Origin of the sequence: Paenibacillus lacisoli, from assembly GCF_030580655.1 — a bacterium.
GTDB classification, from domain to species: domain Bacteria; phylum Bacillota; class Bacilli; order Paenibacillales; family Paenibacillaceae; genus Paenibacillus; species Paenibacillus lacisoli.
This window is the reverse complement of the sequence record NZ_JAUQTB010000012.1, coordinates 1-112,323: the sequence shown is the minus strand read 5'-3', so window position 1 is coordinate 112,323 and position 112,323 is coordinate 1. Positions and strand designations below refer to the sequence as shown.

92 protein-coding genes, 5 tRNA genes and 2 riboswitches are annotated in these 112,323 nt (G+C 51.5%); of the genes, 18 read left to right on the top strand and 79 right to left on the bottom strand.

Translation table 11 applies throughout. The features are described from left to right. Window positions 1-139: 139 nt before the first annotated feature. Window positions 140-469, bottom strand: coding sequence for a DUF3817 domain-containing protein (locus tag Q5741_RS17350; protein WP_305025381.1), 330 nt, complete (start codon window positions 467-469; stop codon window positions 140-142). A 148-nt stretch (window positions 470-617) separates the two neighbouring features. Beyond that, a complete protein-coding gene (locus Q5741_RS17345) occupies window positions 618-2,300 on the bottom strand; it encodes a glycoside hydrolase family 13 protein (RefSeq protein ID WP_305025380.1) in 1,683 nt (560 codons plus the stop codon). 168 nt (window positions 2,301-2,468) lie between these two features. Here Q5741_RS17345 and Q5741_RS17340 point away from each other — a divergent pair, with 168 nt between their 5' ends. Further along, window positions 2,469-3,476, top strand: a complete 1,008-nt coding sequence (locus tag Q5741_RS17340) for an LLM class flavin-dependent oxidoreductase (RefSeq protein WP_305025379.1) — start codon at window positions 2,469-2,471, stop codon at window positions 3,474-3,476. Between the two features lie 65 nt (window positions 3,477-3,541). Here the strand turns inward: Q5741_RS17340 and Q5741_RS17335 are convergent, their stop codons facing one another. The 6 genes from Q5741_RS17335 to pulA (Q5741_RS17310) all read right to left on the bottom strand — a co-directional run bounded on the left by Q5741_RS17335 (window position 3,542) and on the right by pulA (Q5741_RS17310) (window position 13,327). Continuing rightward, a complete protein-coding gene (locus Q5741_RS17335; RefSeq protein WP_305025378.1) occupies window positions 3,542-4,804 on the bottom strand; it encodes an L-lactate MFS transporter in 1,263 nt (420 codons plus the stop codon). Window positions 4,805-4,992: 188 nt separating this feature from the next. Beyond that, window positions 4,993-5,766: a LytR/AlgR family response regulator transcription factor gene (locus Q5741_RS17330; protein ID WP_305025377.1), complete on the bottom strand. Its 774-nt coding sequence runs from the start codon at window positions 5,764-5,766 to the stop codon at window positions 4,993-4,995. Then, window positions 5,763-7,424, bottom strand: a complete 1,662-nt coding sequence (locus Q5741_RS17325) for a sensor histidine kinase (protein WP_305025376.1) — start codon at window positions 7,422-7,424, stop codon at window positions 5,763-5,765. Before Q5741_RS17325 ends, Q5741_RS17330 begins: the two co-directional genes overlap by 4 nt. 187 nt (window positions 7,425-7,611) lie before the next feature. After that, the gene (locus Q5741_RS17320; protein ID WP_305025375.1) at window positions 7,612-8,238 is read right to left on the bottom strand and encodes a 50S ribosomal protein L25; all 627 of its coding nucleotides are present in this window, start codon (window positions 8,236-8,238) and stop codon (window positions 7,612-7,614) included. A gap of 264 nt (window positions 8,239-8,502) precedes the next feature. Continuing rightward, the gene (gene pulA / locus Q5741_RS17315; protein ID WP_305025374.1) at window positions 8,503-10,914 is read right to left on the bottom strand and encodes a type I pullulanase; all 2,412 of its coding nucleotides are present in this window, start codon (window positions 10,912-10,914) and stop codon (window positions 8,503-8,505) included. A gap of 382 nt (window positions 10,915-11,296) precedes the next feature. Next, complete coding sequence (pulA, locus tag Q5741_RS17310) at window positions 11,297-13,327, bottom strand: type I pullulanase (RefSeq protein WP_305025373.1); 2,031 nt, start codon at window positions 13,325-13,327, stop codon at window positions 11,297-11,299. 760 nt (window positions 13,328-14,087) lie between these two features. Here pulA (Q5741_RS17310) and Q5741_RS17305 point away from each other — a divergent pair. Continuing rightward, window positions 14,088-15,773: a methyl-accepting chemotaxis protein gene (locus Q5741_RS17305; RefSeq protein WP_305025372.1), complete on the top strand. Its 1,686-nt coding sequence runs from the start codon at window positions 14,088-14,090 to the stop codon at window positions 15,771-15,773. 82 nt (window positions 15,774-15,855) lie between these two features. On the opposite strand, the gene Q5741_RS17300 is transcribed toward Q5741_RS17305, so the two are convergent. The 5 genes from Q5741_RS17300 to gcvH form a co-directional block, all read right to left on the bottom strand. Continuing rightward, the gene (locus Q5741_RS17300; RefSeq protein ID WP_305025371.1) at window positions 15,856-16,998 is read right to left on the bottom strand and encodes a mannitol-1-phosphate 5-dehydrogenase; all 1,143 of its coding nucleotides are present in this window, start codon (window positions 16,996-16,998) and stop codon (window positions 15,856-15,858) included. After that, the gene (locus Q5741_RS17295; protein ID WP_305025370.1) at window positions 16,995-17,429 is read right to left on the bottom strand and encodes a PTS sugar transporter subunit IIA; all 435 of its coding nucleotides are present in this window, start codon (window positions 17,427-17,429) and stop codon (window positions 16,995-16,997) included. The genes Q5741_RS17300 and Q5741_RS17295 overlap by 4 nt, the downstream gene beginning before the upstream one ends. 2 nt (window positions 17,430-17,431) lie before the next feature. Next, entirely contained in the window at window positions 17,432-19,522 is a 2,091-nt protein-coding gene (locus Q5741_RS17290; protein ID WP_305025369.1) for a BglG family transcription antiterminator, read from the bottom strand. A 110-nt stretch (window positions 19,523-19,632) separates the two neighbouring features. Next, window positions 19,633-21,114, bottom strand: coding sequence for a PTS mannitol transporter subunit IICB (locus Q5741_RS17285; RefSeq protein WP_305025368.1), 1,482 nt, complete (start codon window positions 21,112-21,114; stop codon window positions 19,633-19,635). Between the two features lie 304 nt (window positions 21,115-21,418). Next, window positions 21,419-21,808 (bottom strand): glycine cleavage system protein GcvH, encoded by a 390-nt coding sequence (gcvH, locus tag Q5741_RS17280; RefSeq protein WP_305025367.1) that lies wholly within the window; start codon window positions 21,806-21,808, stop codon window positions 21,419-21,421. Between the two features lie 209 nt (window positions 21,809-22,017). Then, window positions 22,018-22,140: riboswitch (glycine riboswitch) on the top strand. Between the two features lie 3 nt (window positions 22,141-22,143). Then, a riboswitch (glycine riboswitch) is annotated at window positions 22,144-22,237 on the top strand. 100 nt (window positions 22,238-22,337) lie between these two features. On the opposite strand from gcvH, the gene gcvT reads away from it, so the two are divergent. The 3 genes from gcvT to gcvPB are packed head-to-tail and all read left to right on the top strand — an operon-like array spanning window position 22,338 to window position 26,277. Continuing rightward, complete coding sequence (gene gcvT / locus Q5741_RS17275; protein ID WP_305025366.1) at window positions 22,338-23,462, top strand: glycine cleavage system aminomethyltransferase GcvT; 1,125 nt, start codon at window positions 22,338-22,340, stop codon at window positions 23,460-23,462. Continuing rightward, window positions 23,459-24,814: an aminomethyl-transferring glycine dehydrogenase subunit GcvPA gene (gene gcvPA, locus Q5741_RS17270; protein ID WP_305025365.1), complete on the top strand. Its 1,356-nt coding sequence runs from the start codon at window positions 23,459-23,461 to the stop codon at window positions 24,812-24,814. The genes gcvT and gcvPA overlap by 4 nt, the downstream gene beginning before the upstream one ends. Beyond that, entirely contained in the window at window positions 24,784-26,277 is a 1,494-nt protein-coding gene (gcvPB, locus tag Q5741_RS17265; protein ID WP_305025388.1) for an aminomethyl-transferring glycine dehydrogenase subunit GcvPB, read from the top strand. Before gcvPA ends, gcvPB begins: the two co-directional genes overlap by 31 nt. A gap of 231 nt (window positions 26,278-26,508) precedes the next feature. On the opposite strand, the gene ptsP is transcribed toward gcvPB, so the two are convergent. The 10 genes from ptsP to Q5741_RS17215 all read right to left on the bottom strand — a co-directional run bounded on the left by ptsP (window position 26,509) and on the right by Q5741_RS17215 (window position 39,546). Next, the gene (ptsP, locus tag Q5741_RS17260) at window positions 26,509-28,221 is read right to left on the bottom strand and encodes a phosphoenolpyruvate--protein phosphotransferase (RefSeq protein WP_305025364.1); all 1,713 of its coding nucleotides are present in this window, start codon (window positions 28,219-28,221) and stop codon (window positions 26,509-26,511) included. Then, the gene (locus tag Q5741_RS17255; RefSeq protein WP_305025363.1) at window positions 28,214-28,489 is read right to left on the bottom strand and encodes an HPr family phosphocarrier protein; all 276 of its coding nucleotides are present in this window, start codon (window positions 28,487-28,489) and stop codon (window positions 28,214-28,216) included. The genes ptsP and Q5741_RS17255 overlap by 8 nt, the downstream gene beginning before the upstream one ends. 143 nt (window positions 28,490-28,632) lie before the next feature. Beyond that, window positions 28,633-30,684 (bottom strand): glucose-specific PTS transporter subunit IIBC, encoded by a 2,052-nt coding sequence (gene ptsG / locus Q5741_RS17250; protein ID WP_305025362.1) that lies wholly within the window; start codon window positions 30,682-30,684, stop codon window positions 28,633-28,635. A 262-nt stretch (window positions 30,685-30,946) separates the two neighbouring features. Beyond that, complete coding sequence (glcT, locus tag Q5741_RS17245) at window positions 30,947-31,810, bottom strand: glucose PTS transporter transcription antiterminator GlcT (RefSeq protein ID WP_305025361.1); 864 nt, start codon at window positions 31,808-31,810, stop codon at window positions 30,947-30,949. 180 nt (window positions 31,811-31,990) lie between these two features. Continuing rightward, window positions 31,991-33,544: a flotillin family protein gene (locus tag Q5741_RS17240; RefSeq protein ID WP_305025360.1), complete on the bottom strand. Its 1,554-nt coding sequence runs from the start codon at window positions 33,542-33,544 to the stop codon at window positions 31,991-31,993. Window positions 33,545-33,608: 64 nt separating this feature from the next. Next, a complete protein-coding gene (locus tag Q5741_RS17235; protein ID WP_305025359.1) occupies window positions 33,609-34,124 on the bottom strand; it encodes an NfeD family protein in 516 nt (171 codons plus the stop codon). Window positions 34,125-34,331: 207 nt separating this feature from the next. Further along, a complete protein-coding gene (locus Q5741_RS17230) occupies window positions 34,332-35,495 on the bottom strand; it encodes an iron-containing alcohol dehydrogenase (RefSeq protein WP_305025358.1) in 1,164 nt (387 codons plus the stop codon). Window positions 35,496-35,749: 254 nt separating this feature from the next. After that, window positions 35,750-37,351, bottom strand: a complete 1,602-nt coding sequence (locus tag Q5741_RS17225; RefSeq protein WP_305025357.1) for a UDP-glucose--hexose-1-phosphate uridylyltransferase — start codon at window positions 37,349-37,351, stop codon at window positions 35,750-35,752. A gap of 28 nt (window positions 37,352-37,379) precedes the next feature. Next, complete coding sequence (gene galE / locus Q5741_RS17220) at window positions 37,380-38,366, bottom strand: UDP-glucose 4-epimerase GalE (RefSeq protein WP_305025356.1); 987 nt, start codon at window positions 38,364-38,366, stop codon at window positions 37,380-37,382. Window position 38,367: 1 nt separating this feature from the next. Then, entirely contained in the window at window positions 38,368-39,546 is a 1,179-nt protein-coding gene (locus tag Q5741_RS17215; protein WP_305025355.1) for a galactokinase, read from the bottom strand. 185 nt (window positions 39,547-39,731) lie between these two features. Here Q5741_RS17215 and Q5741_RS17210 point away from each other — a divergent pair, with 185 nt between their 5' ends. Then, window positions 39,732-40,601, top strand: a complete 870-nt coding sequence (locus Q5741_RS17210) for an AraC family transcriptional regulator (protein ID WP_305025354.1) — start codon at window positions 39,732-39,734, stop codon at window positions 40,599-40,601. Between the two features lie 132 nt (window positions 40,602-40,733). On the opposite strand, the gene mgrA is transcribed toward Q5741_RS17210, so the two are convergent. From mgrA to Q5741_RS17180, 6 genes are all read right to left on the bottom strand, one after another. Further along, window positions 40,734-41,756, bottom strand: coding sequence for an L-glyceraldehyde 3-phosphate reductase (gene mgrA / locus Q5741_RS17205; RefSeq protein WP_305025387.1), 1,023 nt, complete (start codon window positions 41,754-41,756; stop codon window positions 40,734-40,736). Between the two features lie 196 nt (window positions 41,757-41,952). Further along, a complete protein-coding gene (locus tag Q5741_RS17200; protein ID WP_305025353.1) occupies window positions 41,953-42,699 on the bottom strand; it encodes an NAD-dependent protein deacylase in 747 nt (248 codons plus the stop codon). 22 nt (window positions 42,700-42,721) lie between these two features. Further along, complete coding sequence (locus tag Q5741_RS17195) at window positions 42,722-43,489, bottom strand: HAD family hydrolase (protein WP_305025352.1); 768 nt, start codon at window positions 43,487-43,489, stop codon at window positions 42,722-42,724. 38 nt (window positions 43,490-43,527) lie between these two features. Further along, complete coding sequence (locus Q5741_RS17190) at window positions 43,528-44,313, bottom strand: alpha/beta hydrolase (protein WP_305025351.1); 786 nt, start codon at window positions 44,311-44,313, stop codon at window positions 43,528-43,530. Between the two features lie 122 nt (window positions 44,314-44,435). Continuing rightward, the gene (locus Q5741_RS17185; protein ID WP_305025350.1) at window positions 44,436-45,107 is read right to left on the bottom strand and encodes a bifunctional 2-keto-4-hydroxyglutarate aldolase/2-keto-3-deoxy-6-phosphogluconate aldolase; all 672 of its coding nucleotides are present in this window, start codon (window positions 45,105-45,107) and stop codon (window positions 44,436-44,438) included. A gap of 57 nt (window positions 45,108-45,164) precedes the next feature. Then, complete coding sequence (locus tag Q5741_RS17180) at window positions 45,165-46,130, bottom strand: sugar kinase (RefSeq protein ID WP_305025349.1); 966 nt, start codon at window positions 46,128-46,130, stop codon at window positions 45,165-45,167. Between the two features lie 281 nt (window positions 46,131-46,411). Here Q5741_RS17180 and Q5741_RS17175 point away from each other — a divergent pair, with 281 nt between their 5' ends. The 3 genes from Q5741_RS17175 (at window position 46,412) to ilvD (ending at window position 49,810) form a co-directional block, all read left to right on the top strand. Continuing rightward, window positions 46,412-47,455 carry an acyltransferase family protein gene (locus Q5741_RS17175; protein WP_305025348.1) on the top strand — a complete coding sequence of 348 codons (1,044 nt, stop codon included), beginning with the start codon at window positions 46,412-46,414 and terminating at the stop codon, window positions 47,453-47,455. 159 nt (window positions 47,456-47,614) lie between these two features. After that, window positions 47,615-47,860 carry a KGG domain-containing protein gene (locus tag Q5741_RS17170; RefSeq protein WP_407074379.1) on the top strand — a complete coding sequence of 82 codons (246 nt, stop codon included), beginning with the start codon at window positions 47,615-47,617 and terminating at the stop codon, window positions 47,858-47,860. Between the two features lie 261 nt (window positions 47,861-48,121). After that, complete coding sequence (ilvD, locus tag Q5741_RS17165; RefSeq protein WP_305025347.1) at window positions 48,122-49,810, top strand: dihydroxy-acid dehydratase; 1,689 nt, start codon at window positions 48,122-48,124, stop codon at window positions 49,808-49,810. Between the two features lie 132 nt (window positions 49,811-49,942). Here the strand turns inward: ilvD and Q5741_RS17160 are convergent, their stop codons facing one another. Then, on the bottom strand, window positions 49,943-51,487 hold the full coding sequence (locus tag Q5741_RS17160) for a methyl-accepting chemotaxis protein (protein WP_305025346.1): 1,545 nt from the start codon (window positions 51,485-51,487) through the stop codon (window positions 49,943-49,945). A 146-nt stretch (window positions 51,488-51,633) separates the two neighbouring features. Then, window positions 51,634-53,010, bottom strand: a complete 1,377-nt coding sequence (locus Q5741_RS17155; RefSeq protein ID WP_305025345.1) for a polysaccharide deacetylase family protein — start codon at window positions 53,008-53,010, stop codon at window positions 51,634-51,636. Between the two features lie 184 nt (window positions 53,011-53,194). Between Q5741_RS17155 and Q5741_RS17150 the strand changes: the two genes are divergently transcribed. After that, a complete protein-coding gene (locus tag Q5741_RS17150; protein WP_407074378.1) occupies window positions 53,195-54,442 on the top strand; it encodes an AI-2E family transporter in 1,248 nt (415 codons plus the stop codon). Here Q5741_RS17150 and Q5741_RS17145 read toward each other — a convergent pair. The 14 genes from Q5741_RS17145 to Q5741_RS17080 all read right to left on the bottom strand — a co-directional run bounded on the left by Q5741_RS17145 (window position 54,340) and on the right by Q5741_RS17080 (window position 70,113). Then, window positions 54,340-56,163 carry a peptidoglycan D,D-transpeptidase FtsI family protein gene (locus Q5741_RS17145; RefSeq protein ID WP_305025344.1) on the bottom strand — a complete coding sequence of 608 codons (1,824 nt, stop codon included), beginning with the start codon at window positions 56,161-56,163 and terminating at the stop codon, window positions 54,340-54,342. The genes Q5741_RS17150 and Q5741_RS17145 overlap by 103 nt on opposite strands. A 159-nt stretch (window positions 56,164-56,322) precedes the next feature. Then, window positions 56,323-58,665: a methyl-accepting chemotaxis protein gene (locus Q5741_RS17140; protein ID WP_305025343.1), complete on the bottom strand. Its 2,343-nt coding sequence runs from the start codon at window positions 58,663-58,665 to the stop codon at window positions 56,323-56,325. A 195-nt stretch (window positions 58,666-58,860) separates the two neighbouring features. Continuing rightward, entirely contained in the window at window positions 58,861-60,186 is a 1,326-nt protein-coding gene (locus Q5741_RS17135; RefSeq protein WP_305025342.1) for a peptidase U32 family protein, read from the bottom strand. 18 nt (window positions 60,187-60,204) lie between these two features. Then, window positions 60,205-61,134 carry a peptidase U32 family protein gene (locus Q5741_RS17130; RefSeq protein ID WP_305025341.1) on the bottom strand — a complete coding sequence of 310 codons (930 nt, stop codon included), beginning with the start codon at window positions 61,132-61,134 and terminating at the stop codon, window positions 60,205-60,207. A gap of 35 nt (window positions 61,135-61,169) precedes the next feature. After that, window positions 61,170-62,237, bottom strand: a complete 1,068-nt coding sequence (gene mltG / locus Q5741_RS17125) for an endolytic transglycosylase MltG (RefSeq protein WP_305025340.1) — start codon at window positions 62,235-62,237, stop codon at window positions 61,170-61,172. A gap of 72 nt (window positions 62,238-62,309) precedes the next feature. Further along, entirely contained in the window at window positions 62,310-62,603 is a 294-nt protein-coding gene (locus tag Q5741_RS17120) for a DUF1292 domain-containing protein (RefSeq protein WP_305025339.1), read from the bottom strand. After that, window positions 62,600-62,902 (bottom strand): DUF1292 domain-containing protein, encoded by a 303-nt coding sequence (locus Q5741_RS17115; RefSeq protein ID WP_305025338.1) that lies wholly within the window; start codon window positions 62,900-62,902, stop codon window positions 62,600-62,602. Before Q5741_RS17115 ends, Q5741_RS17120 begins: the two co-directional genes overlap by 4 nt. Window positions 62,903-62,915: 13 nt before the next feature. Further along, entirely contained in the window at window positions 62,916-63,332 is a 417-nt protein-coding gene (gene ruvX / locus Q5741_RS17110; protein WP_305025337.1) for a Holliday junction resolvase RuvX, read from the bottom strand. A gap of 136 nt (window positions 63,333-63,468) precedes the next feature. After that, on the bottom strand, window positions 63,469-63,729 hold the full coding sequence (locus tag Q5741_RS17105; protein ID WP_305025336.1) for an IreB family regulatory phosphoprotein: 261 nt from the start codon (window positions 63,727-63,729) through the stop codon (window positions 63,469-63,471). Window positions 63,730-63,891: 162 nt separating this feature from the next. Then, window positions 63,892-66,516 carry an alanine--tRNA ligase gene (gene alaS, locus Q5741_RS17100; protein WP_305025335.1) on the bottom strand — a complete coding sequence of 875 codons (2,625 nt, stop codon included), beginning with the start codon at window positions 66,514-66,516 and terminating at the stop codon, window positions 63,892-63,894. A gap of 374 nt (window positions 66,517-66,890) precedes the next feature. Then, window positions 66,891-67,958: an AI-2E family transporter gene (locus Q5741_RS17095; protein WP_305025334.1), complete on the bottom strand. Its 1,068-nt coding sequence runs from the start codon at window positions 67,956-67,958 to the stop codon at window positions 66,891-66,893. 186 nt (window positions 67,959-68,144) lie between these two features. Beyond that, on the bottom strand, window positions 68,145-68,354 hold the full coding sequence (locus tag Q5741_RS17090; protein WP_305025333.1) for a hypothetical protein: 210 nt from the start codon (window positions 68,352-68,354) through the stop codon (window positions 68,145-68,147). Window positions 68,355-68,366: 12 nt separating this feature from the next. Continuing rightward, on the bottom strand, window positions 68,367-68,888 hold the full coding sequence (locus Q5741_RS17085; protein ID WP_305025332.1) for a PRC-barrel domain-containing protein: 522 nt from the start codon (window positions 68,886-68,888) through the stop codon (window positions 68,367-68,369). Window positions 68,889-68,961: 73 nt separating this feature from the next. Then, window positions 68,962-70,113, bottom strand: a complete 1,152-nt coding sequence (locus tag Q5741_RS17080) for a cysteine desulfurase family protein (protein WP_305025331.1) — start codon at window positions 70,111-70,113, stop codon at window positions 68,962-68,964. Between the two features lie 275 nt (window positions 70,114-70,388). On the opposite strand from Q5741_RS17080, the gene Q5741_RS17075 reads away from it, so the two are divergent. Then, window positions 70,389-70,907 carry a DUF421 domain-containing protein gene (locus Q5741_RS17075; RefSeq protein ID WP_305025330.1) on the top strand — a complete coding sequence of 173 codons (519 nt, stop codon included), beginning with the start codon at window positions 70,389-70,391 and terminating at the stop codon, window positions 70,905-70,907. Between the two features lie 125 nt (window positions 70,908-71,032). On the opposite strand, the gene cymR is transcribed toward Q5741_RS17075, so the two are convergent. Continuing rightward, the gene (gene cymR / locus Q5741_RS17070) at window positions 71,033-71,452 is read right to left on the bottom strand and encodes a cysteine metabolism transcriptional regulator CymR (protein WP_305025329.1); all 420 of its coding nucleotides are present in this window, start codon (window positions 71,450-71,452) and stop codon (window positions 71,033-71,035) included. Between the two features lie 314 nt (window positions 71,453-71,766). Between cymR and mnmA the strand changes: the two genes are divergently transcribed. Together mnmA and Q5741_RS17060 are read left to right on the top strand one after the other, a co-directional pair. Next, the gene (gene mnmA / locus Q5741_RS17065) at window positions 71,767-72,891 is read left to right on the top strand and encodes a tRNA 2-thiouridine(34) synthase MnmA (RefSeq protein ID WP_305025385.1); all 1,125 of its coding nucleotides are present in this window, start codon (window positions 71,767-71,769) and stop codon (window positions 72,889-72,891) included. Between the two features lie 131 nt (window positions 72,892-73,022). Beyond that, the gene (locus tag Q5741_RS17060) at window positions 73,023-73,856 is read left to right on the top strand and encodes a PPK2 family polyphosphate kinase (protein ID WP_305025328.1); all 834 of its coding nucleotides are present in this window, start codon (window positions 73,023-73,025) and stop codon (window positions 73,854-73,856) included. 55 nt (window positions 73,857-73,911) lie between these two features. On the opposite strand, the gene crcB (Q5741_RS17055) is transcribed toward Q5741_RS17060, so the two are convergent. Genes crcB (Q5741_RS17055) through Q5741_RS17045 form a run of 3 tightly spaced genes read right to left on the bottom strand, consistent with a single transcriptional unit; the run spans window position 73,912 to window position 76,054 of the window. Next, the gene (crcB, locus tag Q5741_RS17055) at window positions 73,912-74,268 is read right to left on the bottom strand and encodes a fluoride efflux transporter CrcB (protein ID WP_305025327.1); all 357 of its coding nucleotides are present in this window, start codon (window positions 74,266-74,268) and stop codon (window positions 73,912-73,914) included. After that, entirely contained in the window at window positions 74,265-74,681 is a 417-nt protein-coding gene (crcB, locus tag Q5741_RS17050; protein WP_305025384.1) for a fluoride efflux transporter CrcB, read from the bottom strand. Before crcB (Q5741_RS17050) ends, crcB (Q5741_RS17055) begins: the two co-directional genes overlap by 4 nt. Window positions 74,682-74,734: 53 nt before the next feature. Next, window positions 74,735-76,054, bottom strand: coding sequence for a replication-associated recombination protein A (locus tag Q5741_RS17045; protein ID WP_305025326.1), 1,320 nt, complete (start codon window positions 76,052-76,054; stop codon window positions 74,735-74,737). Between the two features lie 494 nt (window positions 76,055-76,548). Between Q5741_RS17045 and Q5741_RS17040 the strand changes: the two genes are divergently transcribed. Then, the gene (locus Q5741_RS17040) at window positions 76,549-76,839 is read left to right on the top strand and encodes a CD3324 family protein (RefSeq protein WP_305025325.1); all 291 of its coding nucleotides are present in this window, start codon (window positions 76,549-76,551) and stop codon (window positions 76,837-76,839) included. A gap of 155 nt (window positions 76,840-76,994) precedes the next feature. Here the strand turns inward: Q5741_RS17040 and Q5741_RS17035 are convergent, their stop codons facing one another. From Q5741_RS17035 to Q5741_RS16990, 10 genes are all read right to left on the bottom strand, one after another. Continuing rightward, window positions 76,995-79,160, bottom strand: coding sequence for a HelD family protein (locus Q5741_RS17035; protein WP_305025324.1), 2,166 nt, complete (start codon window positions 79,158-79,160; stop codon window positions 76,995-76,997). Between the two features lie 144 nt (window positions 79,161-79,304). Next, the gene (locus Q5741_RS17030; protein WP_305025323.1) at window positions 79,305-81,095 is read right to left on the bottom strand and encodes an ABC transporter ATP-binding protein; all 1,791 of its coding nucleotides are present in this window, start codon (window positions 81,093-81,095) and stop codon (window positions 79,305-79,307) included. A gap of 125 nt (window positions 81,096-81,220) precedes the next feature. Then, entirely contained in the window at window positions 81,221-82,519 is a 1,299-nt protein-coding gene (locus tag Q5741_RS17025; protein ID WP_305025322.1) for an NCS2 family permease, read from the bottom strand. A gap of 248 nt (window positions 82,520-82,767) precedes the next feature. Then, the gene (locus Q5741_RS17020) at window positions 82,768-83,517 is read right to left on the bottom strand and encodes a tRNA threonylcarbamoyladenosine dehydratase (RefSeq protein ID WP_305025321.1); all 750 of its coding nucleotides are present in this window, start codon (window positions 83,515-83,517) and stop codon (window positions 82,768-82,770) included. A gap of 61 nt (window positions 83,518-83,578) precedes the next feature. After that, complete coding sequence (gene aspS, locus Q5741_RS17015; protein WP_305025320.1) at window positions 83,579-85,357, bottom strand: aspartate--tRNA ligase; 1,779 nt, start codon at window positions 85,355-85,357, stop codon at window positions 83,579-83,581. 75 nt (window positions 85,358-85,432) lie between these two features. Then, complete coding sequence (gene hisS, locus Q5741_RS17010; protein WP_305025319.1) at window positions 85,433-86,677, bottom strand: histidine--tRNA ligase; 1,245 nt, start codon at window positions 86,675-86,677, stop codon at window positions 85,433-85,435. Between the two features lie 664 nt (window positions 86,678-87,341). Beyond that, window positions 87,342-87,800 (bottom strand): hypothetical protein, encoded by a 459-nt coding sequence (locus Q5741_RS17005; RefSeq protein ID WP_305025318.1) that lies wholly within the window; start codon window positions 87,798-87,800, stop codon window positions 87,342-87,344. A gap of 36 nt (window positions 87,801-87,836) precedes the next feature. After that, window positions 87,837-88,343 carry a type 1 glutamine amidotransferase domain-containing protein gene (locus tag Q5741_RS17000; protein WP_305025317.1) on the bottom strand — a complete coding sequence of 169 codons (507 nt, stop codon included), beginning with the start codon at window positions 88,341-88,343 and terminating at the stop codon, window positions 87,837-87,839. A 452-nt stretch (window positions 88,344-88,795) separates the two neighbouring features. Next, window positions 88,796-89,239, bottom strand: coding sequence for a D-aminoacyl-tRNA deacylase (gene dtd / locus Q5741_RS16995; protein WP_305025316.1), 444 nt, complete (start codon window positions 89,237-89,239; stop codon window positions 88,796-88,798). Between the two features lie 40 nt (window positions 89,240-89,279). Continuing rightward, window positions 89,280-91,457, bottom strand: a complete 2,178-nt coding sequence (locus Q5741_RS16990; RefSeq protein ID WP_305025315.1) for a RelA/SpoT family protein — start codon at window positions 91,455-91,457, stop codon at window positions 89,280-89,282. Window positions 91,458-91,720: 263 nt separating this feature from the next. On the opposite strand from Q5741_RS16990, the gene uraA reads away from it, so the two are divergent. Next, window positions 91,721-93,040 carry a uracil permease gene (gene uraA / locus Q5741_RS16985; RefSeq protein ID WP_305025314.1) on the top strand — a complete coding sequence of 440 codons (1,320 nt, stop codon included), beginning with the start codon at window positions 91,721-91,723 and terminating at the stop codon, window positions 93,038-93,040. Window positions 93,041-93,137: 97 nt separating this feature from the next. Here uraA and Q5741_RS16980 read toward each other — a convergent pair whose 3' ends face one another. From Q5741_RS16980 to Q5741_RS16955, 6 genes are all read right to left on the bottom strand, one after another. Continuing rightward, a complete protein-coding gene (locus Q5741_RS16980) occupies window positions 93,138-93,656 on the bottom strand; it encodes an adenine phosphoribosyltransferase (protein ID WP_305025313.1) in 519 nt (172 codons plus the stop codon). A 99-nt stretch (window positions 93,657-93,755) separates the two neighbouring features. Further along, window positions 93,756-96,161: a single-stranded-DNA-specific exonuclease RecJ gene (gene recJ, locus Q5741_RS16975; RefSeq protein WP_305025312.1), complete on the bottom strand. Its 2,406-nt coding sequence runs from the start codon at window positions 96,159-96,161 to the stop codon at window positions 93,756-93,758. 37 nt (window positions 96,162-96,198) lie between these two features. Continuing rightward, complete coding sequence (locus Q5741_RS16970) at window positions 96,199-97,149, bottom strand: cation diffusion facilitator family transporter (protein ID WP_305025311.1); 951 nt, start codon at window positions 97,147-97,149, stop codon at window positions 96,199-96,201. A gap of 101 nt (window positions 97,150-97,250) precedes the next feature. Beyond that, entirely contained in the window at window positions 97,251-98,183 is a 933-nt protein-coding gene (gene secF, locus Q5741_RS16965) for a protein translocase subunit SecF (protein ID WP_407074375.1), read from the bottom strand. Continuing rightward, complete coding sequence (gene secD / locus Q5741_RS16960; RefSeq protein WP_305025309.1) at window positions 98,164-99,414, bottom strand: protein translocase subunit SecD; 1,251 nt, start codon at window positions 99,412-99,414, stop codon at window positions 98,164-98,166. The genes secF and secD overlap by 20 nt, the downstream gene beginning before the upstream one ends. An 89-nt stretch (window positions 99,415-99,503) precedes the next feature. Continuing rightward, window positions 99,504-99,758: a post-transcriptional regulator gene (locus Q5741_RS16955; protein WP_305025308.1), complete on the bottom strand. Its 255-nt coding sequence runs from the start codon at window positions 99,756-99,758 to the stop codon at window positions 99,504-99,506. Between the two features lie 241 nt (window positions 99,759-99,999). On the opposite strand from Q5741_RS16955, the gene spoVB reads away from it, so the two are divergent. Then, window positions 100,000-101,559 carry a stage V sporulation protein B gene (spoVB, locus tag Q5741_RS16950; RefSeq protein ID WP_305025307.1) on the top strand — a complete coding sequence of 520 codons (1,560 nt, stop codon included), beginning with the start codon at window positions 100,000-100,002 and terminating at the stop codon, window positions 101,557-101,559. Here the strand turns inward: spoVB and Q5741_RS16945 are convergent. Continuing rightward, the gene (locus tag Q5741_RS16945) at window positions 101,556-102,302 is read right to left on the bottom strand and encodes a DUF421 domain-containing protein (RefSeq protein WP_305025383.1); all 747 of its coding nucleotides are present in this window, start codon (window positions 102,300-102,302) and stop codon (window positions 101,556-101,558) included. The two genes, spoVB and Q5741_RS16945, sit on opposite strands and share 4 nt — an antisense overlap. A 210-nt stretch (window positions 102,303-102,512) precedes the next feature. Between Q5741_RS16945 and Q5741_RS16940 the strand changes: the two genes are divergently transcribed. Together Q5741_RS16940 and Q5741_RS16935 are read left to right on the top strand one after the other, a co-directional pair. Then, complete coding sequence (locus Q5741_RS16940) at window positions 102,513-102,902, top strand: TIGR04086 family membrane protein (RefSeq protein WP_305025306.1); 390 nt, start codon at window positions 102,513-102,515, stop codon at window positions 102,900-102,902. Between the two features lie 82 nt (window positions 102,903-102,984). After that, window positions 102,985-103,809, top strand: a complete 825-nt coding sequence (locus Q5741_RS16935; RefSeq protein ID WP_305025305.1) for a phosphatase PAP2 family protein — start codon at window positions 102,985-102,987, stop codon at window positions 103,807-103,809. A gap of 127 nt (window positions 103,810-103,936) precedes the next feature. Here Q5741_RS16935 and yajC read toward each other — a convergent pair whose 3' ends face one another. From yajC to Q5741_RS16870, 13 genes are all read right to left on the bottom strand, one after another. After that, complete coding sequence (gene yajC / locus Q5741_RS16930; RefSeq protein ID WP_305025304.1) at window positions 103,937-104,254, bottom strand: preprotein translocase subunit YajC; 318 nt, start codon at window positions 104,252-104,254, stop codon at window positions 103,937-103,939. A 58-nt stretch (window positions 104,255-104,312) separates the two neighbouring features. Next, window positions 104,313-105,452, bottom strand: coding sequence for a tRNA guanosine(34) transglycosylase Tgt (gene tgt / locus Q5741_RS16925; RefSeq protein ID WP_305025303.1), 1,140 nt, complete (start codon window positions 105,450-105,452; stop codon window positions 104,313-104,315). 21 nt (window positions 105,453-105,473) lie between these two features. After that, window positions 105,474-106,502: a tRNA preQ1(34) S-adenosylmethionine ribosyltransferase-isomerase QueA gene (queA, locus tag Q5741_RS16920; protein WP_305025302.1), complete on the bottom strand. Its 1,029-nt coding sequence runs from the start codon at window positions 106,500-106,502 to the stop codon at window positions 105,474-105,476. Window positions 106,503-106,509: 7 nt separating this feature from the next. Next, a complete protein-coding gene (locus Q5741_RS16915; protein WP_305025382.1) occupies window positions 106,510-108,615 on the bottom strand; it encodes a SpoIID/LytB domain-containing protein in 2,106 nt (701 codons plus the stop codon). A 56-nt stretch (window positions 108,616-108,671) separates the two neighbouring features. After that, complete coding sequence (gene ruvB / locus Q5741_RS16910) at window positions 108,672-109,682, bottom strand: Holliday junction branch migration DNA helicase RuvB (protein WP_305025301.1); 1,011 nt, start codon at window positions 109,680-109,682, stop codon at window positions 108,672-108,674. A gap of 33 nt (window positions 109,683-109,715) precedes the next feature. Continuing rightward, window positions 109,716-110,330, bottom strand: a complete 615-nt coding sequence (ruvA, locus tag Q5741_RS16905) for a Holliday junction branch migration protein RuvA (protein ID WP_305025300.1) — start codon at window positions 110,328-110,330, stop codon at window positions 109,716-109,718. Beyond that, window positions 110,327-110,830 (bottom strand): crossover junction endodeoxyribonuclease RuvC, encoded by a 504-nt coding sequence (gene ruvC / locus Q5741_RS16900; protein ID WP_305025299.1) that lies wholly within the window; start codon window positions 110,828-110,830, stop codon window positions 110,327-110,329. The genes ruvA and ruvC overlap by 4 nt, the downstream gene beginning before the upstream one ends. A 144-nt stretch (window positions 110,831-110,974) precedes the next feature. Then, a complete protein-coding gene (locus Q5741_RS16895) occupies window positions 110,975-111,688 on the bottom strand; it encodes a BofC C-terminal domain-containing protein (protein ID WP_305025298.1) in 714 nt (237 codons plus the stop codon). 107 nt (window positions 111,689-111,795) lie between these two features. Then, window positions 111,796-111,869: transfer RNA gene (locus Q5741_RS16890), tRNA-Pro, on the bottom strand. 6 nt (window positions 111,870-111,875) lie between these two features. Further along, window positions 111,876-111,955 (bottom strand) — tRNA-Leu (locus Q5741_RS16885). An 11-nt stretch (window positions 111,956-111,966) separates the two neighbouring features. After that, window positions 111,967-112,040 (bottom strand) — tRNA-Arg (locus tag Q5741_RS16880). 3 nt (window positions 112,041-112,043) lie between these two features. After that, window positions 112,044-112,118 (bottom strand) — tRNA-Gly (locus tag Q5741_RS16875). 27 nt (window positions 112,119-112,145) lie between these two features. Continuing rightward, window positions 112,146-112,221 (bottom strand) — tRNA-Lys (locus Q5741_RS16870). Window positions 112,222-112,323 lie beyond the last annotated feature (102 nt).

Sequence of the window (112,323 nt, the reverse complement as noted above, 5' to 3'; positions counted from 1 at the left end):
ACTGACGCCGGTAGACTACCGACGCCAGTTTGCTGCCTAGGTGTTTTTTCAATGTCTACTAAATGGGGTCTTGACCAGAATGGCAGAGGGTTTTTTCTACTTAGATATGAGGTTGTACAGATACTCACAGATATCCATCCTATTTCGCCTGCTGCGTACGGACTGTCTGCCCGCTGTCTCCCCACTTGCGAAACCACAACCGGTCCATAACAAAATTCCCGAACGGGACAAAGGATGCGAAGAATGCGGCGATCGGACGGAGCATGGACCAGCCCAATGCCGACCGGGCATAAATCATTACCAGCAGGTACAGCAGGAAAAAGATACCGTACAGATTGCCGAAAATCGTCACCAGTTCGGGCATTTCGAGTTTATCTCGCAGCGGCATGGCAACAAACAGCAATATCAGATACGTGACGCCCTGAACCCAGGCCGTCAGCCGGAACCGGCCCAACGGAGTTTTTAGCATAATGTCATATCCTCCTATGTCAGCACATTGCATATTCTATATACAGCATGCTGATCAGCAATGATATGTATTATAACGAATAACGCGGGCTTCTCCAATGATATTTGTCCTGATCGTCACAAAAATACAGCAGTGAGTACGGCAGAAATCAGACCAATCTGAAGATACATGCCTCATAAGGTTGCCATAGGCTCTCTTTCCCGCTGCGCCCGCCCAGCAGTCTCTGCCGTTCGCTGTGAAAACCGTCTGCCTGCAGTTCGTTCTCCAGCTGTTCCCACGGCACGCTGATTTCCTGATGCGCAAAATTGATGACGATCAGCCAGCGCTCATCTCCCAGGCTGCGTGTATAGACGAACAGCTGGTCATGATCGGTCAGCAGCAGCCTGAAATCTCCATAGACCATGACCGGAAACTCCTTGCGCAGGGCAATCAGCTTTTTGTAGTGAGAGAAGACGGAGTCCGGATCCTGCATCTGCTGCTCTGCGTTAACCTCGTTGTAATTTTCATTAACCGGAATCCATGGCTTGCCGGTACTAAAGCCGCCTTGAGCTTCTCCGCTCCACTGCATAGGTGATCTGGCGCCGTCTCTGCTTCGATGATGAATCTGCTCCAGCACTTTCCGGCCATCAGTCCCTTTCTCAATCTCCCGTCGATAGAAGCCAATAGTTCCTGCATCGTGATAGTCTTCAATGGAGCCATAATGCGTATTGGACATGCCCAGCTCCTCTCCCTGATACACGAACGGAGTACCCGGGATGGTATGAAGGAAGGTGCCGATCATTTGGGCCGCTGCCTCCCGGTGCTCACCGCTGCCGAACAGATGAGGGATCATACGGGGATGGTCATGGGTGCTCATATAAACGCCATACCAGCCCTCACTGAAGGCTCCCTTATACCATTTAACAATCTTGTCCTTCAGTTCCTTCAGCGTCCATGGCTGAACCCCCCAAGGATCCTTCGGTGTCTTCCCGATGCTCATCAGCTCCATTAACAGCACCATATTCAGCTCCTGCCGGTCCGGTGAGGTATACTCCTTAACCTGTTCCATGGTTACTGTCGGCGCTTCCCCAACCGTCATAATTTCCGGGTATTCAGCCAGGACCCGGGTATACATTTCGTGAAGGAACTCATGAATCCGTGGACCGTTTTTATAGAACTCCTGACCGCGCGGATGGCGGGCATCCTCCGGCGCATCCGGAAAATCCGGGTCCTTCGAGATCATATTAATCGCATCCAGCCGAAAGCCGTCGATGCCTTTATCCAGCCAGAAAGCAATCATCGAGTAGATTTCCTCACGCATCGGTGCATGCTCCCAGTTCAGGTCAGGCTGCTTCCGGTCAAATAAGCGAAGATAATATTCACCCGTCTGATCATCCCACTGCCAAGCAGATTCATTCGAGAAGGACCGCCAGTTGTTCGGCTCCTTCCCATCCGGACCCGGCGGCTTCCATATGTAATAATCACGAAACGGACTGTCCTTGGAAGTACGGGATTGCTGAAACCAGGGATGTTCATCCGAGGTGTGGTTAATCACCAGGTCCATAATGAGCTTGATTCCGCGTTCATGCAATCCAGCAATCAGATCCTCCAGATCCTGCATCGTTCCGTAATCCTTGTGGACCTCATAATAATCACTGATGTCATAACCGTTATCAGCAAAAGGTGACTGATATACCGGTCCCAGCCACACAATACCTACGCCAAGCTCCTGCAAATAATCGAGTTTGGAGATGATGCCTCTCAGATCACCCCAACCATCCCCGTTGCTGTCCTTAAAGCTCGGCGGATACACCTGGTATATCACATTCTCCTTCCAATAGGTCCGCTGCACGCACACTCCTCCTTCAATGGTAAATGGATTCTTTCAATACATACCCGGTTTCACCATACACGAAAGAGGGCTGCTCTAAATATCTGGATTTGCCGCAAAAAACAGGATCCTGTTCTATTTTGACCTTTTCAATTGTGTCTGATACAGTTGTACATGAGGTGAATGAACATGTTAAAGCTTGGTATTCTTGACCAATCCCATATACCCGAGGGGGGCACCGCTTATGATGCCCTTCATCATACGACCCGTCTGGCGGAAGAGGCCGACAAGCTGGGCTATACCCGTTACTGGGTATCCGAGCATCATGCTTCCAAGGCGCTGGCCCACTCCAGCCCGGAAGTGCTGATTGCTCATCTGGCATCCCATACATCCCGCATCCGTGTAGGCTCCGGCGGAATCATGCTGCCGCATTACAGCGCTTATAAAGTCGCCGAGAATTTCCGGCTCCTGGAAGCACTCTATCCGGGACGTATCGATCTTGGTATCGGGCGTGCGCCGGGCGGTCTGCCCCTGGCTACACGAGCCCTGCAGGAAGACCGATATCAGACGGCCGACCGGTACCCGCAGCAGGTGCTCGACCTGATCGGTTACCTGCAGGATGCCCTGCCTGAGAAGCACCGTTTCGCCGGGCTGAAGGCTTCACCCTCGATTCCAACCTCGCCTGAGCTGTGGATGCTGTCGTCCAGCGGTGAAAGTGCAAGACTTGCCGCCATGATCGGAGCTTCGTATGCGTTCGCCCAGTTCTTCGGAACACCAGGCGGCGTGCAGGCTACCGCTTATTATCATGACCACTTTGAACCCTCCGTATTGGAGGATCATCCGCGTTCACTGGCAGCCGTCACTGTAACCTGTGCGGATACAGAGGAGGAAGCCGAACAGCTTGCTTCGAGCAGCGCCTTGTTCTTCCTGAATATTGAACAAGGCCGGGAACTGGCCTTTCTGCCTTCCGTGGAGACAGCCAAGAATTATCCGTATACCCCGTGGGAGCTTGAACGCCTGGAGCAGATGCGCCGGCGACGCGTTGTCGGGACCCCGTCCCAGGTAAAGGAGCAGCTGCTGAAGCTTGCCGAGGAATACCGTACCGACGAGCTGCTCGTTGTCTCTTCGATCCATGACCTGGAACGACGTCTTCACTCCTATCGCCTGCTGTCTGAGGTATTCGGATTGCAGAGCTAAATTAGCAAAGGCCTTCCATCATGCTGAATGCACGATGAAAGGCCTTTGTTATGCAGGGCGAATCATTATCCAATTTTAGACTCGGTTCTGTAGCGGACAGGGCCCTGCTTGCGGGTGCTGCGTCTTCCTGTACGCTGACCGGGAGGCTTCACCATGACCGCGATCAGGAAAGATACGACACACAGTACAGCGATGACTGAGAAGGTCGGCTTGAACCCGCCGAGGAAGGCGCCGATGAAGGCACCGGACAGGGCACCCAGTCCAAATCCCTGGTACACGATCCCATAGTTTTTGCTTTGATTCTTCAGCCCGAAGAAATCTGCAACAATCGCCGGGAAGACCGTAATATTGCCGCCGAAGCAGAAGGCAATAGCCGCCACGCAGGCAAAGAAAATACCGAAGTTCAATGGCACCAGGCTGAGAACCGTTACGGCAGCAGCCGTAACCAGAAGGGCTCCTGCTACAACTTTTAACCGGCCCACCTTATCCGACAGCGCCCCGAGAATGATACGGCCGGCCGTATTGAAGATGGCGACCATCGCCACGGCATTGGCTGCTGTAGTCAGGCTGAGTCCCGCCATGACCACGCCGATATCTTTTACGACGCCAATCAGATACAAACCGCTCATGCAGGCCGTGAAGAACATGATGAAGAGCAGGTAAGCCTGCTTCGTCCGCAGCATTTCTTTAACTGTATAATTGTGCTGTGCACCGCCAGCCACCGCTGTAGTCTGCGGCTGTACGACGGCTTCACGGACGAGGAACGAACCGGCAACCACCATGGCCAGTACGATCATGCCCCAATACAGAAAGGCCTGGGATACACCGGCAGCGTCAATGAAATGGCCGTTGACATATTTGAATAACAGACTGCCTGTACCGTATGCACCAACAGAGACACCGGAGATTAATCCCTTACGTTCAGGGAACCATTTGATAAGGTTTGACAGCGATGTAATATAAGCCGTACCGTCGGCAAAACCGACAACCACACCGGCCAGTACATATAGGAGTGTCAGCGAGGAAACCTGCGAGCTCAGCATCAGCCCGGCCCCCAGCACGATACCGGCTACCATAATAAGTCGGCGCAGTCCCCAGCGATCCTGCAGTTTACCTGCGAACAGGGTAGCAATAGCAAGCGCAAAACTTGTAATCGAAAACGTAATAGCAATGGAGCTCAGATCCCAGCCGAACTTATCCTTCAACGGCTGGTTAAACAGGCTCCAGGTATAAATGGTTCCAAGTCCCATCTGGACAATGATGGTGCCTAGAACAATGAACCAGCGATTAATAGCAGTAGCAGGGGTGGAAGAAGCAGTTGTCTTCATAACGATCTCCTCTTTCATTGGACAGTTAGAGTATCATGAATGCGTTATCATTTTGCGGATCATTCCCGGTAGAACTCACTTGCTAAAGGGCGTTCTACTCAGGCTTCCTACATGTATGATTGTACCCCTGACAGGCTTGAATTAGCCGAAATCGGAATGAAATGCCTCGGTCCGGGAATGAATGGCCTTTACAGCCTCATAATCTGCCGAAACTCCTTGCTCCTGCTGCGGCTTACCGGAATTTCCCCTTTCAAATCAAGAAGACGGAGAATGTACGTGTTGTTAAACCATGGAACGATCTCGTGTATTTTGCGCAGATTGACGGTATACGAACGATGACAGCGGAAAAATTGCTCCTGCGGCAGGCGGCTGTGAAATTCCGTGATGCTCATCGGCATACTGTACTGCTCCTTGCGGGTATAGACCACGGTTACCTTCTCACGGGCCTCCGCATAATAGATGTCATCTGCATCGGTGACAATGATTTTGTCATCCTTCCATAAATTAATCCTGCCCGCTCCCTCACCGGCAGCCGGGGCAGGAGCAGCGGCTGGCTCAGCAGCCGGAACGGGTGCTCCTGCCGCCATGATAGCTGCCTCTCTTGCGGAGACCGACTCCAGCCGCTGCAGCATAGCAGCTATCCGCCTTTCGTCATAGGGCTTCAGAATATAATCAAAGGCCTCCAGCTCAAAAGCCTGAGCGGCATGCTCTTTATAAGCGGTCGTAAAAATAATATACGGCTTGCGGGCGAACTGGCTGATATTACGCGCGAGCAGCATGCCGTCCAGCGATGGAATGTTAATATCAAGAAAGATAACATCCACCTGCTGCTCCTGCAGAAATTTAAGCACATCCAGACCGTCTTCGAAGCGTCCTACAAGGTCAAGACTGCTGTGCGCCCTGATCAAATACTCCAGTTCCTCCCTCGCCAGAAATTCGTCCTCTACGATGATTGCTTTCATGCGTTCTCCTTCTTCACGTTAAAAGTAATTTCCGTCCCCTTGTCCAATCGCGTGATATGCAGACCTTCGCCATAAATCAATTTGACCCTGCGGTGCACATTGTACAGTCCGATTTTGTTGGAAGGTACAGTATCGTGGGCCATGTTGGCGATCACATCGTCTGCAATGCCCGGTCCAGTATCACTCACACCGATCTGCACATAATCCCCGCAGTCCTTAACGAAAATACGAACGGTTCCGGGTCCCTTCATTTTCAGAATTCCGTGGATAATTGCATTCTCTACAAGAGGCTGGATAATCAGGCTTGGTATAACCATATTCACATTATCGATATCGTATTCGACCTGCAGACGGCTGCCGAAACGAGCTTTCTCAATCTCCACGTAATCCTGAACCTGTCCCAGCTCCTTGCTAATATGGATCATCTCATCGTTCAGCTCCAGGTTGTATCTCATATAGCTCGACAGATTGATGATCAGCTCCCGCGCCTTGTCCGGCTTCGTGCGGATGGATGAAGCAATCGCATTCAGGGCATTAAACAGAAAGTGCGGGTTAATCTTGGTCTGGAGCGCCTTCAGCTCAGCCCGGTTGGCCTCTTCCTTGATCTGTTCAATACGGGATACTTCCATCAGCGTAGAGATCATCTGCGACAGACCGACGGCCAGAGCCTGCAGCGGGTAAGTTATTTTGTAAGCCTTCGTATAATAAATCTTCAGGCTGCCTGTTACTTCCCCCCGTTCCTGCAGCGGGATAATCAGCAGTGAATGGATATTGGGCGTCTTCTCATCCTCCGCATGATTCTGAATCGTAATCTGACCACTCTGGATCGTCTTCTTCGTAGCATCGCTGATAATTTCGTGGCCGATGTGATACCGTTCTTCGCCGAAGCCGACATAGGCCAGGATGTTCTTCCGATCCGTAATGGCTACGGCATCAGCCTGAATATCCTCCCGGATCACGGAACAAATCGTATGAAGGGATTCAGCATTAATTGAACGAAAATACGGCAGCGTCTTATTCGCAATATCCAGCGCCAGTTTGGCCTGTCTGGCCGCAATCAATTCTTTCTCATCCTCCACGCTCTGCACCAGCAGCACAATGAGACCAATACTGACTTCTCCGAGTATCATCGGCAGGGCAATCCGGGACACAATATCGAGACCCAGCGAGTAAGGCTCGGCCATGACGAGAATCAGAAGCATCGTCAGCGCCTCACAGACCATACCAGCGATGATCCCGGCGATCCAGCGGAGCCGTTGGGGGGTGCGGTGATGAATCAATCCCGAGGTGATCCCCGCAATCATGCTGGTGATGAGACAAGGCATAGAGGTGATGCCGTTCATATCAATCAGGTAGCGGTGAATTCCTGAGACCAGCCCAGTCACAATACCGACCCAGGGCCCGAACAGGAGCCCTCCCGATATGATTGCAATAATGCGGACATTAACGAGAGAGCCCTCCACGTGAATGCCCGAATAAGTGCCGAATACAGCGAATAAGCAGAAAATGGCAGTAACCAGGCCGATCTCCCACGGCGAATAATGCCCCTTCTGCAGAATCTGCCTGAATCTTGGAATACGGGTCAGGAAAAACAAACAGATCAGCAGCAGGGCTGCACGTTCAAACAGCTGCAGCAGCATGCTAAAAAAATCACTCAAAGCCGTTCCTCCATCAGGTGCATTTTATAAGGTATTTATGAAACCGTTCAGTCTATTTTATCAAAGAAAGGCCTGTTCAAGTCGGACAATTATGTTAACAAAAGGCAGATCTCAAACCTGAAAAAAAAGCACTCCAGCTGCAAGAGCTGGAGTGCTTAAATATGGTAATGATATTCGAGATGCCGGTTTACTCGGAATCTGCCTCTTCCGCAGCCGGAGCGGCTTCTTCCTCTGCACTGCCGGAATCCGTATCTGTTGCCAGTTCAGCCGCACGCGGCAGAATGATAGAGGCCAGCAGCTCGTCCTCAGCGGCAATCAGCTGTACGCCATTCGGCAGCTTCACATCACCGGCTACCAGCTTGTCGCCAACTTCAAGTCCGGAGATATCGACCTCAATGGTATTCGGCAGATCCGCAGGCAGAGCCTCCACCTCAATGGTCGTCTCCTGCGTCTGCAGGACACCGCCTGTTTTAGTACCGGCTGCTGTTCCCTGAAAATCAAGTGGAACCTGCAGGCGGATCGGTTTATTTTGGGAGATTCGCATAAAGTCTGCATGGATCAGTCGGCCGTTACGCTGTTGATGATCCTTGACCATAACTGTGGCAGTCTCACCGCCTTCAATCTTCAGATCAATCATATCCGAGGCACCCAGACGGGAAATTTCCTTGGCATCCACATGAACCGGGATTCCTTCCTGTCCGGCTCCATAGACAACGGCAGGGATACGGCCGCTGGAACGAAGCTCGCGCAGAGCGGTTCCCTTCCTCTCTGTTCTCGGTTTGGCAGCGAGTTGAATACTTTGTCCGTTTGACATCTTATACAACCTCCTTAAGGTTTCATTTCAAGGTTTGGATTGTGCTGCGTCTTTCGGAGTCTGTTCCGCTTCCGCCCTGCTGAATAGCAAGACAGCAAGCACATTGGAACAGCCATGCTAGTTATTACCCGTTATAAGCCGATTTGACCCTTGATCCATGTTGGATCGGTATTCTCTGCTTCTTACCGATGCCAAAAAAAACAAGAGTACAGGCGCCCTGCGCCTGTGCTCTTGTATGAAAGTTATGTCCCCCGGATAGTCCATTTATGCTGATGTCCGATGGCCCTTCTCCTTGCCCGACCCATGTACGATCACCATATCTCCTTCTCCGCTGCGGATCATGACACGTACAGCAGTCTCATCCGGGTGCAGCTCGATGAAGCGGTCCGTCTCTCCATCCTTCGCTTCCCAATGATTCAGCCTGATAATATAGCCAATCTGCCGGACGTCCGGCGCAACCTTCACCGTGGCATGTGCCCGGCCATCCTCGCCCGGCACGAGGGAAACCGAACCGTCCCGCAAGCCGGTTCCCCAGACCCATACGTTCCAGCCGTCATACTGTCTGTCAGCACGGTCATACTGAATCTCAACAATCCGGGCTGGCAGCGTGTTCCGCTGTTCTGCAGTCTCCCGGTCATACAGCACCATCATCGACAGCCGGGGTACATTCACCATTCCCTCCTGGATGACGGAGAGCACTTCCGTGCCTGCACGGTACTCATCCACAACTACATGCCATACAGGTGACGTATCCGGCAGCTGAACCTGCTGGTCATGCTCACTGCCATTATAGATCACGATGATATCATTCCAATCATCGTGACCCGCCGCCCCCGTCAGCGTGTACATGATGATCTGGTCCCCGCAGCGGGTAATCCGCATGTGCTGCTCTACCAGCTCCCGGCTGTCCAGCCGGAAAGCGGTATGGCGGCGGCGGAGCTCGATCAAACCGCGGTAATAATCAAATACCGGACGGAACCGGGCCTTATTCGACCACCGGATCGCATTAACCGCATCTCCGCTGCGATAGCTGTTATGATCGCCGAATTTGGAGCGGAGCAGTTCATCACCCGCATGAAGAAAAGCGATGCCCTGCGAGGTAAGCACCATCCCGTTCGCCAGAATCGATCTGCGGACCATGTCGATGGCCAGCGGATTCGCGGCATTCACATAACGGTAAGGGTCGGCCTGACGGATGGCATCATCTGCAGAATCATGACCCAGCGGGCGGCCGTTATCCCAATGCGGAAAACCGAGTTCTCCGGACAGCCCGTGTACAGCGGCAATTTTGTCCCACAAATTCAGATTGTCATGAGCTGTAACGTAATTGACCGTTTCTTCCGGCGAAGCTGCAAAATCATGCAGCGCCCCTGTCAATCCGGTCACGACGCCTCCCTCGGTTCCCCACATACCGGTGGCGAATCCGCCGTGACCGCCGTCACTGTCCCCTTTAATAGCGGAGCGGTAGTGGTCGTTGAAGACGGCAAAACCGCCGTTCTGCTGGGTTCCTTTTAATGTTTTGTCCCACAGGGGGGATTCACCGCCTGTCCACGGTTCCCCGTAGATCAGCATACCGCTGTCTACCTCCCGGCGGAGCTCATCGGCCAGCTCTCTCATCGTACGGTTATCAATCAGTCCCATCAGGTCAAAACGGAAGCCGTCCACATGATATTCCTCTGCCCAATAACGCACGGAGTCTTTGATAAACTTGCGGACCATTGGCCGCTCCGTAGCCAGCTCATTCCCTACGCCTGACCCGTTGCTTAACCGGCCCCCGCTGTCCGTGCGGTAATAATATCCGGGCACCACGGCCTCGAAGGGGCCCTTTTCCACCTCATAGGTATGATTGTAGACCACATCCAGCACCACCCGAATTCCGGCGCTATGCAGTGCCTGCACCAGCATTTTGAATTCACGGATTCGTGACAGCGGGTCTGACGGATCTGACGCATAAGACCCTTCCGGCACATTGTAATTCTGCGGATCATAACCCCAGTTATAGCCGGCAGAATTGCCAGAATTCAGGTGATCCAGCTCGTCTACCGTCTTGAAATCATATACCGGCAGCAGATGAATGTGAGTAATGCCCAGCTCCTGGAGATGGTCGATCCCGATCGCATTTCCTTGATGGTCCTTCAGTCCCCGTTCTGTAAAAGCAGCAAATTTCCCCTTGCAGACATATCCCGCCTCCGGATCGGATGAAAAATCCCGTACGTGCAGCTCATAAATAATGGCGTCTGTAGATCTAACAAAGGCCGGCTTTGTATCCCTGTTCCAGCCTTCCGGGTCACTGTCTTTCAGGTCTACGATCGCTGCACGGACCCCGTTTGCCGATACTGCTTTGGCATAAGGGTCAACCGCATAACGGACAGCATCTCCATGCCTGATTAAAAATAGATAATAATAACCTTTCCAGTCTCCTTGAGCGAACAGTGTCCACACGCCGTCTTCCCGGCGCTGCATGGCCAGCTCCTGCTCGCAATCCTGCTGATGATCAGTCCCCGGATCCTGAAGCTCCTGCCCGTTACCACCACCAAGGTATAGGCATACCGAGACAGATGACGCCGTCGGGGCCCATATTTTGAACGCACTGCCTTCCCTGCTGTATGTCAGACCAAAATCATGATCATCACTGTAAAGGTTACTGTAATCTTCCAAATCCCAATTCCTATTCATCATCTTTCACCGCCTGTTCACTATAGTCGATAGGCTTACGGTGCAGCGCTCTTCAACCAAGTGGGTCTATCCTATTGATGCTCTAACCTATCTCTCATTATTCTTGCCACTCCATGCACCGACACAGACCTGCTTTTGTCAATTCAGTTGGTGAACAGTCTTGATACTGCTTGCCAACTTCCTTAATATTATATCGGTTTAAGAGCCCCATTGCTTTAGTAACCGCTTTCATTAAATGGTACAGTATATGCTGAAAAGAAAAAAACGGTGACGGCAGATGCAGAAAGCGCGAGAGTTCCGCCTATGAAAAAAAGGCACAGACCCTGGGTCTGCGCCTGACGGAAGCTTCAGCTTTTTTACCCTATTATCCTATTTGTCCTATTTAACCGCAGGTTAAGCCGCTGTCATACAGCACCATCATAGAGAGATGAGGCACTGAAATCTGATGGCCGGTCAGCTGCTCCAGTATAGCTGTACCCGCGACGCCATCTTTGACAACAACTCTCCACTCGCCATGCGGCTGGGGCAGCGTCACTTCTTGCTCGCTTGGGCTCCCGTTACTAATAATAGCGATCTGTGCCCAATCATCTCCGCCCGCGTGCTCTTTCAGGAGAAAAGCAACAACTTCCTGGCTGCCCTGCAGTAGTGTCATATGCCGCTCAATATCTTCACGGCTTCGCAATCGGAAAGCCGGGTGGCTGCGCCGCAGCGAAATCAGTCCGCGGTAATAATCGAATACCTGGCGGAAACGAGCCTTGTTCTCCCACCGGATCGCGTTGACCCAGTCCCCGCTGTGATAGCTGTTATGGTCACCAAACTTGGACCGGAGCAGTTCATCTCCAGCCTGGATCAAAGGAATACCCTGAGACAACAGTACAATGCCATTCGCCAGCAGACATCGTCTGACCGCTTCATTATCCAACAGCTGCCAGCTGTCCATAAGCCTGTATGGATCTGCCGCCTTGACAGCCTTCTCCACCCAGTCCTCCTTCAGCGGCTGGCTGTGGTCAAACTCAGGGAAACCCAGGGCATCCCAAATCCCCATCGTACGAGTCACCTTATCCCACAAATTCAAATTGTCATGTACGGTTGTATAGTTGATCGTTTCCTCCGGACCGTCTGTAAACGAATGGATGGATCCCATCATTCCTTCAGCAATTTCGCCTTCCACGCCCCGCTCGCCTGTGGCATATCCTTTACCGGTTCCATCCGTATCCCCTTTGATCGCATCACGGAGAGTATCATTAAATACTGCAAACCCCATGCCCTTCTGACTCCCCTTCAATGTCTGCTCGGTGAGCGGGGTATCCATCGCCGTCCAGGGCTCCCCATAAACCAGTATATGTGGATCTATCTCCTGCCGCAGCTGCTCCGTAAGCAGACGGATCGTGGTCGTATCCACAAGACCCATCAGATCGAAACGGAACCCGTCAAGATGATATTCTTTTGCCCAGTGCATCACGGAATCGATAATGAATTTGCGGACCATCGGTTTCTCCGTAGCCATCTCGTTCCCTGTTCCTGAACCATTGCTGTAATTCCCCTGCTCGTCCAGACGAAAATAATATCCGGGAACCAGCTTCTCGAACGCGCTGCTGCCCGCATCCACTACATGATTGTAAACCACATCCATAATGACGCGCATACCTTGACGATGCAGGGAGGCAACCATTTCCTTCAGTTCTGTAATTCGCACTGCCGGATGGGTCGGATCGCTGGCGTAGGAGCCTTCGGGCGCATTATAGTTCAGCGGATCATATCCCCAATTGTAGGCTTTGAGGGAACCAAACGTTCTCTGATCTCCCGACTCATCCACCGTAGAAAAATCATAAATCGGCATCAGGTGAACATGAGTCACCCCCAGCTCCTGAAGATGGTCGATCCCTACCGGGTTTCCCTGCCGGTCCCGGCATCCGCTCTCGGTAAACGCCTTGTACCCGCCGCGGTTTACTATACCCGAGTCCGGGTCTATGGAAAAATCACGGACATGCAGTTCATAGATCACAGCATCAAGCGGATGTTCCAATGCCGGCCTTTGATCATTGTGCCAATCTTCGGGATGGGTCGCACTAAGATCGATAATGGCTCCTCGTGTACCGTTGACCTCCACAGCTGTGGCATATGGATCCACCACATCATGAATGATCCCGCCTGCATGATGCACCCGCAGCAGATAACCCTTTCCGGCCTGATTCCCTTCTATCGTTGTGCTCCATACATCATCTTTATCCTTGATCATCCTATACACGCTTGGATGCTCTTGTCCCTGCTCGAACAGCAGGACCTCCATCCCGACCGCCGGCGGCGACCAGACGCTGAACACACTGGCTTCATTTGTATATTGCACGCCCAATTTGCGCTCAGAGAGGCGTAACGACGAATGCTCATACTGAATTGAGTTGGTTGTTTTCATGCGGCTCACTCCCTGATTAACGGTTCATCCCGCTTATTCTCTCTCCTTTTACCCTATTCTATTTCACCTCTAACCTCCAAACCCAGCCGAACCAAACAGGAACCGGCTGCATAATTTCCCGGCAGCTTCCACAAGCTAGAGAGTAATCCGGACGGCTAAGGAGTGATACGGTGAGCGTAAGCCGGAACCCGGATTCAAAAGCCGGTCGGCCAGACGATTTCAATTATTGGAGCTATCATACTCAGTCGACTGGAACAACGGCTGACCGGAATGGTCTGTATGTATGCCTACCAGTATTCCAAGGATCTCAGCCGGTTCACTCAAAATTTATATGCCCCCTCCACCTCGCTCGCTTCGCTTTTACTTGAAGCTGTCCCTCTTTATTATTGGATCATTTATACGCTCCGCCGTTTAACACATCACAACACAAGCAAACCAACCTGAGGCTTCCGCTGTTGCAGCAGGTTGGTTTTTTTCTACCCTTTTTTTCAAAAAAAAATGATCCAAAGGTCCTTTTTTTACGTACCATTCAAGCGACTTATTCACCTAAGTGATTTAATTGGGAGGCAATTAGATAACCAGCCATATATTTTCGCCAAATTTTTCTGTTAGATATGATTCTAACGTCCTGCTTCATGTTTATAAGTAAGTCATAGGAACTAAATTTCCCCTTTTATCCATAAGCATAGCTTCCCCGTCCGCCTCATGGCTGCCCGTACAGCTATCGCTCAAACCACAAGCAAAGGAATGTGTACATAAGATGAATATCAGCCAAAAACTATTCACTGCATTTGCCGCCGTCATCCTCATTACTCTTCTGCTAGGATCCTTCAGCTACTATGAAATCAATGAAACGGACAAGTCCTATTCTGTCCTGGTTAACGACCGGATGGACAAGATTATGGCGACCGACAATCTTCGTTTTATTGTGACCAGGCAGACCAAGGATGTACGCGGGTACCTGATCACAGGCAGCCAGAGCCAAATGGACGCTTACGAGACTGGAAGAACTACATTTGCCGAAATGTCCTCCTCATTGCAGCAGCGTTTTATCCTCCCGGAATCGAAGCAGCTTCTGAATGAGCTCATCGAGCTGGAACAGAATTATAATCAGGTAGTTACCAATATTGCTTCTTACAAAAAACAAAATGATATGGCCACCGTGATCCGCCTTGTTGAAGAACGATGCGTGCCGTCCGCACTGGCCATGGAGAATAAAGCAACAGAGCTGCAGACCTTCCAGAAAAAGCAGCTCGATCTCAGCAGCGCAGACACAACAGCAACAGTACAAAAGGTCAAGAAGATGATCATCATCGTAACCGTTATTGCCGTACTGCTCGGCTGTCTGATGGCTCTGATTATCTCCAGAATGGTGTCGAAGCCGGTAACCAAGCTGGCAAAATCTGCACAGCAAATTGCCGCTGGTGATCTGACCATTCCGGACACGGATGTCCGCAATAAGGACGAAATCGGACAGATGGCAGCCGCTTTTAATGAGATGAAGCATAATCTGCATGGACTGCTGCTGAAGATCAACTCCAGTGCCGAGCAGGTGTCTGCTGCTTCGCAGGAGCTGTATGCCGGCTCGGAGCAAGCTGTAGAAGTATCCCATCAAATGGCAGAGACGATTCTGCAGATTTCCGGAGCTGCTGAACAGCAGGCTCAATCCATGTACGAGAATAAGATCTCCCTCGATGAGAATGCAGCCAGTATCCAACGCATTGCCGAGTCGGCATCGAACGTTTCAGTGAATTCGGAGCAGGCCCTTCAGGAAGCACAGCAGGGTGTCAGCTATATCGATCGTACAGCCAGTCAAATGAAAAGTATTCATCAATCTGTACAGCGGACATCTCTTATTGTGAACTCTCTTGGGGAGCAGTCCAAACAGATTGCCAGCATTACAGAGCTCATTCGCGGGATTGCCGGACAGACCAATCTTCTGGCCCTGAACGCATCTATTGAAGCTGCACGTGCAGGTGAGCAGGGCAAGGGCTTTGCCGTAGTAGCAGGCGAAGTGAAGAAGCTGTCCGAACATTCCAGCCAGGCCTCCCAGCAAATTGCTTCACTGATTGAGGATATGGTGAGCAATGTAGAGACTGCGATTGCTTCTATGGCCACAGGAGCGGCAGAGGTCGTATCCGGAACCGAGATCGTCAAGGAAACTGGCGAGATCTTTCATTCCATCCGCGAGGCAATTAAGGATGTCGCAGAGCAGGTGCAGGAGGTATCTGCTGCTGCCGAACAGATATCCGCAGGTACACGCCAGATTGTCGTCTCCGAAGAGCAGCTGACCGCATTGTCCCAATCCATCTCGGCAAGCGCCCACCAAGCTTCTTCCGGTTCACAGGAGCAGCTGGCCACCATGGAGGAAATTGCTAATGCATCCGGCACGTTAAGCGGTCTTGCCCAGGAGCTTCAGAACGAAGTGAGCCGGTTCCAGGTATAACGACATTACACAAACATACAAAAGGCGGGCAGTCCGGTTACCGAACTGCCCGCCTTTTGCATATACTTTCAATCAAGCTGATCTATACGAGCGCCTCATATTGCTCCAGCACCAGCTTGTGCAGCGGATGCTCGGCAGGGATAGAGGTGTAACGTGCGAATGCAGTGCTTAATCCTTCTTCCGCTATCGCTTTTTGCAGTTCAACTGCTTCAGGATCTTCCTGAATATCAAACTTGCAGGCAGCAGCCATCCCTAACGCCAGATGGTCCGGTTCGATCCCATATTCATAAGCCTGGAGCGCAGGGCGCACCAGACGGTCATTCGGTGACAGCTTCCGCAGCGGGGAACGCCCCACTCTTGTGACTTCATCGGTCAAATTAGGATTAACGAAGCGGGAGAGAATTTTATCGATATACTTGGCATGCTCGGACTCATCGAAGCCAAAGCGTTTGACCAATACAGCGCCGGTCTCTTCTAATGCCCCCCGTACACAAGCGGCAATCTCTTCGTCCACAATCGCTTCCTGAATCGTTGCAAAGCCAGCCTTATACCCGAGGTAAGCAGCTACGCAGTGTCCTGTATTTACTGTGAACAGCTTACGTTCAATATAAGGTTCCAGGTTATCGACATAATGGACACCTTCCACCTCTTGGAAATTCGGCGCCATCTGGGAACGGTCTACAACCCACTCGTAAAAAGGTTCTACCTGCACATACAACGGGTCATCATGGTGCTGAATCGGTACAATCCGGTCGACCGCAGCATTGGGGAAGTACACGGATGCCGCAGCAGCATCATGTAGAGAATCATCCAGCAGATTCATAACATGCTCTTTCAGCTGTGCACTGCCTCCGATCGCATTCTCACAGGCAATGACGTGAAGTGGATTCGCCCCATTCTTAAGCCGCAGCTCAATCCCTTTAGCGATCCCTGGCGCAATATGCTTCAGAATATTCACTCCAACGGCAGTCGTGACGAGATCCGCTTCAGCGACAGCTTGAGCTACCGTCTCTACATTTTTCCCGTCAATAGCTGTAACGTTGTGTACGACCTCTTGATCCTTCGCTTCATTCGCGAGTTCTACGGTGTATTCGCCGCGATTCTGCAATTCATTGACTAGTACATCGTTCACATCCGAGAATATAACCTGATAACCTGCGCGGGACAGCAGCAATCCGATAAATCCGCGTCCAATATTGCCTGCCCCAAAATGTACGGCCTTCATTCTTCCATTTCGCTTTCGAAAATGGTAATAATCTCTTCAGCCGTGGAAGCCTGACGCAGGGCTTCCATGTTGTCATCATCAGAGCAGACCACCGCGATGCTGGTCAGGATTCCCATATGATCTCCGCCTTGTGCGGCAATCCCTACAACCAGATACGCTTTTTCCCCGTTAAAGTCGACACCCTCCGGATACTGGATGATGGAAATCCCTGTGGAGTTGATGAACTGCTTGGATTCCTTAGTCCCGTGAGGGATTGCCAGGCCATTACCAACATAAGTGGAGACGATCTCTTCACGCTCCAGCATTTTCTCAATGTACTCCTGGCTGATATGGCCTGCGTCCTTCAGAATCTCTCCGGCAGCGCGGATGGCTTCATATTTATCCTTGGCAGTTTGATTCATCTTGACTTTATCTACAGACATAATACTCATTGTCATTTCCTCCCTAATTCAATTTTGCTGCGAAAATATTCAGACAGCTGTTCAGACATATAAGCAATGATGTCTTCCCTCGTTCCTGTCTCCAGCAGCCGGATCATTTCTTCATGCAGCAGAAGTGCGCTGATCTCGCTCAGTACCTCAAGACTGCCCTTCGACAGCTCTCTTGGACCCAGCATCAGCAGGATGTGGCGGACCTTTCCGGAAGAAGCGTCGGTCTCCAGCAGCAGCGGCTCTTCCAGACGGTACAGCCTTAGGGATGCCCGGCTGATATACGGACTGCGGGTGTGGAACAGGGCAACCGCTGTGTCTGGCAGCAGCTGTGTGCCGCTTCGTTCACGTTCAACCAGCAGGTCAGCGATGATCTGCGGGCGCTCGGTCGTTCCGAGACTGGCTTCTCTCTCGCATACGGCCTGCAGCGTCTCCAGAAGATTCAACTGCAGATTACCCAGCTGGAACACCTCAAATCCCTCCAGCAGCCGGACCATCTCATCCAGGACATCCCGCAGCAGAGACAGCCACTGTACTTCTTCACGCCGGCCGCCCATATGGTCGGCAGCTCCGGCCCGTTCTTTCTTTAACGTAATATTTTGTATAAAATGGCGCAGGCGGTCACTCTCCTCCTGCGTGAGCAGCGGACTGATCTTGAGATAACGGTCTATCGGCAGAGGAAGATCTACCGTTGAAATGATCAGATCATAGCTCTCATCAGGTATGCGGGCTGCCTCATACCAGGAGACCCGATCCACGATCTGGATCTGGGGCAGCTCCTTGGCCAGCCGGGTCGCCAGCAGTCTGGAAGATCCGATGCCGCTCGTGCAGACAACCATAGCGCGCACTTCGCGCCGCAGCTGTCTCATCCGCTCTATGGATGCTCCGAAATGCATGACAAGGAAACCAATCTCCTCATCCGGAACGTCCAGCGTATGAATGCCAGGGGTGCTGGACATCTCTTCCACAGCAGCTTTAACATCCTGGAACAACCTCTCGTAATCCCTGCGGATCTGCTGCAGGAGCGGGTTCCGGATCGAACGTCCTTCATTCAGACGGTGCAGTGCTGCCTGAACATGATCAATCAAGCCCTCCCGCAGCAGGCGGTCATCCTCAAACTGATAGCTAGAACGGATCTCTACCCGCCGAATCAGCTCACGGACGGTCTCCAGGGTTACCCAGTCCTGCAGCGGCAAAAGCCGGGTCGATTCGTCCTCAGCAGCCCGGAACAGTTCAGCAATGTAGTGCTTCTCTTCATCTGGTATTGTGAACGTCAGAGCTTCCTCTAATTCGGCACACAGTCGTTGTACCATCAGTTCACGTGAGCCGCTCATGGCATCCTTTCCCCATATACCGCTTCGCTTAACGAAAGACCCACCCAGAATCCGATGAACGGTAATACATAATTGGATCAACAGCTCCATATATTTGCTCTCGACCAAATCCTCGAGCCATTTCTCATTCGGCTGCCATAAGGCGCCTTCAATGACTAGAATATGGGATCTCCCCATAAGCTCCATCAGTTTACGGGTTCCGCCTGCTCCTGTGTTCTTCGCCCATTCCTGTCCGAACAAATCGGATTCGTCCAGATGCTCAAGCACCAGTTCCGCCATAGCTCTGCGCTTGTCGATCTCTTCCCCTGTAATCTGCACACCGTACCCCCGCCTGCGAACCAGCTGAAGCCCCCGCTGCTCAATCCAGGATTCAAGATCATCCAGATCACTGCTGACGGTAGCAACGGTAACCTTCATATCAGCAGCTAAGGCCAGCAGCTTGATCGGCTCCTCATCCTCAAGCAGTACACACAAGCTGTAAATCTTTCGTTCTTCAGCCGAATAATTCACCTGTTCGGCCGCGTGCAGTTGTTCAATCAGCGAACTACGCCGATTGGGACCGGCATCAATAAAGATGCCGATCCCGGATTTTTTCTCAAGTCTGGCGTCATAATACGCCAGCCACTTCTCAACTGCGCTCAATTCCCTGTGTACAGTCCGGGTGCTTACCTTAATTTCCTCGGCAATGTCACCCGCTGTAATTTCATGGGACTGGCGGAGCAGAAACTCAAGAATATCTCTTTGCCTCTTGGATATATTCATTGGACCGCTCCTTCTTCTTGCTGCAGCCGGCAGATTTTCTGCCTCATGAAGGTACGCAGTTTATTACCCCAAACCAGATGTTTCTAATAGATTATCCTAATTCCTTATTCTTATTTCAGTCGATCGACCAGCGCGTCATATTCCGGCGCTTTGAGGAAGTTATCGATAGAAATATGCTCGGCGTTAGGAGCAATGGTTTTAGCACGATCTGTCAAGGTTTTTTGGGTAATGACCACATCTGCATCGGAAGGGAGATCGCTGATTGCCGTATTACTGATACTGACATCAATGCCTGCAGCTTTCGCTTTCTTCCGCAGAATCGAAGCCCCCATTGCGCTGGAGCCCATCCCCGCATCACAAGCGAAAATAATCTTCTGGATCTCTTCCTTGGACTTCTTGCCTGATGCGGCAGTCTCATGGGCTGCATATACAACTGCCTGGTCGCCTGCAGCATTATCAGCTGCTATGATTGGATTTTCATTGGACAGCTTACCTTGATTCTTCATATCTTTCATTCTTGCTGCTGCCCCTTCCAGATCCTCTTCCGAAGCTTTGGTTGTCTTGAGCAGCAGTGCACCTACGACAAAGGAAGCGATCGTTGCAGTCAGGACACCTGGAAGAACATGCAGATATTCGCCTTTAGGTGTCATCGCCAGATAGGCGATAATACTACCTGGAGACGGTGCTGCAATCAGACCGGCACCAGTCAGAACAAAAGTGAATGTACCAACCACACCACCTGCAATGGTAGCCAGGATCAGACGCGGGTTCATCAGAATATAAGGGAAGTAAATCTCATGGATACCACCGAAGAAGTGGATAATTGCCGCACCTGGAGCCGATTGCTTCGCAGATCCGCGGCCGAAGAAGCAGTAGGCCAGCAGTACACCAAGACCTGGACCCGGATTGGATTCAAGCATAAACAGAATCGACTTGCCTGCTTTTGAGGCCTCTTCAAGCGCCAGCGGTGTAAGAACACCATGGTTGATTGCATTGTTCAGGAACAGCACCTTTGCAGGCTCGATCAGGATGTTGACAAGCGGCAGCAAGCCGGCTCCCAGAAGGAATTCAACACCATTTGACAGCCATCCGCTGATCGTTTCAACGAACGGGCCGATCGCAACATTGCCCAGAATAGCAAGAATGGCACCGAGAATACCGAGTGAAAAGTTGTTGACCAGCATCTCGAAACCGGATTTAATTTTACCCTCAACCGATTTATCAAACTGCTTCAACAGCCAGGCTGCCAATGGACCCATGACCATAGCGCCCAGGAACATCGTAATATCGGAACCCACGATAACGCCCATCGTTGCTGCTGCACCGATGACACCACCGCGTGTCTTGTGGACCATAGTACCGCCTGTGTACGCAATCAAAAGCGGCAGCAGATAGGTAATCATTGGTCCTACAATTTCATTGAACTTCTCATTGGGGATCCAGCCTGTTGGAATAAACAAAGCCGTAATAATACCCCAAGCGATGAACGCCCCCATGTTCGGCATAACCATTCCGCTCAGAAAACGACCGAAACGCTGCACACCGACACGAAGACCTCCCCCTTTGGCGGATTTCTGATCCAGGGTACTCATCTTAAATTCCTCCCTTAAAATTTGAAATATTAGAATTGTATTCTGCTTCCATCTGCCTTTATGTCGCAGCAAAACATCAGCAAAAATAGTAGCGCTTTCTTATGGATTTATCGTAAATGAAAACGGTATCTTCAGCAACGAAATGAAAACACACTTTAGTCATCAAGGTTCATGACAACATTAAAACAAAGTCTTTAGTCTCTGTTACCCGCAGGGTGTTTTCCAAAACACAAATACGAAAAATAGCCCTACCCCTATCGGGTAAGGCTATTGTGCGCTTATTCATTCATACTAGTCTAAACTCTTAGTCTATAAGTGCCTTATAAGCATCTGGTGACAGCAGTCCGGCCAGCAGTTCCTCCGGATCCCCGCTCACTTCGAGCTCGATCATCCAGCCCTCTTCATAGGGTGATTCGTTAACCAGCTGCGGTTCATCCTGCAGTCCGCTGTTCACCCGGATGACTTTGCCGCTGAGCGGTGCAAACAGGTCGGATACGGTTTTAACGGATTCAATCGTTCCGATGCCTGCCCCGGCCTCTACCTTGGCACCTTCTTCAGGCAGCTCCACAAAGACGATATCTCCCAGCTGATGCTGCGCAAAATCCGAAATTCCGACAAGGAGAGTCCCTGTCTCCGTGACCTTTACCCATTCATGCTCTTCGCTATAACGATATCCTTCTTTGATTTCACTCATGTTCATAACCCCGCTTCCCGATTTCTCCGCTTCAGTTGCACAGGATAAGATTAAGTCACGCTCACCGCAAATGTCAATCATGCTGGCGGAAATTTATTTGTCGAACATTATCAAATATTTATAATTTGAATATTCGTCTTTTGTGTATAAATTTGTTGACACATCGTTCAAATTCACGTATTAATGGTAATAGACAAACGAAAAAGCGGATGAACGTAAAGGGAGAGATTGCCGCCGCAGCCCGGCAGAATGAGGAGCTGTGAGGCAGGCGACGCCGAAGGAGTAAGCCGTAACGCGGTGAATCTCTCAGGCAAAAGGACTTTTACCGGACGCACCTCTGGAGAGAATCCGCCCGGCGGATCACCCAAGGGGAAACCTGCAAGGACGACAAGAAACATGCGGGGTAACTCTCAGGTATCAAGGACAGAGTCATGGAATGTATGCGCTGCTGGCGTATGCTTATTCCTTGACCTGTCCTTTTCTATTTTCAACAGCATACTGTCTAAATCCAACAAACGGGGTGAATGGCTTGAGCGAATTGTTAAGAACACCGTTATACCCGCTCTACAGTAAGCAGCCAGGCGTACGCTGCATTGACTTTGGCGGATGGGAGCTGCCGGTGCAGTTCATCGGAATTCAAAAGGAACACGAAGCAGTCCGTACCCAAGCCGGCTTATTCGATGTGTCCCATATGGGAGAATTTCTGGTTCATGGTGAACAAGCGGAAGCCTTTCTGCAGGGCATGCTCACGAATGATGTATCCAAACTTGAGCCTGGTCAGGCACAATACACCCTCATGTGTTATCCGGACGGCGGCGTCGTGGATGATCTGCTGGTCTATAAGCTGGCTGAAGAGCAATACATGCTGGTCGTTAACGCCTCAAATATCACGAAGGACTGGGAATGGCTGCAGCAGCACCTGACCGGCGGCGTGATGATGGAGAACCAGTCCGATGTGACTGCCCTGCTGGCACTCCAGGGACCGGAAGCCGAGCGGATTCTGTCGTGCTTGACGGATGCGGACGTGACAGCGCTCGGCACCTATCGTTTTCTTCAGCAAGTGCCGGTAGCTGGTGTCTATGCTCTGATCTCACGTACCGGCTATACCGGTGAAGACGGATTTGAACTGTACCTGAATTCGGCTGATGCCCCGGCCGTATGGAAGGCTCTCCTGGAAGCAGGCCAACCACATGGGTTGGTGCCCGCAGGACTCGGCGCACGGGATACCCTTCGTTTCGAAGCAAAACTTCCGCTCTATGGCCAGGAGTTGTCCCCAACGATCAGTCCGCTCGAAGCGGGCGTTGGCTTCTTCGTGAAATGGGATAAAGGCGACTTTATCGGACGCACTGCACTGGAGGAACAAAAACAGAACGGAGTTCCACGCAAGCTCGTTGGCATTGAAGTGATTGAACGCGGCATCCCCCGTCCTCATTACCCGGTTCACGCAGACGGTGTGTTGATTGGCGAGATTACTACAGGCACACAGTCCCCAACTCTGAAGCGTAACCTCGGGCTTGCTCTGATCGACAGCAAGTACACAGCCATTGGAACACCGCTGGAAGTGGAAATACGCGGCAAGAAGCTTAAGGCTGAGGTTGTCAAAGCTCCATTCTACAAAAAACAGGCGCCGTCGAAAGGAGTTAACCCTTCATGAAGAACCATCGTTATCTGCCAATGACCGAACAGGACCAGGCTGAAATGCTCGCTGCCATAGGGGCAGACTCCGTCGAGGAACTGTTCCAGGATATTCCGGAGAACATCCGCTTCCGCGGTGAACTGCCGGTCTCCTCCCGCCTGGATGAATCGGCGCTGACCCGCCATATGGCGAAGCTCGCTTCGCTGAACGCCAGCACCGACACCCATGCAAGCTTCCTGGGTGCAGGCATTTATGACCATCATATTCCATCTGTCATTAACCATGTCATTTCCCGTTCGGAATTTTATACAGCCTACACTCCCTATCAGCCAGAGATCAGTCAGGGCGAACTGCAGGCCATCTTCGAATTCCAATCCTATATTTGCGAGCTGACCGGTATGGCCGTAGCGAATGCCAGCATGTACGATGGCGCGACCGCCTTGGCAGAAGCCGCAAATCTTGCTGCCGCAGCAACACGCCGCAAGCAAATTCTTGTATCAAGAACGGTTCATCCGGAAGCAAGACAGGTGCTCGCCACTTACGCACACGGTCTGAATCTGGAAGTCATTGAGATCGATTATAAAGACGGTGTTACCGACTATGAGGCCCTTCAAGCAGCGGTAAACGACCAGACAGCCGCAGTGCTTATTCAGAATCCTAACTTTTTCGGAGCTGTTGAAGATGTGCAGAGCTGCAGCAGCTTTACGCATGAGCATGGCGGACTCCTTGTCGTCAGTTCCAATCCCATCTCCCTCGGTCTGCTGCAGCCTCCGGGCAAGCTTGGCGCTGATATCGTAGTGGGTGACGCGCAGCCGCTGGGCATCGCCTCTTCGCTTGGCGGTCCAACCTGCGGATTTTTCGCCGTATCCAGTGCTCATATGAGACGAATGCCGGGACGAATTGTAGGCCAGACGGTCGACCGCAACGGCAAACGAGGCTTCGTTTTGACACTGCAGGCCCGTGAACAGCATATCCGCCGCGAGAAAGCGACCTCGAATATCTGCTCCAACCAGGCACTGCTGGCCCTGTCTGCTTCTGTATACCTGTCCCTGCTCGGCAAACAAGGCATGCTTGAAGTAGCCGAACTGAACCTGAACAAATCCCGCTATGCCCTGCAGCAGGTTACCGCTCTTTCTGGTATTGAATCCGCCTTTAATGCACCAACCTTTAATGAATTTGTCGTTCAACTGCCGGAGTCCGTTGACATGATGACGCTCCAGAGCAAGCTGCTCGAAGCCGGATTTATCGGCGGTTATGATCTGGGAGAAGAGTACCCGGAGCTGAAGAATCATATGCTGATTGCCGTAACCGAACGGAGAACCAAAGAGGAGATCGACCAATTTGCTCAAGTAATGGGGGAATCGCTGTGACACAGGAGAAGCATGATCAAGCACTTATTTTTGAATTGAGCCGTGAAGGTCGTGTCGGCTACTCCCTTCCTGAATGTGATGTGCCGGTAACACCATCTGCTGAACTGATTCCAGCCGAATTCCTTCGTCCGGAGGCGCCCGCACTGCCAGAAGTTTATGAAGTCGATGTCATCCGACACTATACCAGCCTGTCCCGCCGCAACTTCGGTGTCGATAACGGCTTCTACCCGCTCGGCTCCTGTACGATGAAATATAACCCAAAAGTTAATGAAGATGTGGCCCGCTATGCAGGACTAGCCAAAATCCATCCGTACCAGCCGGAAGCAAGCATCCAGGGCGCTATGGAAATGCTATATACCCTGCAGCAGGACCTCGCAGGCTTAACCGGCATGGACGCTGTCACCCTGCAGCCTGCTGCTGGAGCCCATGGAGAATGGACCGGCCTGATGATGATTCGTGCCTATCACGAGAACCGCGGTGAACGACGGACCAAGGTTATTGTCCCAGATTCCTCGCACGGAACAAACCCGGCGAGTGCAACGGTGGCAGGATTCGAGACAATCACCATTCCTTCCACTCCCGAAGGCCTGGTGGATCTGGATGCCCTGCGCGGTGCAGTTAGCAGCGAGACCGCAGCCCTGATGCTGACGAACCCAAATACACTGGGTCTGTTCGAGGAGCAGATCGTGGATATTGCAGCCATTGTCCATGAGGCAGGCGGACTGCTCTATTATGACGGCGCCAACTCCAATGCCATCATGGGTATTACGCGCCCTGGCGATATGGGCTTCGACGTGGTGCATCTCAATCTGCATAAAACGATGAGCACACCGCATGGAGGCGGCGGTCCTGGTTCCGGACCGGTTGGCGTGAAGAACAAGCTGATCCCATATCTGCCTAAGCCAATGGTAGTCCGCAATCCAGATGGCAGCTACACCTGGGACCGCGAAGGGGAAGAATCGATTGGCCGGGTCAAAGCGTATTACGGCAACTTTGGCATCCTTGTTCGTGCTTATGCTTATATGCGCACTTACGGACCGGAAGGCCTGCGCCGGGTATCCGAATGCGCGGTGCTGAATGCGAACTACATGATGGCCCGTCTTGCTCCTTACTATGAGGTGCCCTTCAAGAAAGTCTGCAAGCACGAATTTGTCATGTCCGGCAGCAGCTTGAAGCAGTACGGCATCCGCACCTTAGACGTAGCCAAAAGGCTGCTCGATTTCGGCTATCACCCGCCAACCATTTATTTCCCGCTGAACGTAGAAGAATGTATCATGATTGAGCCTACGGAGACCGAGAGCAAAGAGACGCTGGACGGCTTCATCGATACGATGATTGCCATCGTACACGAAGCGAAGGAAAATCCGGAGCTTCTGCTCAATGCGCCGTACACCACCCCCGTTACCCGTCTGGATGAAACCACTGCTGCACGTAAGCCGGTATTAAACTGTGCCTGCAGCTAAAGCCAACTTCTAGTCCCCGAAAAGACCTGTTCTCTGCAGCGAATCTGCTGCGTAAGAACAGGTCTTTTGGCGCGGGCCAAGGGTCAAAAAAGAACAAAAAAAGGACTGCCTGTCAGCCGCCGAAGCGGTCAACAGCACAGTCCCACGCAGCACCAGGCTGCCATACGTTGTTGTTGGAAAAAGAAAAACTCGCCTTGAAAAATCAAAGTCAAACCCGATGAAAAAATCCCGTTAAGCTTCGATGCTCTGAACGAGCTCAACCACCTGTTCAGCCGTTTGCATCTCCAGCGCTTTCGCCGCCAGAGACTCCATATCTGTACGGGACAGCTTGGAGATCAGGCTGCGTGCAGGAAGAATAGAGGTAGCACTCATGCTGAATTCATCAAGTCCCAGACCGAGCAGCAGCGGAATCGCTGTCTGATCGCCTGCCATCTCCCCACACATGCCGACCCAGCGGCCTTCACGGTGCGCTGCATCAATGACCATTTTGACCAGACGCAGAATCGCCGGGTTGTATGGCTGATACAGATAAGACACACGCTCATTCATACGGTCAGCTGCCATCGTGTACTGGATCAGATCGTTGGTGCCGATACTGAAGAAGTCCACTTCTTTGGCAAACTGGTCTGCCAGCACAGCCGTGGATGGAATCTCCACCATAATGCCGAGCTGGATATCCTCCGACACCGGAGTTCCTTCTGCTGCCAGCTTCTCTTTCTCTTCGAGCAAGAGCGCTTTGGCTTCACGGAACTCACCCAGTGTGGCGATCATCGGGAACATGATACGCAGGTTGCCGTGCACGCTGGCACGGAGCAAAGCACGCAGCTGTGTCCGGAAAATATCCTGGCGGTCCAGGCATAGACGCACGGCCCGGAATCCGAGGAACGGATTCATCTCTTTGGGCAGCTGCAGGTAAGACAGCTCCTTGTCACCGCCGATATCCAAGGTGCGGACAACGACTGGCTTGCCTTCCATTTTCTCAAGAACGGTTTTGTACGCATTGTACTGCACATCTTCGGAAGGAAGCTTGTCGCGCCCCATGTACAGGAACTCGGTCCGGTAGAGGCCTACCCCTTCGCCGCCGTTGTCCAGGACACCCGCCACATCATTTGGCGTACCAATGTTAGCCGCCAGTTCAACGTGAACGCCGTCTTTGGATACCGTCTCTTCATCACGAAGCTTTCTCCACTCCGCAATTTGAAGATCGTAGGCTTCCTGCTTCTTGCGGTATTCAGCCACAATGTCATCCGAAGGGTTAATGAATACGTTCCCGTCCAAGCCGTCCACGATAATAAGATCGCCGCTCTTGGCTTGAGACAGTACCTCTTTGGTTCCTACTACAGCAGGAATTTCAAGAGAACGGGCCATGATAGCAGAGTGGGATGTACGCCCGCCAATATTGGTGGCGAAGCCTTTAACGTATTGGCGGTTCAGCTGTGCAGTATCGGATGGTGTCAGATCTTCCGCAAGTACGATCGTTTCTTCACTGATCTCGGCAGGGCTCATAAATTTCAAGCCAAGCAGATGGTTAAGAATCCGTTTGGTTACGTCACGCATATCCGCTGCGCGTTCCTGCAGATAAGCACTTTTCATGTTCTCGAACATGGAGATGAACTGGTTAGCCGTCTCATTGAGTGCGAACTCCGCATTCACCTTCTCGTTCGTGATCATGGCTTTAACCGGATCGATCAATTCAGGGTCGTTCAGGATCAGCAGGTGGGAAGCGAAAATTTCCGCCTTCTTCTCACCCAGCTCCTGGAGCGTACGCTCCTTAATCGCCTCCAGCTCTGACTGCGACTGGGCCAGTGCAGCGTCGAGCTTGGAAACTTCCGCCTGGGTATCTTCAACCGAGCGTTTCTCTACAGAGTAATCAGGGTGCTCCAAGATAAACGCCCGAGCAATGGCAATGCCTGCCGAGGCCGCAATCCCGGAGATTTTAAGCATTCAGCTCGCCCAACCCTTCGTTAATCATCACGTCCTGCAGTGCCTGAAGTGCTTCGGACTCATTACCGCCCTCGCAGATGATACTAATTGTGTCACCTTGCTCCAGACCCAGGGACAATACGCCCAGAATGGATTTCAGGGTTACTTTTTTACCGTTAGCTTCTGCAAAAGATTCTACACCGCTGAACTTGTTCGCTGTGTTTACCAGCGCTGTCGCTGGACGTGCATGGATACCGTCTTCGTCTGTAATTCTGAATGTTTGTTGCATAATCATCATCCTACTTTCATTTGAGTATAGTTTACATATTAAGAAATCAGTTCAACAAAAGCAATTTTGCTCCGCCTATCGTATTCTTACCCAAAAGCGGGTCGATTACTGACAGGCGGAACCTTTGATGCTGACACTGCTGCTTATTTAATGGTGATAATTTTATCTTCGCCCGCTTTCAGCACGCCTGTTTTCTCAAGCGTAACTGCAGCACCTGCAGGCAGGTTGGAGAAGATGATTGGAGAGATAATGGACTTGGCATTTGCTTTGACATATTCCAGATCCACTTCCATAATTGGCTGACCGGCTGCTACCAGATCACCTTCCTGAACGAGAACCGTGAAGCCTTGGCCTTTCAGCTTCACCGTATTCACACCGATGTGCACCAGTACTTCTTTACCGCCGTCCGACATAATGCCGACCGCATGTTTGCTCGGGAATACGTTGAAGACTTTACCATAGACCGGAGAAACAATTTTGCCATCATGCGGGATGACACCAAAGCCGTCGCCGGTCATGCGCTCTGCAAATACAGGATCAGGTACGTTCGAGATATCCACCAGTTCACCGTTCACCGGCATCACGATATCTTCAGCAACAATGGCGCTGCCCGTTTCGCCCGCTTCCTTCTCAGCTTCTGGTGCTGGCGCTGGTGCTGCCGGAGCCGGTGTACGGCCCGCAATGATATCCTGCATTTGGGACTTGATCGTATCTGAACGGGTACCGAAGATCGCCTGAACGTTGTTACCAACTTCAAGCACACCGGATGCGCCCAGCTGCTTCAGACGGTCTTTGCTTACGTTCGACTTCTCATTAACCTCGATCCGCAGGCGCGTAATACAAGCATCCAGATGCTTGATGTTGCTCGGACCGCCGAATGCAGCCAGAATGTTGTGCGGAAGATCGTCGGTGCTGCCTGCGCCGGAACCGGCTGCGGGTGTATCTTCCGAAGCTTCTTCACGACCTGGTGTTTTCAGGTTGAACTTGCGGATAATGAAGCGGAAGCCGAAGTAGTAGATAACCGCCAGAACAAGACCTACGATAATGACCCACCACCATGGCGTACGGTTCGGCAGAATCCCGAAGATCAGGAAGTCAATGAAACCGCCGGAGAAGGTCATACCGATTTTGACGCCCAGAATTTGCATGGTCATAAAGGACAGACCTGCGAATACAGCGTGGACTGCGAACAGCAGTGGAGCTACGAACAGGAACGAGAACTCCAGCGGCTCGGTAATCCCTGTCAGGAACGTAGTCAGGGCAGCCGAACCCATAATGCCGGCTACATATTTCTTATGCTCCGGTCTAGCTTCATGGTACATCGCCAATGCGGCAGCCGGAAGACCGAACATCATGAACGGGAACTTACCAACCTGGAATGTACCGGCTGTGAACGGCACACCGTCACGCAGCTGAGCCATAAAGATATGCTGGTCACCACGAATGACTTGCCCGGCTTTGTTCACATACTCACCGAACTCGAACCAGAATGGAGAGTAGAAAATGTGATGCAGACCAAAAGGAATCAGAGAACGTTCAATGACCCCGAAGATAAAGGCAGCCAGCGTCGGATTGGAATCAACCATGAAATGCGATACCGCATTCAGACCGTGCTGGATTGGAGGCCAGATGATCACAAGGATCAGACCGATGATCAATGCGCCCAAAGAAGTAATGATTGGTACGAACCGCTTCCCTGCAAAGAAGCCGAGGTAGGAAGGCAGCTCGATTTTGAAGAACCTGTTATACATCGATGCGGCCAGTATACCTATGATGATACCGCCGAACACACCCGTTGACAGCGTTGGAATACCAAGAACACTGGCATATCCAGGAATTTGCTGTGCGATCAGGCCAGGTGTTACCCCTACCGCGGTTCCAAGGGTTACGTTCATAACCAGGTAGCCAATGATAGCTGCGAGACCCGCAACTCCTTCACCATTCGCAAGACCTACCGCTACACCTACAGCGAACAGCAGAGCCAGGTTGTCAAAGACAATTTGACCCGCATTCATCATAATGGTGGCGATGGAGTTAACTACGCCGTTCCCAAGGAACGGCAGATAGTCAATCAGATCCGGATTGACCAGAGCGTTACCGATACCAAGCAGCAAACCGGCTGCCGGAAGGATCGCTACTGGAAGCATCAGAGCTTTACCGACACGTTGGAGTACGCCGAAAAGCTTCTTGAACATGCAAGCCACTTCCCTTTACATTAATTTATTTGACACAAAACAACAGCAAAAAAGGCATGAGAGAGTAAAGTATACGGTGTACAATCTTCGGGTATAGCTTACCCCGAAGTGTGGAGCACCAATCATACTTTAATCAACTCATGCCTGATCGAATCAGTAACACGTTGAAATTAAGTTTTGATGTTGTTTTGTTGGATTACGAGGATCATTGTAGCACCGTTCAAAAGGATATGCAAGCCTTTACAAATATTTTTTAAAAACTCTATTCAAACCCTTGTTCTTCCTGTTCTTTACGCTGATTCAGTCGCTGCAGATGAACCGTCAGATACCCTACTTCTGCAGGATACACCTTCTGATGCAGCCGGTTCTCCATGACCTTTGTCAACTTCCAGGCCAGCATATACATTTCGGGATACTCCTGATTCAGCAGCTTATCCAGCTTGTGCATCTCCTGCACTTTCTCTCCGCGCCGGATCCGTTCAATGGCGAATCTCAAGTGGGTTAAGAGGCGGGAGTAATCCAGAGATTCCTGCGGAATCGTATACTCCATCTCCTTCTCAATGACATCGATCAGGTCATTAATCAGCTGTGTATGCTCCCGGACTTTGGAAATATGCTGATTGCTCATAGCACTGTAAATATGAAGTGCAATAAATCCAATTTCATCTTGTCCCAGATCGACCCCGAGCCTCTCCTTGATCAGCTGGACGGCGTAGGATGCCATCCGGTATTCTTCCGGATAAATCTCCTTGGTCTCATAGAGGAAAGGATTATGAATAATGATCCCCTGTTCTTTGCGCTTCAAAGCAAAGGAGACGTGATCTGTCAGCGCAATATGAATATGCTCATTCAGCGGAATATCAACATGCTGCTGGATATAATGAATCACTTCACCGATGACTTCAATCAGCTTTTCATCCACCTGCGGCAGCAGCTGTTTGTACTGCTCCTGCTCTTCCTGGTTGCGGAGGATAAACATCTTCTCCACCGATTGCAGCGGGATGAGGTCATTCGTTCTGCGGTTAAAGCCGATCCCCTTCCCAATGACAACAACCTCACCATTGTCAGGGTGGTTGGCGATAATGACATTATTATTAAGTATCTTCGATACATGTACGCTGCTCACGCTTGCACCTCTTTTTATTGAGCCCTTCAGCTGGCATTAGGAATACTCGCTTACGTTAACAAATTATCTGCCTGTGGTCAATAGAAAAAAGCCCTTACATCCAGCCGGTTCACGCTGTTTAAACAGATAAAAAACGCCGGATAAACCGGCGTTTTTTATCTTCATGCTCTTCAGCAAGCTTTATTTCAGTTCAGGGTCTCGGCCCACCGCAGTTTCCATTCCCGCATATTCCTTGATTCCGGACTGCAGGTTCATCGCAGGAACTGCCTCCTGGCTGTCGCGGCCCTTGGTCAAACCTTTAATCAACTGCTCCACATCAATACCCGAGACGCTTTTCAGCATTTCGGGGGCCGTTGACATCAGCTCGGTCACATAGTTGCTCACTCGCGCAGCACCTTCGCCTTTGCCAGTGTCCACCACCGTCAGCTTATCAATCGACGAAATAGGTTCCGCAATTTTCCCAGCCAGCTCAGGCAGCATTTTCACGATAATATCGAGTACGGCCGCTTCGCCGAATTTCTGGAAGGCTTCCGCCAGCTTTTCTTTGGCTTCCGCTTCAGCCAGACCGCGCAGACGAATAACCTCTGCATCGGCCGTACCTTTGGCACGTTCTGCATCCGCAATCGCCTGGCCCTCGAGCCTGCGCTGCTCGGCAGTCGCTTTTGCCTGGGTTTCGATAGAATACTGAACGGCATCCGCTTCTCTCATCTTACGCGCCTTGTCTGCCTCGGCTGCCTGCTCCACCGCATAACGGTCAGCCTCCGCTTTCTTCTTCACTTCAGCATCATACTGCTTCTCGCGTACTGTAATTTCTTTTTCCTGCAGGTCGATCTCCCGTTCCTTGCGGACGAGCTCTACCTTCATCTGCTCTTCCACCATCGTCTGCTTCGCACGTGCCTCCTGAATATGGTAAGCCTGATCGGCTTCCGCCTTGGCGGTATCCTGTTCCTTCTTAAAGGAGGCTATTTTGAGTTCTTTGGCTTTGGCTGCTTCAGCGATGTTCGTATCACGCAGCAGCTCGGCTTTTTGGCCTTGTTCTTCGGCGTTTGCCTTCTGAATCCGAGCATCCCGCATCGCTTCCGCTTCAGCAATATCGGCATCCCGTTTAACGGCAGCGATTCGCGGCTTACCCAGTGCATCCAGGTACCCGTGCTTATCCCGAACATCTTTAATGGTAAAAGATACAATCTGCAGACCCATTTTTTTGAGGTCACGTGCCGCTACTCCTTGTACCTCCTGGGCGAAACGGTCACGATTCCGGTATACTTCCTCTACGGTCATTGAACCCAGGATGGCACGAAGATGGCCTTCCAGCACTTCCTGCGCTTCCCCTTTGAGCGATTCGATCGGCTTGCCGATGAACTGCTCTGCCGCTGTAGCGACATCTTCAATCGAGCTTCCAACCTTGATGATGGCTACGCCGTCGGCGATGACCGGCACACCCTGCTCCGTATAAACCTCAGGTGTGGAAACATCCAGCTTGTGCGACAGCAGCGAGATAAATTCAGACTGCTGGAATACCGGCAGTATAAATGCACCGCCGCCGCGAACTATTTTTATTTTCCGTCCGGATTCATCCTCCGAAATATTCTTATTCCCCAGAAAAGAACCGGTCACGATCATCGCTTCATCCGGGCCCACCGTTTTGTAACGAGCCCAGAAAGCGATCCCCAGTACAACGATAACAGCAACAACGATCACAGGAATAAGCAGTACATCCCAATTCAGATCCATTGAAGTTCCCCCTTACAAATAGATACTTGATACGTTCAGCTAACCCGGCTGCCTTAACCAACCCTTACGTTTCCAGCTTGGATACGCTCAGCACCCCGTCCTGCAGCTCTACGACGACAACCCTTGTTCCTGCGGCCAGCAGACAGCGGTCAAAGCTGACAGCCGTATGTATCGTATTGCCCGGACCCAGTCTGACCATGACTTCTCCGTATCCTGCAGCCGGAATCGGTACCGTTACTTCTCCAATGCGTCCCGAAAGTTCTGCCATGGAATATCCGATCGACATCTCACTGTTGCGCGAAGGCCGGATATAACCGAAGAAGATGATGAGTACAGCTACAGCTGCTGCAAGCAGAGAGCAGACCAGAATCATTGCTGAAGCGAGCGATGTATATTTGGCCAGCAGCACACCGGTACCGCCAAAAGCCGCCGCAGCTCCGCAAAGTGACACCGGCTTAAATAAATCTGCACCCGGCAGTTCAAAACCGTCCAGCAACCCGCCCAGCAAATCTCCCACAATGACACTGACTGCAGCGAGCAGGACCCCTCCAACCAGAAAACACCAGTAAATCGCTTCCATAAACACTTTCCCCCTTTCCAGCCGGCCGGCATGTTCGAGGGGGCAGCGGCTAAAGGTAGATCCTGCCGCCTAGTGGCCCCTATATCAATAACTACGTATATAAACGGAAATAGTTTCAATATTTTCCTTTTTGTCATATAAACCTACAAAAAAACAGCAAGCCTCCCCAAACAGGGAAACTTGCTGCTAATATACAAGCAAAATAAATTACAGGGAAGCCTCGTAGATAGCCACCACATCTTCACGCTGCAGTTTGGCAAAATTGCCGAACGGGCCGAATTTAACAGCCTTATCCGCCATTACACCAATTTGGCTTGCATCGATGTCGTAGTCCTTCAACGTGCTTGGGGCACCGATCGATGTCCAGAAGTCACGCAGAGCCTGAATACCTTCCAGTGCAGTCTCTTCGTCCGTCTTGCCTGCCGGATCAATATGGAACACATTCACGGCGAGACGCTTGAAACGGCTGACGTCCTGCTGCAGATTATGCTTCATCCAATTCGGGAAAATAATAGCCAGACCGCCGCCGTGCGGAATATCATATACTGCGGATACCGCATGCTCAATGTTATGCGTTGCCCAGTCGCCGGCAAGACCCATGTTAAGAATGCCATTCAATGCCATCGTTCCGCAGAACATGATCGTCTCACGGAGCTCGTAGTTTTCCAGATCCTCAATCAGGCGCGGAGCTGTTTCGATAACAGTACGCAGCACGGTCTCACACCAGCCCAGCTGTACAGGCGTGTTGGTATCCAGGTGGAAATAGTGCTCCAGCACGTGGGACATCATGTCTACCATACCGTAGACAGTCTGATCTTTTGGCAAAGAGTACGTATTCTCCGGATCCAGAATAGAGAAAGCAGGGAATGCATGTACACTGCCCCAGCCCAGCTTCTCTTGCGTTTTCTCATTGGTAATGACGGAGCCGCTGTTCATTTCAGAACCTGTCGCTGCCATAGTCAGGATAGTTCCCAAGGGCAGTGCATCCTGAGCAACGGCTTTGCGTTCTGCAAAATCCCACATGTCGCCATCATATTTGGCACCAACTGCAATCGCTTTGGCACAGTCAAGTACACTTCCGCCGCCTACAGCAAGAATCAGATCGATGTGGTTTGTTTTGCACAGATCAACGCCCTTATGTACCGTGGACAGACGCGGATTCGGCTCAACACCGCTGAGCTCTGTAACTTCAGTTCCGATTTCACGAAGAATGCCAATCACTTTATCATAAAGACCGCTGCGCTTAATGCTGCCGCCGCCATATACGAGCAGGACACGTTTACCGTATTTCGGCACCTCCCGCTTCAAAGCTTCAAGTTGTCCCCGGCCGAAAATCAGACGGGTAGGATTATAGAATTCAAATGCTCTCATCGCAAAAAGTCGCCTCCTGATAGTTAAGTTGGATATCATACACCGTTCGATTGAAGCAATCCGTCGAACCGATGCAGAATGCTGACGCTCACCTATTATATATCTCTGTTAAGCAAGATACAAATCGTAAGCTTATACCCTTTAGAGTGTACATCGAAACAACTCAGCCCATTTTTGACACAAAAATATCCGCTGCCCGCATGGGGCAGCGGATATAGCTTAACCAGATCTTATTGAACTATCCGCAGGCAGATTTATCCTTGTTCTGTATAACCCGCACTGCTGAGGAAACGGCGGAATGCCTGCTGTCCAGCCTCATCGCGCTTGTACACACCGGCCTGTTCAAGAATCTCAACAAATTTCTCCCCGGCCTCATGCTGAATCAGCTCGACGGCCTTCATTTTCTCCAGATTCTGCCCGTGCTTGGCTGCCAGCTGCTTCATCCATTCTGCATGCTGGCGCAGCGGATGCTCTGGCTGGGTCTGAACAGCCTCATAGAGAACTTCATCTCCCGAAAGGGTATCTGCAATAGCATCAAACTCCTCTTTCAGGCGTCCGGGTAAAATTGCAAGCCCCATCACTTCAATCAGCCCGATGTTCTCGCGTTTGATATGATGCATTTCACGGTGAGGATGGAAAATGCCTTCCGGATGCTCGTCGCTGGTCCGGTTGTTGCGCAGAACCAAATCCATCTCAAATGCACCATCGCTGCGGCGGCGGACGATAGGAGTCACTGTATTGTGCGGAACCCGATTTCCGTTATCCTCCGTAAATGCTGCAATACCGGCCGCAGGATCACTGTAAGCCTTCCAGGCTTCGTAGATGTCGTTACCCGCCTCGAGCAGCTCTCTGCGATCATGCGAAGCCAGACGGATGACCGTCATCGGCCATTTCACAATACTCGCTGTGACCGAAGCATGCTGGGCATGCCCGAATACAGCCTCTGCAGGGGCATTTTGAATCGGGAAGGTATGCCGTCCACCCTGGAAATGGTCATGCGTCAGAATTGAGCCGCCTACGATGGGCAGATCTGCATTAGAACCGATGAAGTAATGAGGGAATGATTCGGTGAAAGCGAGCAGACGGGCAAGCGTCTGCTTCGTCAGCTTCATCGGTACGTGATCATGATGGAATACAATACAGTGCTCGTTATAGTAAACATATGGCGAGTACTGCAGGAACCACGGCTCGTCGTTCAGCTCCAGCGGAATAATCCGCAGGTTCTGACGGGCCGGGTGATTGATGCGTCCGGCGTAACCGACATTCTCCCGGCACAGCTGGCATTTCGGATAGACCGGCGGCGGCAGAAGCTTGGCTGCTGCAATCTCAGCCGGGTTCTTCTCCGGCTTCGACAGATTGATGGTCATCTCGATATCGCCGTATTCACTGGCCTGTTTCCAATACACATTTTTGGAGATCCGGTCCATTCGGATGTAGTTGGAATCAATTGATAATTTATAAAAGTGATTCGTAGCCGCTTCAATTCCCTGCTCATCCGCTGTTCTGCGGAATTGAGCCACTACTTCAGACGGTCTGGCCATCAGTTGGCCCATGATTTTGGCGTCCAGTAGGTCACGGTAAGTATCCGAGTTGTCTGGAATCAGTCCGATGGCATAGCCGTAATCAATCAGCATATCCAGCAGCTGCTGCGGTCCATCCTGAGGGGCCGGCAGCGGCTCCCCGAGATAAGGTTCGCTGAACCCGAACTGCTCCAGCAGCAGGTTGCGTGCATAGTCCCGGTCCGGTTCTTCGATCAGCCCGGTCTGCAGGGCGTACAGCACCAGGCGTTCTATAGCATGAAGCACGTCATCCTGTGAATGTGCCGCTTCTGTAACTATTGTGTGAGGCTGCTGCATCATTAATCTCTCCTCGCTGTTCTCCCGCTTATTCTCCGTATCCGTTCGGATGCGAGCTGTGCCAGCTCCAGGCATCCTGGATAATATCTTCTAGCTTGGTGCGCTTCGGTTCCCAGCCCAGGACCGAGCGCGCTTTATCCGACGATGCAACCAGAATGGCCGGGTCGCCCGCACGGCGCGGTTCAACAACGACCGGAATTTCGCGGCCGGTTACCTGGCGTGCCGTCTCAATGACTTCCTTCACGGAAAAACCGAGTCCGATTCCGAGATTAAATACATTGCTGTCTTCACCACGGCGCAAGTAGTCAACGGCGCGCAGGTGGGCATCAGCCAAATCGCTGACATGAATGTAATCACGGATGCAGCTGCCATCCGGTGTCGGGTAATCTTCGCCAAAGACAGCGATGTGAGAGCGCTGCTGCAGCGCCGTCTGAAGCACCAGCGGAATCAGGTGGCTCTCCGGACGGTGGTCTTCACCGATCTTGCCGCTGTGATGGGAGCCCGCTGCGTTGAAGTAGCGGAGTGCCACGTATTTGATACCGATAACTCGGTCAAACCAGGACATCATGCGTTCCATCATCAGCTTGGTTTCGCCGTAGACATTGGTTGGTTCGGTGCGGTCGGTCTCCACGATTGGCGTTTTCTCCGGCTCACCGTAAGTAGCGGCGGTAGAGGAGAAGACAATTTTGCTGACACCCGCATCCTTCATGGCTTCGAGCAGACACAGGGTTCCGAATACGTTATTGTCATAATATTTGCCCGGATTCTGCATGCTCTCACCAACCAGGGAGTTAGCTGCAAAATGGATGACCGCATCGATGCTGTTCTCGGCGAACAGCTTTGCCAGCAATTCCTTGTCACGCAGATCACCTTCATACAGTTTGCCGCCAAGGAGTGCCTCCCGATGGCCGGTCTGCAGGTTGTCGATGACAACAACCTCTTCACCTTTCTCAAGCAGTGCTGCTACCGTATGTGATCCAATATACCCTGCTCCGCCGGTTACGAGAATTGCCATGTTAGTTGTCCCCCTTCAGTTCTTTAACTCCATCTCCTACATTACATACATAGAAAGCAGCTTCCAGACCGGTACGTTCTTTGTAGTTCGTACCCACCTGCTTCAGGAACTGGTCTACTGAGTCTTCATGAACCAGAGATACGGTACATCCGCCGAAGCCGGCTCCCGTCATACGCGCACCTAGTGTACCTGTAATCTGGCGGGCTTCCTCCACCATGACATCCAGCTCAAGGCAGCTGACTTCATAGAGATCACGCAGCGAATCATGTGACTGATTCATCAATTGGCCGAACTGGACAAGATCGTTGCTGCTGAGCGCGTCGACCGAAGCGAGTACACGCGCATTCTCTTCCACCACATGCTTCGCGCGGCGGCGGACCGTCTCGTCTTGAATGGATCCCTGCAGTCCCTCAAACTGCTCTGGCGTAAGCTGTGCCAGATAGTTTAATTCCGGACGCTGCTGCTTCAGGATCGACAGCGCCTCTTCGCATTGACTGCGGCGCTCATTGTAGGCGGAGTCCACTAGGCCGCGGCGTTTGTTCGTATTGCCGATAACCAGCTTGTAGCTGCCTGTTACGAAAGGAACTTTCTTGTACTCCAGCGTATCGCACATCAGCAGGATGGCATGATCCTGTGCGCCGTTGGCCACCGCGAACTGATCCATAATGCCGCAGTTGACGCCAACATAATTGTTCTCTGCCTTTTGGGACATGACGGCAAGCTGAACTGTATCCAGCGGACCATTCTCCAGCGAGAGGAAGGCGTAGCCGGTTACTACTTCCAGGGAAGCGGAGGAAGAGAGGCCGGAGCCGTTCGGAATCTCGCCGTGGAACAGCAGATCGTAACCCTTGGTCGGAACCACGCCGATCTTTTGCAATTCTGTCAATACGCCAATCGGATAATCCACCCATTCTTCTGTCTTGTTCTGCCCGAAATCGCGGATCGAGGTCTGGCCTTCATAAGGCATATTCGTGGAAGCCAGGCGGATTTGATCGTCATCACGTTCACGGATGATCAGCGTCGTGCCGAATTCCAGTGCAGCCGGAAGCACATAACCTCCATTGTAATCAATATGTTCACCAATCAGATTCACGCGTCCCGGAGCATGGAATACACGTACCTCTGCGGAGCTGTCTCCGTATTTGTCTATAAATTTCTGCTTCAGTTCAGCTGTGTTCATTTCACAGGTCACCTCATTTGAAGGATTAATATAATCATTTCTTATGTTCTCAGTATAAATCAGCGGAACGGGTTTTGTAATGTAACCATGTGTTTTGAATATGGATAAATGTGACCTTACCGTTTACAATTAGAACTGACCCTCGTCACATCCAGCCATCTTCTAATGAAAAGGAGATTTGGAGTATGCTTCCAACATCTACGTATTCTGTGGCTTCGAACCCGCTTACACTTCCGGAGAACGAGCTGCGCGTGCTTTTTGCAGGTGAGAGTCAGACCAAGCCGGGTCATGCTCTCGGCCCGAAGTTATATGACTATTATCTGTTTCACTATATCGAAGCAGGCCGGGGCACCTTCCACACGGAGGAGCATGCCTTCGAGCTCAGTCAAGGCGACTGCTTCCTCATCTATCCCGGACAGCTGATTCGATATGCTTCTGACTCGGAGAAGCCCTGGCGCTACCGCTGGGCAGCCTTTGCAGGCCGCGATGCCGAGCGTCTCGTTCAGGAAGCAGGCTTCCTGAACGAGAGACCTATTTTGCACCTTGGTCCGGATAGTCAGGTTCCGCACCAGATCAGCGAGATGCAGCAGGCCTTCTACAGCCGTCAGGACCATGCTCACCTAACTGCCTTGGGCAACCTCTATCTGGTGGCAGGCGAGCTCCGGGCAGGTGCATCCGTATTGAGCCAGATGGACAGTACGGATAACCAAGTCGGACGGATCGTCAAACAAATGATCCAGTATATGTCCACCCAATATGCGCACCCGGTATCTATTGAACAGATGTGTGCCAGTCTGGGATATAACCGGGCGTATTTGTCACGTATTTTCAAGAAAGAAACCGGCCTCACCCCCGTTACCTATCTTCTTAAGCTGCGAATCGATAAATCCAGACAGCTGCTGCGGGAACGGCCGGAACTGTCGATTGAGCAGGTGTCAGCCTCGGTGGGCCTCTCGGATGCCCTTTATTTCTCACGCCAGTTCAGCCGCTTCTACCATATGGCTCCGAGCGTCTATCGGACCAAGGTCAGCCGGAAGCCTTCCGAGAATCAATAACACTATGTACTCTATCAGCCTACTTCATCAGCATGGCGGCATACAGCAGCGGCCCGACTTTTGGATCAACCAAAAGCGGGCCGCTATTGCATTAGCTATAAGATTACAATGTACGATGCCCCTACGGCAAATTTACTGCTGAACGGGTTTCTGCTCCTGGTCCGTACTGCGCAGGATTGATTCGATCCGCTCCAGCTCTTCGGAGGAAAATTCCAAATTGTTCAGCGCAGCGACATTCTCCTCGATCTGGGAAGGACGGCTTGCACCGATCAGTGCCGAGGTTACCCGTCCGCCCCGCAGCACCCAGGCCAAGGCGAACTGAGCCAGACTCTGTCCGCGGGCCGCAGCCATCTGGTTCAACGCACGAATTTTACGCAGCGCTTCAGGAGTAATATTGTTCTCGTTTAGGAACACGGAAGCGCTGGCCGCACGGGAATCTTCAGGTACTCCGTTCAGGTATTTGTTCGTCAGCATCCCCTGCTCCAGCGGACAAAAAGCGATGCTTCCGATGCCGTTCTCCTCCAGCACATCCTGCAGTCCATTCTCAATCCAGCGGTCCAGCATGGAATAACGAGGCTGGTGGATAAGCATCGGTGTCCCCAAATCCTTGAGGATCCGGACCGCCTCGGCTGTCTTCTCCGCAGTATAATTGGAGACACCGACATACAGTGCTTTACCTGAACGCACGATATGATCAAGTGCCTGCATCGTTTCTTCCAGCGGGGTATCCGGGTCAAAACGGTGGGAATAGAAAATATCAACATAATCCAGTCCCATCCGCTTCAGGCTCTGATCCAGACTGGAGATCAGGGATTTGCGCGACCCCCATTCCCCGTAAGGACCCGGCCACATATGATAACCCGCCTTGGTCGAGATAATCAGCTCATCCCGGTAGGGCTTAAGATCATTCGCCAGCACCTGTCCGAAGAACTGCTCCGCAGAGCCGGGAGGCGGTCCGTAGTTATTGGCCAGATCAAAATGGGTAATTCCCAGATCGAACGCGCGGGTCACCATATTACGGCCGTTCTCCGCATTGCTCGTGCCTCCAAAATTATGCCACAAACCGAGTGAGATGGCCGGCAGCTTCAAGCCGGTGCGACCACACCGGTTATATTTCATTCCTTCATATCGGTCCTCGCTTGCCAAATAAACCATACCAATCCCTGCCTCTCGCTCGAATGTATATGTTTCATTAAATTGCATGATGTTTCCGCAAGACATTTGATGATGCACATGCCGAACTGGCAGCAGACCCGGGTACTTTTGTCTCAGGCCTGATCCAGAGAATATCATATCCCTTTTGCAGAGCCGTTACAAGAAACCGATTTCAAACTCTATCATTTCCTGCAGTTTACTCTCCGGCAGCCTTATCCAGCCGTTCCATGACCTGACCGATTGGTTCGGTAATCAGCAGATCTGCCATGCGGTCATAAGCGGTAGGAGCTGCATTCAGAAGTACAGTATGACTGCCCTGAAAATATGTAATCAATTGAGCCGCCGGATACACCGTCAGAGATGTTCCGCCCACCAGCAGAAGGTCAGCCTTCGTGATCGCATCGATGGAAGAGTACAGCGTGTGCTGATCCAACTCTTCCTCATACAGAACCACATCCGGGCGGATCATGCCACCGCAAACGCTGCAGCGGGGTACGAGTTCAGGGCTGTTCATCACTTCCTGCAGGCTGTAATTGCGGGAACAGCTCATGCAGTAATTACGGTGAACCGAGCCGTGCAGCTCCAGTACATGACGGCTGCCTGCAGCCTGATGAAGACCATCAATATTCTGTGTGATCACTGCCTTCAGCCTGCCTTCACGTTCCAACCGTACCAGCAGACGATGACAACCATTAGGCTGAGCATCTGGGTGAAGCATCTTACTTTTGTAGAAGTCATAGAACACTTCAGGATGCTCTGTAAAAAAGGAACGGCTCAGCATCACCTCCGGCGGATACGGTGAATGAACTTCGGTCTGATACAGACCGGCCGCTGACCGGAAATCAGGAATTCCGCTCTCAGTTGAAGTTCCTGCACCTCCGAAGAAGACGATGGATGAGCTGTTCTGAATCCAGGACAATAATGTTGCTTCGCTGCTGTTCACGATTAATCCCGCCTCCTGTATCTCATTCCTTCACTTGTATACCGTGATAGTCCCGAATGATCACATCTGCATCCGCAAGATGGGATGAGCTCCCGGAATCCGGAGACAGCCCTACAGCCAGACGGACACCGGCCTGCCTGCCCATCTGCATATCCCCGTTGCTGTCACCAATCAGAATGGTATCTTCCGGATGGAGTCCCAGTGTCCGTGAAGCGGTAATGGCTAATTCGGGATGCGGCTTGCCCCAGGTAACCTGATCATATCCAAGAATCAGGTCGAAATATTCACGAAGTCCAGCCCATTCCAGCTGCTCCTCCGCTTCCCTGGTGCCGTCTGAAGTGACAACGGCGAGCTTCACGCCCACCCTCACACAGTCCTCCAGAAAGGACTGAAGCCCGGGAAGAGCCTGCACCGGCCGGCTCTGTCGCAGCTCCTGCATCGCCTGATCAGCCAGTCCGCGAACCTGTGTCATTGCCTCATTCCATGGCAACCCGGCCGTATAGAGCTGCCATGCCAGAATAGCGATCGTATCCTCAGCCGTTCCCATAGCCAGCGGCCCCTCCGGATTATAGGCAATAACCCTACCTTCATGGTCATGCCGTGTTCCCAGTACCTGCTCTCTTGCTCCGCTAAATCCCGTACCAAGCTCAGACAGCCTCTGCTCCGTCAGGTTCAAAATGGTCGTGGCCCACGGCCCCCACAGCTGCATGAAATCAAGCAGAGTGCCGTCCTTATCGAACAAAATACCGTTGCATTCAGCAGTCCGTTCTCCGATCTGAATTACAGCCATGGCTTCCTCCGTTTTCAGGTCGTTTACGTTTCATAACGTCAGCCTTTAATATTCTTTAACCAATTCAGGAGACTCTGTACAGTTTGTTTGCGCTGCTCATCTTCGCTGATCCCCGGTTTTCCGTCGCCCTTCTGAATGCCGTAATCGCCAAACTGTGCATGATTGCCGCCCTCAATCAGCTTGTATACCGCATCCTCAGGCAGATAGGAGTGCCCCTGTTTATATTTGGCGGTATCCACCACTTCATCCTTCGAGCCAAGAATGGACAGTGCGGGAAGTCCGCTGCTTTTCAAGCTTCCTTTTTCATCGGGGTATGCCCCCAGAAAGAAAACACCTTTCAACTGGCTTGCATGACCGGCTGTGTAACGCGCTGCCATGGCCCCGCCAAGGGAATGGCCCCCGATCACAAAGGTCTCGTTCGGATAAGCTTTTAATACATCATCTGCCCGCTTGGAGCCCAGAACGGCGAGGTTCAGCGGCATTTTGACGATAACGACATGATGTCCCTGCAGTGCGAGATCCCGCGCCATGGGCGCATAGCTTTCCGGTTTGACAAGTGCACCTGGATAAAAAATAACGCCAGGGCCCTGAATCTGCTCAGGCACAAAATCAATCCACTCCTTCGTGACCTTCACGACAGGAGCTGTCGTGCTGGCGCTCATAGCAGCTGCGGCCTCCTGCTGCGGCTCATACGGAATCAGATAACGCCAGACGGCAACACCTCCGGCGAGAACAATCAGCAGGATGACACTTAATACGATTTTGGGCCATCTTTTTTTCTTACGACTGCCAAAGGACAGCTTATACTTGTTTTTTCTACGCATAGGCTTCCCCTTTCCATAAAATAAAGCAGCTCCCTGTATGGCGAGCTGCTTAACATTATATCAGGAATCTGCTTGGTTCTGGAATCCCAGCGCTTGATTGAGCTGTCCCTGTCCGCAGGGCATCAGGCTGGAGAAGTTTTCGCTTTACGGTAAGCTTCCACATATTTCTGGGCCTGTTCACGGATACTCTCCATGTTGCCTGTCCGGACAGCATCGGCCGTCAGCTCGGATCCGACACCAACTGCTACCGCTCCGGCTGCCACCCATTCCTTCATATTGGATAGAGATACCCCGCCGGTCGGCATAAAATTAGCCTGCGGCAGCGGCCCTTTCAGTGTCTTGATCATAGACGGGGCGAACATACTGCCTGGGAACAGCTTCATAATATCCACGCCCAGCTCCAGGGCTTCCTGGATTTCAGCCGGTGTTACAACCCCTGGCATAATCGGTATACGATAGAGGTTACACATGCGAACGGTCTCCGGGTTCAGCGACGGACTGACCACAAATTCAGCGCCTGCCATAATTGCTGCCCGCGCAGTGACGGGTTCGAGCACAGTTCCGGCCCCGATAATGGCGAAACGCTCAGGTTCGCTGCTGTCCCAGTGATATACTCGTCTCAGTTTCTCGATTGCCTGCAGCGCACCCGGCACAGTCATCGTAATTTCTATAACCCGGATCCCGCCCTCGATGGCCTGCTCCGCCATTTCTACTACATCGTCAGACGTATTCGCCCGCAGGACGGCTACCATGCCCAGCTCTTCAATCTTTTGCAGCAGCTTAAGCTTATTCATTACGCTCTCTCCTCCGCATTGGTTAACATGATGGTACTGCAGACCTCAGGCCGCTTATCAGCGCTCTACGTGCACTGCTCCATTCAGGTAGGCATCCAGCTGGGCCTCTGTAGGAAGCGCTTCCCAATCACCGTGCGCCTGAATAACCAGTGAGCCTGCCAGATTGCCCAGGCGAGTCGCCTCGACAGGATCATATCCTTTCAGCAAACCGGTCAAAAAGCCTGCACAGAAAGCATCTCCTGCTCCAACCGTATCGACGACATGCTCGGCTTTATAATAGGGAACCTCCGTGACTTGGCCATTGGCTACCACATAGGTTAGCCCGGGACCGCCCTTGACAATCGAGACGCGGTCCTGTTCCACCAGCCGGCCCAATACCTCCGTATCCTGATCCACATCATATAGTAATTTCATTTCATCCATGCCTGGCAGAAAATAATCGGCCTGCTCCGCCAGCCGCAGCACGACCGGACGTGCCTGCTCGATACTCCACAGCTTCAGGCGCAGGTTCGGATCAAAGCTGACCCGTACGCCCGACTGCCTGGCGATCTTAATCGCAAGCTCCACAGAAGCAAGCGAAGTCGGACTGATTGCCGCTGTAATACCGGTGACATGCAGAATTTTAGCGCTCTCAATATAGGCAGCATCCAGCTGTTCAGGCAGCATACGGCTGGCTGCAGAACCAGTACGGTAATAATAGACCGATGACCTGCCCGCTGTCTGCTCACGCAGCATCAGCCCCGTAGGACTGTGGTCATCCTGTCCGGCTCTTGATACATCCACACCTTCGCCGCGGATGCCCTTCAGGATCATCGAACCTACAGGATCTGCACCCAGCCTGCCGAACCAGCCGCTCCGGTGTCCGAGACGTGCGATTCCGATCGCCACATTACTCTCGGCTCCTCCGAACGATTTAACCAGATTGGAGGCGTACTCCAACCCTCTGGAATCCTGCGCGGTTAGCAGGCCCATACTCTCCCCGAACGTGACAACCTCCGGCGCCGCTTCATGCTTCACACTCATTGGCATTCCCCTTTGTCCAGCACATTTACTCCCATTTTCTTATCCATCGGAAACGTTGTCAACCCAAATAAAGTCAATTCATGTGGATTGTTCAACATTTTGACGAAAACACAGGATATGAGAACGTTTACGGTTGTGATAGAAATCACAATTATATATGTCAGCCAGGTGTACCTTGGTACTGAGGATTTCATTAAGTCTCTCTATGCGGATATAAAACGAACAGGTAGAGATATAGAGCCGGCGGCTCGACGCCGGAATCTCTTTGGGGGGAATGTATCATGAACAGCAGGCAGCATGACCAGGGGGAAACCTTTTTTCTGAACCTGCGTTTTCTGTTGATTTTATGTGTATTTGTAGGGAATGCGATTGAGCCGCTGCTGACACAGGTAGCGCCCATGCAGCAGCTGTACCAGTGGATTTTTACATTTCATATGCCTTTGTTTGTATGGGTTACAGGTTATTTTGCCAAAAGCAGTCTGTCAGGAGGCAAAGGAAAGCAGGTTCTCCTCCAGATTGCTGTGCAGTATGTCATTTTTCAATCGGTGTATTCCATACTGGATCAGCTTGTCTTCCAGGTTCCGCACATTCACCGCTCTTTCTTCGCACCTTACCTGCTGCTCTGGTTCCTGGCGAGTCACTTTTGCTGGCGTCTTCTACTGTTAGGCATGCAGCGTCTCGGTCTGGTGCCTGCTGTACAGATCGCTGTGTCGGCACTATTAGGCGTCCTGGTCGGATATCTGCCGGTAGAAGGGATATGGCTCAGTGTCAGCCGGACATTCGTCTTTCTGCCCTTTTTTATGCTGGGTTATCATCTCTCCTATGCGAAAATAGCCCGCTGGCTTACACCGGGGCGTCGCCTTGCGGCCGGAAGTACCTCAGCAGCGCTGCTGCTGTTCAGCGGACTGCTGTTCAGTAAAATCCCTGCCGGCTGGCTCTATGGCAGCATGACGTTTGGACAGCTGGGCCATCATGAATGGTTTGCCGGCGTCTATCGGATTGGTGTCTACGGGCTGCAGGCCGGGTGCAGTATCGCTTTTATCGGCTTGGTCCCGCTCGCCGCAGGAGCCGTTACCGAAATGGGCCGCCGGACGCTGTATGTCTTTCTGCTGCACGGCCTGATTATCCGGGCGGCAGCGGCCAGCGGTATGTACAATTCGATTTATACGGCTGCCGGGGCGGCTGCGGTAATAGCGGGAGCGGTGCTGATGACCCTGCTGCTCACACAGCGGCCTGTACGCAGAGCGGTGCATCTGGTGATCGAACCGGAGGTTGGACGACTCGCTGGCTGGATTCGAATTCCTGCACGGCACTCCGCCTCGTAGACCTTGGGTCCGCGCTGTCCGTTTCAGCTGCCTGTCCCAAGGTCAAGGAGGTCATGAAGCAAATTGTTTCCTTATGCGCTTTGATTCATTTTATCCAACCGTGGTAAATAAAAGATGCGCGCTACAAAAAACAACTTAATCTATAAGGAGTGATTTGTTATGGCACGTAATAACAACGGTAAAATGAGTCGTGAAGAAGCAGGTCGGATGGGCGGCGAGGCCACTTCCAAAAAGCATGATAAGGAATTTTACCAGGAAATCGGCAGAAAGGGCGGCGAAGCCACTTCTGAGTCTCATGACAAGGAATTCTATCAGGAGATTGGCAGAAAAGGCGGAGAGTCTACAGCTGATTCCCATGACAAAGACTTTTACAGGGAAATTGGCCGTAAGGGCGGACAAAACTAATCCCTTGCCATTGGCGCAGGAGAGCCTGCAGCAGCGAAACCGCTGCTGCAGGCTCTTTTTAATGTCCGGGCTTTCTTTCTAATCCGGCCTTCTGGAGCTGCTTCGATCAGAAGCCCGTGTATGCGTTTTAAGCAAAACACTGAAATTGTCGATATTGCTAGAAAAACCTTCCCAGTTATGATAGACTCTTTAGAAAATAACTGTTGGATTATAGTCGTTTAAAGCGTTACACCAACACACCGATCGAGGGGGAACGAAATCATGACAGCACCAAAAAAAATGCGCTCCGACATGATAAAAAAAGGTTTTGACCGTGCACCACACCGCAGTCTGCTGCGCGCTGCCGGTGTCAAAGAAGAGGATTTCGGCAAGCCGTTCATCGCGGTCTGCAACTCCTACATTGATATCGTGCCCGGCCATGTTCATCTTCAAGAGTTTGGTAAAATCGTAAAAGAAGCGATCCGTGAAGCCGGCGGGGTTCCTTTTGAGTTTAATACGATCGGTGTCGACGACGGAATTGCGATGGGACATATCGGAATGCGTTATTCCCTGCCAAGCCGTGAGATTATCGCCGATTCCCTGGAAACGGTCGTCTCGGCCCACTGGTTTGACGGTATGGTCTGTATTCCCAACTGTGACAAAATTACACCGGGCATGCTGATGGGCGCCCTGCGTGTAGACATCCCGACCATCTTTGTCAGCGGCGGACCGATGAAAGCCGGCAAGGACAAGAACGGCCGTTCCATCTCCCTGACCTCTGTCTTCGAAGGCGTTGGTGCCTACCAGGCTGGTAAGATCGATGATCAAAGCCTGCTTGAACTGGAACAGTACGGCTGTCCAACCTGCGGCTCCTGTTCCGGCATGTTCACGGCGAACTCCATGAACTGCCTGGCTGAAGCACTTGGCCTTGCTCTCCCGGGCAACGGAACCATTCTCGCTGTCGCGGAAGAGCGCAAGGATTTTGTCCGCCAGTCTGCGAAGCAGCTGATGGAACTGATCAAGCTGGACCTGAAGCCGCGCGATATCGTGACCAAAGAAGCGATCGATAACGCATTTGCCCTGGATATGGCTATGGGAGGCTCTACTAACACAGTGCTTCATACGCTGGCTCTTGCTCATGAGGCTGAGATCGACTATCCAATCGAGCGTATCAATGAAGTGGCTAACCGTGTTCCTCATCTGGCGAAACTGGCTCCTGCATCAGACTGGCATATCGAGGACGTGCATAATGCAGGCGGCGTGAGCGCCGTACTGAACGAGCTGCTGAAGAAACCTGGCGCTCTGCATCCGGACTGCATCACAGTAAGCGGCAAAACGCTCCGTGAGAACGTGGAAGGACAGGAAATTCTTAATACCGAAGTCATTCACAGACTGGACAATCCGCATTCCGAGCGCGGCGGCCTGGCTGTTCTGTTCGGTAACCTGGCACCACAGGGCTCCATCATCAAAGTGGGTGCCGTTGATTCATCTGTCGGCGGGTACCACCGTGGTCCTGCGATCTGCTTTGACTCGCAGGAAGACGCACTGGCTGGAATTGCGAACGGTAAGATTCAGGAAGGACACGTTGTCGTGATCCGTTATGAAGGTCCTAAAGGCGGTCCGGGCATGCCAGAAATGCTCGCGCCAACTTCCCAGATCGTGGGTATGGGACTTGGAGCCAAGGTTGGTCTGATTACGGATGGACGTTTCTCCGGTGCTTCCCGCGGAATCTCGATTGGACATATCTCTCCGGAGGCCGCAGAAGGCGGACCAATCGCATTCGTTGAAGACGGTGATATCATCGAACTTGATCTCAACAACCGTACTATCCAGCTGGAGATCAGCGACGAGGAATTTGACCGCCGCCGTGCCAACTGGAAAGAGTTCGAACCGAAGGTCAAAAAAGGCTACCTGGCCCGTTACTCCAAGCTTGTTACGAATGCCAGCTCTGGCGGCGTCATGAAAATCTAATCAAGCAGAGAATACAATAGATTGAACATACGAATAACGCCCCGGGCATGGCCTGGGGCGTTATTCGTATGTTCAATCTAAGCATAACAAAAGGGGAAAGCCTCAGGTCCCCCTGCTGCCTTCCCCTGCTATTTATGCTGACAATGCTTCTACGGGAACCGCTGCACCCGATAACTTAGGCGCTGTCTTCGTGCCGGCACCCGGCTGCTGAACCGCCGCCTGCTCTTCGCCTTCCGACACAAGTTCACGAAGTCCTACAATCAGCTGTTCCAGCTCTTCGAAGCTGTCCACCATGCGCTGAGTCAGATTACGCTGTTCTTCCACACTAGCCAGGATTTGTTCTGCGGCAGCACTCGACTGCTCGGTTACACTTGAAATTTCGGATACTTCGTTAACGACCTTGGTCGAAGATTCCTTCATCGTTGTGGAACTGCTCTCAATATCCTGGGCCTGATTCAGCACCTGCTGCGAATTGCTGTTAATGGTACGGAACACTTCATCAGCCGCCTGAACCGTATTCTTTCCCTGCTCCAGTGAAATGCTGATCGTGTTGAACCGCTCAGTCAGCACTTCAATCCGGCCTTTCAAGCGATGCAGAATTCCGGAAATATCCGTAGCCGATTGACCGGAATGTTCTGCCAGCTTGCGAACCTCGCCGGATACGACCGCAAATCCGCGGCCGTGTTCCCCGGCGCGCGCAGCTTCAATGGCTGCATTCAGCGCGAGAAGGTTCGTCTGATTGGCAATCTCTGAGATTCCATCCAGCATAGCTGACATGGACTCACTCTCTGCATTAAATTCCTTCATATCAACGGCTGTCCGGCTTACCACGTCATATACTTCCTGCATTTGACCATTCAAATGATCCATCTTCGCACTGCCCTCTTTAGTAATGGAGGCCATCTGCGCGGACAGCTCTTTCATTTGTTGGGAGTGGGAGGCCACTTCCGTAATATGCTGATCGGATAACGTCAGGGATTCGGAAATTTCTGCAACACTGCTTGCCTGGAACTCGACCCCTTTGGCTACCTCAGCAAAGCCCACCGTAACTTCTTTCGTAATGGAACCGGTATCGTCAACTTTCTGTTTCAGCTGGTCCGTAAATACGGACAAGCCGGAGACCGCTTCTTTGACACGCTCCAATACACTTTCTACGCGTACTCTGGATATCTCCACTTCTTCGCGACGGCTTTCACTATCCGTAAACAGCTTCTTGTTCAGACGGGAGACTGTGATCAGGATAATGCCGGTAACGATAAACATCGCTACATTGATCAGATCAGAGAACAGCAGATCTACCGACTTGGAGGAGACAACCACCAATTCGCCCAGGAAGAAGAGCAGCAGGGCTGAGAAACCGATGGTGTAATACTTGGTGTTGGGGTACAGAAGCAGCGGGGCGATGATCAAAATGCCCTGTACAGTACTGATGGATCCCCAGCTCACATAAACACCACTCACAATAGTACCCGTCAGTACAATCCATGGAACGCTATGTATGAACTTTTTACGTAAGTTCATGATAGTTACAGCTGCTGAGAAAATAACGGAGATCGTCGAGGAGATTAATAAGCTCGGCACAATCAGAGTAATCGCACAGCTGATAGCCGTAATGGCCCATAACATATAGCTGATGAGCTTATTCCTTTGTAGAATAATTTGATCGTTACGGTTCATATTTCCTCATCCTTTAGTCTTAGTTTTGAATAACTGCTACCCTTTATATCGGTAAAAATACCTAAATTATAAATACAAACCTAATAATCTCCATAAAAAAACCTTCAACCCTCTCCATTGGAGAGAATTGAAGGTTTCTCTGTTGGTTATACGGCAGAACCTGAACCACTCAGCTCCTGGCCTGCAGCCAGCTCCAGTGCACCATCAGAAGCTAACATGGGTTCTTCCTGAAACCCGGATTTAAGAAATCGATACATCAATACAGAATTCGGCATCAGCATCATCTTGGGCACCAGCTCCTGGGAACGCTGCTTCAGGCGCTCTTGGCCTGCCGGGTGAATGACACTCATCAGCACTTTAAGGTACATTTTGGTTGAGGCAGCAAAAATACCGGGAGGCAGATCACGGATCATAAAACCAAATTGTTCAGGTCCCCGGTTAATCATACTGACCCCGTATAATGCCTTGGCCTGACGCAGCTCAGGATCATGATATACAGCCTCGGCCAGTTCGGGCAGCTGCTTCTCAACCTGACGAATCATTTTAATCGCCAAATGCATCGCTGTCTTGGAGGCTGTACCAATCTCAAACAACTTCTTGTTGTCAAAATGCAGCTCAATAACCGGATCCCCATCCTCAAGAAGGGTACCATCCTCCAAGTCAACGCTGGCTCCATGATAGGCACGCAGACGGTAATGAAGAATGGGATCCACTGGGCTGGCTGCCTTCAGATGAAATACATAATGAAACACCTTTTCATACTGCAGCCACAGCTGAACCAGTGCCCGTTTGGCCGGCGATACTCTGGAAGCTGCCCTTTCCGGTACGATGCCGGCCAGCTGGTCTACCGTCACGCTGCGCAGACCTCTCTTCTCAGCCTCAATCAGCACACGCTCCAGCGCGATCAACATCTGCTGCGGGGCACCTTCATTCGCACCCAGCGTAGATCCGCAATCGTGCAGCAGCATAACTTCCCCGCCGCGAAGCTTCTTCAGCATCCGTTCTGTCAGCCGGTCTGCACCAATTTTCTCGCGCCAGTCACCGAACATGGCAGACCATAAAATAATGCGGCGGTTGCTGCGCTTGGCTACATCAAAGAAATTGACGATTCCCCATGGCGGGCGATAGAACGACGTATGATGCTTGGTCACATCGTAAATAATCTGGTCTGTACGGGCAATCTGCTTTTTCACCGTTCCGGGGCGCATCAGCCAATTCGTCCGGTGCACATAATTGTGAATTCCAATCAGATGTCCCTCGTCATACATCCTTTTCAAGAGTTCGGGAGACTTCTCCGCATTGGCGCCCACAACAAAAAAAGTGGCCTTTGCATTATATTTTTGCAACAGGTCAAGCAGTTGAGGCGTATAAGTAGGGTCGGGACCATCATCGAAGGTCAGGGAAAATTCGGTGTCACTCTTGCCCTTGCGGAATACCCTGAATCCGAATAACCTGCTTATTATTCCAGGAATAAAAGCATAAAAAGAAGAAATATAAAACAACCATAGCAGCAAAGTCTGCATGTCTAATTCCCCACTTTTCTTTCATGACTTTGGCTTGCCAATGTACTATGAAAAATACACTAACTCTCTTATTTTAACACAACCGACCAAAAAATTGGGGTGATCTTTCAAAAAAACAAAGCCGTCATGTACAATAAGAAAAACACTCCGCATTTAGATTCCCATCATAATCTACTGACACTAAATGCCTACTCTGAAGGAAAGGGTCGTTGTTTATACTATGCTTCCACTCTACAAAAAATATTGGAGAACCGTATTTGATATTGCTTTAATTGTATTAACGGTATATCTGACCATGTTCGTCTTCAGTAAATTATATCAGGTTGCGGCGCCCGTGTTTCTTTCTTTTCTTGTCTTTATTTGCATTGAGCCTCTCGCTCGGCTGCTTCACCGGAAAGGAATGGCCAAGCCATTTGCTTCCGCCATATCTGTCCTGCTCTTTGTCCTGATTATCCTGGGACTGATATCGGGTTTAGGTCTGATCATTATCTCGCAGTTTGCGCAGCTCTCGGACAGTCTGCCCGAATACACTCACATTATTCAGAAGGAGTTCACCTCCCTGACTGCCTTCCTGCGGGACCGCATGTCGAGCCTTCCGCCGGATGTGACGGATAAACTGAATGAATATTTTGCCCTTGCGACCAACTATGCATCCACATGGGCTACAGGTGCCCTCAAGTACATCATGGGTCTGCTTGGCTCCTTCTCATCCTTCATTACAAATTTCGGGATCGCCATCATCCTGGCCTTTTTCCTGAGTATGGAGATTGAGCTGTGGAAACGTCTGGCCCGCGAGAAGACACCAAAGACGCTCAAGAGTGTATTCTATTTTGTTAAAAATCATGTCCTGAAAGCCATCTGGTCTTACATCAAGGCACAAATGATCCTCGTCTCGATCACGTTCGTTATCGTATTTGTCGGCCTGCTCATTCTGCGTACTGGCAACGCATTCTCGGTTGCACTGGTCAGTGCTGTCTTTGATATTCTTCCGCTGCTCGGTGTTCCGGCGATCCTGCTGCCATGGGCAATCTATCTGTTCATCGTTGGCAAAACAGGTCTTGCTATCGGGCTGCTCGTACTGCTGGCAGTGACGATGCTCGTTCGTCAGCTTGCGGAGCCGAAAATAACCGGGAACTCCATCGGTGTCACGTCAGCGTATCTGATGCTGTCTTTTGCGATGATCTCGCTCTCGATCTTTGGTGTCGCGGGACTGGTGCTGTCACCCATCCTGTTGATCACCCTCAAAGAGCTTCTTCAACAGGGCTTCCTGCAAAAATGGATCCGGCTGCCCCGTGACGAATTTAATGAATCTCCCTTCATCCTGGGTTATCAGCGCGGACCGGCAGCAGAGGAAAGTCTTGTACCCGAAGATACCTTGCGGTCTAATGGGACCGATGAAGATGGAGAAGATGCTAATAAATCCATCACCTGACCGAACAGTGCCGTTGCCTGGTTCACCGTGTCCGGATCGGCATTGTGAACGAGCACGGCTGCAGCGTAACGGGGGGCCTCTACCGGACCGTAACCAATAAACCATTGATTCGTCCGGGAGCGGCCCTTTTGTTGTACCTGAGCAGTCCCTGATTTGCCGGCGACCTTCCACCGGGTGTGCTGCAGGGACCTCCCCGTACCTTCGCTCACTACTTTATTCATCCACCCCAGAATCGTCTGTGCGGTGGATGGTGAAATGCGTCCATGCGGGGAAGGATATCCGTGGCGCGGCAGCTTCTCCATCGTACTCCCGTCCTTGTATAAAATCCGCTCTACCAGACGCGGCGCCTGGATCTGCCCTCCATGAAGCAGGGTCACTACCAGATTGGCAGCCTGGAGCGGCGTCATGGCGGTGTCCCGCTGGCCAATGCTGCTCTGGGCGAGAATACCGCCATCGTCAACAGGCTCTCCTTCGAATGTTCTGCCCTTTTCCTCATGGTCAAAATGAGACATTACATGCAGTCCGCTGATTTCGCTTCCCTTCCATCCGACCTGCCGGTTTAGACCAAGCGATTCGGCTGCCTCTTCGAGCTGACGCCCGCTCAAGCGCTCTGAGAGCCCTGCAAAGACTACATTACAGGACTCGGCAAACCCTTCCTCCAGGGAAATAATGCCATGCCCTTCTTTTTTCCAGCAGGACAGACCATATTTACCAAACTCTCCCTTGCATTCAAACTGCTCCTGCGGCCGGGTTACGCCCGCTTCCAGCGCAGCTGCAGCAGTCACAATCTTGTAAATGGATCCAGGGGCGTAAGCTTTCACGGCGGCATTCTCCCAATCTCCCCGTGCCGGTTCCACCTGGTATGGTCGATAAAACGGACGCGATACCATGGCCACTACATCTGCTGTAGCCGCATCCAATACGACGATCGCCCCTTCCTGCAGTCCCTCCTTCTCCGTGAGCTGCTCAATCCGCTTCTGTATGCCAAGATCAATGGTTGTCTGGATCTGCAGGGGATAAAACGGATTGTCCGGCCTTACAATCTGGGTTGGCTGACCTTGAAGGCGTTCCCGCTGTGCACTGACATAATGAAGCGCGTAGGTTCCGCCGCTGCTTTTCAGCAGCGGTTCCAGCAGCTTCTCCATACCTGCGGCTCCTGTACGGACACCGTAACGGCCGTTAGCAGGCTCGTACAGGTAACCAAGCCACTGCCTGCCGCTGGGAACCGGATCATAACGCTGAACGAAGGGAAGGACCTCGACCCGGTCCAGCTGAAGCTGCCGGACCTTAGAAATGCTGGCGGGTTCCAACTGTAATGGCATCCCCGACTCCTCTCTCCATATAACCGGATGAATCGCGCGGGTCCATACCTCCAGCAGATGCTGGGGGTTCGTATGCAGGAGAGGCGCCAGCTTCTGAACCTCCTGGAGATCCGGTTTCCGGGAACCCAGCGGAAACAGAACGACTGTTTGCAGCTCCCTTCCTGTCAGCTTCTGCCCGAACCGGTCAAGCACTTGTCCCCGGCCTGGGTCCAGCAGCACCGCCTCCTCCTGCTGCAGCTTTGCCGTATCATTCAATGTCCTGGAGACAACCCCTCCGGCGGGAACGGACTGATGTCCGGCGATGAACTGGATCCAGCCTAATCGTAGGATAAGGATGATGAATACAATGGTCAGGAATACTGCCGTTTGTTTGAGCCGCCGCATATGCAGTCTTTTCATGCTGTCCCTCTTTCCGCGATGAGTGCTTACCTGCCGCTTTAGCATCATTTTGTCCTTCTGCCTGTTTATTCAAACGGTTCTGTTCCGTTCAATGAGCTAAAAAGAGCCATTCAAAGCAGAGGCTTTGAATGGCTCTTTTCCAGCGTATGGAATTATTCCCTAGAGGGTAAAACGGGTCAATGTTTCGCGCAATCCGTTGGATACATTCTGCAGCTTGTCAGACAGCTGTACTAGCTGGTTGCCGACATGCTGCTGTTCATTACTGAGCGATGCCACTTCCTGTGAAGTTGCAGAGGATTCCTCAGCCACCGCGCTTACATTCGTCATAGCTTCCGACAGCGTCACCTGCGACTCGTCCAGTTCGCGGATCGATTCGGTTACAGAATCCAGACGTCCGACAAAATCACGCATCTGCTCCTGAACCGATTGGAAGATTTCACCGGTGCTGTTCACAGAATGGATCTGCTTCTGGAACAAAGGGTATGCTTCGGACAGCACATCCACCGTTTCATTCATTTCGCTAATGATGTTATCTGTAATACTGCCTACCATGAGAATGGACTGGCGGGACTGGTCAGCCAGCTGGCGGATTTCATCGGCTACGACCATAAAGCCTTTACCTGCTTGTCCTGCACGTGCCGCTTCGATTGTGGCGTTCAGAGACAGGATGTTGGTTTGTTTTGTAATGTTCTGCAGTACCTCCAGCACCCGGAACACCGAAGAGGTTGTCTCTTTCAGCGAATCGACCTTACGGACCAGATTGCGTGTCATATTCTCGGTTTCCTGAGTCTGTCCCATCAGCTCAACCAATTGGCGGGCACCGTTCTCGCTGACCTGTTCCACGTTACGGGCAGCCTGTCCCATTTCTTCATTAGATGTCACAACATTCTGAACCTGACGGGCGATGCTGTCCGTGTAGCTGCTGCCCTTCTCCGCCTCCATAGCCAGGCTGCTTGCTCCGTTGGCAATTTCCTCTGTGGCTACAGCAATTTCACGGGCTGAGATTGCCGTCTTCTTGGAGGCATCCCCAAGCTCATTAGCTGTATCCAGTACCTCCTGGGCCGAGCTGTTCGTCTGCTTCACCAGCTCTGTAATCTGTTCCATCATTTCATTAAAGCTGGCCGATAACAACCCGATCTCATCCGAGGAGTTATGTGAAGTACGAACGTTCAAATTACCTTTGGCTCCCTGCATCATCAGATCTTTCAAGACAACCAGAGGTTTGGCAATCATGCGAACCATCCACAACCCGATTAGAACGGCCAGAACAATTGCTACCCCAACAGCAATCCAGGTTGTCCACAAGATGCCTTTAACATCTTTGGTCAGCTCGGAAGTAGCCACCAGGCCTGTTACAATCCATGGCGACGTACCCATCTGATTGTAGACAGAAAGATATTCATTGCTGCCGGAACCAACATCAGCGGTAAGCTTGGAATTCCCTTTTTCTTCTGTCATTGTCTGAACTGGAATCTCTTTGTTGTTCTTGCCTGCAGTACCCGGTGTATTGGATGCAACAATGCCGCCTTCCCGGGTTATAACGTTCAGCATGCTTCCTTCGCCAAGATCAATGCCGCTTAACTGCTCTTCCAGTACACTTAACTTCAAGTTGAAAATCATAACGTATCCTGTCTTCTTACCTGTTACTGTATTCATAGAACGGGCGAGCTTGAAAGTCGGATCCGTTTTCTGATCTGCTGCCGTTGGAATCCATTGAATCCCGTTCTTCCCCACGAGCTCGCTGAACCATGCCTGATCACGGATCCCTTCAGCGCCTGTTACACTGCCGGAACCTAAAATTGGTTTCTCCGCATCTGACGACACCAGATAGATCGATTCAATGGATTTGTTCGTAAATGCGATATTCTGAAGTCTCTTGTTGATGTCAGCAATAATTGAGAAGGAGTCGTAAGCGCTTAAATTTGTGTTATTCGTCAATTGGGTCATTTGAGTCGATAACTCATCATCAAACAAAGTCTGTGTCGAGATATCTTCAAAACGTCCCAAAATCAGACTGAGCTTGGATGCTGTCTGACTCAGCGTTTCCTGATAAGCGCTTGCAGCATTGTTCTCAATGGTATTCTTGGCCATGTTGTAGGACATGACGCCCAGCCCAACGACGAACAGCAGAATGGACACGAAGAAAATCAAAAATAACCGGATTCCGACCGATTTACCAGGGTGAAAATTTTGGGCCTCCAGATTTTTGAGATTGCGTAAGGCCGGGCCCCAATGATTTAGCTGCAGCCGGAAGCGTTTTGATTCTCCTTCTGCACCTTCCTTTGATACCGCTTTCGTTTTAATTTTTAACAAATTTTTGATTTTATTGGCAGATGGCTGGTCTGCCTGCTTGCCTGCTTCCGCAGCTCCGTTATCCTTCATTGCCTTCGGCTGCTTCTTACGAAGCGATTTGAGGCTAAATCCGCTCTTATTATTGGACTTCTCCGACTGTGTTCCTTGTTGCTCCCCCTGCAGTGTATCTTCCTGTCTCATACTCCCCATTTGTCTGTCACCTACCACTGTTATTTCCCATCACCATGTGATGTGGTCTAAAATGGTAATTCGACAGGTTTCTTAGTTTTCCTCTTCAAAACAAGCAAATAAAATGAATCTTTTTTCCTAAAAAACTATAAAAAATAGGCCCTCCTATGCCGATATAGGGGGCCTTTGAATTACTGAATAAGCAAATGCCTGTTCTTATTTTTTCTTGCGCATCATGTCAAAATAGGAAACCGGCTGATCCACCTTCATTACAATCCGCTGCAGCGGGTGGCGGGCGGCATCCAGTTCCTGACCTTCCTCATCATAGATCGTGCCAACCGGCTGCTTGAAGAACGTCCCGTTAGGGCCGAAAAACTCGACCTCCTGACCGGGCTTGAAGTGATTGCGCTGCTGGATGGTCGCCATGCCCGTCTCGGCATTGTAATCCACTACGAGCCCCGCAAAGTCATATGGTGCCGCTTTATCTTCGGCTTCATAAATATGATCCTCATGATCCGGAGTATCGTAGAAGAAACCTGTATTCAGCGGACGATTGGCCGCCTTGTTGATCTCATCTACCCATTCCGGCTTCAGCACGTAGTTCTCCGGGTCAGCCATATAGCTGTCAATCGCTTGACGGTACACGTTAACGACAGTCGCTACATAGTGAATGGATTTCATGCGTCCTTCGATTTTGAAGCTGTCAATTCCTACATCGATCAGATCCGGAATGCTGCCGATCATGCAGAGATCCTTGGATCCCATCGTGAAGGCATTATCCTGCTCCTCATAGAGCGGCAGCTGATTAACGCCGAGACGGAACTGCTGCAGAACACGGCTGTCCTGTGCCTCTTCCTCCGATACCCATACTTGATCACGGGCATCCTCAAACAAATCGTATTTCCAGCGGCAGGACTGGCAGCAGCCACCGCGGTTAGAATCACGGTCGGTAAAATGGTTGGACAGTACACAGCGTCCGGAATACGAAGAGCACATTGCACCATGAATAAAGGCTTCGATCTCAATATCCACATGCTTCTTAATCTCTTCAATCTCTTCCATACTTGTCTCACGTCCAAGCACTACACGCGGCAGCCCCTCTTCCTTCCAGAACTTGACGGCCTGCCAGTTGACGGTGGACTGCTGTGTACTCAAATGAACCTCCAACCCGGGCACCGCACGCGCAGCGACTTCAATGATTGCCGGATCGGCCACGATGACTGCAGTAATTCCTGCATTATAGAGATTGTTCAAATATTCTTCAATCCCTGGCAGATCCTCGTTGTGGGCATAAATGTTTGTAGCCACAAATACCTTTGCACCGTATTTTTTGGCAAACTCTACGCCTTCCTTCATTTCTTCAAAGCTGAAATTATCAGCATTCGAACGCAGACCATACTTCTGCCCGCCGATGTAGACCGCATCAGCTCCATAGTGAACGGCGAATTTCAGTTTTTCCAGATTGCCTGCAGGAGCAAGCAGTTCAGGCTTGGCCAAACGGTTTCGTTTACCTGTATATTTCCGTTTTGCAACGGTTTGCATAAGATGTTCACCCCTTACTTAATAAACCTGCTCTTTGTAGAAAAAGCCAAACGATAGCTCCCGCTCAGGATCTTGCAGCTGCCTTACCTCATCCAGCCAGCTCTCATCATAAGCATAACCTTCAGGATCTTGTAAATAGGTATCAATAGCCTGACGATATGCGCGTACAACTGCAGCATTGTAGGCTGCCGGCTTCAGCAGCCCCTCAATCTTGAAACTCTGTACACCTGCATTCAGCATGATATGAAGGTCCTCAATAATACAAATGTCATCCGAGCTCATAATGTGGGTTCCATTCCTATCTTCGTAGATCGGAAATTTCTCATCCCGGCGCTCAGCTTCGATCAGGAACAAACCACGCTCCTTGCCGAGGTTACCTTCTACCTGCCGTCCCTGATGAGTCATGTAGCTTGCCACCAGCTGACGCTTCGAATGATAAATGTTTGTCATCCCGTGAACCTGGACCTGGGCCTCGATATCCAGATGAGGAATCATCTCTGTAATTTCGTCCATGTTCAGCTCACGCGCCAATACGACACGGGATGCCCCTTTGCGTCCCCAATAGTTAGCCGTTGCATAGTTCGTGGACGTCATCTCTGCGTTCCAATGCAGCGCAATTTTCGGTGCATGCTCCTTGACCGCTGCCAGTACGGAAGGATCGTTAAATTCTACAGCATCCACACTGATCTCTCCCAATGCAGCAACAAAATCCGGCAGCTCTCTGAGCAGTTCATTAGACATCAAATTATTCATGGACACGATGACCTTCACGCCGCGTGCATGGGCTGCCTTCGTCGTCTCTTGTATTTCTTCCAGCGTAAAATGACCTGCCAGACGCATGCCAAACCGGTCATCACCGATCAGCAGTGCAGTGGCACCAGCATCCATCATCTCAAGCGCTTCGGATACACTGGCCGCTGTCGCCTGCAATTCGGGTGTATAAGCCATAACGCCGCTCACCTCCTGGAGTTCAGCATGCAGCATCATTTTGACATTTGCTTGCTTTTCTCAATATTTTTCAAATGTTCCTGATAGGTTTTGGCAAACAGGTGCTCCTGTGAGCCGTCTTTTTTGGTGACATAAAACAAATAATCGCTTTTCTCCGGATCCAGCACCGCCTTGACAGATTCCAGGCTCGGGTTTGCAATGGGACCAGGCGGAAGTCCTTTATACTTGTACGTATTGTACGGACTCTCGACCTCCAGATCCCTGTATAAAAGGCGTTCCTTCTGCTTGTACAGCAGGTATTGGACCGTTGCATCAATTTCAAGCTTCATCCCCCGCTGGAGGCGGTTATTAATCACGCCTGCGACGAGCGGACGTTCCTTATCTGCAACAACCTCCCGTTCTACAAGAGAAGCCATCGTCAGTGCCTGGTGCATTGTCAGCTCACGTTGATCCAGAAGGGCCTGCAGATCCGGAATAGGGTCCAGCTCCTTCTGCAGCTGATCCAGCATACGCTGAATAATCTCCTGCACCGTGCTGCCTTTAGGAAGCTCATAAGTCTCAGGAAACAGATAACCTTCGAGCTTATACCGCAGCTTCGCATCTGCGGGAATACCGGCCAGCAGCGGTGAATGGAAAGATGCCGGATCATTGGCCAGCTTCAGGAAAGTTTGCTTGTCTGCAATCCCTTCAGCCTGCAGCTTGTCTGCGATCTGAACTATCGTGTAGCCTTCAGGAATGGTAAATTTGATCATATCCGGCTTTACTACATCCCCGGCTGATAGTTTATTAATAATTTCTGTGAATGTGGCTCCGGGCTGTACAGCATAGGTGCCAGCCTGGAAATTGCCTCCTGCCTGCTTCCATTTCAGATAGGCTTTGAAGACGAGGGCATTCTTGATCAGCCCCTTCTCCTGCAGACGGTCAGCAATTGCCGCCGTTCCCATTCCTTTGTCAATAGTGAAATCAACCGCCTGCTCCTGTCTGGATACGGGCTGCATTGCATTCCAGACGAACGCGCCCCCGCCTGCTGCAATGACAATCACAAGAATTAGAAGGAATGTGCCGATACGAGTTCTTTTTGTGCGTACAGAGCTTGATCTCAAACAACCATCCATCCTTCCTTCACAGCCAAAAAGAGCGGACACGATCTCCGCCCTTCCGGTCTTGACCTGATTTTACTCTTCAGGGAACGTCAGTTCATCGTACAGCTCGGAGACGTCTTCCCACTCCTCGTCGTCCTCAATGTCGGCTAATTCAACCTCACCGTCAGAAGAAACCACAATGCGGAATACCTCATCTTCACCATTCGGCTGACCCAGCACCGCATAACCCTGACCGCCCAGCTGAAATTCAGCCTTCAAAGTATACAGGACTGCCTTACCCTGCTCATCCTGAAGCTCAACCTCGGTTCCCATCGAATCCCGGATCACCGAAGTCCACTTCACATCTTCTTTGGAGAATGAACTCATTTGCTCTCTTCCTCATCTTCGTCCACCAGGAACGTATTGAACGTCTCTTCTACAATATCCCACTCCGCATCATCTTCAATGACGTAGAGTTTTATGTCGTCGCCATCCTCTTCGTAGCGGAAAGCGTAAACTTCACTTTCGTCGTCGTCACCGTCGACCGGAGCAACCATCATATACTTCGAGTCAGATCCGTCTACCTCGAATTTCATGATGACTTCGAACTCTTCCTCGTTGCCTTCATCATCAGGAATGTAAATGATTTCTGGTTCCTCTTGCATACCCACGTGATTCTCAGCCATTGTGAAATCCCCCTCACCTTGTACTATGTGCATCTAAATAGTTTTGTAATATCAAGCTGGCAGCCAATTTGTCTACCACTTGCTTGCGCTTCTTCCGGCTTACGTCTGCTTCGAGCAGTGCCCGTTCTGCAGATACTGTCGTAAGCCGCTCATCCCAAAGGTGTACGGGAATGTTCAGTTGCTCCTGCAGCCTGCCTGCAAATTGTATGCAGATTTCGCCGCGCGGACCTACGCTGCCATTCATGTTCTTCGGCAGACCAACCACAATCTCGCTGATCTCATGATCGCGGACCAGTTCCGCAATCCTGCCGAGTTCACTTTCATCACTGCGTCTTTCAATGACTTCCAATCCTTGGGCCGTCCAGCCGAAGGCATCACTAACGGCTACACCGATCCGGCGGTCACCGTAGTCCAAACCCAACTTCCTCATGCAATAATTCTCCATTCCGTCAGGGACAGCCCTGACTGCAAAGCTAATCAAGCCTCATGCCCGGCTCTGCCCGCCTAAAAACAACCTGCAGAACCTGACCGGCAGCCCTGCTCCTTACCAAGAACAATCCACAGGGTTACCGGTGCTGGGCAAGATAAGAACGAACCAACTCTTCAATCAGCTCGTCACGTTCCTTCTTGCGGACCAGGCTTCTGGCATTATTGTGCCGCGGGATATACGCCGGGTCTCCGGATAACAAATAGCCGACAATCTGATTGATCGGATTGTACTCCTTCTCCACTAGCGAATCGTATACCGTCAGCAGTATTTCCTTGGGGGAGGCCTCTTTCTCATCGCCCCTGACATTAAACTTGACTGTCTTATCCATGGAGTCCATTGATGACACCTCGCTTCCGCAAAAACATGGGATCATGCCAGTCTATTCCCCTCCATCATACCATAATCACATGCTTGGAAGGAAACAAAGGCTTTACAGATCCCATTTTTTTTGCTTATTCAAATGGCTCGCGAACTGCCGGACTTCATTACTCAGTCCAAGTTAGCCGCGTCCTACCAGTTCTTTGGCGAGATCAAGCGCTTCGTCCAGCTTGGAAGCGTCCTTACCACCGGCTTGTGCCATATCCGGACGTCCGCCACCGCCGCCGCCGCATACCGCTGCAATCTCTTTGACCAGCTTTCCGGCATGAAGCCCGGATTTTACCAGCTCTGCAGGTACAGCTACCACGAAGTTCACTTTCTCGTCCGCAGCCGCTCCAAGCACCAGCACTGCCGAAGGCAGCTTGCCTTTCAGCTCATCAGCAATTGTACGAAGCGTATCCATGCCGGAAGCCTGCACTTTGGCAGCCAGCAGCTGAACACCATTCACATCAACAACCTGATCCGTCAGCTGACCCGCTTCGATCGCGCTCAGCTTTCCTTGCAGGGACTCATTCTCGCGGCCCAGATCTTTCACCTGCTGCTGCAGCGCTTCGATCCGCTTTGGCACCTCGGTCAGATTGGACTTCAGCATTCCGGCAGAGAGCTTCAGGATCTCAAGCTGTCCTTCTAGGTACTCATAAGCAAAACGTCCGGTTACCGCCTCAATACGGCGTACCCCCGAACCGATGCCGCTCTCGCTGACCAGCTTGAACAATCCGATCTCGGATGTGTTGCGCACATGGCAGCCGCCGCACAGCTCGATACTGTAATTGCCAACCTGAACCACACGGACGATATCGCCATACTTCTCGCCGAACAACGCCATGGCACCCATCGCTTTCGCTTCGTCGATGCCTTTATGTTCAATATTGACATCAATGTTATTCCAGATTTCACGGTTTACACGGCGTTCCACTTCAGCCAGCTCTTCCGGTGTAATGCTGCCGAAATGAGAGAAGTCAAAACGCAGGCGCTGCGGCTCCACCAGGGAACCCGCCTGATTCACATGCTCACCCAGCACATCCTTCAGTGCACGGTGCAGCAGATGGGTAGCCGTGTGGTTCTTGACGATGTCACTGCGTTCAGCCGCATCCACTTCTGCCTTCACGACGTCGCCTACCTTGAGTTCACCGGCTTCAATGGTAACTACATGAACCGGTTGTCCCAGCGGTGCTTTGAACATGCCCGTCACTTTAGCTGTCACTGATCCGCTGCGCAGAAGCCCCTGGTCACTTACCTGGCCGCCGCTCTCGGAATAGAATGGAGTCTTGTCCAGTACGATCTGACAGGATTGGCCCTCTCCAGCCGAATCCGCAGCTTCATCATTCACAACAATGGCTACGATCGTGGACTCGGTCACGAGGTCATTATATCCAACAAATTCACTTTTAACCGTCAAATCGGACAACGCGCCGCCCTGCACCTTCATGCTTTCGCTCTCCTGGCGTGCAGCACGCGCACGGTCACGCTGCTCCTGCATGGCAGCGTCGAAGCCTTCCCGGTCTACAGTCAAACCCTGCTCCATCGCATAGTCTTCAGTCAGGTCAAACGGGAATCCGTACGTATCATACAGCTTGAAAGCATCCTTGCCGCTGATCATCGTTCCGCCCTGGGATTTGATCTGTCCGCTGATATCCGACAGGATAGCCAGGCCGTCACTCAATGTCTCGTGGAAGCGTTCCTCCTCGGTTTTGATAACCTTGGCGATAAATTCACGCTTTTCGACTACTTCCGGATAATATACACCCATCACTTCAGCTACCGTTTCGGTCAATTCGTACAGGAACGGACGGTCCAGACCGATCACTTTACCGTAGCGGACCGCACGGCGCAGCAGGCGGCGGATAACATAACCGCGACCTTCGTTGGAAGGCATCACACCATCACCAACGGCGAAGGCTACTGTACGCACGTGGTCTGCGATGACCTTTAAGGCGATATCGCCTTCCACGCTGTCATTGTACTTGATGCCGGCCATCCCGGCTGTTCTCTGAATGAAAGGCTGGAACAAGTCGGTGTCAAAGTTGGAATCGACGTTCTGCAGAATGGATGCAAAACGTTCCAGGCCCGCACCGGTATCAATGTTCTTATTAGGAAGCGGTGTGTAGCTGCCGTCCTTGTTATGGTTGAACTGGGAGAACACGAGGTTCCATACCTCGAGGTAACGCTCGTTCTCGCCGCCCGGGTACATTTCCGGATCAGACATATCGCTGCCGTAGGCTTCCCCGCGGTCATAGAAAATCTCAGTACACGGTCCGCAAGGGCCTTCACCGATATCCCAGAAGTTATCTTCCAGCTTGATGATGCGTTCTGCAGGCAGACCGATCTTCTCATTCCACAGCTTGAATGCTTCTCCATCCTCCGGATAGACGGTGACGGACAGACGCTCCGGATCAAATCCGATCCACTTCTTATCTGTGAGGAATTCCCATGCCCAGGTAATTACTTCTTCCTTGAAGTAGTCCCCGATCGAAAAGTTCCCCATCATCTCAAAGAACGTATGGTGACGGCGGGTTTTACCGACATTCTCAATATCATTGGTACGGATACATTTCTGTGAGTTGGCAATACGCGGATTCTCAGGCACGACACGGCCGTCAAAATACTTTTTCAGCGGTGCCATACCCGCATTGATCCACAGCAGGGACGGGTCATTGTGCGGTACAAGCGAAGCACTCGGCTCAATTTTATGACCTTTCTCAGCGAAAAAATCAAGCCACTTCGAACGAATTTCACTAGCTTTCATTGGATTTGCCTCCATATTCTCATTGAATTAACGATCGTGATCTCCTGACAACAAAAAAACGCCCCTGAATAAATTCAGGGACGATTGTGTCGCGGTACCACCCTGGTTATCTCCGCACTTATGGTCCACATGAGCCCATCGGGAGATCGCCTTATTGCGGCTGAATAACGGGTGCCACCCGGCGGGCTTGACCCGCACTCCGAAATCAGCTTTCCGCCGTTTCAACTTCACCGGTTCTTGCAGCCACTACCACAGGGTAGGGAACCGGCTCTCTGGGGAAGGAACCCCGGCGTACTCCATTTCATCTCAGCTTTGAGATTTGAACAGACATATACAGTTAGTATATGCGTGTACCAGGCCGCTGTCAACGGCGCTCATACCGGCCTGCGTTTCACATAATAGGCGAAGATATGCTGAACAATGACCTTCAGCACCGCGAACACGGGTACAGCCAGAATCAGGCCCGGTACCCCTGCCACTTCTCCGCCGACGAGGAGGGCAAAAATGATAAATAACGGGTGCAGATGCAGCCTGCGTCCCACCACCTGCGGCGAGATCACATTGCTCTCCAGGATTTGGCACACGGTATTAACGACGACCACGAACAGAACCATCCGAAGCGAGATTGTGGAAGCCATCACTACCGCCGGTGCAGCTCCCAGAAAGGGGCCAAGATAAGGCACAATATTGAATACGGCCACGACACTTGCAAGCAGCAGCGCATAGGGCATGCCAATCAGCGCGTAGCCGATATAAGCAAACACACCGATAATAACACAGACCAGCAGCTGCCCCCGGATATAATTGCCCAGCGCATGATCTATTTCCTTTAGCAGCACGACGATGGACTTCCGCCGCGAACGGGGAAGATAGGAAACCACCATCCGCTCAAACACATCGAAATCTTTTAGCATATAGAAGATCAGAAACGGCACGATAAACACGCTGAACAGCGTATTAATTAAACCGCCGATATTATCCATAAAGGTGGATATTCCTGCCGCCAGACGATTTTCCATCTGGAAAAACCAGTTATTCATCCCTGTGCGCACGCCTGGAGGCAGCAAGCCGGAATCCAGATTCGTCATCAGACCCTGTGCATGCATCGTTAACTCCGGCAGATGTTCATTCAGTTCAGTCAGCTGCTCAATCAGCATCGGAATCAGGTTCATGAGGATGACACCTACTGATGTAAGAAATACAGCATAGATCAAAAGTACGGCCACGCTGCGCGGAACTTTTCGGCTGCCCAGCATGCTAACGACCGGATTCAGCACATAGGAGATAATCAATGCAATAGCGAAAGGAGCGAAAATCGTCTTGATGAAAGCAATGATTCCCCAAAACAGCGGACGGAGCTGCCAGAGAAAATACAGGATGATCAGTGCCAGCAGCAGCACAACACCGTAGCGGAATATTTTGTTTTTGGTCAGATGCTCCACCTTTCTCCCACCCTCCGGACTAGCTTTCTGGTGTTCATTATATGTACCGGAAAGTGATAATATTAGCGGGCACGAAAAAACCGGACTCCAAGGAGTCCGGTTCTCAAAAATATGTAAAGCAAGCATATCTCCTACACCCTCATCTCAGACGCGGAAAACCGCTTCTAGATGAAGCTGTTGCTTCAATCAGGATGACGCATGCAGATGAGGAAGGTCCTGCGGAAGCTCTTCGCCGAAGAACAAATCATCCAGCGAACTGAGCGTTCCATCTTCCTCTACCTGATATACAGACATTTTGTCTCCGCTTACGTTCAGTTCGATAAAACAGCCCCAGCAGTAGAATTGATGGGAACCGATTTTCCCGATATCTTTGGAACTGCAATTTGGACACTTCATTATAAAAATCACCTATCCATTCATAGAATGTATGGCTTTTTCCAGACGCTGCTCGCTGAGGGGTGGCACCATAACAGCATTCTCCCCAATCACCATGTCACTGGTACAGGACAGCCAGCGGCGCCCGTCGATCAAATCCGATACAAAACCATCACTAATTTCCAGACCTAATATCTGGTTTCCCATTTCCTGTTCAAAATAAACATCACTGACGTGACCCAGGTTGACCCCTTCTTCCGTCAGGACGGACAAATCCTTCAGCTTACTGCTGCCAAGCATGTATGTGTATTGTATATCGTCGGCGCCCGCCTTGCGGACAGCCTGTTGGTTGCGAATCATTACGGCATCTTCGCCGTAGGCAACGATGTCCTCCCACCGCACAATCTTCACCTGCGCGGAAAAGAGTCCTTTGCCTTCCAGTTCAATGGCTTCAATCTTCCAGTCAGCTGTCAGAACAAAATCGTGGACTTTGCCAATCTGCTTGCCATCCTCCACATCAAATACAGCAAGTCCAATCATTTCCTGCAGTTTCATGGCGGGTAACCCTCCTCATCTTCAAGATGAAATGGAAAACACCTGCCCTCCTTGTCCATTGCATAGAGACACCCTAATGTCTATTACGCAGCCGTCCAAGAATGGTTCCAATTTTATCGGCCGTATATTCCATTTCTTCCGTAGTATTACCCAAACCGAAGCTAAAACGAACCGCAGAACGCAAAACATCTTCTGAAAGTTTCATAGCTTGCAGAACATGTGATATTTCCAGCGAACCGGATGTGCAGGCTGATCCGCTTGCAGCCGCGATCCCTTCCATATCAAGGTTCATGAGCAGCGTCTCTGTGTCCGTCTCAGGAAAGCTTATATTCACAATATGGGGCAGAAAATGCTCGGGATCCCCGTTTACGACAAAATGGGCTGCGCCCGCGCAAGCTTCCAGCCGGTCCAGGAAAACTTTCCGTAGCTCCAGGTCATGGGCACGGCGTTCCTCTATCGATGCAGCAGCGATCTCCATCGCCTTGGCGAATCCGGCAATTCCCGCCATATTTTCGGTGCCTGCGCGGCGTTTCTTCTCCTGCAGTCCACCGAAAGCTCTTGGCTGGAGGGCGACCCCTTTGCGTACATATAGAGCACCCACACCCTGTGGTCCGTTAATTTTGTGGGAGGAAAAGCTCATCAGATCCACCGGGAGTTCCTTGCAGGAAATGGGTACCGAACCAAGAACCTGAACGGCATCCACATGAAACACAATGCCATGCTCACGCGCCAGTGTTCCAATCTCTTCAATGGGCTGAAGCGTCCCCACCTCGTTATTACCATACATAACACTGATCAGAAATGTATCCGGGGTAATGGCCTCTTCAAGATCCTGTATACGGATCCGTCCATGAGAGTCAACGGGGAGATAAGTGACCCGGAAGCCCTGGCATTCCAGCTCCTCACAGGCGTGGAGGACGGCATGATGCTCCACAGCCGTCGTTATGATATGTCCGCCCTGGCCCGCACGACCGGCAGCGATGCCGAACAGCGCCAGATTATCACTCTCTGTCCCTCCGCCGGTGAATACCAGCTCGTCAGGCAGACAGCCCAAAGAAGCCGCGATTCGATCCCTTGCACCGCTTACCGTGCGCTTGGCAGCCCGGCCGAAGGCGTGCACACTGGATGCATTGCCGTACTGCCCGGTCATCACTTCCATCATTACCTTGGCAACCTCGGGATGGACCGGGGTCGATGCAGCATGGTCCAAATACAGATGCTTCATCCTTTACCACCTCAAATTCAAATATAGAATTTTCGTACATCTATGAACGACCGCTCAAGCCGCGATATGATTTTATCTTTAATTTCTTGTCATTACCTTGATTTTTGTTATAGTGGCCAATTTTACTATTATACCAGCTGTCAAGGAATTGTTCCAGAACGTTATGTTCGTATTTCATCTCCAAAATTCACCTTTACGTTTCTCCTGCAAGTGTTTCAGTACAGCCAGATCAGGTAAAGAACAGCATGACTACTGAAAGGAGAATGATAACTCAAATGTTTTTTAACGGATGGGAAAATATTTACCGCACAATCATCATTGGCATCCTCAGTTATGTGCTGCTGATTCTAATCCTTCGTATGTTCGGTAAGCGCACGCTGTCCAAAATGAATGCATTCGATCTTGTTGTTACGGTTGCCCTCGGTTCTATTCTGGCCACGATCCTTTTGAATAAAAACGTCGCTCTCGCGGAAGGGTTCACCGCGATCGCTGTCCTGATTGTGCTTCAGTATGCAGTAGCGTGGACAGCGGTACGCTCCGAGATCATAAGCAATATCATTAAGTCCAGCCCTGTGCTGCTTTTTTATAATAATGAATTCCTGCATGCGGCAATGAAAAAAGAACGTATTGAGGAAAAAGAGATTTGGCAGGCGGCTAGAAATCAGGGAGTCTCCTCGATGCATCAGGTGGAGGCTGTGGTTTTGGAGAGCGACGGAACGGTCTCGGTCATTACAACGTCCAATGACAAGGATCACAGTACGATGGAAAATGTCAAAGACCCGAAACATTCCTGATGAAGATGTCAGTACATTCGGGACAACAGCTTTAATGATAAAGAAGACCCTCAGCGTTTGGCAAAACCAAAAAGGCACTACCCGAGGGGTATGCCTTTGGTCCTTTGGTCTGCATGCTGCAGCTATTAAATGTAAAACATATAATCGTTAGCCTGCTCCGCATCATTGTAGGTTATGAGATCCTTCAATGTTGTGGAATCCAGCACGTCGGCGATGCTGTCCCGAATGCGCAGCCACAGGTTGCGCTTGGCCGGATCGTCCTCTTCCGTAAAATCCACCGGCGAGATCGGTCCCTCCAGCACACGGATAATATCGCCTGCCGTTGTATGCTCAGGATCATTAGATAAAATATAACCGCCGTAAGCTCCGCGGATACTCTTCACCAGACCAGCGTTGCGCAGCGGCGCAATCAGCTGCTCCAGATAGTGCTCGGAGAGGTTATTCTTCTCAGCGATGCTCTTAAGGGAAGTCGGACCTTCACCGAAACGGGAAGCCAGCTCCATCATAATGGTCAGACCGTAACGTCCTTTGGTCGAAATTTTCAAGGGTGCCACCTCTTTCAATATTGGAAAAGTCATAACGGCAATGTACGCAAATATTCCATTTAATCATACTATTGCCGATAAATTATCGTTATAACACTCTATTCCGATAATAGCTCTAGTTTATGTTAACATAATCTTGTACGAGAAGTATTGCCAATTTGTTTCTTTTACAAGAACAAATGGTGTGAATTTTGGACCAATTTCATTGCAGACAATTAATTTCCGACTTCTTGCGGGATTAGTCGTAAGTTGAACAGCTTTGTGTTAAAATAAAGTCCGTATTTTATCCTACAATGAAAGATTTGGTGATGACCATGGCTAAAGCCATTCAAGATACACGGGTCGTCGTCGGTATGTCCGGGGGCGTCGACTCCTCGGTTACAGCGCTTCTGCTGAAACAGCAAGGTTACGAGGTAATCGGCATTTTCATGAAAAACTGGGACGATACAGACGAGTTCGGCCACTGTACTGCAGAGGATGATGCGGAGGATGTGCGCCGTGTCTGCGAACAGCTTGATATCCCTTACTATACAGTTAACTTCGAGAAGGAATACTTCGACAAGGTTTTCTCCTATTTCCTGGACGAATATAAGGCAGGGCGAACGCCGAATCCGGATGTCATGTGCAACCGTGAGATTAAATTCGGTGAATTCCTGAACAAGGCGCTGGATCTTGGTGCAGATTATGTAGCTACCGGCCACTATGCCCGTGTCGTGGAGGAGAACGGCGTTTACTCTCTGCTGCGCGGTGTGGACAACAACAAGGATCAGACCTACTTCCTGAACGCGCTGAACCAGTTTCAGCTGTCTAAAGCGATGTTCCCAATCGGCCATCTGCCGAAGCCGGAAGTCAGACGTATCGCTGAAGAAGCAGGTCTTTATACAGCCAAGAAGAAAGACAGCACGGGCGTCTGCTTCATTGGCGAGCGCAACTTCAAGGAGTTCCTGAGCAACTATCTGCCTGCCAAACCGGGCAATATGGTAGATATCGTGACAGGCGAAGTCAAAGGCCGGCATGACGGATTGATGTATTATACGCTTGGACAGCGTCAAGGCCTGGGTATTGGCGGCTCCGGTTCAGGTGAGCCCTGGTTCGTAGCAGACAAGGATTTGGACAAAAATGAACTGTATGTCGTACAAGGCGACCGCCACCACAGCTTGTATTCCACAGGTTTGACCGCGACGGGTGTGAACTGGATTGCCGGAGACGCACATATTCCGGGGCAGTCGTTCCACTGCACGGCGAAATTCCGTTATCGTCAGCCGGATCAGGGTGTAACACTGAACTGGAATGAGGACGGCACCGTTCACTTGGTGTTCGATGAACGTCAGAAAGCCATCACTCCAGGACAGGCTGTCGTCTTCTACGACGGCGAGGTCTGCCTGGGCGGCGGAACCATTGACAAAGTTGAGAAACTGGAAGCCCAGCCTTCCCTGTAATTTCTAATATGAATAACCTGGACAGCCCTGCAGCTTGAACTGCAGGGCTGTTTTTTCGCTGGCCGTCTAAGTGGGTAAGAACTTACATAAAGTTATAGTCATTTCGCCATTTGAAGGGAGAAGTTGAAAATATGTCCAAGCATGATTGGTTGGCAGCACCGGACGAGAAAATTAAATTAAAGCATATTGATCCTCGTGATACAGGTTCCCTCAAGAACAGCAAGGATGCAGAGAAGGCGATGCAGCCGCTGCGTGAGAAGCTAAACAAGCTGCAGAGCAAGCTGTTCGCCAGTAAAGAGCATGCTGTATTATTCGTGTTTCAGGGAATGGATTGCAGCGGCAAGGATGGCGTGATCAAAAATGTCTTCACCGAGGTCAATCCGCAGGGGGTTCAGACGCACAGCTTCAAGGCACCCACGGCTGAGGAAGCCAGCCACGACTTTCTGTGGCGTGCTCACCGGCACGTTCCCGGCTTGGGATATATGGCGGCGTTTAACCGATCTTATTATGAAGATGTGCTGGTCACCCGTGTGCATGGCTCCGTGAATGATGAGATGGCAAAGCGGAACTTCAAGCATATCAATCATTTTGAGTCGCTGCTCGCCGATAATAAGGTGAAAGTGGTCAAGATATTCCTGCACATCTCCAAGGATTTCCAACTGAACAAGCTGATCGACCGGATCGAGAAGCCGCACAAGAACTGGAAATTTGACGAAAATGATCTGATTGAGCGGAAGTCCTGGGATCGTTACCAGGAATACTATGAGGATATTTTCAAGCATTGCAGCTCAGAGGACGCTCCATGGTATATTGTCCCGGCGGATCATCGCTGGCATCGGGACTATGCCGTATTAAAAATTGTCGTTGACACGCTGGAGAAGCTGGACCTGTCAGAGCCGGAACCCAACCCTTCTCTTCAATCCCTGCTCCCGCAGCTGTACGAGGAGCGTGATTCATCCAAATAAAAAGCGGGCCAATGGCCCGCTTTTTCTATTGAACGGCTCCATTACCAGCATCCATTCATCCTATTTCCATGCCAAGCCAGGCTGCTGCAGTCCCGAGCACGACCGAGCTGGCGACATATACCGCTGCGCGTATAATCCGCCGTCCTTCCAGCAGCTGAATCGTCTCATACCCGAAGGTGGAAAAGGTCGTATACGCGCCGCAAAAGCCAACTCCGACCAGCCCCCAACCCCAATCCGGCAGTGCGCCTGAACGGTGCCAGCTGTACAGCAGGCCCAGCAGCAGCGAACCCGTCAGGTTAATGATCCAGGTTCCCCATGGAATCCAGGCAGTTGTCCGCCGGCTGATCCAGCCTCCCAGTCCATAACGACTCAAGGCACCCGCTGCTCCGCCAATAGCGACCATCCATATCATACCCGGCCCTCCTTGTCTCTGCCGGGTGACCGCCATTGGCGGCCTGTTATCATGCCAAGCTGCACACCTGCCCACGATAACAGCAATCCGCCTCCTACACTGGCCGTCATATACAGCAGCGCTGTACCCCCATATCCAAGATCCATCAGATGCACGATATCGACACTAAAGGTGGAGAACGTGGTGAATGCTCCGGTAAAGCCTGTTCCGATCCCCAGCCGTAGTGGTGGCGAAATACGCCAATACAGCGGCGTCAGGGTGAAGAACCATCCCAGAAACAGACAGCCTATCCAGTTAATCAGCATTACGCTCAACGGAAATTCATGGTTCCCGGCCGGAATGATCATCTGCAGCCCATACCGGCTCCACGCTCCGAGAATGCCGCCCAAGCCAAGGCATAACAGCCCGGACAGCTGGGCCCGGCGGGATGAAGGCGCTGCAGTGGGCGGCTTGTCCTGCGGCGTTATCATGAAGGCTCCCCCTGACCGCGCCTGCGCTGCTGGTTGAGATGGATTTTGGCTTCATTCCCCTGTTCTGTCGCCTTATAGAAGACCTGACCTTCCAGGGCATCCGGCAGGTACTGCTGCTTCACATAATGTCCAGGGAAGTTATGCGGGTATTGATAACCGACATGCCCCAGCTTCTCCGCTCCCTTATAGTGGGCATCCCTTAGATGCAGCGGCACCTCCGCCGACCGGATCTGCTCCATCGCTCCCATCGCTCGGGAAATGGCTGTGTACACCGCGTTGGACTTGGGACTCTCTACCGCAAACAGAATAGCCTGTGCAATATTCAGTTTCGCCTCAGGCCAGCCGTTATTCCGGTAGGCTTCGAGCGCGCTCACCGCCTGTACCATCGCCTGCGGGTTGGCCAGACCGATGTCCTCACTGCTCGCCGCAATCAGTCGGCGCAGGAATACCATCGGGTCCATGCCAAGCTTCTCGACCGCATAGAGGAACCAGAACAGCGCGGCGTCACTGGAGCCGCGGATGCTCTTGTGGAAGGCGGACAGCACGTCATACTGCGTAGACTCATCCGCCTTCACAATGGGACGGCGGATGGATTCTTCCGCCACCTCCAGTGTCACGTGCACGGTTCCGTCCTGCAGCGGCGGCGTGGTCAGAGCCGCCAGCTCAAGGGCGTTCAGTGCACGTCGGATATCGCCATTCGCCATGGAAGCGATATGGCGCAGGGCCTCTTCATCGGCCTTCAGATCCATGAAGCCGAGGCCTCTCTCCGCGTCTGCCAGCGCGCGGTGCATGGCGGTCAGCGAGTGCTCCTGCGTAAGCGGCTCCAGCTGAAACAGCGTGGAGCGGCTCATCAGGGCCCCGTTGACATAATGAAAGGGATTTTCTGTCGTCGCACCGATGAAGACGATCGTCCCTTTCTCCACCGCCGGCAGAAGGGCATCCTGGCGCGAACTGTTGAACCGATGCACCTCATCGAGAAACAGAATGGTCTTAGTACCGTACATCGATTTGTTATTCTGGGCCCGTTCAATGACTTCACGGACATCCTTGACTGAAGCGTCCACCGCATTCAGCCTGACAAATTCGCCATTCGTATGCTGGGAAATAATATGGGCGAGCGTCGTCTTGCCGCATCCTGGCGGACCGTACAGCAGGATTGATGACACCTGATCCGCTTCAATGGCTCGGCGCAGCAGCTTGCCAGGGCCCACAATATGTTCCTGTCCTATATATTCATCCAGCTTCACAGGACGCATGCGGTCAGCCAGCAAACGGGAAGCCGGCACCGCATCCTGTGAAAAAGAAAATAAGTCCATATCGTCACATCCTTACTCATTCAGCCTCTCTCACTCCGTCTGAGGCCGTTGCTTTGAGCCTGTTGGCACTCCTTCTATCATATCATACTCTGCTGCCGCGCACCCTTTCCCCGGCCGATACTAAAGACAGACCAAACCGTAAAGCTTGCCTATAACTGTTCTTTCTCTTGCTGCTACCCCGGGTTCCATGCGTTAATATAGATGTCGGGCCGACGATATGCTTGGAAAGGAGGCTGATGAATTTGATTACAGCATATGAAGAGGTGATCTCCGCGTAAGCGGGGATCGACCATCGGGGAGGCCGTATGGCCTCCTTTTTCACTTCAATAACCCACCGTATCCCACTGAATAAAAGGGAGTTATTCCCACTTGATAGCCAAATAGGCTATACTAAACATAATCTAAACGAACGAAAGGAGGATTCACGAATATGGTCTACGCCGTTGAAGCCGGTCGCATTGTATTAGCAGAGCTGCACAAGGAGGAATTCAATCGTGAATTACAAAAATGGGAAGGATGTGCTTCCCCCTAGACTGCTGAAGGAACTGCAGCATTACGCACAGGGTGAATTAATCTATGTGCCCAAGCCGGAACAGCAGCGAGCCCTCTGGGGAGAACTCAGCGGCACCCGGATGCTGAATGCCAGACGAAATGAACAAATCTACGAATCCTACTGCAAGGGTACAACGATGGCCGAACTGGCAGCCGAATATCATCTGTCCACGGACAGCATCCGTAAAATCGTCGTCAAAGCCCGCAGTGTTGCTGCGAAGCAGCACAGCTGATGAAATGCCTAGAAGCGGAGCCGCTCCTTTACATATGGCGCATGCTCCTGAACCTGCCAGGCGGCCCATTCCCTGCGGATCTTAAGAGTTATGGCGCACCATCCAAATGCAAAAAGCCCGAATGCGAACGAACGCATATCGGGCTTTTATTGTGTCTATTCCGGCCAGCCGGTCATGTAACCTTCATTGTTCTCAGGCACTGCGTAATGAGGCAGCGGTGCACCGTGCATCAGCCACAGCTCGTGCAGGGCACGGGTACATCCTACATACAGCAATTTGGCGTCCCATGCCGAAGAATGATAGTGCTGCTCGTCCGCATCAGCGACTAACACGGCATCAAACTCCAGACCTTTGGACAGGTATACTGGGAGAATGGACACGCCGCCCTGATACTGCTGCATGCTTCCGTCAATCAGATTGACGCCCAGCCCCCTGCCTGCCAGAGTCTCATGAAGTTCCCTGGCTTCAGCAAGCGTCCGTGTCAGAACGGCCACCGTCCGGTATTCCTGATGGGTCAGCCGCTCCAGCGCCCGTCCGATCTGTTCCGTCCGCTGGGACGGCTCATAAGCAATCATTCGTACCGGGTTGCCGCTGCGGAAGACAGGTACGGCGGTGATGCCGCCCTGGACCCCTTTCTCCAGAATCGTGTTCGCATACTCGATAATCTCCATCGTCGACCGGTAGCTGCGAGTCAGCGCAAAATAAGCCGTATCCTCTGCATTAAACAGCGAGCTCATCTCTTCCCAGGTATGTACGCCGCGGTAGGCATGAATACCCTGAGACAAATCACCCAGAATGGTAAAAGAGTGCCCCCGGACAAACCGGTCCAGCAGAGCGACATGAAACGGTGAGAAATCCTGAGCTTCATCGATGACAACATGGTCAAAACGCTGGTTCCCGTCCAGATCATTCAGCAGGATATGCAGATACACCAGTGCAGGCAGATCCTCTTCCCGGACCACACCCTGTTTCAGGTCTGCCGCTGTCTGCTTCAGAACAACACCAGGCAGCTTCGCCCTGGCCCCCACAACAGAACCCGTACTGCTTCCTTTGACAGCCTGGAACAGCTGCTTGTAGATGAGCAGAGCGTCAAACTTCGGCCATTTGTTGGCATACGACTTTTCGCGCTGGGATGCACGCTTTTTCCATTCCTTCTGCATAGCTGCCGACGGCGCTTTCTTCAGCTCCATCTCCACCCAGCGATGAATTCTGGCCATCACCCGCTCCTTGCGCTTGGCCAATGGATATGGCTTATATTCCTGCTCGAACCAGTTCAGAATTTCCGAACGCGGCAGCACCTTGCCGTCCCATGGAGAGAAGTCACCTTCAGGTACCGAGAGCGTCTCCATCCCTGCAAGCATATCTTCCAGCAGCTTCATGAAGGTCAACGAGCCTTTGTACCGTCCTGGTACCTCATTGCTCAGCTCAGGCAGACCGTCCGTTCTCTCAAACCAATATGACAGTGTCTCCGAAGGGTCTGCAAGCCGCACGTCCTGATTCAGCAGCGTCAGTGCCCAGTCCTGAAAGGTAAGCTGCTGAATATCTCCGACGCCCAGCTCTGGCAGCACATCGGAGATGTAATCCAGAAACATATGGTTAGGGGCAAATATAACCATCTTGCCTGCCGATACCTGCTCCTTGTATTGATACAGCAGAAATGCCAGCCTGTGCAGGGCAACTGTTGTTTTACCACTGCCGGCAACACCCTGAATAATCAATGCCGTGTTGCGTACAGCCCGGATAATCTGATCCTGCTCCGCCTGGATCGTTGATACGATGTCACGCAGACGGTTATCCTTGTTCTCACCAAGCCGGTAAACAAGGAATTCATCCGAAACAGCCGGCTGCTCATTGTTCCGGTCATACGTGTCAGCTACACGCTCCAGGATTCTCTGACGGATCACAATATTCCGTTTGAGATAGACCAGCCCTTCAATGGTACCTTCAGGCGCATCATAGGAGGCTGCCTCTTCTCCTCCTGTAAAAGAGTAAAATAGGCTCGCCACCGGTGCACGCCAGTCTATCACCAGCGGCTGCTCGGTCACTTCTTCTTTCTCCACACCGACTTTGCCGATATAGAGCGGGGTTCTTTTCCCCCCTGCCGTCTCGAAGTCCAGTCTGCCAAAGTAAGGCTCCTGCGTGCTCTTCGCCAACGACTGGCGCTTGCTCTCGCGCGCTGCTTCCAGCGCCTGTTCCGTAAAATCATGGCCGGTATATACCGGCGCAGCCCGCAGCTTCTCCAGCCTGCGGTCAATCTCTTCCATTGCAAGTGTCAGCCTATGTTGTTCTTCTTGATAGGCACTTTGAAAGTTGTCTTCCAATTTCAGTTACCTCCTAAAAAGTCTGCGGCCGCTTCCTGCATGGGGTCCGCTTAATCTGTTCTGCTGCGGTCAGCTGCCCGCAGCAAAAGGAGTACAAATATACCACAATTTGCCCGGTAAAGCCACGTATTTCTGTGTATGGCATCAGGTGGCCGTTCCCGCGTCAGCTTCCACAAACTGCTTCATGGCGAGCTCGCGGTACACTTCATGAGAGGCCACCAGCTCCTGGTGGGTTCCGCGGCCGGTAACGCGTCCCCGGTCCAGCACAACAATCTGATCAGCGTTTACTACGGTGGACAGCCTGTGCGCAATGACGATGGTGGTGCGTCCCTCCATCAAATTGGCCAGCGCCTTCTGCACCTCGTGCTCCGACGTACTGTCCAGGCTGGAGGTAGCCTCATCCAGCATGAGAATATCCGGGCTGCGCAGCAGTGCGCGGGCAATAGCAATCCGCTGCCGCTGACCGCCGGACAGCTTGATCCCCCGCTCGCCAACCTCAGTTTCGTAGCCCTGCGGCAGCTGGCGGATGAAATGATCCGCGTAGGCCATCTGGGCCGCCTGTGCCACTTCATCCATGCTGGGCACCCGGTTCAGACCATAAGTGATATTGTCACGAATCGTACCGGCCATAAGCGGGCTCTCCTGCGAGACATAACCGATCTTCCCCCGCCAGGAGGATAAGGTATAGTCGGCTACAGCTTCCGCTCCGTAGAGCAGCTCCCCCTCCGCCGGCACGTAGAAGCGTTCCAGCAGCGAGAAAATTGTGGACTTGCCACTGCCGCTCGGACCTACAATCGCGGTCACCTTGCGGGCCGGAAGCGTTAAATCCACCTGATGCAGCACCTCTTCGCCAGGCACATAGGCGAAGGAGACATGCTTCAGGGTGATCGGCTCACTGCCAGGTGCAGCAAGCTGCTGCAGATGAAGCGGCTCTTCTTCATGAGCGAGGATCAGCTGAATTCGTTCTGTTGCTCCAACTACCTTTTGCAGCCGGGAATATAAAGTTGTAAACTGGGCCATCGGTGTAATGACCTGAAACAGCAGGAGAATGAAGGCCACGAGATCACCGGCTGTCAGCAGGCCGGATGCTACACGCACCCCGCCGACCCCCAGGATGATAACCAGAACTGCGGTCAGCACAAAAGTAGACAGCGGCCCAATCAGTGCCAGTATGCGTGCTTCCTGCAGACCGAATCCGAACATGCGGCGGATTCTACGCTCTCCTTCACCTGCTTCCCGTTCCTCTGTACCGTAAGCCTTCACCAGACGAATCTCACTGATCACCTGATTGAGATCCGAGGTCAGCTCAGCCATTTCATCCTGCTGCTTTCTCGATATGCGGTACATCTTGCGGCCAACCGGCATCAGAATCAGCGCAGTTACCGGCACCACCGCCAAAATAATCAGCGTCATAACCCAGTCCAGATAGAGCAGCAAGGCAATCCCGCCCACAATCGCAATCACATTGGAGATGAGTGATACCAGATTTTCTGTAATAAGCCCCATAATCAGACTGGTATCGTTAGTAATGCGGCTCATCGTATCTCCGGAACGGTTCCGGTCAAAATAAGGCACCGGCAGCGCCAGCACTTTGCGCCACAGCCGGCTGCGCAGATTGGCCACAATTCGTTGGCCTGCATAATTCAGCAGGTAGATCGATATCCCGGATGCAATCGCCTGCAGTACAAAGGCACCGATCAAGCCGATGATCACCGTTCGATTTAATGCGGATTGGGTCAGCCCATCAATCAAACCTTTGGTAATCAGCGGCACAATCAGACCGGCAATGGTCTGTACCAGGGTTAACAGCAGCGCGATCGTAAGGATAACCCTAGGCGGCTTGCTGTCCGTGATCAGGCGAGCGAAGGCTACCAGCCCCTTTTTGCCAATCACAGGCTGCTCTTTCACTGCTTTTCCATGTTCCTCGGTACTCAATATGCTTCCCCCTTCCCTCTCTGTCACACCTATCTCCCCCAATTCTAAAACACCGCTTCCGCAAACAGCAAACCGGACACAAAAAAGACCCGCCGTACGACGGATCTTTTCCTAAATGATCGGTATTATAACATCGCATGAAGCACAAAGTTGGCCAGGAACAGTACGGAAATGACATACAGTACTTTCGATACTTCACGTCCGCGTCCAACCGCCAGCTTCGCAACCGGATAGGCGATGAAGCCAAAGGCCATTCCATCCACAATACTGTAGGTAAAAGGAATCATGACCATAACGAGAAAGGCGGGGAAGGCTTCGGTAAAATCGGAAAAATCGATTTCCCTGACGCTCTGTACCATAAGCCCGCCAATAATGATCAGTACCGGAGCAATCGCGCTGTCCGGGATGTAGGTCAGCAGCGGGATGAAGAAGAAGGTCGCTCCAAACATAACAGCCGAGATAAAAGGTGTCAGACCGGAACGGCCGCCCGCAGCGATACCTGCGGTTGACTCGGCGGCCGCGACAACCGGACTGCTGCCGAAGATACCGGCGAATATGTTACCGATCGAAAGCGCACGCAAACTGCCTTTGAAGCGCTCCGGGCGACCGATCATATTCGTCTGGGACGTAATGAGCCCTATATTTTCAAATACGATAATCAACAGCAGCAGGAACACCGCGATCCAGAAGGCAATGGTGCCCAGTTTGGCAAAGGTCAGGTGACTGAACACCTGGCCATATTTTTCCCAGGTGTTCCCTGTCTCGACCCGGCTGCCTGCATGTACCGCGCCCAGCGCATAAGCCAGGCCTGTCCCTACCAGTATACTGATCAACAGTCCACCCTGAACATTCCGAATGAAGAGAATGAGGGCAAGCACGAGTGTAACACAAGCCGTAATCACACCCGGATCGCTAAAATGGCCGATCGTTACAAAAGTCGTCTGATGTGCAATTACGATACCGCTTTTCTGCAGACCGATAAAAGTCAGGAAGAGCCCGATCCCGACGGTAATGGCATGCTGCAGATTGCCCGGAATCGCCTGGCTGAGCACACGGTAGAGTGAAGTGAAAGCAACAATAGCAAACAGGATGCCGGCCATCGATACGACAGCCAGAGCCTCCTGCCAGCTCAGCTTCATGGAGTGGACCAAGGTATAGGTAAAAAAAGCATTGATCCCCATCCCCGGTACCACCACAATCGGCGACTTACCGGCAAAGGCCATCAGCAGACAGCCTGCAATAGAAGTTAACAGCGTGGCTACCATCCCCGCCTGCAGCGGCATTCCTGCATCTGCCAGAATGGTTGCATTGACCATAACAATATAGACGACGGATACATAGGATATGAGTCCGGCTGCGATTTCCTTTTTCCATTGATGCTCTGGCAGCAAGCCAAATGCTCTGGACATTAGTCCGTTTTTCATAAATGACGGTACCCCCAACAAGTTACATATTATGTAATGTTAATCACACAGCAACAAACATCATACACCGACGCTTGCCGCCCTGCAAGTGTATTTTCCCCGCAAAGTTTTGAATGAGTATCCGAGCTCGTAATTAGTGATTCAGCTGCAACAAAAAAATCTGCAGCAGATATGCCTATGGCATACCGTCTGCAGATTCCCGGTCACAGGCTGTCGTCATCACCCAGCCTGTGCAATTTATTTTCAGCTTATACCCCTGCTGTCTCCAGCAGTTCTCTGACACACACACTAACCATAATCAGACCTGCCACCGGCGGCACAAAGGCATTGCTCGCAGGCGGCTGTTTGGCTTTACGGAAGTTCGGCGCATTCTCAGGCACAATCTTCTCGGTCACATCAACGCGCGGCTTCATCGGCTGCTCTGTGGAGAACACCACCTTGACGCCTTTCTTGATCCCTTCCTTACGCAGCTTCGTGCGGATCACACGGGCCATCGGATCCATGGATGTCTGAGAGATATCAGCCACCTTGAACTGGCTCGGATCCATTTTGTTCGCTGCGCCCATGCAGGAGATCATCGGAATTTTGCGGTTCAGGCATTCTTTGATGAGATGGATTTTGTAAGAAATCGTATCTGAAGCATCCAGTACATAATCCAGCTCATACTTGAACAATTCCTCGTAGGTCTCTTCCGTATAGAACATGTTCAGGGCAATAGCTTCACATTCCGGATTGATCAGCTTGATCCGGTCCACCATCAGGTCAGCTTTTTTCTGGCCGACCGTGGTCGTCAGCGCATGAATCTGACGGTTCACATTCGTAATATCCACGACGTCCTTGTCAATCAGAATGATGCGGCCGACACCGGTGCGGGCCAGGGCTTCAACCGCCATAGACCCGACACCGCCGATCCCCAGCACGGCTACCGTGCTGTTCTTCATCACTTCCAGACCTTCAGGTCCGATGGCCAGTTCTGTCCTTGAGAATTGATGGAGCATAACTTGTGAGGCCTCCTTCGATCAATGAGGACAGGCCTTGCAGCCTGTCCTTCCAATGTAATTAAGCTTTGGTGCTAGCCGGCTTTGGCGCCAGACGGATATGCAGCTGCTCCAGCTGTGCCTGGTCGACACCGGATGGCGCGTTCATCAGCAGATCTGTTGCGCTTGCTGTTTTCGGGAAAGCAATCGTCTCACGCAGGTTTGTACGTCCTGTCAGCAGCATCACCAGACGGTCGAAGCCGAAGGCAATACCGCCGTGTGGAGGAGTTCCGTATTCGAACGCTTCCAGGAGGTAACCGAATTTATCCTTCGCCTCTTCCGGGGACAAGCCGATAGCGTTGAACATTTTCTCCTGCACATCACGCTTGTAAATCCGCATGGAACCGCCGCCTACTTCATAACCGTTCAGGACGATGTCATAAGCCTGCGCACGGATTTTACCAGGATCGGTATCAAACAGATGCAGATCTTCTTCGTTCGGGCGTGTGAACGGATGATGCTCTGCCACATAACGCTTCTGCTCTTCATCGTAACCGAGCAGCGGGAAGTCTGTAACCCAGACGAACTTGAACACGTTATCGTCGATCAGGCCCAGCTGGCGTCCGATTTTCAGACGAATTGCACCCAGAACATCAGCAACCACCTTTTTGGTGTCCGCAGAGAAGAGCAGCAGGTCACCCTCTTCAGCCCCTGTACGTTCGCGGATGGCTTCGATCTCCTCCGGTGTCATGAATTTAACGATCGGACCCTTGAACTCGCCTTCTTTAATTTGAATCCATGCCAACCCTTTGGCACCATAACGGGCAGCATACGGTCCGAGGTCGTCAATCTCTTTGCGTGTCCATGTGCCGCAGCCTTTGGCGTTCAGCACTTTAACCTCGCCGCCTTTTTCAATCACGGACGCGAATACCTTCACACCGCTGTTCGCAACGATGTCGTTCATCTCAACCAGTTCGAGGCCGAAACGGAGATCCGGCTTGTCCGAGCCGTATTTGCCCATGGCTTCTGCATGGGTGATACGCTGGAATGGCGTCGGAATCTCTACACCGATCGTTTCACGGAACAGCTTGACCATCAGACGTTCCATCATGCCGAGCAGGTCATCCTGCTGCAGGAAGGAGGTCTCGATGTCGACCTGTGTGAACTCCGGCTGGCGGTCTGCACGAAGGTCTTCATCACGGAAGCAGCGGGCAATCTGGTAGTAACGCTCCAGGCCGCCGACCATCAGCAGCTGCTTATAAATCTGCGGGGATTGCGGCAGGGCAAAGAACTCGCCTTCGTGAACACGGCTTGGCACCAGGTAGTCACGGGCGCCTTCCGGGGAGCTTTTCGTCAGGATCGGTGTTTCCACTTCAACGAAGTCTTCTCCATCCAGGAAGTCACGGAATACTTTCGCCGCTTTGGAGCGCAGCTTCAGGGTACGGTGCATTTCCGGACGGCGCAGGTCCAGATAACGGTGTTTCAGGCGCAGGGACTCATCCACCTCCACACCGTCTTCAATGAAGAATGGAGGAGTTTTCGCTGCGTTCAGCACTTCGATTTCGGTAATTTGAACCTCGATTTGACCTGTAGGCAGGTTTGGGTTAATCGTCTCGGCATCACGCTGAACCACTTTCCCCGTTACGGCAATGACGTATTCACTGCGCACGCGGTCTGCGGTCTGCAGTGCTTCACCAGAGTATGCCGGGTTGAAAACGACCTGTACGATACCGCTGCGGTCACGAAGATCAATGAAGAGTACGCCTCCCAGGTCGCGGCGGGTCTGTACCCATCCGTTCAGCGTGACCGTCTCTCCGATATTAGCTGTTGTCAAAGCCCCACAATGATGACTTCTTTGCATTGTCAGTCCATCTCCTTTAACCATATATAAAATTTAGAAATCTCAATATTCAGCATTTCTTGATGCTGCGTTCACTTAAAGAATAGCCTGAACAAGCTCATCCAGCTTGACCGTCCGCTGCTCTCCAGTCTCCATGACCTTCAGGGCAATCTCTCCGCGCTCCAGCTCATCTTCGCCCAGAATGGCGGTATAACGCGCCTTGAAGCGATCAGCCGATTTCATCTGTGCCTTCATCTTGCGGTCAAGATAGTCCCGTTCGGCTGCAAAGCCGGCCAGACGCAGCTTGAACAGCTGCTTCGCCACTTCCTTCTCAGCGGATTCTCCCAGCGCAACCAGGTACACATCCAGCGGTTTGACCGCATCCAGTTCCACCTGCTGGTGCTCCAGAATCAGCTGAATACGCTCCAGGCCGATGCCGAAACCGATTCCCGGCTGGTCTGGGCCGCCTATTTCCCCTACCAGACCATTGTAGCGTCCACCGCCGCCAACCGTATCAATAGCACCGATCCCCTGTGCCTTAAACTCAAAGGCTGTCTGTGTATAGTAATCCAGTCCGCGTACGAGACGCGAGTTGATTGTATACTCCACATCCATCAGGTCCAGGTACTCCTGAACACTTGCAAAGTGAACTCGGCATTCCTCATCCAAACTATCCAGAATGGACGGAGCGCCTGTGAATTTATCCTGATCGACCTTGCAGTCAAGCACACGCAGGGGATTGCGTTCCATCCGGGACTGGCAGTCCTTGCAGAGTGTATCCTTCATCGGTCTCAGGAAGCCCAGCAGTTTCTCACGGTATGCCGCACGGCTCTCCGGATTACCGACCGAGTTGATCTCAACGCCTACTCCCTTGAGCCCAAGCTCGCGGCAGAATTGGTATCCCATGGCGATCACTTCTGCATCTATGGCAGGATGGGTTGCGCCGAAGGCTTCTACCCCGAACTGGTGAAATTGGCGCTGCCGTCCAGCTTGCGGACGTTCATAACGGAACATCGGCCCCATGTAATACACCTTGGTAACGTCAGGCTCGCCGTACAGCTTGTTCTCCACATAGGCGCGAACTACACCGGCCGTACCTTCGGGACGGAGCGTCAGGCTGCGGTCTCCTTTGTCCTTGAATGTGTACATTTCTTTTTCAACGACGTCCGTAGTGTCACCAATCCCCCGTACGAACAGATCCGTCTGTTCAAAAATCGGGGTGCGCACTTCACGGTAATTAAAACGTCTGCACAAATCACGGATTTTATCTTCTACGAACTGCCACTTTTCTACAACGCCTGGCAGCAAATCCTGCGTTCCGGTTGGCTTTTGAAATGCCATCCTTCATCCCTCCAAATGCTGTTCTAGATAAAAAAAACTCTCGCCCTGTTAATCATTGTTAACAGGGACGAGAGATTGTGTACATAAATCACCCGTGGTACCACCCACATTCCGGACCGGTTATATCACCGCAGCAAGACCTTCCAATGGCCCTGCCTCCAGTTCTCAAGGAAACTGCATCCGCTCATACGTTAACGCCCGCTCGCGCGATCCGGCTACTAAAGTTTGCCTGCTGACAGGTAAACAGGTTCGCCGTTCGTTCTCGGGGAAGTCATTCATCCGTTCATCATGAGAATCCTTCCAGCCCAGGGGATTCCTCTCTGACATGTGGGATACGGATTACTTGGTCCCGTCATCAAATCGTTTTTCAATTATTTTTAGATTGTAATGAACTGCCACATTAAAGTCAAGATAAAATAACATGATGCGACAGTTTCCTCTAGTCCTACAAGTTACAGATTGCAAGAAAAAAACCTGCAGAACGGTCTGCAGGTTCAAAGGATATATTAAAAAAGGGGGTCATGCTGTTATTATAAACAGACAATGTTAAAGCTTTATTGAACTAATATTACATTTGTATTACAAGACTGAAAGCGCTATCTATATTAAGAGTTTATTGTCTCAGCAAAAGACCCTCTTTCGCAAGAAAGAGGGCCTAGTTTCTTTAATCAAAGCTCTCCACATAAGCATTGTTCTGGCGCAGCTTCTGCACGATCGCTTCATAGTCTTCATCGCTTACCTTAGCGGACAGCACATAGGTCAGATCATTATAATCATCAGGATCGACTTCGCCGGCACCCAGCAGATTATCATCGGACGGCGGCGCATCCGAATTCGGCGCATCCTCACGCGAGATATCGCGATCATTCTCGGCAACGACAGGCACAACATTATTCGCATAACTTCCTGCGCCGGCTGCCCCTGTAAATCCTACAGCTCCCGCTGTATTCATGGAACCCGAGTTGTTGTAAGGCACAAGCGGAATAATCAGCCGCCGGTCCCTTCCGATCGCGCTGTCCAGCTTCCCGACCTCCAGGTGCTCCGTACGGTAAGCCTGAAGCGATGTTCTTGCCCCTTCAGCCTGATCCTCTGTTTTGAAATACGCTTGAATCTGCTTAGCCATGCTAATCCCTCCTCATGATTAATAATGATTCAACAATTACAACACATTCAGGATTTCACGGACAAATGCCGGCTCATCCTTCGGTGTACGTGACGTGATAAAGTTGCCGTCCACGACAGCTTCCTGATCCTCAAACTCGGCGCCCGCATTAATCATATCGTCCTTAAGCGGCGGATAGGATGTGATTTTGCGTCCTTTCAGCAGGTCTGCACTGGCCAGGATTTGCGGTCCATGGCAGATGGCTGCGATCGGCTTTTTCGCACTGTTGACCTCAGTGACAAACTTGAGGATATTCGCATCCAATCTCAGATTTTCAGGGGAAGAGCCTCCCGGAATAACGATAGCATCGTATTCACTTGCGGATACGTCGGTGATGGATTTCTCGATTGTATATTCAGCTTTGCCTTGTTTGCCTTTTACAGTGTCGCCTTTGTTCAGTCCGATAATGTCTACATCATGCCCTGCTTTTTTTACCTCATCATAGGGCACCTGCATTTCGGAATCTTCAAATTGGTCTGCCAGCAAAAACGCTACTTTACTCATATGCAATCCAATCTCCCTTCTCTATCGCTTTCTTCGTCGACCTCGGTTTGTTATTACCCGCAGAACGCCTGTTTCTAACATCTTTTACACAGTCAGCTTTAATTCATGCCGCTGGTTTATAGCCGGGGAAGCCTCTTATTGTTCCCGTACGCCTTTGGATCTATCTCCCATATATGATCTGAACGGCTGTCCTCCCTTCGCAATAACTGCATCTCAGCTAAACTTCCGCATGGAATATGGATGGAGATCCTGCAGCCCTGCAGCTGATCCGATTGTCTCATGACTCCTGCCTCCTGACAGATGCTTGTTTTTGCATACAGTAACAGGTTGAGCAAATAAGTTTGGCAATATGTGTGCTGCAGGCAGCAGGCAAAGAAAAAAGCCGGTTCCTTAGAACCGGCTTTCTGTGCAAGAATATCGTTTTATGCTAATTGGATTGAATGGATCTCTGATCAGCCTCTGCTGTCCAGAATCAGTGTAACAGGCCCCCAGTTAACCAGAGAAACATCCATCATAGCACCGAACTGCCCGGTCTCTACGACCAATCCTTTACCTCGCAGCAGATCATTGAAGTGGTTATACAATTCCAATGCGGCATCCGGCTTGGCAGCAGCCATGAAGTTCGGTCTTCTGCCCTTGCGGGCATCTCCATACAGGGTGAATTGGGATACCGATAAAATCGATCCGCCGACATCCTGGACACTGAAATTCATTTTCTCCTGCTCATCTTCAAAAATACGCAGACCTGCTACCTTGTCAGCCAAGTATGCGGCATCCTGCTCTGTATCTTCATGAGTTACGCCGACCAGCAGCATTAGTCCTGCCTGAATCTGCCCCGTAATGCTGCCGTTTACCGTTACACGGGCTTCCTTGCAGCGCTGAATGACTACTCTCATTGTTGTTCCAAACTCCTTACTCCGGCAGGACACCTGCCGTTTATTGCATAATACGGTGTACGGTATATACGTCCTTCACCCGTTTGATCCGGTCTACAACCGACTGTAAATGATCGGTATTGCGGATCAGTATCGTCATATGAATCAAAGCCATCTTGTTCTTGTCTGAACGTCCGGTTACAGCAGACATATTCGTCTTGCTCTCGGAAACGGCCTGAAGCACCTCATTCAGCAAACCATTGCGGTCGTGACCGGTAATCTCGATATCGACGCTGTAGATCGTTTCAATCTCTTCTTCCCATTGAACATCGATTACACGTGCCTGGTCTTCGCCTTCACCGTCCGGGATGTTCGGACAGTCACTGCGGTGAACAGACACACCCCGTCCGCGTGTAACATAACCGACAATATCGTCCCCCGGTACAGGGTTACAGCAGCGGGCAAAGCGGACCAGCAGATTGTCGACGCCTTCCACGCGCACGCCGTTCGTCGGACGTTTGCTGCGGTCTCCTGCCGGCTTGATTTCCTTAACTTCTGTGCTGAGCTCCAGCAGCTTCGCTTCTTCCTGCTCCTTGCGCAGCTTCTCGGTCAGGCGTGTACATACCTGTGCAGCTGTAATTCCGCCAAAACCGATCGCTGACAGCATGTCCTCAATATCGTTGAAGGCAAACTTGCCTGCGACCTCCTGCAGTTTGTCATCACTCAACCATGCGGAAGGCTCCAGTCCCAGACGCTTCAACTCACGCTCCAGATTCTCGCGGCCCTTCTCAATGTTCTCCTCGCGCTTCTCCTTCTTGAACCACTGCTTGATCTTGCTGCGGGCATGCGAGGACTGGGCGATCTTAAGCCAGTCCTGACTTGGTCCGTAGGAGTGCTTGGAGGTAAGAATCTCGACGATATCACCGGTCTTCAGCTGATAGTCCAGCGGCACAATACGGCCGTTAACCTTCGCGCCAATCGTACGATTGCCGACCTCGGTATGAATCCTGTAAGCAAAATCAAGCGGAACCGAGCCTGCGGGCAGCTCGATGACTTCCCCTTTTGGCGTAAATACAAATACCAGGTCAGAGAAAAAGTCCATCTTGAGCGACTCTACGAACTCGGATGCATCCTTCGTCTCGTTCTGCAGCTCAAGGATTTCACGGAAGAACGTAATCTTGTCTTCCAGCTGACCTGCGCTCGAGCCGTTATTCTCCTTGTAGGCCCAGTGGGCCGCAATACCGAATTCAGCCGTCCGGTGCATGTCCCAGGTACGAATCTGCACTTCCGTCGGCTCACCGTTCGGTCCAACCACCGTCGTGTGCAGGGATTGGTACATGTTGGCCTTTGGCATGGCAATATAGTCCTTGAACCGGCCCGGCATCGGCTTCCATAGTGTGTGAATAATACCCAGCGTTGCATAACAGTCCTTGATATTATCCACGATAATACGAATAGCAAGCAGATCATAAATCTCATTAAACTGCTTGTTTTTGGTAGTCATTTTCTTAAAAACGCTGTATATATGCTTGGGCCGGCCTGATAAATCTGCCTGAACACCCATCTCTTCCAGCTTCTCGCGGATGCGATGGATGACATTATCGATAAATTCCTCACGCTCAGCCCGTTTTTTATGCATCAGATTGGCAATCCGGTAGTACTGCTGCGGATTTAAATAACGGAGGGCAATGTCCTCCATTTCCCATTTAATCGCCGAGATCCCGAGCCGATTCGCAATCGGACAGAAAATTTCGAGCGTTTCGTATGCAATACGGCGCTGACTCTCTTCCGATTGGTACTTCAGCGTCCGCATATTATGAAGACGGTCTGCCAGCTTAATGACAATCACGCGAATGTCCTGGGCCATGGCGATAAACATTTTGCGGTAATTCTCGTTCTGCTGCTCTTCCTTGGACCGGAACTGAATCCGTTCAAGCTTCGTCAAGCCGTCCACCAGCATGGCGCACGTATCACCAAAGGCTTCACGAATCTCTGCCAAAGAAACTGTCGTATCTTCAACAACATCGTGAAGAAGCGCAGCAATAATGGAGATGGTGTCCATCTGCATATTAACGACAATATCCGCAACCGCCAGTGGATGCAGAATATAAGGCTCGCCTGATTTACGGACCTGCCCATGGTGTGCCTGATCCGCAAACTCGTAGGCTTCCTGAATGCGAATCAGATCCTGTTCTTTGATATAGGCCCCGGCCTTTTCAAGTAATCGCTCTATGCCCATTCTAGCTTTTCCGTGTCCTTTCTATACGAAGGAGCCCTCCAAACAGTCCATAACCGAGGGTTCCGTAAAGTGATTTCCTATAATTATGACGCTTCGTGTGTCCTACGTCAACCATCATGCCTTTGCGCGGAAACTCGACAATAAATGTTAAGAAACCCGTGCATATTGTCATAAAATAGGTTGCCAAAATACGTGAACCTCTATAATCTATTAAGGATAATCTCAAGCAGATCGAAAAGAATACCATTTAGGAGTGAATATCGTTGCAGCGTGAAATTCAAGTGAATCAAAAACTTCCATTAGGGCCCGGCTTCCTGCTGAGCCTGCAGCATCTGTTTGCCATGTTCGGCAGCACCGTGCTTGTGCCTAACCTCTTTCATGTCGATCCCAGCATGATCCTGCTGATGAACGGCATCGGCACCCTGCTGTACATCGCGATCTGCCGCGGCAAAATCCCGGCCTATCTCGGTTCCAGCTTTGCCTTCATCTCGCCGGTGACTCTGGTGCTTACTAATGACCCGGATCATGGCTATGCCAAGGCGCTTAGCGCTTTTATCGTAACTGGGGTTGTATTCTGCGTAATCGCTTTGATCGTCAAGTATGCTGGTACACGCTGGATTAATGTCGTATTCCCTCCAGCTGTCATGGGCTCTATCGTCGCCCTGATCGGTCTGGAGCTGGTTCCTGTCGCAGCAGGCATGGCCGGGTTGATTAACCCTGATCCGACCAAGTCCTGGACACCTGATCCACAAACCATATTCTTGTCACTTGTTACACTTGGAGTCACCGTACTGGGTGCTGTGCTCTTCCGCGGCTTTCCCAAAATCATTCATATCCTGATCGGCATCGTGGTTGGTTATGTATTGGCTTGGAGTATGGGCATGGTAAATACGGGCGCTATTGATCAGTCCTCCTTTCTCTCCCTGCCCACCTTGACAACTCCCGTGTGGGATATGTCTGCAATTCTGACCATTCTGCCTGTCGCCCTGGTTGTCATTGTAGAGCACATCGGTCATTTGCTCGTCACGAGTAACATCGTCGGCAAGGACCTGTCCAAGGACCCTGGTCTGCATCGCTCCCTGCTCGGTAACGGTATATCCACCATTTTCTCCGGCTTTGTTGGTTCTACACCGAACACAACCTACGGTGAGAACATCGGCGTAATGGCTTTGACCCGTGTCTATTCTGTCTGGGTCATTGGCGGGGCAGCCGTCATCGCCGTCCTGCTCTCCTTCTCCGGTACTTTTTCTGCCGTGATTGCCAACATCCCTTCACCGGTTATGGGCGGTGTGTCCCTGCTCCTCTTCGGAGTGATTGCAGCATCCGGCCTGCGGATCTTTGTCGAGCAGAAGGTTAACTTTGCCAAGGCCTCCAATATGCTGCTCGCTACGGTTGTACTGGTCATCGGGATCAGCGGTACCAAGCTTACTATCAATTATTCCTATGGACACTTTGAACTGAAAGGCATGGCGCTCGCAACGATTGTCGGCATTCTGCTGAGCCTGCTGTTCAAGCTGTTCGAGGTCCTCGGCTGGTCCAACGAAGGCAAAGACAATGAATTAGTGGAGAAAACACCTGATTGATCACTGCCGCCTTAGAAGTACATGAACGAAATATAAAAAGCCTTAACCCCTTCGTGAAGGAGTTAAGGCTTTTTTATTTCCCGGGAAAATATCGGAGTTAGACGGAATATGTCACCAAAGTAAACACATCAATATCCGGCAGCTTCGCCCGGCCGTTCAGCTCTTCCAGTTCAATCAGGAAGGCTGCACCAACTACATTGCCGCCCAGTTGGCGTACCAGATTAACGGAAGTCGCAATCGTGCCCCCTGTTGCCAGCAGGTCATCTGCAATCAGAACGTTCTGATCCTTTACAATCGCATCTGTATGCATTGCAAGTGTATCCTTGCCATATTCGAGGTCATAGCCGACTTCAATCGTCTCGCCTGGCAGCTTGCCGCTCTTGCGGATCGGCGCAAAACCGACTCCCAGAGCATAAGCCAGTGGAGCACCAACCACAAATCCGCGTGCTTCCGGGCCTGCAATGACATCAATTTTAAGATCGGCTACGAGCTTTTTCAGGTCGTTAATCGCTTCCCGGTACATTTCCCCGTTCTTCAGAAGTGTTGTAATGTCCTTAAAGCTGATTCCCGGCTGTGGAAAATCAGGAATCACCCGAATATATTCTTTATAATCCAACTAAATCTCCTCCAAAATATACAAATTCATCAATAATCCTTTGAAACCCAATGCTCTATAACTCAATACTGGTTATCCAGCCTCTTGCGTACGAAAGAATCAGGAAACCCCTTGTGTCCTCTCCATCATCCAGCGGGTCAGATTTGAGGCATTCTCGTGAAGCAGATACTGCTCCATCTCTGCCAGATGTCCAAGCTCCTGATAATGACGAGAGTCTTCGAGATCACGCTTCGGCGGATTGGAGACAAAGGATATTTGCCCGCCATTCCGCTCCACGAATCCCAATTCAGCGAATACATCAAGGGCCTTGGACAGCATTCGCACAGATAGCGAACACTGCCGGCTCAGGGCGGGAAGAATATCCCGTTCACTCACCGGGTTGGGTCCCAGCTTGGAGAGCAGAATATAGACCCGCTTAAAGCTCTCACGCGAAGGCTTCTCGAGCCGACCGGCAGCGGCATCTTGCCTTGAGTAGAGCAGGAACAGGTTCTCCACTGCACTGCAGTCAGACAGCAGGGCAAGAAGCTGTTCCATCGTCTCCGGCAGCTCGAGCACGAACAAGGTCTGTACGCTGGATAAGGACTCCCTCGATGCCTCCGGGTTTAGAGGCCGAACGCCAACATGCTTATCATATACCCAAAGCTGCTGCTCATTCAATGAATTTCCCTGATTCAGCAGATAGGAACCTTCCCGGACGACACCCGCCCAGGTATGCTCTCTGCCCATATACGGTTTCAGTTCTTGCAGACAGCGCTGCACCTCACCGGCAGGATCACGCGAGTCCCGCAGATCAAATACCTGCATCTCCGGCATTCGCAGATCCTGCAGCATCAGCTGCAGCTTGCGGTTTCCATTCCATTCATTGATTGTCAGCTCACCTACTACATCCAGGGCCGTCTTCGGCTCGAGGTAATCGGCAAGAGCTCCCCGGCCAAATGCGACCACATCCAGCTGCCTGCCTTTTTGATTAAGCTGGAGCTTCAGATGGTTGCGCTCCCGACCCATTCTACGAGTTTCTTGAACAGCCGCTCCCTGGAGTAAAAACCGGGGTGTCGGGTTGTCCATGCCGAAAGGCTGCAGCAGCTCAAGTTCCTCAACCGCTGCCAGCGGCGTCTCCTCCAGCTGCAGCACTCCATCCACCTCCATGACCGGAACATAATGCTCCGGCTTTAAATGAACAGCGGCAAACTGGTTCAATGCCGTATCAAACGCGGAAAGTTGGTCACTGTGCAGAGCCATACCTGCGGCAGCCGGATGACCGCCAAAGTGCTCCATCAAATCTTTGCAGGAGCTGAGTGCTTCGTAGATATCGAGCCCCGGTATGGACCGGGCAGATCCTTTACACATGCCGGTAGACGCATCTATGCCTAGAATGATGGTAGCACGGTAATACCGCTCCAGCAGCTTGGATGCGACGATTCCGACGACACCCACATTCCAGCCTTCGCCCGCCACCACGATCACATCCGGCAATCCCTCTGCCTGGACTCGCTGTTCTACGCGGTTTATGGCTTCGTCCACAATCTCCTGAACGACGCGCTGTCTCTCCTTGTTAAGCAGGTCCAGCTCTGAGGCCAGCCGTTCCGCCTCATCCTGGTGTTCTGTCGTCAGCAGCGATACGGCACGTCCGGCATGGTCCAATCTGCCGCTGGCATTGATCCGCGGTGCCATGGCAAAGGCGACATTCACTGAAGTTACTGCGCCAATCTCAATGCCACCCACAGACAATAAAGCTGCAATCCCTGGAAATGAAGTTCGCCGCATGGATTCCAGACCCGTCTTGACGATATAACGGTTCTCTCCCTGCAGCGGCATCAGATCCGCAATCGTACCGATGGACGCTATCTCATACCATGCTTCGGGAACCTCACCGAGCATCGCCTGTGCCAGCTTCAATGCCACTCCGACGCCAGCCAGCCCCTTAAACGGATATGGACAATCCGGCAGCTTCGGGTTTACAAGCGTATAAGCTTCCGGCAGAATCTCTGGCGGCTCGTGATGATCCGTTACCACGACGTCAATCCCCAGCGAATTGGCATAGGCAATCTGCTCGACAGCACTAATCCCCGTATCCACGGTGACCACTAATGAGACACCCTGCTGCATGGCCCAATCAAGGGCATGGTTATGGAGGCCATAGCCTTCATTGGAACGGTGAGGAATATAGATGTCGAAGGAGGCTCCCAGATGCCTCATAAGATAAATCATCAAGGCCGTACTGGAGACACCATCCGCATCATAGTCACCGTAGATCAGAATATGTTCTTCACGCTCCAGGGCCAGCCGGATACGATCAACGGCCTCTTTCATTCCCCGCAGCAAAAAAGGATCATGCATTTGTTCATGTGTGCTGTACAGAAACGCTTTTGCCGCATCTACGGTCGTGATCCCGCGGTTCATCAGCAGCGAAGCCAGCAGCTTAGACACGTTCAACTGCTGTGCAAGCGTTTCGGCAGCCGCCGGATCGGTACCCGGAAGGTCCCAGCGGTACTGTGAATGTAGCAAAAGGTCTCACCTCTTTCTGTTTGGATCGATAGCCGGTTTACTGCACCAGTGTCGACGCATCGTTATCCGGTAATTCATGATTTGATTTATACGGGTAGGCGGCCTGATAGGGCACCGCCTGGATATGAACTTCAGCTACCTGAGCGAAACGGCCCAGCAGCAACGCTTTTACCATATCCGATATCTCCTGTGCCTCCGCAACGGTAATACGTGGATTGACACTGATCACCAGGTCAATGGTGACACTATGCCGAACCTCCTTGGCTGTGAGCTGTTCTACCGTTACGACGCCATGAACACGCTGAACAGTATCCATGAAATCGCCGGAATCCTCGTGCTGCAGCTCTTCTACTAATGAGCCGTACACCGATTCAACGATCATACGATAAGCGCGGTACAGAACAAGACATGAAATGACTATAGAAGCAACAGGATCCATATAGAGCAGAAACTGCAAATCCGAAGCTTCTCCTGCCATCGAGCCGCTGATGCCAACGAGTGATGCTAGTGCGGCATACAGCGAAAATTTATGATCATAGGCATATCTAGCTGCCTCAGACCGGTTGTGTTTGCGCGCACTGCGATACTGGAATTGGAAAATGGCCTCCATTAGTCCAAGCGCCACCACTGCGGCGATCAGACTGTATATGCCTGGCGCTGCCGGTTCAGACTCCGCCAGATCCCGAATAGAAGAAAAGGCGGTCTGCAGACCTGCCATTAACAGCAGGACTGATAAAGTCACGGACACAACCGGATTGGAACTGCTCCCCTGTGCATCCCTTGGTTTACGTCTCTTACCAGTACGCCGCTGCGGCAGACGTTCCGCTGCAGCTGCAGCGGCATCTGAAGCATCATACATGGCGCCGGCAATCAGAGCCTTGCTTCCGCTGGCGAATCCGACAACGACCTTCAATACAGCAATTCCCAGATGACTGATAATGCCTGTCCATGCGGCGGCTTCCGATGAATGGCTGCGTACGCTCTTCACAAGAATTCCCCCTCATACTTGTGCTGACGATGATCATGTACTGCTGTCAATGATAAAACCGCGTCCCTTCAGACGCGGACGCGGCTTGGCAGATCCTGGACTTATTCTTTTGCCGTTTTGGCTTTGGCGGGTGCCGGCTTGTTCTTTTGCTTGCCTTTCAGAGCAAACCACAGCGGGCTTGCGATGAAGATCGATGAATAAGCACCGAACACAAGGCCGATAACCATCGCAAGCGAGAACATGCGGATGGATTCGCCGCCGAGCACGAACAGACAGAATGCGGCAATAAATACCGTGAACACGGTCCCGAGCGAGCGGGACATCGTCTGCGAAATACTTTTGTTGACGATCGTCTTCAAATCATCCTTGGTCTTCTGCTTGGAGAAGCGGAGATTTTCACGAATCCGGTCAAAGATAACGATTGTGTCATTGATGGAGAACCCAACAATCGTCAGAATCGCTGTAATAAAGGTCAAATCCACTTCCAGGCGGAAGATGGAGAAGATGCTGATAACAAGGAACGCATCATGCAGCAGAGATACTACAGCCGCAACAGCAAAACGCCATTCGAAGCGGACAGCGACATAGGCCATGATCGCTACACTCGCAATTAGCACTGCGTACAGCGCGTTGCGCTCCAGCTCCTTCGCCATTTCCGTATCCACTGTATTCACTTCGAAGGAAGCTTTAGAGTCGAGATCCTTGGTAATGGTGGTCTTAAGCTGATTTTCCTGTGTTTCGGACAATACTTTGGCAAAACGGATATTTGCCCGGTCATTGCTGACCGTAATCTCCGCATGGTCGTCCACACCGACCTGTTTAAGAATCGGCTGAATTTGCGCAGCGGTAATATTTTTGCTCAGCGAGATGTCCACGTTCGAACCGGAGCGGAAGTCCACCCCATAATTCAATCCGAAGACCGCGAGGCAAATAATTCCCAGCAGGGTAATAATAATAGAAAATGTGTAAAAGAACTTGCTTGCCTTGATGAAATCATAATTCCATTTTTCTTTCTTAGAGCTCACTGATTTCACCCTCCTTCACTCCAAAAGCTCTTGGCTTCTTGACAGCATCGCCTTTAACCAGCAGATTCAGCAAGAACCGGGAGAAGAAGATGTTCGTAATGATGCTGACTACGATATCCACCATCAGCACAAGCGCAAAGCCTCTAACCGCACCTGTACCCAATGCAAACATGACTGCTGCTGCGATGATTGTTGTGATATTGGCATCCATGACCGTCCGGAAGGAGCTCTTGCTGCCCGCGATAACCGCAGAACGGATTGATTTGCCGGTACGGATCTCTTCCTTGATACGTTCATACGTAATGATATTGGCATCGACAGCCATCCCGATCCCGAGCACGAATGCTGCGATACCAGGCAGTGTAAGTACAAAATGTCCCCAGTAGAAAATCAGAAGTACGGCCCAGGTATGAACGATCAGACAGAAGCTGGCGATCAGACCAGGTACACGATACATAAAGATCATAAAGAGCAAAATAATGACAGAGCCGACCAGACCGGCCTGGATCGTCTGATTCAGGGACATCTGTCCCAAAGAGGCTCCAACACTCTGTGTATACTTCTCAGTCAGGTTCAAAGGAAGTGCGCCCAGGTTAATGGTGTCTCTCAGCTTGTTCGCTTCGTCCAGCGTATAGCTGCCTGTGATTTGAGCTGAACCGTCTGTAAGTTCCTGTTGTACCGTAGGAGCAGACAGCAATTCCTCATCCAGGTAAATGGCCAGCGGTTTGCCAATCAACCGTTTCGTGATTTCTGCAAATTTGGCCTTGTCCTTCACTTTGATATCAATCATCGGCTGATTCAGCTGATTAAAGGACACCTTGGCCCCATTCTCTACAAACTCATTCCCGCGCAGTTCAATTTTGCTGTAGGTTCCTTCCTTGTCCTTATCGGTGGCGCTGCGGAACGTCAATACAGCCGGTTTCTTCAACTGGGCACGAACCTCTGCCTCATTCTTGACGCCTGCTAGCCGCACACGGATTCGATCTGTGCCTTCTGTAGTTACTTCCGGCTCGGAGGTACCCAGTGCATTGATACGGCTTTCAAGACTCCGCGCAGTCTGGACTAAAGATTCCTTGCTCACTTTTTGTCCTTTTTCCAGCGGCTGTGCTTGATAGAGGATCTCGAAGCCTCCCTTTAGATCAAGGCCCAACTTCAGGTTATTCAGCAGCCCCGGGCTTGACCAGGCCATGATTCCCACAGAAATAAGCACGACCACGATGAAACTGACAATTCTTTTCATGCCGACCCTTGTTCCCCTTTCATTCTCAATATTCCTATTATAGCCACCCCTCAAAAGCCAGTCAATTTGAACACAAAAAAGACCCCTTTCTATTCGAAAGTGGATCCACGAAGTGCGGACAGGGTCATATAGTTCATGAAACCAGTGGCCTTCAGCGACAGGATATCGTTCACGAGACGATGAAGCGGCGGGATTCCGTCCTTCTCGTACTTATGGCTGATACATTCCCATACATCCTTGCTCGTTACATATTCATAGCCGACAAGTCGCAGCTCTTCCGCTTTGCTCTGACAGAGAGTCTCAATATCTTCGTCCCAATATTCATACTCCAAATCCGCGGTCATGACACTGCCCCCTCTCCTCTGACTGCCCTTTCAGCTCTACTGATAGCAATAATATATCCATCATACCTTGAATTCGCCTTCTATAGAAGGCTTTCCTTTATTTTTGCGTCTGGTTCTTTATGTCATCGTCAGGATTTGGACAAAACTTTGGCATGAGAGCGGCCAGGAGCGGCATAACCTTATAGCAAACAGCTGTGTGAGTACAGCGCATCATTTTATTGGGGGAAGAAGGCGACGCGGATTGAAAAAACAAACATTTATACAAGGAACGATGATCCTTCTCGCTGCCGGGATCGCGAACCGGATGCTTGGCTTCATACCGCGAATCGTGCTGCCGCGTGTCATCGGGGCCGAAGGTGTGGGACTGTTCCAGCAGGCCTATCCTTTTTTCATTGTACTGGTGACATTAATAACCGGGGGAATTCCGCTCGCAGTTGCCAAAATGGTCGCTGAAGCGGAAATATCGGGGTCTCAGGCAGCTTCACGACGCATTTTGCGGACAAGCCTCGCATTCACCCTGACATTAGGGATATTTTTCACAGGGGTCTACATTCTTTTTGCACCGTGGATTACCCAGCACGTCCTGACAGACCCGAGAGTCTATCAGGCATTCATCAGTATGAGTCCCATGATTATCATCGTGGCTGTATCCGCGGTTTACCGGGGGTATTTTCAAGGCATGCAGAATATGATTCCTTCCGCTGCTTCGTCTATCGCCGAGACGCTGATGCGAATCGTCTGTGTGATCTGGTTCTCGTATCTGCTGCTGCCAAGAGGAATTGAATACGCAGCGGCAGGAGCCATGCTGGGGGCATTAGCAGGGGAATTTATCGGTATGATGGTACTGCTGTGGAACCGCCGCCGTTATAGCTTTGAACCTCTTGGCATGCCAAACAGCGGACCTGCGTCCGCTCCCGGCAAACGGATCGTTCTCCGCCGCCTCCTGTCGATCTCCGTTCCAGTCACTGCAGGCCGGCTTATCGGTTCATTCTCGTATTTGCTCGAATCCATCATATCCATGCGAAGCCTGGCTATCGCCGGGATTGCCACTGCTGCGGCTACGGCGCAATACGGCGCTTTGCAGGGAATGATTATCCCCATTCTTTTGCTGCCTGGCGCCTTAACCACATCACTTGCCATTTCACTCGTGCCCTCCCTGTCGGAAGCAGCAGCGCGGGGGGATACAGCGATGATTCATAAAAGATTGCACCAATCCGTCCGGCTTGCGCTTGTTACTGGAGCTCCATTCGCAGTCATCATGTATGTGCTGCCCGAGCCTTTATGCCTGATGCTGTATAATGATGCCTCCATCGCCGGCATGCTCAAAATTATGGCGCCCTTCGCGCTGTTCATGTATATCCAGCCTCCGCTTCAGGCAGCACTCCAGGCTCTGGAACGTCCGGGCACTGCCCTGTTTAACACTTTGCTAGGCGCCGTAATCAAGATTGGATTGATTCTGCTGCTGGCCTCCCGTCCGGAATACGGTATCTACGGAGCCGTCTTTGCCATTTGTCTGAATAATGTGATTGTGGCCCTCTGCCATGGCTTTAGTGTAGGGCGGCTGCTCGCCTTCCGGTTTCCTCTTCAGGATTTCTGGAAAATCGGAGCCGGCATGCTCATTATGGCTGCGTCTGTCCTCTTCACCTATACCAAGCTCACCTTCATGGAAGCCGTATGGATGAAATGTATCAGCGCCTCGCTGGCGGGACTGATCGTGTATCTTTTCATTATGGTGATCTCCCGTATGATTGACCGGCATGATCTGGTGCGCGTTCCCGGGCTAGGAAGATGGTTCCGCTAACTCTTTTCCTTTTTATTGATATAGATTTTACCCGTATGGTCCATGGAACAGAGAAATACATCCTTGAAGTCGCGAATACCCTGCTTTTGAATCTGACTTTTCAGCCAAAAACGGGTTTTATCGATAACTTCAAGATTTTTATCCTGGACCTTGCCATCCATAATCAGTGGAATCGGCAGTCCTTCATATTTGAAATTGCCTAAAAAAGCGGCACGCTCCTGCTTGAATGCATTGTTGGGTCTCGACAGCGAGTTGGACTGCCCTTTGGCAGGATCCTTTTGATCTGCAGACTCATCCTTAGGTATCACTGTCAGCTTGCCCGTTGTCTCGAGAATAGCAAATTCCACATTGCTGATGCTGTCCACATTTTGCTCGCGAAGCTGCAGCATCAGATCATCGAGGTTGTAGCGCTGCTTGCCCATTTCTTTTCTATTAATTTTTCCTTTGGAGATCAGTACGCTCGGTTTGCCGTCAAACAGCAGTCTCGCTTTGCGGCTCTTTAGACTAAGCCAGGCGGTGAAGATCTGCAGTACCAGCAGAATGACGAGCATGAAGATGGAATGGAAGATCGGTCTTTGAATATCCTCCAGTGCAAAGACTGCAATTTCAGCGATCATGATGGAGATGACAAGGTCAAATACGGAGAGTTTGCCAATCTCCCTCTTCCCCATCATCCGCATGACCAGATAAACCAGCACATACATGAGAAGCGTCCGCCATAAATGATCAAAGGTATCCTGCATCTCTTCATCTACCCTTCCTGTAATGGACCGGTTTGTCAACGTATTGGTATTCTGACCGGGATAAGACGGACTCATGCAGATGAATGCTCTTTAATTAATGGAAACTGAAAAAAGAAACCACAGAAACCCTTTCATTCCGTACTATGCCCGAGGGCTTGACCATACAATGTAGTAGGATAAATGCTGATATAAACGAGGGAGGTTGCCTGAATGGAAATGATCCGCAGACTGTCTTCATTTCGGATCGCGAACCCCATGTTGTCCGGAATGATGTATGCATTTCTATGGATGATGCTTGGGGCATTCGTTTTGTCGCTGCTGCTGTGGACAAGCGGCATGAGTGAGAAGGATCTGAATTCGTACACGAATCTGGTTCACGGCATTGCACTAGCTGCCGGAGGTTTTACAGCCGGTAAAAGATCCGGCAGCAAAGGCTGGTATTACGGCGGTTTGACCGGGGTACTGTACGGACTCGCTGTCATCCTGATTGGATTTCTCGCGCTGGATTCAGCAGTCGGGCTTACCGATGCTGTCCATCTCCTCGCCTCCTTCGTCATTGCAGCAATTGGCGGTATGGTCGGTGTACAAATCCGTAAATAAAATGTAAAGTATTCGGAATTCGATTATGTTAAACTGGGAAAAGTTCTGTCAGAAAAGGGGAGGCTACCCGTTGTACCAGTCAATGACATATATCTCTATTTATACAAGCCTGGTGGTTGTTCTACTGCTCTGGCTCGGCTCAATGCAGAATCCATTCAAAGCAGCATGGATCTTTGTGAAGGAGCTGATCTTCTCCAGAAAATTCCTTATTCTGTTCGCGGCCATGGTCTGTGTTCTGCTCATGAACAAATACGAGCTGCAGTTCGAGAATGCCATGAAATTTTCAGGAGATTTCACACCTGACATCTTCGGTTTAGAAGGCCGTTTTGTCCATCATTTTCAGCAGCTGTTCTATACTCCTTGGCTGACACCTATTCTGGTCTTCTTCTACATCGTTGTCTTTCAGACTATTCTTATCAGCTCGGTGGGCATCTATGCCGCCAAGAAAAATTGGGTATGGATGTATGGCACCTGTTATGCCGTTATTATTAATTACCTGGTAGCCATCCCGTTCTACCTGTTCTTCCCCGTCAATGAAGTGTGGCACTATGCACCCGCGCAGGTCACCTTTCATATGCTTGACGCGTTTCCAGCCTTTGAGGAGATCTACCGTCCTCTCTCCGGCTTGAACAACTGTTTTCCAAGCCTGCATACGGCCATTTCGGTCACGGTATCCGCGTTGGCCATACGCTCTGGAGTCAAGAGCTGGTCCATCATCGCACCGATCTGCGGCGTCATTATCGTGTTCAGCATTTTCTATCTGGGCGTACACTGGCTCAGCGACATGCTGGCCGGGCTGGTGCTTGGCTTGACGGCATCCACCCTCGGACTCCGGCTTGCCAGACGGACACTGCGGAATGACCATCGTTATGTGGATACCATGCGATCAGGTCTTAACAGGTACTAAAACGGAGAAAGCCCGAAAACTTTTTTCGGGCTTTTTTGCTGTCCGCTCCTACAAAAAAAGAGTCCATGAACAAAATCTGTTCATGAACTCTTTTGGTAACATTCTGGAATCACACCAGTTGAATCCCTTACTCTGCAGATTCTGTGCTGTGAGAAATCGACGTACTGATTGCACTCCGATCGAATGTCAGTTTGGTGACATCGTTTACACGAAGCACAACAATATCGTCGGTAATCTCAACAATCGTCCCGTGAAGACCCCCGATTGTTACCGCTTTATCGCCTTTTTTCATAGCGTTCAGCATGCTGGCACGCTGTTTTTGTTTCTTTTGCTGAGGACGGATTAGCAGGAAATAAAAGATGGCAAACATCAGAACGAACGGCCAGATCAGCTGGACGATCGATCCTGCCCCGCCGCTAGCTGCAGCTGTTGCAAATTGATACATGTTAAGTTTTCCCCCCTTTCATGGACTACACCCGGTACATCAATCATTCTGTCAGAGCTTAAAAACCTTTATCGTTTTCATGCAGACCGTATTGCTCGAAGAACTCATCACGGAAATCCAGCAGTCTGTCCTCCATAATGGCTTCACGAACCTTGCGCATCAAGTCCAGCAGGAAGTGCAGGTTGTGGTAAGTGGTCAGACGCAATCCAAATGTCTCGTCCGCCTTGATCAGGTGACGAAGATAAGCACGGGAATAATTACGGCAGGTGTAGCAGCTGCACTCCGGATCCAATGGTCCAAAGTCCTCAGCAAACTTCGCATTCCGTACAACCAGTCTTCCCTGGCTTGTCATCGTCGTTCCGTTTCTCGCAATACGGGTCGGCAGCACACAGTCAAACATATCAATACCGCGGATCGAACCCTCGATCAGGGCATCAGGAGAACCTACTCCCATCAGGTAGCGCGGTTTGTTCGAAGGCAGCAAAGGAACCGTATAGTCGAGCACCTCATACATCAAGTGCTTAGGCTCGCCCACACTCAGTCCACCAATAGCATACCCCGGGAAATCCATGGAAGTCAAATCAGCCGCGCTTTGTCTGCGCAGATCTTCATGCATGCCCCCCTGAACAATAGCGAAAAGGCCTTGGTCCTGTGGTCTTGCATGACTCTCTAAGCATCTCTCCGCCCAGCGGCTTGTCCGCTCAAGCGAACGTTTGACATAATCATATTCCGCCGGAAAAGGAGGACATTCATCAAACGCCATCATAATATCGGAACCCAGTGCATTCTGGATTTCCATTGCAACCTCAGGCGACAAGAACTTCTTATCCCCATTCAGATGGGAGCGGAAGTGCACGCCTTCTTCAGTGATTTTGCGCATCTCGCTTAAGGAGAACACCTGAAAACCGCCGCTGTCCGTAAGGATCGGCCGGTCCCAGTTCATGAACTTGTGCAGTCCGCCTGCCTGGCGGACGATCTCATGTCCTGGGCGAAGGAACAGATGATAGGTATTGCTCAGAATAATCTGGGCGTTCATCTCCTTCAATTCCTCCGGGCTCATCGTCTTCACGGTTGCCTGCGTACCCACCGGCATAAAGGTCGGCGTCTCAATAATGCCGTGCGGCGTATGCACTCGGCCCAATCGTGCACCGGATTGCTTACAGGTCTTAATATGTTCGTATGTTATCGCTGCTGCCATTGTTTTACCGTCCTCTTTATTCTAATAAATGTACATGGCGTCCCCAAAGCTGAAGAATCTGTATTTCAGATCCACCGCCTGCTTGTACGCCTCCATGATATGTTCTCGGCCTGCCAGCGCGCTGACCAGCATGACCAGTGTGGATTTAGGGAGATGAAAATTCGTAATCAATCCATCAACTACCTTGAAGGTGTAACCCGGATAAATAAAAATCGAGGTCCATCCGCTGCTCGCCTGCAGCTTGCCGCCTTCGAACTTGCTGCCCACCGTTTCCAGTGTACGACAGCTTGTGGTGCCTACAGCGACAACTTTGCCGCCGCGTTCTTTGGTCTCGTTCAACAAATCTGCCGTCTCCTGCGTAATGGAGTAATACTCCTCATGCATGACATGCTCTTCCACGACATCTACAGACATGGGGCGGAATGTACCCAGACCGACATGGAGCGTGATAAACGCGATCTGTACTCCCTTGGCGCGCAGCTGGTCCAGCAGTTCCTCCGTGAAATGAAGCCCTGCCGTAGGAGCTGCCGCCGACCCTTCATGCTTCGCATATACAGTCTGGTAGCGTTCCTTGTCATCCAGTGTTTCTTTGATGTACGGAGGGAGCGGCATCGAGCCAAGACGGTCCAGAATCTCTTGAAAAATCCCTTGGTAACTGAAACGCAGTGTCCGGCCGCCCATCTCCCCTTCATCTTCAATCGTTGCTGTCAATTCGTCGCCGAAGGTGATGACCGCGCCCTTCTTCAGCTTCTTGCCTGGTTTAACAAGCGCCTCCCAGCGGTCTCCCTCCAGGTTCTTCAGCAGCAGCACTTCAGCTTTGGCGCCCGTATCCTGCTTCAAGCCGAACAATCGGGCCGGTATAACGCGGGTGTCGTTCAGTACGAGAGTATCCCCGGGCTGAAGCAGCTCCGCAATATCCTTAAAGGTCCGGTGTCCGACCTTTCCAGTCTGTTTATCCAGCGTCAGCAGTCTGGAGGAACTGCGTTCCAGAAGCGGTGTCTGTGCAATTAGTTCTTCAGGTAAATCAAAATCATACAAGTCTACGTTCATATCGTGTTCATTCCTTAGTAATAGTTACATTCTGATAATAGTGTTTCAGGATCGCCTGGTAATCATACCCTTGATCCGCCAACCCTTTGGCCCCCCACTGGGACAGGCCCAGGCCATGACCGTTACCGTAGCCGGTAATCAGATACTTCTGGCTGCTGTCAACCACACGTGCGTCTCCGCTGCCATCCATAATGACAGTGCCGGCGTTCGCAACCGAGGTTTTGCCAGAAGCAGACAATACGGAAGACGACTGCCCGGCAGACATCGTGCCGCGTGTACCGTCAGCGCCTAATACAGTATAACTTCCGGTCCCTGTAATTTCAAATAAAGTACTGGGTACACTTCCCATTGCAGAACGGTAGGTATCCGGCGTTTTGACTGCTGCATTCTGTCCGTTCACCTGAATCATGGTCACCCTGCCGGAAGGTCCACGCTGGGTCACCTCAAGCTGGTTAATGGATGAAGGAAGCGACCCTGTCGTTTTCCCCTGCATAAACTTCAGTATTTCAGCACCCGTATATGGACCCCGTATCCAGGCATAACTGCCGGATTCCGTTACTTCTTCGAGCACAATGGCCTCCTCGCCCGGACTAAGTTGGGCCACCGGGTTCACGCCGCTCTGAATGAGCGGAAGAGGACGCACATTTGTATTCTGCGCGGTTACAGTCACTTTGCCAAGGCCGGCTTCGGTCACACCCTCCAGCTCTTTAACGTTATCCTCACGGATATAACCTGTCTTACCGCTCTTCAGCAGGACATGATACCAGCTTTTCTGGTCTTTGGCAGCGGCAATATCGCTGCTGCTGTCCACACTCTTGAACACATTCCCGCCGCCGTTCCACACTTCTGAGGTATCTGCTGTCACCCCTCCGGCGTTAGAGGAGAAAACAGCCTCCACTACCTTGCCGTTATTGATGAGCACTTCACCCTCTGTAGCATCCACCGCCTTGGATACAGCCGCATTCTCTGAACTCATGCCGTTATAGGCTTGGCTTAAGGTTGTATCTACGACGTTCGCGATCGTAAATTTCATCCCCTGGGCAAGGGCATAGCTGCGCGCAGCTACGGCCTGAGCCTTCAGTGATTCTGCCGGCCAGGAGGAATACACCTCGGCTCCAACCACGGAGTACAAATATTGCTCGATCGGAAGCTCATTAACGACAGCCAACTGGCCGGATAAAATGCTGAGTTCCAGGTCACCGCGATAGGTGCGCTTAGAGCGCTCAACCAGCTGGATTCCTTCATCCCCGCCGTGAATGGTCATCTTGGCATTAGCCGGAATGCTCAGCAGATAATGAGGCGACGTCTGCAGGGTGGTCAGGTTCAGACCCGCATCCGTCCGGATGATGGCACCGACAGCGGTTGAGCTTACGGTATTCAGGGGCAGCTGGGGCAGCCTTGCGGCGATCGCGCTTTTGAGTGAACTAAGCCCCGCCGTATTCAGCGCTTCTCCAGTCCACACCTCATAGCTCGCCTTGCCGCTGCTGTTTACAATAACGGTATCTGCATCAAATCCGGCATTATTCAGCTGTGACTTGACGCTATTAGCTGCTGTCTGGTTGGCGAAGACGCCCGCCGTCAGATGATAACTGCCTACCGCTGCTGGCTGCTGACCGTTCAGCTGGGCAGAGACTGTCTTGGCGGTACGGGCTGCAGCCGTATTAGCCAGCGCCTCGGATGTATAAGGCCCGGCGTACAGCTGATAGACAGCGGCACCATTCTTTGATGCAGAGAAAAGGAAGGGTTTGTCGCTTCCAGCCTGCAGTGCCTTAGCCGCTGCAGCAGCCGTCTTGAAATCCGCCGTTTCCAGTACTTTTACTTTATAGCTATCTATACTAAAACGCACCTGCTTGTCACTCGGCAGGTCAACCCAGGATTGAAATCCCGAAGTTCCCTGCTGTCCCAGCGACCAGCTTCCACCAGACGACATAGTCACATAAGGGGTCGTCGATTTATATTTGCTGCCCAGATCTGCGAACATTGCAACCCGGATCGTAGAAGCCGTGCCCTCCGCATCCGCGGGGGCAGCCATTGGCATCAGCATGGCTGCCGCCAGTACACTGGCGGCAGCTGTCATTCCGATGCGTTTCCTCCACCTGCGGCTCAACTTCATCGTACTCACTAGTAATTCCTCCTGTCCGTTACGGAGCTGCGCTCGTTATGGTGCAGTTAGTCTCTTTTGTCCATCGGCAGAGGCAGTCCCAAATGGGTATAAGCAGCAGGGGTCGCAACCCGGCCTCTTGGTGTCCTCTGCAGAAATCCGATCTGCAGCAGATAAGGTTCATAGACATCTTCAATGGTCTGACTCTCTTCGCCAATGGTAGCTGCAATGGTATCCAGGCCTACAGGTCCTCCGCGGAAGCTCTGGATCATTGTTCGCAGCATTTTATGGTCGATTTCATCCAGTCCTCTTGGATCGACCTGAAGCCGCTTGAGTGCTTCAGATGCAAGCTCCGGACTGATGATACCGTCACCTCGAACCTGTGCAAAATCCCGCACCCGTTTCAACAGGCGGTTTGCGATTCGCGGGGTTCCTCTGGAACGCAGCGCGATTTCTTCTGCGGCGTCTCCCAAAATTTCAATGCCCAGAATGTCGGCCGCACGTGATACGATGTATGCCAGCTCGTCTGTATTATAGAATTCCAGCCGGCTGATCACACCAAAGCGGTCCCGCAGCGGCGCTGACAGCAGACCGGCACGCGTAGTTGCACCTATCAGAGTGAACGGGGGCAGGTCCAGACGGACGGAACGTGCGCTGGGCCCTTTGCCAATCATGATGTCCAGGGCAAAGTCTTCCATAGCCGGGTACATGACCTCCTCCACCGTACGATGGAGCCGGTGAATCTCGTCAATAAACAGAACGTCGCCTTCCTGCAGGTTGGTCAGCAGTGCAGCCAGGTCACCAGGCCGTTCAATCGCGGGACCGGAGGTAGTGCGCAGATTTACACCCAGCTCATTGGCGATAATGTTCGCTAACGTTGTTTTGCCGAGACCTGGCGGCCCGTACAGCAGTACATGATCCAATGCTTCTTTGCGCATCTTGGCTGCTTCAATATATACCTTTAAATTTTCCTTGACCTGATTTTGGCCAATATATTCATTCAAATACCGCGGCCGCAAACTCAGCTCCACGGCCTGATCTTCCATCATTAGATTAGCGGAAATCAGCCGGTCTTCCATTACTCATCGCTCCTCTGTTGTCTTGCCTGACGCCTATCCCGCAAATAACATCTGCAGCGCGCGCTTCATCATCACATCCACCGAATCGTCCGGCGAGATGTCTTTTTTCAGCTTCAGCCATACCTTATCCAGCTCGGTATCGGTGTAACCCAATGCCTTCAACCCCTCGCGAGCTTCCGACCAGGATGATCCATCCCCTTCTTCCACCACCGGCACCGCAAACAATCCGGTTGCAAAAGCCGCAGCTCCAAAGCCGTCCAGCTTGTCCTTCAGGTCCAGAATCATGCGCTGTGCCGTCTTCTTGCCGATTCCCGGCAGCTTGGTCAGGAATGTTATGTTCTCCTGGTATATAGCTGTAACGAGGCTGTCTGGACTCCCGCCTGTCAAAATACCAAGCGCTACACGCGGTCCAATCCCTGATACTTCAATCAGCTTGCGAAACAGCTGCTGCTCCTCCCGGGTGGGAAAGCCAAATAATAGAATTGCATCTTCCCTTACATGGTGATGGATATAGATCGTTACCGGGCCTTCACTTTTGGCAAAAACAAAGGGATTGGGACAAAACACACGGTACCCGATTCCCTGTACATCCAGCACGACATATTCATTCTCCAAATGGACCACAGGTCCCCGTAAAAAATCGATCATTTCCGTAATACCTCATTTAACTTGGAATTTAAATTATAAGAATGCGCATGACAAATGGCTACTGCCAGAGCATCGGCCACATCATCGGGCTTGGGTACCGTCTGAAGGCGCAGATACATTTTGACCATCTCCTGTACCTGCTTCTTCTCCGCCTTACCGTAGCCCACAATCGCCTGTTTCACCTGCATCGGTGTATACTCGCCAATCGGGAGTCCGCGCTGTACCGCAGCCAATACCAGTACCCCTCTGGCCTGGCTGACAGACATGGCTGTGGTGACATTGCGGTTGAAGAACAGTTTCTCAAAAGCTACCGTATCCGGCTTATATCGATCAATCAGCTGAAGCATGCCTTCATAAACGTGCTCCAGCCGGTCTCCTTCGGGTGTATGGGCTTCAGTCTGAATAGACCCGTATTGTACCGGTGTTATTCTGCTGCCCTCTTTATCTACTATACCAAAACCGACAATAGCAATGCCCGGGTCAATTCCTAGAAAACGCAAAAACATCTCTCCCTTATCCTAAAAGCGAACATATGTATCACTATTGGTATTATAGCAAACTTCCTATTGATTAGACCAAAAAGTTTAACAGATTCTATTCATGTGGACACGCAAAAAAAGGATGCCTTTCAGGCATCCTGAGCATTATTGTTTTTCATCATTGGGCAGCGGCTTCATCACACGTTTGGTTTCCTTCAAGGCATAGTCGCTGAATGTGGAAATGACACTATTATATTCATCCACATCCTGGATGCGGATACCCTGCTGCAGCTGCTTGAGTACCCCTTCTGGTAAGGAAGTCTCCATCGAACCCAAATCCAGCTGAAAAAATGTCCGGATCACTTTTTCCTTCTTGGGAGGCCCCTCGAACAAGGCGAGCTTGCCTCCGGAATCGAGACTCATATAACCCGCCTGCTTGCATTTGGGCGACAGATCTGCGATCTCCATCTCCAGCACAAGTGCCCCCTGCTGATCGATGCGGCTTTTCCACTCCAGATGCTGCTCAACCAGTGCTACAGCTTCGGCTGACGTATGTGTACCCAGCTTCTCAGTTTCCGAGCCGCAAATATAATGACGAATCCGGTACACTTCTCTTGCCTGGTCTGAAGCCCGAAGCGTTAGCTCTGTCTCTTCACGCCCTGCATTTATTTCTGCTGCCATTTCAGATATAGATGCCATGGCCGCCGTTGCTGCCGGCTCTGACAATGGCATGCTCATTAATTCACGAAGATTTCCCGACATATGCATGCCCGTCCACAACAGTACAGCCATAATACCGCAAGCGAGACCAGTCCAGACGGATTTACGACGTTTACGCCATCGTCTCAGCAGCTGCTTTTTCAGTTTAGATCCAATCATGCTTATCCCTTCAATCCCACTGGTTTTACCATAGTGTGACCCGGGAAGAGATAGACTATACAAATAAGAAGACCACTAATTAAGATTAATCAGTGGTCTTCTTGAGATCGGGATGACACGATTTGAACATGCGACCCCCTGGTCCCAAACCAGGTGCTCTACCAAGCTGAGCTACATCCCGCTATAATGCCGGTGAAGGGACTCGAACCCCCACGGTTTCCCTCACGATTTTGAGTCGCGCGCGTCTGCCAATTCCGCCACACCGGCTTGTAATTAAACGTCCCCTGAGAGATTCGAACTCCCGGCCTTTTGATTCGTAGTCAAACGCTCTATCCAGCTGAGCTAAGGGGACATATGGAGCGGACGACGGGAATCGAACCCGCGACCCTCGCCTTGGCAAGGCGATGCTCTACCGCTGAGCCACGTCCGCAAAAACAATGAAATTGTTGAGTGTAAATGGTGAGCCATGAAGGACTCGAACCTTCGACACCCTGATTAAAAGTCAGGTGCTCTACCAACTGAGCTAATGGCTCATGGATTTGCATCCCTGAAGCAATAAAAAATGGCGGAACTGACGGGATTCGAACCCGCGGTCTCCTGCGTGACAGGCAGGCATGTTAGGCCTCTACACCACA

What these genes read in the sequence shown, in the direction of transcription:
- Q5741_RS17025 (WP_305025322.1), bottom strand. Translation starts at nt 82,519, where the DNA reads ATGAAAAACGGACTAATGTCCAGAGCATTTGGCTTGCTGCCAGAGCAT.
- Q5741_RS17285 (WP_305025368.1), bottom strand. Translation starts at nt 21,114, where the DNA reads ATGAGTACCCTGGATCAGAAATCCGCCAAAGGGGGAGGTCTTCGTGTC.
- secD (WP_305025309.1), bottom strand. Translation starts at nt 99,414, where the DNA reads ATGAAAAGAATTGTCAGTTTCATCGTGGTCGTGCTTATTTCTGTGGGA.
- ptsP (WP_305025364.1), bottom strand. Translation starts at nt 28,221, where the DNA reads ATGCTTAAAATCTCCGGGATTGCGGCCTCGGCAGGCATTGCCATTGCT.
- ptsG (WP_305025362.1), bottom strand. Translation starts at nt 30,684, where the DNA reads ATGTTCAAGAAGCTTTTCGGCGTACTCCAACGTGTCGGTAAAGCTCTG.
- Q5741_RS17000 (WP_305025317.1), bottom strand. Translation starts at nt 88,343, where the DNA reads ATGAGTAAAGTAGCGTTTTTGCTGGCAGACCAATTTGAAGATTCCGAA.
- Q5741_RS17140 (WP_305025343.1), bottom strand. Translation starts at nt 58,665, where the DNA reads ATGGGGAGTATGAGACAGGAAGATACACTGCAGGGGGAGCAACAAGGA.
- Q5741_RS17060 (WP_305025328.1), top strand. Translation starts at nt 73,023, where the DNA reads ATGTCCAAGCATGATTGGTTGGCAGCACCGGACGAGAAAATTAAATTA.
- Q5741_RS17350 (WP_305025381.1), bottom strand. Translation starts at nt 469, where the DNA reads ATGCTAAAAACTCCGTTGGGCCGGTTCCGGCTGACGGCCTGGGTTCAG.
- Q5741_RS17255 (WP_305025363.1), bottom strand. Translation starts at nt 28,489, where the DNA reads ATGCAACAAACATTCAGAATTACAGACGAAGACGGTATCCATGCACGT.
- Q5741_RS17215 (WP_305025355.1), bottom strand. Translation starts at nt 39,546, where the DNA reads ATGAACACAGCTGAACTGAAGCAGAAATTTATAGACAAATACGGAGAC.
- tgt (WP_305025303.1), bottom strand. Translation starts at nt 105,452, where the DNA reads ATGGCAGCAGCGATAACATACGAACATATTAAGACCTGTAAGCAATCC.
- aspS (WP_305025320.1), bottom strand. Translation starts at nt 85,357, where the DNA reads ATGCAAAGAAGTCATCATTGTGGGGCTTTGACAACAGCTAATATCGGA.
- Q5741_RS17330 (WP_305025377.1), bottom strand. Translation starts at nt 5,766, where the DNA reads ATGAAAGCAATCATCGTAGAGGACGAATTTCTGGCGAGGGAGGAACTG.
- Q5741_RS17170 (WP_407074379.1), top strand. Translation starts at nt 47,615, where the DNA reads ATGGCACGTAATAACAACGGTAAAATGAGTCGTGAAGAAGCAGGTCGG.
- Q5741_RS17075 (WP_305025330.1), top strand. Translation starts at nt 70,389, where the DNA reads ATGTTTTTTAACGGATGGGAAAATATTTACCGCACAATCATCATTGGC.
- Q5741_RS17105 (WP_305025336.1), bottom strand. Translation starts at nt 63,729, where the DNA reads ATGGACTCCATGGATAAGACAGTCAAGTTTAATGTCAGGGGCGATGAG.
- Q5741_RS17135 (WP_305025342.1), bottom strand. Translation starts at nt 60,186, where the DNA reads ATGCAAACCGTTGCAAAACGGAAATATACAGGTAAACGAAACCGTTTG.
- galE (WP_305025356.1), bottom strand. Translation starts at nt 38,366, where the DNA reads ATGGCAATTCTCGTAACCGGCGGAGCAGGGTATATTGGATCACATACG.
- Q5741_RS17225 (WP_305025357.1), bottom strand. Translation starts at nt 37,351, where the DNA reads ATGCAGCAGCCTCACACAATAGTTACAGAAGCGGCACATTCACAGGAT.
- Q5741_RS16945 (WP_305025383.1), bottom strand. Translation starts at nt 102,302, where the DNA reads ATGCAGGATACCTTTGATCATTTATGGCGGACGCTTCTCATGTATGTG.
- ruvB (WP_305025301.1), bottom strand. Translation starts at nt 109,682, where the DNA reads ATGGAAGACCGGCTGATTTCCGCTAATCTAATGATGGAAGATCAGGCC.
- Q5741_RS17185 (WP_305025350.1), bottom strand. Translation starts at nt 45,107, where the DNA reads ATGAATAAGCTTAAGCTGCTGCAAAAGATTGAAGAGCTGGGCATGGTA.
- Q5741_RS17300 (WP_305025371.1), bottom strand. Translation starts at nt 16,998, where the DNA reads ATGAAGGCCGTACATTTTGGGGCAGGCAATATTGGACGCGGATTTATC.
- Q5741_RS17145 (WP_305025344.1), bottom strand. Translation starts at nt 56,163, where the DNA reads ATGAAAAGACTGCATATGCGGCGGCTCAAACAAACGGCAGTATTCCTG.
- Q5741_RS17305 (WP_305025372.1), top strand. Translation starts at nt 14,088, where the DNA reads ATGAATATCAGCCAAAAACTATTCACTGCATTTGCCGCCGTCATCCTC.
- pulA (WP_305025373.1), bottom strand. Translation starts at nt 13,327, where the DNA reads ATGAAAACAACCAACTCAATTCAGTATGAGCATTCGTCGTTACGCCTC.
- Q5741_RS17290 (WP_305025369.1), bottom strand. Translation starts at nt 19,522, where the DNA reads ATGAATATATCCAAGAGGCAAAGAGATATTCTTGAGTTTCTGCTCCGC.
- ruvA (WP_305025300.1), bottom strand. Translation starts at nt 110,330, where the DNA reads ATGATCGATTTTTTACGGGGACCTGTGGTCCATTTGGAGAATGAATAT.
- Q5741_RS16895 (WP_305025298.1), bottom strand. Translation starts at nt 111,688, where the DNA reads ATGATTGGATCTAAACTGAAAAAGCAGCTGCTGAGACGATGGCGTAAA.
- Q5741_RS17045 (WP_305025326.1), bottom strand. Translation starts at nt 76,054, where the DNA reads ATGGACTTATTTTCTTTTTCACAGGATGCGGTGCCGGCTTCCCGTTTG.
- Q5741_RS17090 (WP_305025333.1), bottom strand. Translation starts at nt 68,354, where the DNA reads ATGAAGTGTCCAAATTGCAGTTCCAAAGATATCGGGAAAATCGGTTCC.
- Q5741_RS17240 (WP_305025360.1), bottom strand. Translation starts at nt 33,544, where the DNA reads ATGGATCTGAATTGGGATGTACTGCTTATTCCTGTGATCGTTGTTGCT.
- Q5741_RS16990 (WP_305025315.1), bottom strand. Translation starts at nt 91,457, where the DNA reads ATGGGCATAGAGCGATTACTTGAAAAGGCCGGGGCCTATATCAAAGAA.
- mgrA (WP_305025387.1), bottom strand. Translation starts at nt 41,756, where the DNA reads ATGGTTTATTTGGCAAGCGAGGACCGATATGAAGGAATGAAATATAAC.
- gcvH (WP_305025367.1), bottom strand. Translation starts at nt 21,808, where the DNA reads ATGAGTGAAATCAAAGAAGGATATCGTTATAGCGAAGAGCATGAATGG.
- Q5741_RS16955 (WP_305025308.1), bottom strand. Translation starts at nt 99,758, where the DNA reads ATGACCGCGGATTTGGAGTATGAATATTGGGACGAAGATATTGAGACT.
- pulA (WP_305025374.1), bottom strand. Translation starts at nt 10,914, where the DNA reads ATGAATAGGAATTGGGATTTGGAAGATTACAGTAACCTTTACAGTGAT.
- Q5741_RS17230 (WP_305025358.1), bottom strand. Translation starts at nt 35,495, where the DNA reads ATGAGAGCATTTGAATTCTATAATCCTACCCGTCTGATTTTCGGCCGG.
- yajC (WP_305025304.1), bottom strand. Translation starts at nt 104,254, where the DNA reads ATGTATCAATTTGCAACAGCTGCAGCTAGCGGCGGGGCAGGATCGATC.
- dtd (WP_305025316.1), bottom strand. Translation starts at nt 89,239, where the DNA reads ATGAGAGTAGTCATTCAGCGCTGCAAGGAAGCCCGTGTAACGGTAAAC.
- crcB (WP_305025327.1), bottom strand. Translation starts at nt 74,268, where the DNA reads ATGATATGGATGGTCGCTATTGGCGGAGCAGCGGGTGCCTTGAGTCGT.
- Q5741_RS16915 (WP_305025382.1), bottom strand. Translation starts at nt 108,615, where the DNA reads ATGAAGTTGAGCCGCAGGTGGAGGAAACGCATCGGAATGACAGCTGCC.
- ruvX (WP_305025337.1), bottom strand. Translation starts at nt 63,332, where the DNA reads ATGAGGAAGTTGGGTTTGGACTACGGTGACCGCCGGATCGGTGTAGCC.
- Q5741_RS17340 (WP_305025379.1), top strand. Translation starts at nt 2,469, where the DNA reads ATGTTAAAGCTTGGTATTCTTGACCAATCCCATATACCCGAGGGGGGC.
- Q5741_RS17005 (WP_305025318.1), bottom strand. Translation starts at nt 87,800, where the DNA reads ATGGCTAAGCAGATTCAAGCGTATTTCAAAACAGAGGATCAGGCTGAA.
- Q5741_RS17130 (WP_305025341.1), bottom strand. Translation starts at nt 61,134, where the DNA reads ATGGCTTATACACCCGAATTGCAGGCGACAGCGGCCAGTGTATCCGAA.
- Q5741_RS17195 (WP_305025352.1), bottom strand. Translation starts at nt 43,489, where the DNA reads ATGGCTGTAATTCAGATCGGAGAACGGACTGCTGAATGCAACGGTATT.
- Q5741_RS16940 (WP_305025306.1), top strand. Translation starts at nt 102,513, where the DNA reads ATGGAAATGATCCGCAGACTGTCTTCATTTCGGATCGCGAACCCCATG.
- Q5741_RS17175 (WP_305025348.1), top strand. Translation starts at nt 46,412, where the DNA reads ATGAACAGCAGGCAGCATGACCAGGGGGAAACCTTTTTTCTGAACCTG.
- Q5741_RS17115 (WP_305025338.1), bottom strand. Translation starts at nt 62,902, where the DNA reads ATGGCTGAGAATCACGTGGGTATGCAAGAGGAACCAGAAATCATTTAC.
- Q5741_RS17120 (WP_305025339.1), bottom strand. Translation starts at nt 62,603, where the DNA reads ATGAGTTCATTCTCCAAAGAAGATGTGAAGTGGACTTCGGTGATCCGG.
- Q5741_RS17080 (WP_305025331.1), bottom strand. Translation starts at nt 70,113, where the DNA reads ATGAAGCATCTGTATTTGGACCATGCTGCATCGACCCCGGTCCATCCC.
- hisS (WP_305025319.1), bottom strand. Translation starts at nt 86,677, where the DNA reads ATGGCATTTCAAAAGCCAACCGGAACGCAGGATTTGCTGCCAGGCGTT.
- Q5741_RS17235 (WP_305025359.1), bottom strand. Translation starts at nt 34,124, where the DNA reads ATGGAAGCGATTTACTGGTGTTTTCTGGTTGGAGGGGTCCTGCTCGCT.
- Q5741_RS17320 (WP_305025375.1), bottom strand. Translation starts at nt 8,238, where the DNA reads ATGTCAAACGGACAAAGTATTCAACTCGCTGCCAAACCGAGAACAGAG.
- Q5741_RS17210 (WP_305025354.1), top strand. Translation starts at nt 39,732, where the DNA reads ATGCTTCCAACATCTACGTATTCTGTGGCTTCGAACCCGCTTACACTT.
- Q5741_RS17295 (WP_305025370.1), bottom strand. Translation starts at nt 17,429, where the DNA reads ATGAGTATTATGTCTGTAGATAAAGTCAAGATGAATCAAACTGCCAAG.
- Q5741_RS17020 (WP_305025321.1), bottom strand. Translation starts at nt 83,517, where the DNA reads ATGCTCCATCAATTCTCAAGGACAGAACTGGCCATCGGACCTGAAGGT.
- gcvPA (WP_305025365.1), top strand. Translation starts at nt 23,459, where the DNA reads ATGAAGAACCATCGTTATCTGCCAATGACCGAACAGGACCAGGCTGAA.
- queA (WP_305025302.1), bottom strand. Translation starts at nt 106,502, where the DNA reads ATGAACGTAGACTTGTATGATTTTGATTTACCTGAAGAACTAATTGCA.
- alaS (WP_305025335.1), bottom strand. Translation starts at nt 66,516, where the DNA reads ATGAAAGCTAGTGAAATTCGTTCGAAGTGGCTTGATTTTTTCGCTGAG.
- Q5741_RS17335 (WP_305025378.1), bottom strand. Translation starts at nt 4,804, where the DNA reads ATGAAGACAACTGCTTCTTCCACCCCTGCTACTGCTATTAATCGCTGG.
- Q5741_RS17180 (WP_305025349.1), bottom strand. Translation starts at nt 46,130, where the DNA reads ATGAGTGTGAAGCATGAAGCGGCGCCGGAGGTTGTCACGTTCGGGGAG.
- ilvD (WP_305025347.1), top strand. Translation starts at nt 48,122, where the DNA reads ATGACAGCACCAAAAAAAATGCGCTCCGACATGATAAAAAAAGGTTTT.
- Q5741_RS17085 (WP_305025332.1), bottom strand. Translation starts at nt 68,888, where the DNA reads ATGAAACTGCAGGAAATGATTGGACTTGCTGTATTTGATGTGGAGGAT.
- Q5741_RS17150 (WP_407074378.1), top strand. Translation starts at nt 53,195, where the DNA reads ATGCCTACTCTGAAGGAAAGGGTCGTTGTTTATACTATGCTTCCACTC.
- Q5741_RS17190 (WP_305025351.1), bottom strand. Translation starts at nt 44,313, where the DNA reads ATGCGTAGAAAAAACAAGTATAAGCTGTCCTTTGGCAGTCGTAAGAAA.
- Q5741_RS17160 (WP_305025346.1), bottom strand. Translation starts at nt 51,487, where the DNA reads ATGAACCGTAACGATCAAATTATTCTACAAAGGAATAAGCTCATCAGC.
- mnmA (WP_305025385.1), top strand. Translation starts at nt 71,767, where the DNA reads ATGGCTAAAGCCATTCAAGATACACGGGTCGTCGTCGGTATGTCCGGG.
- Q5741_RS17155 (WP_305025345.1), bottom strand. Translation starts at nt 53,010, where the DNA reads ATGCAGACTTTGCTGCTATGGTTGTTTTATATTTCTTCTTTTTATGCT.
- Q5741_RS16935 (WP_305025305.1), top strand. Translation starts at nt 102,985, where the DNA reads ATGACATATATCTCTATTTATACAAGCCTGGTGGTTGTTCTACTGCTC.